84 protein-coding genes, 11 tRNA genes, 1 other RNA gene and 1 riboswitch (2 of these 97 running past the window's edge) are annotated in these 102,262 nt (G+C 71.2%); of the genes, 47 read left to right on the top strand and 49 right to left on the bottom strand.

The genetic code is table 11. The annotated features are described in order from the left end of the window. Positions 1-436, top strand: the 3' portion of a protein-coding gene (locus OG709_RS19365; protein WP_250306364.1) for an MFS transporter. Its footprint begins 830 nt before the window's first position; 436 of the gene's 1,266 nt are visible here — the last part of the coding sequence; its start codon lies off the left edge, out of view; it ends in the stop codon at positions 434-436. A 53-nt stretch (positions 437-489) separates the two neighbouring features. Here the strand turns inward: OG709_RS19365 and OG709_RS19360 are convergent, their stop codons facing one another. After that, positions 490-2,166 (bottom strand): ATP-binding SpoIIE family protein phosphatase, encoded by a 1,677-nt coding sequence (locus OG709_RS19360; RefSeq protein ID WP_250306243.1) that lies wholly within the window; start codon positions 2,164-2,166, stop codon positions 490-492. A gap of 190 nt (positions 2,167-2,356) precedes the next feature. After that, on the bottom strand, positions 2,357-3,733 hold the full coding sequence (locus tag OG709_RS19355; RefSeq protein ID WP_250306245.1) for an NAD(P)/FAD-dependent oxidoreductase: 1,377 nt from the start codon (positions 3,731-3,733) through the stop codon (positions 2,357-2,359). Between the two features lie 330 nt (positions 3,734-4,063). Here OG709_RS19355 and OG709_RS19350 point away from each other — a divergent pair, with 330 nt between their 5' ends. Both OG709_RS19350 and OG709_RS19345 read left to right on the top strand, forming a co-directional pair. After that, positions 4,064-4,816, top strand: coding sequence for a TetR/AcrR family transcriptional regulator (locus tag OG709_RS19350; RefSeq protein WP_250306246.1), 753 nt, complete (start codon positions 4,064-4,066; stop codon positions 4,814-4,816). 202 nt (positions 4,817-5,018) lie between these two features. Then, a complete protein-coding gene (locus OG709_RS19345) occupies positions 5,019-6,905 on the top strand; it encodes a sigma-70 family RNA polymerase sigma factor (protein WP_266641662.1) in 1,887 nt (628 codons plus the stop codon). A 155-nt stretch (positions 6,906-7,060) separates the two neighbouring features. On the opposite strand, the gene OG709_RS19340 is transcribed toward OG709_RS19345, so the two are convergent. Beyond that, positions 7,061-9,142 carry an asparagine synthase-related protein gene (locus OG709_RS19340; protein WP_250306248.1) on the bottom strand — a complete coding sequence of 694 codons (2,082 nt, stop codon included), beginning with the start codon at positions 9,140-9,142 and terminating at the stop codon, positions 7,061-7,063. A 571-nt stretch (positions 9,143-9,713) separates the two neighbouring features. On the opposite strand from OG709_RS19340, the gene OG709_RS19335 reads away from it, so the two are divergent. The 4 genes from OG709_RS19335 to OG709_RS19320 all read left to right on the top strand — a co-directional run bounded on the left by OG709_RS19335 (position 9,714) and on the right by OG709_RS19320 (position 15,300). Further along, positions 9,714-11,135, top strand: coding sequence for an MFS transporter (locus tag OG709_RS19335; protein WP_250306249.1), 1,422 nt, complete (start codon positions 9,714-9,716; stop codon positions 11,133-11,135). Positions 11,136-11,217: 82 nt separating this feature from the next. Next, positions 11,218-12,507: an L-2-hydroxyglutarate oxidase gene (lhgO, locus tag OG709_RS19330; RefSeq protein ID WP_250306250.1), complete on the top strand. Its 1,290-nt coding sequence runs from the start codon at positions 11,218-11,220 to the stop codon at positions 12,505-12,507. A gap of 212 nt (positions 12,508-12,719) precedes the next feature. Further along, positions 12,720-13,520: a tRNA (guanosine(46)-N7)-methyltransferase TrmB gene (gene trmB, locus OG709_RS19325; RefSeq protein ID WP_329169149.1), complete on the top strand. Its 801-nt coding sequence runs from the start codon at positions 12,720-12,722 to the stop codon at positions 13,518-13,520. A gap of 148 nt (positions 13,521-13,668) precedes the next feature. Beyond that, positions 13,669-15,300: a PrsW family glutamic-type intramembrane protease gene (locus OG709_RS19320; protein WP_443068545.1), complete on the top strand. Its 1,632-nt coding sequence runs from the start codon at positions 13,669-13,671 to the stop codon at positions 15,298-15,300. Between the two features lie 49 nt (positions 15,301-15,349). Here OG709_RS19320 and OG709_RS19315 read toward each other — a convergent pair whose 3' ends face one another. The 8 genes from OG709_RS19315 to OG709_RS19280 all read right to left on the bottom strand — a co-directional run bounded on the left by OG709_RS19315 (position 15,350) and on the right by OG709_RS19280 (position 24,239). Beyond that, positions 15,350-16,294 carry an aldo/keto reductase gene (locus OG709_RS19315; protein WP_326694328.1) on the bottom strand — a complete coding sequence of 315 codons (945 nt, stop codon included), beginning with the start codon at positions 16,292-16,294 and terminating at the stop codon, positions 15,350-15,352. Between the two features lie 143 nt (positions 16,295-16,437). Beyond that, positions 16,438-17,508: a M23 family metallopeptidase gene (locus tag OG709_RS19310; RefSeq protein WP_250306252.1), complete on the bottom strand. Its 1,071-nt coding sequence runs from the start codon at positions 17,506-17,508 to the stop codon at positions 16,438-16,440. Positions 17,509-17,519: 11 nt separating this feature from the next. Continuing rightward, a riboswitch (cyclic di-AMP (ydaO/yuaA leader) is annotated at positions 17,520-17,661 on the bottom strand. Positions 17,662-17,876: 215 nt separating this feature from the next. Beyond that, positions 17,877-19,025 (bottom strand): PP2C family protein-serine/threonine phosphatase, encoded by a 1,149-nt coding sequence (locus OG709_RS19305; protein WP_323136615.1) that lies wholly within the window; start codon positions 19,023-19,025, stop codon positions 17,877-17,879. 169 nt (positions 19,026-19,194) lie between these two features. Then, positions 19,195-19,268: transfer RNA gene (locus OG709_RS19300), tRNA-Met, on the bottom strand. Positions 19,269-19,667: 399 nt separating this feature from the next. Further along, on the bottom strand, positions 19,668-19,949 hold the full coding sequence (locus OG709_RS19295; RefSeq protein ID WP_266641665.1) for a hypothetical protein: 282 nt from the start codon (positions 19,947-19,949) through the stop codon (positions 19,668-19,670). Positions 19,950-20,348: 399 nt separating this feature from the next. After that, a tRNA-Lys gene (locus OG709_RS19290) sits at positions 20,349-20,421 on the bottom strand. A 209-nt stretch (positions 20,422-20,630) separates the two neighbouring features. Then, positions 20,631-22,943 carry a DEAD/DEAH box helicase gene (locus OG709_RS19285; RefSeq protein ID WP_266641667.1) on the bottom strand — a complete coding sequence of 771 codons (2,313 nt, stop codon included), beginning with the start codon at positions 22,941-22,943 and terminating at the stop codon, positions 20,631-20,633. A 945-nt stretch (positions 22,944-23,888) separates the two neighbouring features. After that, entirely contained in the window at positions 23,889-24,239 is a 351-nt protein-coding gene (locus OG709_RS19280) for a metallopeptidase family protein (RefSeq protein ID WP_250306286.1), read from the bottom strand. 299 nt (positions 24,240-24,538) lie between these two features. Between OG709_RS19280 and OG709_RS19275 the strand changes: the two genes are divergently transcribed. The 3 genes from OG709_RS19275 to OG709_RS19265 all read left to right on the top strand — a co-directional run bounded on the left by OG709_RS19275 (position 24,539) and on the right by OG709_RS19265 (position 24,820). Continuing rightward, positions 24,539-24,611: transfer RNA gene (locus OG709_RS19275), tRNA-Glu, on the top strand. Positions 24,612-24,649: 38 nt separating this feature from the next. After that, a tRNA-Asp gene (locus OG709_RS19270) sits at positions 24,650-24,724 on the top strand. Between the two features lie 22 nt (positions 24,725-24,746). Beyond that, positions 24,747-24,820: transfer RNA gene (locus OG709_RS19265), tRNA-Phe, on the top strand. A 21-nt stretch (positions 24,821-24,841) separates the two neighbouring features. Here the strand turns inward: OG709_RS19265 and OG709_RS19260 are convergent. Then, positions 24,842-25,909 carry an ABC transporter permease gene (locus tag OG709_RS19260; RefSeq protein WP_250306287.1) on the bottom strand — a complete coding sequence of 356 codons (1,068 nt, stop codon included), beginning with the start codon at positions 25,907-25,909 and terminating at the stop codon, positions 24,842-24,844. A 100-nt stretch (positions 25,910-26,009) separates the two neighbouring features. On the opposite strand from OG709_RS19260, the gene hrpA reads away from it, so the two are divergent. From hrpA to OG709_RS19245, 3 genes are all read left to right on the top strand, one after another. Further along, positions 26,010-29,999, top strand: coding sequence for an ATP-dependent RNA helicase HrpA (gene hrpA, locus OG709_RS19255; protein ID WP_250306288.1), 3,990 nt, complete (start codon positions 26,010-26,012; stop codon positions 29,997-29,999). Positions 30,000-30,083: 84 nt separating this feature from the next. Beyond that, a tRNA-Asp gene (locus tag OG709_RS19250) sits at positions 30,084-30,158 on the top strand. A gap of 159 nt (positions 30,159-30,317) precedes the next feature. Continuing rightward, positions 30,318-30,488: a DUF6274 family protein gene (locus OG709_RS19245; protein WP_250306289.1), complete on the top strand. Its 171-nt coding sequence runs from the start codon at positions 30,318-30,320 to the stop codon at positions 30,486-30,488. A 465-nt stretch (positions 30,489-30,953) separates the two neighbouring features. Here OG709_RS19245 and bldC read toward each other — a convergent pair whose 3' ends face one another. Beyond that, on the bottom strand, positions 30,954-31,160 hold the full coding sequence (gene bldC, locus OG709_RS19240) for a developmental transcriptional regulator BldC (protein ID WP_003949541.1): 207 nt from the start codon (positions 31,158-31,160) through the stop codon (positions 30,954-30,956). 491 nt (positions 31,161-31,651) lie between these two features. Then, on the bottom strand, positions 31,652-32,518 hold the full coding sequence (locus tag OG709_RS19235) for a hypothetical protein (protein ID WP_329167122.1): 867 nt from the start codon (positions 32,516-32,518) through the stop codon (positions 31,652-31,654). 158 nt (positions 32,519-32,676) lie between these two features. Between OG709_RS19235 and OG709_RS19230 the strand changes: the two genes are divergently transcribed. Together OG709_RS19230 and OG709_RS19225 are read left to right on the top strand one after the other, a co-directional pair. Continuing rightward, entirely contained in the window at positions 32,677-33,777 is a 1,101-nt protein-coding gene (locus OG709_RS19230) for a Leu/Phe/Val dehydrogenase (RefSeq protein WP_329167120.1), read from the top strand. A gap of 279 nt (positions 33,778-34,056) precedes the next feature. Then, positions 34,057-34,308, top strand: a complete 252-nt coding sequence (locus OG709_RS19225; RefSeq protein ID WP_164263978.1) for a DUF3073 domain-containing protein — start codon at positions 34,057-34,059, stop codon at positions 34,306-34,308. A 189-nt stretch (positions 34,309-34,497) separates the two neighbouring features. Here the strand turns inward: OG709_RS19225 and purM are convergent, their stop codons facing one another. The 6 genes from purM to purS form a co-directional block, all read right to left on the bottom strand. Continuing rightward, on the bottom strand, positions 34,498-35,592 hold the full coding sequence (gene purM / locus OG709_RS19220) for a phosphoribosylformylglycinamidine cyclo-ligase (RefSeq protein WP_250306294.1): 1,095 nt from the start codon (positions 35,590-35,592) through the stop codon (positions 34,498-34,500). A gap of 35 nt (positions 35,593-35,627) precedes the next feature. Continuing rightward, on the bottom strand, positions 35,628-37,154 hold the full coding sequence (gene purF / locus OG709_RS19215; RefSeq protein ID WP_250306296.1) for an amidophosphoribosyltransferase: 1,527 nt from the start codon (positions 37,152-37,154) through the stop codon (positions 35,628-35,630). A 406-nt stretch (positions 37,155-37,560) separates the two neighbouring features. Next, positions 37,561-38,352, bottom strand: coding sequence for a maleylpyruvate isomerase family mycothiol-dependent enzyme (locus tag OG709_RS19210; protein ID WP_266641673.1), 792 nt, complete (start codon positions 38,350-38,352; stop codon positions 37,561-37,563). Between the two features lie 277 nt (positions 38,353-38,629). After that, on the bottom strand, positions 38,630-40,879 hold the full coding sequence (gene purL / locus OG709_RS19205; RefSeq protein ID WP_250306300.1) for a phosphoribosylformylglycinamidine synthase subunit PurL: 2,250 nt from the start codon (positions 40,877-40,879) through the stop codon (positions 38,630-38,632). Further along, positions 40,876-41,556: a phosphoribosylformylglycinamidine synthase subunit PurQ gene (gene purQ / locus OG709_RS19200; RefSeq protein ID WP_250306302.1), complete on the bottom strand. Its 681-nt coding sequence runs from the start codon at positions 41,554-41,556 to the stop codon at positions 40,876-40,878. The genes purL and purQ overlap by 4 nt, the downstream gene beginning before the upstream one ends. Then, positions 41,553-41,804 (bottom strand): phosphoribosylformylglycinamidine synthase subunit PurS, encoded by a 252-nt coding sequence (gene purS, locus OG709_RS19195; RefSeq protein WP_250306304.1) that lies wholly within the window; start codon positions 41,802-41,804, stop codon positions 41,553-41,555. The genes purQ and purS overlap by 4 nt, the downstream gene beginning before the upstream one ends. A 314-nt stretch (positions 41,805-42,118) precedes the next feature. Here purS and OG709_RS19190 point away from each other — a divergent pair, with 314 nt between their 5' ends. The 8 genes from OG709_RS19190 to OG709_RS19155 all read left to right on the top strand — a co-directional run bounded on the left by OG709_RS19190 (position 42,119) and on the right by OG709_RS19155 (position 46,798). Further along, positions 42,119-42,436, top strand: a complete 318-nt coding sequence (locus OG709_RS19190; protein WP_250306305.1) for a histone-like nucleoid-structuring protein Lsr2 — start codon at positions 42,119-42,121, stop codon at positions 42,434-42,436. Between the two features lie 167 nt (positions 42,437-42,603). After that, a tRNA-Gly gene (locus OG709_RS19185) sits at positions 42,604-42,675 on the top strand. Positions 42,676-42,754: 79 nt separating this feature from the next. Then, a tRNA-Gly gene (locus OG709_RS19180) sits at positions 42,755-42,827 on the top strand. Between the two features lie 147 nt (positions 42,828-42,974). After that, entirely contained in the window at positions 42,975-43,883 is a 909-nt protein-coding gene (locus OG709_RS19175) for an ABC transporter ATP-binding protein (RefSeq protein ID WP_250306306.1), read from the top strand. Then, positions 43,880-44,698: an ABC transporter permease gene (locus tag OG709_RS19170; RefSeq protein ID WP_443068544.1), complete on the top strand. Its 819-nt coding sequence runs from the start codon at positions 43,880-43,882 to the stop codon at positions 44,696-44,698. The genes OG709_RS19175 and OG709_RS19170 overlap by 4 nt, the downstream gene beginning before the upstream one ends. A 23-nt stretch (positions 44,699-44,721) precedes the next feature. Continuing rightward, a complete protein-coding gene (locus tag OG709_RS19165) occupies positions 44,722-46,062 on the top strand; it encodes a sensor histidine kinase (protein ID WP_329167115.1) in 1,341 nt (446 codons plus the stop codon). After that, positions 46,059-46,703, top strand: coding sequence for a response regulator transcription factor (locus OG709_RS19160; RefSeq protein WP_266641677.1), 645 nt, complete (start codon positions 46,059-46,061; stop codon positions 46,701-46,703). The genes OG709_RS19165 and OG709_RS19160 overlap by 4 nt, the downstream gene beginning before the upstream one ends. 22 nt (positions 46,704-46,725) lie before the next feature. Then, positions 46,726-46,798 (top strand) — tRNA-Gly (locus OG709_RS19155). A 67-nt stretch (positions 46,799-46,865) separates the two neighbouring features. Here the strand turns inward: OG709_RS19155 and OG709_RS19150 are convergent. From OG709_RS19150 to ffs, 6 genes are all read right to left on the bottom strand, one after another. Then, the gene (locus OG709_RS19150) at positions 46,866-47,765 is read right to left on the bottom strand and encodes a phosphoribosylaminoimidazolesuccinocarboxamide synthase (protein WP_329167112.1); all 900 of its coding nucleotides are present in this window, start codon (positions 47,763-47,765) and stop codon (positions 46,866-46,868) included. 158 nt (positions 47,766-47,923) lie between these two features. Then, positions 47,924-49,384, bottom strand: coding sequence for a N,N-dimethylformamidase beta subunit family domain-containing protein (locus OG709_RS19145; protein ID WP_250306312.1), 1,461 nt, complete (start codon positions 49,382-49,384; stop codon positions 47,924-47,926). A 290-nt stretch (positions 49,385-49,674) separates the two neighbouring features. After that, positions 49,675-51,357, bottom strand: coding sequence for a hypothetical protein (locus OG709_RS19140; RefSeq protein WP_250306313.1), 1,683 nt, complete (start codon positions 51,355-51,357; stop codon positions 49,675-49,677). Between the two features lie 202 nt (positions 51,358-51,559). Continuing rightward, the gene (purD, locus tag OG709_RS19135; RefSeq protein WP_329167107.1) at positions 51,560-52,810 is read right to left on the bottom strand and encodes a phosphoribosylamine--glycine ligase; all 1,251 of its coding nucleotides are present in this window, start codon (positions 52,808-52,810) and stop codon (positions 51,560-51,562) included. A gap of 72 nt (positions 52,811-52,882) precedes the next feature. Further along, positions 52,883-55,132 (bottom strand): DNA polymerase III subunit gamma and tau, encoded by a 2,250-nt coding sequence (locus OG709_RS19130; RefSeq protein ID WP_329167105.1) that lies wholly within the window; start codon positions 55,130-55,132, stop codon positions 52,883-52,885. Positions 55,133-55,202: 70 nt separating this feature from the next. Next, positions 55,203-55,299, bottom strand: an RNA gene (gene ffs / locus OG709_RS19125) — signal recognition particle sRNA small type. 73 nt (positions 55,300-55,372) lie between these two features. Between ffs and OG709_RS19120 the strand changes: the two genes are divergently transcribed. Next, positions 55,373-55,457, top strand: a tRNA-Ser gene (locus OG709_RS19120). A 114-nt stretch (positions 55,458-55,571) separates the two neighbouring features. Here OG709_RS19120 and OG709_RS19115 read toward each other — a convergent pair. Further along, positions 55,572-56,165, bottom strand: coding sequence for a snapalysin family zinc-dependent metalloprotease (locus tag OG709_RS19115; protein ID WP_266641689.1), 594 nt, complete (start codon positions 56,163-56,165; stop codon positions 55,572-55,574). 333 nt (positions 56,166-56,498) lie between these two features. On the opposite strand from OG709_RS19115, the gene OG709_RS19110 reads away from it, so the two are divergent. Next, entirely contained in the window at positions 56,499-57,761 is a 1,263-nt protein-coding gene (locus OG709_RS19110; protein ID WP_443068580.1) for a metallophosphoesterase, read from the top strand. Between the two features lie 139 nt (positions 57,762-57,900). On the opposite strand, the gene OG709_RS19105 is transcribed toward OG709_RS19110, so the two are convergent. The 14 genes from OG709_RS19105 to OG709_RS19040 all read right to left on the bottom strand — a co-directional run bounded on the left by OG709_RS19105 (position 57,901) and on the right by OG709_RS19040 (position 74,367). Continuing rightward, complete coding sequence (locus OG709_RS19105; RefSeq protein ID WP_266641691.1) at positions 57,901-59,100, bottom strand: cytochrome P450; 1,200 nt, start codon at positions 59,098-59,100, stop codon at positions 57,901-57,903. Positions 59,101-59,345: 245 nt separating this feature from the next. Then, positions 59,346-60,764, bottom strand: a complete 1,419-nt coding sequence (locus OG709_RS19100; protein WP_250306344.1) for an NADase-type glycan-binding domain-containing protein — start codon at positions 60,762-60,764, stop codon at positions 59,346-59,348. Next, positions 60,761-61,333, bottom strand: a complete 573-nt coding sequence (locus OG709_RS19095) for a phage tail protein (protein ID WP_250306345.1) — start codon at positions 61,331-61,333, stop codon at positions 60,761-60,763. Before OG709_RS19095 ends, OG709_RS19100 begins: the two co-directional genes overlap by 4 nt. Next, positions 61,330-63,288 carry a putative baseplate assembly protein gene (locus OG709_RS19090; protein WP_250306347.1) on the bottom strand — a complete coding sequence of 653 codons (1,959 nt, stop codon included), beginning with the start codon at positions 63,286-63,288 and terminating at the stop codon, positions 61,330-61,332. Before OG709_RS19090 ends, OG709_RS19095 begins: the two co-directional genes overlap by 4 nt. Beyond that, the gene (locus OG709_RS19085; protein ID WP_250306349.1) at positions 63,288-63,734 is read right to left on the bottom strand and encodes a GPW/gp25 family protein; all 447 of its coding nucleotides are present in this window, start codon (positions 63,732-63,734) and stop codon (positions 63,288-63,290) included. The genes OG709_RS19090 and OG709_RS19085 overlap by 1 nt, the downstream gene beginning before the upstream one ends. Continuing rightward, a complete protein-coding gene (locus OG709_RS19080; protein ID WP_266641696.1) occupies positions 63,734-65,662 on the bottom strand; it encodes a VgrG-related protein in 1,929 nt (642 codons plus the stop codon). Before OG709_RS19080 ends, OG709_RS19085 begins: the two co-directional genes overlap by 1 nt. Next, complete coding sequence (locus OG709_RS19075; protein WP_250306378.1) at positions 65,659-66,393, bottom strand: CIS tube protein; 735 nt, start codon at positions 66,391-66,393, stop codon at positions 65,659-65,661. Before OG709_RS19075 ends, OG709_RS19080 begins: the two co-directional genes overlap by 4 nt. A 35-nt stretch (positions 66,394-66,428) precedes the next feature. After that, positions 66,429-66,866 (bottom strand): phage tail protein, encoded by a 438-nt coding sequence (locus tag OG709_RS19070; RefSeq protein ID WP_250306353.1) that lies wholly within the window; start codon positions 66,864-66,866, stop codon positions 66,429-66,431. 82 nt (positions 66,867-66,948) lie between these two features. Further along, positions 66,949-70,434 carry a hypothetical protein gene (locus OG709_RS19065; RefSeq protein WP_329167098.1) on the bottom strand — a complete coding sequence of 1,162 codons (3,486 nt, stop codon included), beginning with the start codon at positions 70,432-70,434 and terminating at the stop codon, positions 66,949-66,951. After that, positions 70,434-70,592: a DUF6760 family protein gene (locus OG709_RS19060; protein WP_250306356.1), complete on the bottom strand. Its 159-nt coding sequence runs from the start codon at positions 70,590-70,592 to the stop codon at positions 70,434-70,436. The genes OG709_RS19065 and OG709_RS19060 overlap by 1 nt, the downstream gene beginning before the upstream one ends. Further along, a complete protein-coding gene (locus OG709_RS19055; RefSeq protein ID WP_250306359.1) occupies positions 70,589-71,101 on the bottom strand; it encodes a hypothetical protein in 513 nt (170 codons plus the stop codon). The genes OG709_RS19060 and OG709_RS19055 overlap by 4 nt, the downstream gene beginning before the upstream one ends. After that, positions 71,101-71,544 (bottom strand): phage tail protein, encoded by a 444-nt coding sequence (locus OG709_RS19050; protein ID WP_250306360.1) that lies wholly within the window; start codon positions 71,542-71,544, stop codon positions 71,101-71,103. The genes OG709_RS19055 and OG709_RS19050 overlap by 1 nt, the downstream gene beginning before the upstream one ends. Positions 71,545-71,624: 80 nt before the next feature. Beyond that, the gene (locus OG709_RS19045) at positions 71,625-73,205 is read right to left on the bottom strand and encodes a phage tail sheath family protein (protein ID WP_250306361.1); all 1,581 of its coding nucleotides are present in this window, start codon (positions 73,203-73,205) and stop codon (positions 71,625-71,627) included. Between the two features lie 178 nt (positions 73,206-73,383). Next, positions 73,384-74,367 (bottom strand): hypothetical protein, encoded by a 984-nt coding sequence (locus OG709_RS19040; RefSeq protein WP_266641704.1) that lies wholly within the window; start codon positions 74,365-74,367, stop codon positions 73,384-73,386. 480 nt (positions 74,368-74,847) lie between these two features. Between OG709_RS19040 and OG709_RS19035 the strand changes: the two genes are divergently transcribed. The 3 genes from OG709_RS19035 (at position 74,848) to OG709_RS19025 (ending at position 78,638) form a co-directional block, all read left to right on the top strand. Then, entirely contained in the window at positions 74,848-75,471 is a 624-nt protein-coding gene (locus tag OG709_RS19035) for an eCIS core domain-containing protein (protein WP_329167092.1), read from the top strand. 197 nt (positions 75,472-75,668) lie between these two features. Then, positions 75,669-77,078, top strand: coding sequence for an RICIN domain-containing protein (locus OG709_RS19030; RefSeq protein ID WP_266641707.1), 1,410 nt, complete (start codon positions 75,669-75,671; stop codon positions 77,076-77,078). Between the two features lie 144 nt (positions 77,079-77,222). After that, positions 77,223-78,638, top strand: a complete 1,416-nt coding sequence (locus OG709_RS19025; protein ID WP_326694359.1) for an RICIN domain-containing protein — start codon at positions 77,223-77,225, stop codon at positions 78,636-78,638. Between the two features lie 43 nt (positions 78,639-78,681). On the opposite strand, the gene OG709_RS19020 is transcribed toward OG709_RS19025, so the two are convergent. From OG709_RS19020 to OG709_RS19010, 3 genes are read right to left on the bottom strand one after another with little or no spacing between them, the layout of a single operon-like run. After that, positions 78,682-80,814 (bottom strand): ATP-binding protein, encoded by a 2,133-nt coding sequence (locus OG709_RS19020; protein ID WP_326694360.1) that lies wholly within the window; start codon positions 80,812-80,814, stop codon positions 78,682-78,684. After that, positions 80,811-81,503 carry a DUF4255 domain-containing protein gene (locus tag OG709_RS19015; RefSeq protein WP_250302219.1) on the bottom strand — a complete coding sequence of 231 codons (693 nt, stop codon included), beginning with the start codon at positions 81,501-81,503 and terminating at the stop codon, positions 80,811-80,813. The genes OG709_RS19020 and OG709_RS19015 overlap by 4 nt, the downstream gene beginning before the upstream one ends. Then, entirely contained in the window at positions 81,500-82,135 is a 636-nt protein-coding gene (locus OG709_RS19010) for a response regulator transcription factor (protein WP_442815283.1), read from the bottom strand. The genes OG709_RS19015 and OG709_RS19010 overlap by 4 nt, the downstream gene beginning before the upstream one ends. 347 nt (positions 82,136-82,482) lie before the next feature. Here OG709_RS19010 and OG709_RS19005 point away from each other — a divergent pair, with 347 nt between their 5' ends. After that, the gene (locus OG709_RS19005; protein ID WP_326694361.1) at positions 82,483-83,001 is read left to right on the top strand and encodes an AAA family ATPase; all 519 of its coding nucleotides are present in this window, start codon (positions 82,483-82,485) and stop codon (positions 82,999-83,001) included. A 9-nt stretch (positions 83,002-83,010) separates the two neighbouring features. Here the strand turns inward: OG709_RS19005 and OG709_RS19000 are convergent, their stop codons facing one another. Next, a complete protein-coding gene (locus tag OG709_RS19000) occupies positions 83,011-84,447 on the bottom strand; it encodes an oxygenase MpaB family protein (protein WP_329169142.1) in 1,437 nt (478 codons plus the stop codon). Between the two features lie 74 nt (positions 84,448-84,521). Then, on the bottom strand, positions 84,522-85,352 hold the full coding sequence (gene uppS / locus OG709_RS18995; protein ID WP_329167088.1) for a polyprenyl diphosphate synthase: 831 nt from the start codon (positions 85,350-85,352) through the stop codon (positions 84,522-84,524). Between the two features lie 267 nt (positions 85,353-85,619). On the opposite strand from uppS, the gene OG709_RS18990 reads away from it, so the two are divergent. Beyond that, positions 85,620-86,423 carry a class I SAM-dependent methyltransferase gene (locus OG709_RS18990; RefSeq protein ID WP_329167086.1) on the top strand — a complete coding sequence of 268 codons (804 nt, stop codon included), beginning with the start codon at positions 85,620-85,622 and terminating at the stop codon, positions 86,421-86,423. A gap of 107 nt (positions 86,424-86,530) precedes the next feature. Here the strand turns inward: OG709_RS18990 and OG709_RS18985 are convergent, their stop codons facing one another. Then, the gene (locus OG709_RS18985; protein WP_329167084.1) at positions 86,531-87,994 is read right to left on the bottom strand and encodes an MFS transporter; all 1,464 of its coding nucleotides are present in this window, start codon (positions 87,992-87,994) and stop codon (positions 86,531-86,533) included. Positions 87,995-88,053: 59 nt separating this feature from the next. Here OG709_RS18985 and OG709_RS18980 point away from each other — a divergent pair, with 59 nt between their 5' ends. Beyond that, on the top strand, positions 88,054-88,557 hold the full coding sequence (locus tag OG709_RS18980) for a MarR family winged helix-turn-helix transcriptional regulator (RefSeq protein ID WP_329167082.1): 504 nt from the start codon (positions 88,054-88,056) through the stop codon (positions 88,555-88,557). Positions 88,558-88,706: 149 nt separating this feature from the next. Further along, a complete protein-coding gene (locus OG709_RS18975) occupies positions 88,707-89,519 on the top strand; it encodes an isocitrate lyase/PEP mutase family protein (RefSeq protein WP_329167080.1) in 813 nt (270 codons plus the stop codon). Positions 89,520-89,579: 60 nt separating this feature from the next. On the opposite strand, the gene OG709_RS18970 is transcribed toward OG709_RS18975, so the two are convergent. Continuing rightward, positions 89,580-90,554: a GNAT family N-acetyltransferase gene (locus OG709_RS18970; protein ID WP_329167078.1), complete on the bottom strand. Its 975-nt coding sequence runs from the start codon at positions 90,552-90,554 to the stop codon at positions 89,580-89,582. 367 nt (positions 90,555-90,921) lie between these two features. Here OG709_RS18970 and OG709_RS18965 point away from each other — a divergent pair, with 367 nt between their 5' ends. From OG709_RS18965 to OG709_RS18950, 4 genes are all read left to right on the top strand, one after another. After that, complete coding sequence (locus OG709_RS18965; protein WP_250302227.1) at positions 90,922-91,566, top strand: TetR/AcrR family transcriptional regulator; 645 nt, start codon at positions 90,922-90,924, stop codon at positions 91,564-91,566. Between the two features lie 112 nt (positions 91,567-91,678). After that, positions 91,679-93,184: a M20/M25/M40 family metallo-hydrolase gene (locus OG709_RS18960; protein ID WP_329167076.1), complete on the top strand. Its 1,506-nt coding sequence runs from the start codon at positions 91,679-91,681 to the stop codon at positions 93,182-93,184. Between the two features lie 129 nt (positions 93,185-93,313). Next, a complete protein-coding gene (locus OG709_RS18955; protein ID WP_250302229.1) occupies positions 93,314-93,610 on the top strand; it encodes a type II toxin-antitoxin system VapB family antitoxin in 297 nt (98 codons plus the stop codon). A gap of 93 nt (positions 93,611-93,703) precedes the next feature. Continuing rightward, positions 93,704-94,333 (top strand): LytR C-terminal domain-containing protein, encoded by a 630-nt coding sequence (locus OG709_RS18950; RefSeq protein ID WP_326694365.1) that lies wholly within the window; start codon positions 93,704-93,706, stop codon positions 94,331-94,333. A gap of 62 nt (positions 94,334-94,395) precedes the next feature. On the opposite strand, the gene upp is transcribed toward OG709_RS18950, so the two are convergent. Beyond that, positions 94,396-95,031: a uracil phosphoribosyltransferase gene (gene upp / locus OG709_RS18945; protein WP_250302231.1), complete on the bottom strand. Its 636-nt coding sequence runs from the start codon at positions 95,029-95,031 to the stop codon at positions 94,396-94,398. A gap of 90 nt (positions 95,032-95,121) precedes the next feature. On the opposite strand from upp, the gene OG709_RS18940 reads away from it, so the two are divergent. From OG709_RS18940 to OG709_RS18890, 11 genes are all read left to right on the top strand, one after another. After that, entirely contained in the window at positions 95,122-95,316 is a 195-nt protein-coding gene (locus tag OG709_RS18940) for a hypothetical protein (protein ID WP_250302232.1), read from the top strand. Between the two features lie 178 nt (positions 95,317-95,494). Next, on the top strand, positions 95,495-96,022 hold the full coding sequence (locus OG709_RS18935) for a tRNA adenosine deaminase-associated protein (RefSeq protein WP_250302233.1): 528 nt from the start codon (positions 95,495-95,497) through the stop codon (positions 96,020-96,022). Positions 96,023-96,106: 84 nt separating this feature from the next. Then, on the top strand, positions 96,107-96,571 hold the full coding sequence (gene tadA / locus OG709_RS18930; RefSeq protein ID WP_250302234.1) for a tRNA adenosine(34) deaminase TadA: 465 nt from the start codon (positions 96,107-96,109) through the stop codon (positions 96,569-96,571). 93 nt (positions 96,572-96,664) lie between these two features. After that, a tRNA-Ser gene (locus OG709_RS18925) sits at positions 96,665-96,752 on the top strand. 592 nt (positions 96,753-97,344) lie between these two features. Continuing rightward, positions 97,345-98,208: an isocitrate lyase/PEP mutase family protein gene (locus OG709_RS18920; protein WP_250302235.1), complete on the top strand. Its 864-nt coding sequence runs from the start codon at positions 97,345-97,347 to the stop codon at positions 98,206-98,208. 234 nt (positions 98,209-98,442) lie between these two features. Further along, a complete protein-coding gene (locus OG709_RS18915) occupies positions 98,443-98,946 on the top strand; it encodes a hypothetical protein (RefSeq protein ID WP_266641730.1) in 504 nt (167 codons plus the stop codon). Positions 98,947-99,192: 246 nt separating this feature from the next. After that, entirely contained in the window at positions 99,193-99,354 is a 162-nt protein-coding gene (locus tag OG709_RS18910) for a hypothetical protein (RefSeq protein ID WP_250302237.1), read from the top strand. Positions 99,355-99,380: 26 nt separating this feature from the next. Beyond that, the gene (locus OG709_RS18905) at positions 99,381-99,674 is read left to right on the top strand and encodes a Dabb family protein (RefSeq protein WP_250302238.1); all 294 of its coding nucleotides are present in this window, start codon (positions 99,381-99,383) and stop codon (positions 99,672-99,674) included. A 320-nt stretch (positions 99,675-99,994) separates the two neighbouring features. Then, positions 99,995-100,783, top strand: a complete 789-nt coding sequence (locus tag OG709_RS18900) for an RNA polymerase sigma factor SigF (RefSeq protein ID WP_374211302.1) — start codon at positions 99,995-99,997, stop codon at positions 100,781-100,783. Positions 100,784-100,994: 211 nt separating this feature from the next. Beyond that, complete coding sequence (locus tag OG709_RS18895; protein ID WP_250302240.1) at positions 100,995-101,846, top strand: RNA polymerase sigma factor SigF; 852 nt, start codon at positions 100,995-100,997, stop codon at positions 101,844-101,846. A gap of 127 nt (positions 101,847-101,973) precedes the next feature. Beyond that, positions 101,974-102,262, top strand: the 5' end (the start) of a protein-coding gene (locus OG709_RS18890; RefSeq protein WP_250302241.1) for a hypothetical protein. 503 nt of this gene lie beyond the right edge of the window; 289 of the gene's 792 nt are visible here — the first part of the coding sequence; the start codon lies at positions 101,974-101,976; its stop codon lies off the right edge, out of view.

Below are 102,262 nucleotides of genomic sequence, written 5' to 3'. Positions count from 1 at the left end.
CGCCGCCGTCGGGCTCGTCTGGGCCTTCGCCTGGGTGATCGCCGGGTACGCCGGACTCGGGCACGGCAGCCAGACCATGGCGACCGCGGCGTTCATCTCGACGTACGCGCTGTTCGGGCTCGGTGAGTCGATGCTGTCGCCGACCGTGGCCCCGCTGGTCGCCGATCTGGCGCCCAGCTCGATGGTCGGTCAGTACAACTCGGCGTTCGCCCTGGTCAAGCAGCTCGCGCTGGCTATCGGACCGGCCGTGGGCGGGCCGATGGGGGCCTCGCTGCACCTGACGTACATCGCGACGTTCGTGGTGTTCTCCCTGGGGATCACCGTGCTGGCGCTCCGGCTGGGGCGGCGGCTCAGCCCCGTACAGGACCAGCCCTCGCTCGCCCATGCGTCGCGGGTCGTGGCCACGCATGTGCCGGAACCGGCGGCGGTTCACTGACGCGGTCGCGGCCCCCGCGGGGGCCGCTTCCGTGTTCACGGACGGTTTCCCGCTCAGCGGTTCCGGTCCTCGGTCCCCCGCGGGACCGCGAACTCGCACCAGACCGCCTTGCCGCCGCCCGGTGTGCGACGGGAGCCCCAGGACGCGGCGATCGTCGCGATGATGGAGATCCCGCGGCCCGCCTCGTCCGCGGGCTCGGCGCGGCGGCGGCGCGGCAGGTGATCGTCGCCGTCGGTGACCTCGATGATCAGCCGGCGGTCGGTGCGCCGCAGCCGGAGGCGCATCGGCGGGGTGCCGTGCTGGAGCGAGTTGGCGACGAGTTCGCTGGCCGCCAGGACCCCCAGGTCGTGCAGCTCCACGGGGAACCGCCAGGACGTCAGGACTCCGGAGGCGAAGGCCCGCGCGCGTGAGGCCGCTTCCACCCCGCCCAGCAGGTCGAGCGCCGCGTTGTGGAAGAGCTCGGCGGCCGGGCCCGTACGGGAGGGGTGCTGGACGACGAGGATCGCGACGTCGTCGTCGTGTTCCGCGGTGACGCCCAGCGAGCGGATCAGCCGGTCGCAGACGACCTGCGGAGCGCCGGACGCGCCGGACAGGGCGCGCTCCAGAGCGGCTACGCCTTCGTCGATGTCCTCGCCCCGGCGCTCGACCAGACCGTCGGTGTAGAGGACCGCCGCCGATCCCGGGGGCAGCGCGATCGAGTCCGACGTGTGCTGGTAGCCGCCGGTGCCGAGCGGCGGGCCCGTCGGATCGGCGGCCCGCCGGACCGTACCGTCCTCGTCCCGGACCAGGACGGGGAGGTGCCCGGCCGACGCGTAGACCAGACGACCCTCGTTGGGGTCGTGGACCGCGTAGAGGCAGGTGGCGATCTGGTTGGGATCGATCTCGGAGGCGAGGCCGTCCAGGAGCTGCAGGATCTCGTGCGGCGGGAGGTCGAGGCGGGCGTAGGCGCGGACAGCGGTGCGGAGCTGGCCCATGACGGCGGCGGCGCGCACCCCGCGGCCCATCACGTCCCCGATGACCAGGGCCGTGCGTCCCGCCCCGAGGGTGATCACGTCGTACCAGTCGCCGCCGACCGCGGCGTCGGTGCCGCCCGGCTGGTAGGTGGCGGCGATCCGCAGGTCGTCCGGCTGTTCCAACTCCTGGGGCAGCAGCGAACGTTGGAGGGTGACCGCGGTCTCGCGCTGGCGGCGCTCACTGGTGCGCAGCCGCTCGGCCGCGTCCGCGTGGTCGGAGACGTCGGCGGCGAAGACCAGGACCCCGCCGTCCTCCTGAAGGTGCTTCACCGGGGTGCAGGTCACGGTGTACGAGCCCGCGCCCGGACCGGTCCGTACCCGGCGGGACTTGACCGTGCGGGCGGTGCCGCTGCGCAGGACCTGGTCCATCAGGGGGAACAGACCCAGCTCGTCCAGTTCCGGCATCACTTCGGTGGCCGCGCTGCCGGTGGCGCGGGGGCCGAACGCCTCGGTGTAGGCGTCGTTGACGTACGCGATCCGGTGCTCGGGTCCGTACACGAGGGCGACGAGGGCGGGCAGTTGGCCGAGGACCTCCCGGGCGGAGAGTTCGTCGAGCGCCGGGACGGGGGCCCGGTCGGCGGGCGGCTCGCCCTCCTGGCCGGGTTCCTGGGGGGTTTCGGACTCACCGCGGGCTGCTGGCACGGAACTGCGGTCGGTCCGCGCGGCGGCGCGGCGCTGTGTACCGGGGAGCCGGGCGCTCCAGCGCGTGAAGTTCACTGCTTTTCAAGCCTCGTTTGTCGATACTGGGCGGCTGGGACCGGCTGCTCTCCCGGCCGGGGAGCCGGGTCGTCCGGCTGGGGATCCGGGTCGTTCTGTACGGGTCTGAGCCCCCCTATGGTCACACGTCCGGTGTGACCGACAACACTGTCGGGCCTTGGGGCGACCGGCACATGGGGGACGGTCGGCGTCAGTCCCGCTCCGGGCGCTCGCCGCTCGCGGCCCATTCGAATTCGGCCCGCGGATGCTCCAGCGAACCGAGCGAAACGATCTCGCGCTTGAAGAGCCCGGCAAGCGTCCACTCGGCGAGAACCTTGGCCTTCCGGTTGAAGGTGGGTATGCGGCTGAGGTGGTACGCGCGGTGCATGAACCAGGCAGGGTAGCCCTTCAGCTTCCGTCCGTAGACATGCGCGACGCCTTTGTGCAGGCCGAGTGAGGCGACCGAACCGGCGTATTTGTGCGCGTAGTTCCTGAGCGGCCTGCCGTGCATCGAGGCGAGGATGTTCTCGGCGAGGACCTTGGCCTGGCGTACGGCGTGCTGTGCGTTGGGCGCGGTCTCCTTGCCGGGCTCGTCGGACGTGAGGTCGGGGACGGCTGCGGCGTCGCCCGCGGCCCAGGCGTGCTCGCTTCCCTCGACGGCGAGTTGGGCCGTACAGACGAGCCGGCCGCGTGCGTTCAGCGGGAGGTCGCTGGCGGCGAGGACCGGGTGGGGTTTGACGCCCGCGGTCCAGACGAGGGTCCGGTTCGGGAAGCGGGCTCCGTCGCTCAGTACGGCGATCCGGTGGTCGCAGCTGTCCAGGCGGGTTTCGAGGCGTACGTCGATGTTGCGCTTGCGCAGTTCCCGGATCGCGTACGTACCCATCTCGTCGCCGACTTCAGGGAGGATGCGGCCCGAGGCCTCCACGAGGATCCAGTTCATGTCGTCGCGGTCGACGTTGTGGTAGGAGCGGGCGGCGTACCGGGCCATGTCCTCCAGCTCCGCGAGGGCTTCGACGCCCGCGTACCCGCCGCCGACGAAGACGAAGGTGAGGGCGGCGTCTCGGACGGCCGGGTCGCGGGTCGAGGAGGCGATGTCCAGCTGCTCGATGACGTGGTTGCGCAGGCCGATGGCCTCTTCGATGCTCTTGAAGCCGATGCCGTAGCGGTCGAGGCCGGGGATCGGGAGGGTGCGCGACACGGAGCCCGGGGCCAGCACGAGTTCGTCGTACTCGATCTCGACCGCGCCGGTGCCGTCCTCGGGGCCCGCGAGGGTGGTGACGGTCGCGGTGCGCTTGGCGTGACTGATGGCGGTGGCCTCGCCGATGACGATGCGGCACCGGTCGAGCACCCGTCGGAGGGGGACGACGACATGCCGGGGCGAGAGGGATCCGGCGGCTGCTTCGGGGAGGAACGGCTGATACGTCATATAGGGGTCGGGCGTGACCACGGTGATCTCCGCCTCGCCGGCCTTCAGCTTCCGCTGGAGGTGCAGCGCGGTGTACAGACCGACATAGCCGCCGCCGACGACGAGAATGCGCGGGCCGGTCCGGGGGCCGGGGGTCGTCCCCCGGGAAATGGGAGCAGTCACTGTCCCATGAGGCTACGGTCGATCGACTTTGTCCACAGGCCCGGCAAATTGTGTGACTGGAGAACACCGGCGCGGCGGAGCGGACGGTTCCTCCTCGCGAACGGAAGGGCCGCAGGTCAGCGGGTGGGGCGGGAAGGGGGCGCGGGGGCGGAATAGGGAGACTTCCGCTCCATACTCCGATCGGGGGGGCGCTCCGTGCGGAACTACCCCCTTCTGAATCGCCCCTTGCTCAACTATGTTCGTAGCTTGTCGGGGCGTCAGGTCAGGTCCTGTCCCCGACGGCCAGGCGGGGAGTCTCCGGGGGGAGACATCATTACCGGGGGAACGCTTATGCATATTCAGGACGCTCATTGGCAGCCTTCTGCGCCGTCCGGGAGCAACGGCCGATCGGCGGCGGGGACGGACACGGTCACGCGTCCCGTGCCTCTTCGGGTGGACGCGCAGCGGAATCTGGAGCACGTACTGCGGGCCGCCCGCGAGGTGTTCGGCGAGCTGGGGTACGGGGCGCCGATGGAGGATGTCGCGCGCCGGGCGAGGGTCGGGGTCGGTACGGTCTACCGGCGCTTCCCGAGCAAGGACGTGCTGGTGCAGCGGATAGCCGCGCAGGAGACGGCGCGGCTGACGGACCAGGCGCGTACGGCACTCGGGCAGGAGGAGGAGCCGTGGTCGGCGCTCTCGCGTTTCCTGCGGACCTCGGTGGCCTCGGGTGCCGGCCGGCTGCTGCCGCCGCAGGTACTGCGGGTCGGGGTGGTGGACGCCGAAGCCGGTTTACTGGACGGCTTCGTCCCGGACGGGACGCGTGTGCCGCAGCAGCGGTCGGCGCCCGGGGGACCCGATGCGCAGCCGGGGTACGGGCTCGCTGCTGATCTCGACGCCGGGGCCGCCGAGTTGCTGGAGGTCGTGGGGCAGCTGGTGGACCGGGCCCGTCACGCGGGTGAGTTGCGGGGCGATGTCACGGTGGCGGATGTGCTGCTGGTGATAGCCACGGCGGCGCCGACACTGCCTGATGCGGCGCAGCAGGCGGCGGCGTCCTCGCGGTTGCTGGACATTCTGCTGGAGGGGTTGCGGTCGCGGCCTGCGTGACGTGCGGTCCGGGTGCTCGGTCGGAGGTCAACGGCCGGGCCTGGACAACTTGTTGAGCCTTCCCCTAACGGATGAAGGTTAGTGCTCGGATTCGGGAAGACTCCCCGGATGAGTGGTTGCCGGATCCGGGCAGCTGATTGTGCACTGCTCTGTGTCAGTCTTGGCCGGTGTTCTGGTCCGAGGCGTACGGGAGCTTTCCGCGATGAGCGTTGAACGGCGGGACGAGCCGCTCGGCGAGACAGGCGGGTCTGCGCAGCAGGTGCCCGGCCAGGTGCCCGAGCAGGGTGGTCCGTCCGATGACGAGTGGTCCACTGACGAGTGGTCCACCAGCGTGCCGCAGCAGCGCGAGGGCAGCGGGAGCAGCGTTCTCCCGCCACCCCGCTCGCTCGATCTGCCACCGTCCGACGCCGATCTGATCCAGCAGATGCGGGACGGCGAGGACAGTGCTTACGCCGAGCTGTTCCGCAGGCACTCCGAAGCGGTCCGCCGCTACGCCCGTACCTGCTGCCGTGACGCGCACACCGCCGACGATCTGACCGCCGAGGTGTTCGCGCGCACGCTCCAGGCGGTACGGGGCGGGGCCGGGCCGGAGCAGGCGGTCAGGGCGTACCTCCTGACCTCCGTGCGGCGGGTGGCGGCGGCGTGGACGAAGACCGCCAAGCGGGAGCAACTGGTCGAGGACTTCGCGCTCTTCGCCGACCAGGCCGCCAGGTCCGCGTCCTCGGAGGTGTCCGACCAGGACACGCTGGACCTGGGCGCCGACGTGCGGGCCATGCAGATCGCCGAGCAGTCGCTGGCCATGGAGGCGTTCCGTTCGCTGCCGGAGCGCTGGCAGGCGGTGCTCTGGCACACCACCGTCGAGAAGGAGTCACCGAGCGACGTCGCGCCGCTGTTCGGGCTGACCGCCAACGCCACCGCCGTACTGGCCAGCAGGGCCCGCGAAGGGCTCAAGCAGGCGTATCTCCAGGCCCATGTGAGCCAGGCGCTCACCGCGGGCGGGGACTGCGCCCAGTACGCCGACCGGTTGGGCGCCTACGCACGGGGCGGGCTGCGGATGCGGGCCGAGCGGGGGTTGCGGAAGCATCTGGAGGAGTGCGCCAAGTGCCGCCTAGCTGCAGGCGAACTCAAGGACGTCAACTCGGGGATTCCCGGACTGGTGCCGATCGCCGTCATCGGCTGGTTCGCCGGTGGGTACGCGCTCAAGGCCGCCGGGATCGCCGCGGGCGGTCTGGCGGGAGCCACCGGAGCAGGCGCCGCCGCGGCAGCGGGCGGGAGTTCCGCGGGCGGTGGGGCCGCCGCGGCCGAGGGGCTGGGTGTCCCGGCCAAGGCAGGGATCGCCGCGGGTGTCGTGGTCGCGGCGGCGGCCGGGCTCGCGTTCGCCCTGTCGGGCAGCGACGCTCCCCCGCCGAAGCCGCACGCGGCGCCTCCGGTGGCGCAGCCCGTGGTACCGCCCGCACCCACGCCCCCGTCCCCCAGGCCGAAGCCGCCGCCTCCCCCGGCGCCCGAGCCCCGGCCCACCCCGAAGCCGACGCCCCGTCCGGCGCCGCCGAAGGCCGAGCCGAAGCCTCCTGCACCGCCCCGGCCGACTCCGCCGCCGAAGCCGACGCCCAGGCCCACCCCGACACCGACGCCCACGCCGACTCCGCCGCCCGCGCCCGCCGTCTACCAGGTCAACACCCTTGCGTACTCACTCGTCGGCGACCACACCGCGCCCGAGTTGAGCCTCCGGGACAGCACTCCGGTGTGGCAGCGGCAGAGTCTGTCGATCGGTGACGCCTCCTACGACCACGGCATCACGGTGCGCGCTCCCTCCAGCGTGACCATCGAGCTCAACCGCCAGTGCACCAGCTATGAGGCACTGGCCGGGGTGGACACCATGGCGATGGGGCTCGGCGCGGTCCGGTTCTCGGTGTACGGGGACGACGCGCTGCTGTGGAGTTCGCCCGTGGTGCACGGCGGGGATCCCGCGGTGCCGGTGCGGGTCGGGATCTCGGGCCGTCGGACGGTACGGCTGGTGGTCGAGCGGGCGGGTGCGTTCGGCTCGGTGGTGCCCGCCGACTGGGCGCAGTCACAGATCAGTTGCCGGTGAGGGCCGGCCGGTCTCCGGAGACGGTTCGGGTTCTGGCGGCGGCCGGTCTCCGGAGACGGTTCGGGTTCTGGTGACGGCCGGCCTCCGGTGACGGTTCGGACCCGGTTGCCCACTGTGCCCGTCACAGACCGCCCCCCGTCAGGGACCGCACCCCGTCACAGGCTGCGCCTCGGTACCACTCCGCCCGCCACCGCCCGCTGTTTCGGTGCCGCCGTTCCCGTCCAGCACGTGCCGCGCCGGGACAGCAGCCTGCGGAGCCACAGCTCCGTGGAGACCAGGTCGGCGAGCCCGTCGAGCGGCAGCCGCTCGCCCTGCGCCGCCGCCCGCAGCGCCTTGCGCACCACCCGCGCCTCGATCAGGCCCGCGTCCGCCAGCAGCGGCGCGTCGAAGAGGGCGAGCAGCGTGTCCAGGGAGGAGCGCAGCCCCTGGTGGAAAGTGGCTTTCGCCGTGGAGTGGGAGGGTGCGCCCCAGCCGTGCGGCAGATCGTGGATGCCCGCGCCCGCCAGTACCGTACGGAGGATCGCGGCCCGTGCCCCCGGCTGGACCCGCAGTGATTCGGGCAGGGAGCGGGCCGCCCGGACGACCTGGTTGTCGAGGAACGGGGCGTGCAGTCGCTGGCTGCGTACCTCCGCCGCCTGTTCGAAGACCCGGTGGTCCGCCGCGTACCGGGCCAGTGCTGCTCGGGCGCGGGCCTCCCCCGGGCGCTGCACCGAGGTGGGGCGCAGCGCCGACTCCTGGAGGCGTACGGACACTTCGGCGAGTGCCTCGCCGGTCAGCCAGCGGGCCGCGGGGCCGGGCCGGGACCAGGTGAGCGCGGCCAGCGACGCGTCCAGGGTGGAGCCCTCCGTGGTGAGGAGGAAGTCGCGGTCGCGGAGCCGGGCCGCTGCGGTCTCGATGCCCATCCGGTAGGGGGTACGGGCCAGTTTGCGCGCCGCGCGGTAGACGGTGAGCGGGATGAGGGCCGAGCCGTCCGCCTTCGCCAGGGCTGCGACCGGCCGGACGAGATGGCGTCTGCGGCGGTCCATCAACAGGTCCGCCAGGCGCGCCGGATGCGCGTCGAGCACCTGGCGTGCGCCGTCGCCCACGAAGTGGTCGGCGCTGCCCGCGGCGAGCCGACGGCGGTGGCGCTCCGCGGTGATCAGCGAGGGGCCGGGCTCGTCGGTCAGCGGGCCCGACTCCAGATCTGCGTACGGCAGGGCCTCTTCACCGGCGGTGACGACCACGTGGTGCAGCCGGGGGTTGGCCGCGATGGCTCCGGCCCGTTCCAGTTCGGGTTCGAGACCGCGGGCGGAGAGGTCGTTGAAGGTGACGGCGAGGAGACGCTCCCCGGCGCCCGTGCCGTGGCCGAGGACGGTGCCGGGAACCCCTGGCAGTCCGGCGGCGAGCAGGGTGAGGGTGGCGGACGCGCTGCCCCCGGAGAGGTCGGCGCCGATACCGGGGGCGGGGGCGGGCGCTCCCCGGGCCGCGCGCCGGTCGGCCGGGCCCATGCCGGGGACCGGGCCGGGGTCGGGCGGCAGGGTCCCGGGGGCATGGCGTGGTGCGGTGAGCCGGGCGCGTACGGCTTCGACCAGCGCGTTCCGTACCCCGTCCACCGCACGGTCCGGGTCGACCTGGGCGGCGGCCACCGCGAGCGAGGCGACCTGTTCGTATCCGGTGATCTCCCGGGAACCCTCGCGCAGGATCAGCGCGTGGCCGGGCGGGATGCGCCGGACGCCCGCGTACGGCGTGGAGTCGCGCAGCGCCTCGGGGACGTCGGGGCAGGCGAGCAGCGCGGCCAGGTGCCCGATGTCCAGCTGGGCTTCGATGAGGTCGGCGAGCGGGAGGGCGGCGGTGGCGTAGGCCGTGCCGTTGGCCCAGGGGGTGTGGAAGACCGGCCGGGCGCCTGCCAGGTCGCCGACCACGGTGATCCGGCGGCCGGACTGCACGACGACCGTGTAACTGCCCGGCCAGGCGGTGAGATGACGCAGGGCGCCGCCGCGTGCGGCGAAGAGCCCGACCCGCAGTTCCTCGTCGGTGGCGGCACAACAGCCCAGTACCGCAAGGCGGGTGAAGGGGTCGACGGTGATGACCCGCACCTCGTCGGGCCGCCAGTCGCCGACCGCCCAGAGGGGGTCGGGGTCACCCCAGAGGAGCTGGGATCCGACGGGATGAACGGTGCGGTCCTCACCGGTGCCGCCCACCGAACCGGCCGTGCCGAAGCTCGCGGCAATACTGCTCCACCCCACCAACCACCGCATCGCCGCCTCCACAGGCTGTGGACAACTGAACGTCCGGGACGTTCAGGTCCATGCTGCCATGACAACGGCGTACAGGAGGGAGTACGGAAGCGCGCACCCAAAAGCGAATGCGCCCCCGGCAAAAGCCATGTGACCATGCGCCACGAGGGGCGACATTCGGCCATTCTGGCGAACGGGCAACGGTGGCCCGGGAAGACGGGCGAACCGACCCGGCACTGCGGTCCGGGAGACGCGGTACGCCTCCCGGACCGGCCCGCCGCCCGCGGGGATTGAGGCGGCGGTGTCCCCCAGCCCGCTGGATTCTGGCAGCAGGCCGACCCACGCACTCCACATGGAAGACCTCGGGGGAGGGCCGGGCCAGAGCGCACGGCCGGGCGCACGGCCACACGCCAGGAGCACGAGTGGCGGCTCCGGGCGCTCGGCACGGGCAAACAATCCCGCCATCCGGAACATCACCCCTTAACGGTAGGGATGCGGCGAACTACGCTGGGTTTACGAACGCCCCGCACGGCATCCCGGACAGGAGAGGTTGCCGCGACGTGGCGGCCGTCTGTGTGTCGAGGGGTGGCGCATGTCCAGGGAGCTACGCGGGCCGAACGACAAACTCGGCACCGTTCTCGCCTTAGCGGGAATCAGCAATGCCGGACTGGCGCGACGGGTCAACGACCTCGGCGCCCAGCGCGGCCTGACACTTCGCTACGACAAAACCTCCGTGGCCAGGTGGGTCTCCAAGGGCATGGTGCCCCAGGGCGCCGCGCCCCATCTGATCGCGGCGGCGATCGGCGCCAAGCTGGGCCGGCCCGTCCCGCTGCACGAAATCGGTCTCGCGGACGCGGATCCGGCCCCCGAGGTCGGGCTCGCCTTCCACCGGGACGTGAACGCGGCGGTGGTGTCGGCGACCGATCTCTACCGTCTCGACCTGGCCGGCCGGCGCGCCGGAAGTGGCGGGATCTGGCAGTCGCTCGCCGGATCGTTCGCGGTCACGGCATATGCGACACCTGCGTCACGGTGGCTGATAACACCCGCCGATTCCTCGGTGGAGCGCGGCACGGAGGAACTGGCGGACCCGACGGCCCTGCGCGTGGGCCACAGCGATGTGACGAAGTTACGGGAAGCGGCCGAGGACGCCCGGCGCTGGGACTCCAAGTACGGCGGCGGGGACTGGCGTTCATCGATGGTGCCGGAGTGTCTGCGGGTGGACGCCGCCCCGCTGCTGCTCGGTTCGTACAGCGACGAGGTCGGCCGCGGGCTCTTCGGGGCGACCGCCGAACTGACCCGTCTCGCCGGGTGGATGGCGTTCGACACGGGCCAGCAGGAGGCGGCGCAGCGCTACTACATCCAGGCGCTGCGGCTCGCCCGCGCCGCCGCGGACGTCCCCCTGGGGGGATATGTCCTCGCCTCGATGTCCTTGCAGGCGGTCTACCGCGGCTTCGGCGACGAGGGGGTGGATCTCGCGCAGGCGGCCGTGGAGCGCAACCGCGGCCTCGCGACGGCCCGCACGATGAGCTTCTTCAGACTTGTGGAAGCACGGGCGCACGCGCGCGCCGGTGACTCCTCGGCGGCCGGCGCGGCCCTGCGGGCGGCGGAGGGCTGGCTCGAACGCTCACGTGACGGCGACGCGGATCCGTCCTGGCTGGGTTTCTACTCGTACGACCGGTTCGCGGCGGATGCCGCCGAGTGCTACCACGACCTGAAGGCCCCGCGTCAGGTGCGGCGCTTCACCGAACAGGCCCTGTCGAAGCCGACGGAGGAGTTCGTGCGCTCGCACGGGCTGCGCCTGGTGGTCAGCGCGGTGGCGGAGCTGGAGTCGGGCAACCTCGACGCGGCGTGCGCCGCGGGCACCCGGGCGGTGGAGGTGGCCGGGCGGATCTCCTCGGCGCGCACCACGGAGTACGTACGGGATCTGCTGCACCGGCTGGAGCCGTACGGCGACGAGCCGAGAGTCGTGGAGTTACGGGAGCGGGCCCGGCCGCTTCTGGTGGCGCCCGCGTAGCTGGAGAAGCAGAAGGGGCCTCCCCCTTGGTTTGCGGGCATTGTCAGTGGGCCAGTGCACTATCGGGGTGGGAGGAGGTGCGATGTCTTTCGCGAACAGCCACGGCCGCGGCGGCAGCGGCGGATACGACCGCGGGACGGGGTCCGGCCGCGGCGGCAGCGGTGCGTACAGCGGCGGCTTCGACTGCGATGTGCTCGTCGTCGGGGGCGGGATCGTGGGCCTGTCGACGGCCTATGCGCTGACCCGGTCCGCGCCGGGCACCCGGGTGGTGGTCCTGGAGAAGGAGCAGCGCACCGCCCGCCACCAGACCGGCCGGAACAGCGGCGTGATCCATAGCGGGATCTACTACCGACCGGGCTCACTGAAGGCCCGGTTCGCGGTGCGCGGCGCGGCCGAGATGACGGAGTTCTGCGCGGAGCAGTCCCTGCCCCACGAGGTGACCGGCAAACTGATCGTCGCCACCGGGCGGGAAGAGCTGCCCCGGTTGCACGCCCTGGCCCAGCGCGGCAGGGAGAACGGCATTCCGGTGCGGGAGCTGGGTCCCGCACAGATCGCCGAGTACGAACCCGAGGTCCGGGGCCTGGCCGCGATCCGGGTCGCCACCACGGGGATCGCGGACTACGGGGCGGTGGCCGCCCGGCTCGCGGAGCTGTCCGGCGCGGACATCCGCTGCGGCGCCGAGGTGGTGCGGATCTCCCGGCGCCCGGAAGGCGTCGCGGTCGCCACGGCGGACGGTTCGGTCGTCCGGGCCCGGGCCCTGGTGAACTGCGCGGGGCTGCACTGCGACCGGATCGCCCGGCTCGCGGGCGACGACCCGGGCATGCGGATCGTGCCCTTCCGCGGGGAGTACTACACGCTGGCCCGCCCCGGTCTGGTGCGCGGTCTGGTCTACCCGGTGCCCGACCCCGCCTTCCCTTTCCTCGGCGTCCATCTGACGCGGGGAGTCGACGGCGGTGTGCACGTCGGTCCGAACGCGGTACCGGCGCTGGCCCGCGAGGGGTACGGCTGGGGGACCGTGCGCCCCGGCGAGCTGGGCACCACGCTCGCCTGGCCCGGCTCCTGGCGGATAGCCCGGCGGCACTGGCGGTACGGGGCGGGCGAGCTGCACCGCTCGCTGTCGAAGCGGGCGTTCACCGAGGCGGTGCGGCGGCTGCTGCCGTCCGTCGAGGAGCGGGATCTGCGCCGGGCGCCCGCCGGGGTGCGGGCACAGGCGGTGCTCAGGGACGGCACGCTGGTCGACGACTTCCTGATCCGGGAGTCGCCGCGCACGGTCCATGTGCTGAACGCGCCGTCACCGGCCGCGACGGCCGCACTGCCGATCGGCCGCGAGGTCGCCCGGCGGGCGCTGGCCTCGGTGGGGGTCCGGGCCTGACGACGGCCGGGCCTGACGGAGGGGGCGGGCAGGCCTGACGGGGGCGGTGCGCCCCGGTCGGGGGCCTGACGCGGCGCTGCCGCAACGGGACCTGAGCGGGGCCGGTCCGGGCCCGACGCGGCGCTGCCGGGACGGGCCGGACCAGGACCGTAGCGGGACCGGACCGACCGGTCGCCGGGGATCGTAGACTTGAAAGCACTGTGTCCGATCTCCTGAACCCCAGCCCCGAGTCCTCCCCGGCACCCGCCGCAGAGCCCTCAGCGCCCCGCCGCGCCAAGGGTGAGCCGCGCTTCCCGGGCGGACCCGCCGCCGACCCGGCGGGCTCGCACCACGAGCGCCGGATCCGTAGCTTCCAGCCCCGCCGCAGCCGGGTCACGACCGGACAGGGCGATGCCCTGCAACGGTTGTGGCCGAAGTGGGGCCTGGACATCGACGGCCGGGAGATCCTCGACCTCGGTGCGATGTTCGACGGACTTCCCGTCGTACTGGAGATCGGCTTCGGGATGGGTGAGGCGACCGCGCAGATGGCCGCCGCCGACCCGGCCACCGGAATCCTCGCCACCGATGTGCACACCCCTGGTCAGGGCAATCTGCTCCGTCTCGCGGAACGGGACGGCCTGTCCAACATCCGGGTGGCCAACGGCGACGCGATCATCCTGCTCCGCGAGATGCTGGAGCCCGACGCGCTCGCCGGACTGCGGGTGTACTTCCCCGACCCGTGGCCCAAGAGCCGCCACCACAAACGGCGGCTGATCCAGCCCGAGTTCCTTGACCTGGCCGCTACCCGGCTCGCTCCCGGCGCCGTACTGCACTGTGCGACCGACTGGGAGCCGTATGCCGAGCAGATGCTGGACGTGCTCACCGCGCACCCCGCGTTCGAGAACACCGAGGCGGACGGCGGCTATGCGCCGAGGCCCGCTTTCCGGCCGCTGACCCGGTTCGAGGGGCAGGGGCTCGAAAAGGGCCATGTCGTGCACGACCTGCTGTTCCGCCGCGGCGCCCGGAAGAGTTGAGCCGTCGCGGACGAACACCGTCGCGGACGAGCAGGTGCGGTGAACCGTCGCGGATGAACCGGTGCGGATGAACACCGGTGCGGGTGAGGCAGAACGGATATCCCCTGCGGCATCGCAGTTGTCAGTGCCGCTCGTTAGGGTCAATGGGGTGTACGAGTCGAGCTCGCCGCCCGGGGCGATCCATCCGGTGGTTCCGGCCTACGAGGAGCAGCCGCGCTTCGATGCCGTGCCGCCGCGTGCGCACTGGCGTTACAAGCCGCGCAAGGACTTCTGGCGCAGCAAGGCGCTGCGTGCCTCCGCGGTGATCGTGCTCCTCGCCCTCTGCGGCCTGTTGATCCTCTCGCTGGTACGCGAACAGACCGGCACCGAAGGCTTTCTGGTCGGCCTCGGCCTGGCCGTGCTGCCGGTGCCGCTGCTGATGGCCGCCTTCCGCTGGCTGGACCGGGTCGATCCGGGCCCCTGGAGCAATCTGCTCTTCGCGTTCGCCTGGGGGGCGTGCGCCGCCGCGCTCGTCGCGATCATCGCGAACTCCTTCGCGACCCACTGGATCGCGACCGCCACCGCCGACCCCAGCAGCGCGGACACCCTCGGAGCGACCGTGGTGGCGCCGGTCGTCGAGGAGAGCGCGAAGGCAGCGGCGGTTCTGCTGATCTTCCTCTTCCGAAGACGGCACTTCACCGGACTCGTCGACGGTGTGGTCTTCGCGGGCTTCACCGCGACCGGCTTCGCCTTCACCGAGAACATCCTCTATCTGGGCAGCGCCTTCGGCGAGGACAAGTCCATGGGCTTCTCCGGTGTGCCCTCGGTGACCGCGGCGACGTTCTTCGTCCGGGTCGTCGTGGCGCCCTTCGCACACCCGCTGTTCACGGTACTGACCGGCATCGGCTTCGGGCTCTCGGCGCTCGCCACCGGGCGCAGACGGCTGCGCAGATACGCACCGCCGCTGCTCGGCCTGGTCTGCGCCATGGGAATGCACGCCCTGTGGAACAGCTCGTCGGTCTTCGGCACCTACGGCTTCTACCTGGTCTACGGCGTGTTCATGGTGCCGGTCTTCGGGGTGGTCACCTGGCTGGCGATCTGGACCCGGCAGCGGGAGCTGCGCACGATATCGACGGAGCTGCCCGCGTACGCCGCGGCGGGCTGGCTGGCGCCGGAGGAACCCCTCGCGCTCTCGTCGATGCGGGCGCGCGCGATGGCGCGCGGCTTCGCGGCACGAACGGGCGCGGCGGGTACCGACCCCCGGGGCCAGCACCTCAACGCCCAGCCGAATCCGTACGGCCAAGCAAGTCCCTACGGCCAGCCGAACCCGTACGCCCAGCCGTCTTCGTACGTTCAACCGGCCCCGTACGCGCAGCCGACCCCGTACGCCACTCCGAGCCCGGCGCCCTACGCGGACCCCGTGCCGTACGCGAACCCGGCGCCCCACCCGAGCCTGGTGCCGTACGCGGACCCCGCGCACCCTCCATCGCCCCCGAGCCCCTACTACCCGTACGTACGACCGCAGCCGTCCGCCGTTGCGAAGGCGCGGGCCAGGGCCGCGTCCCGGGCCGTGTCCGAGTACGAGGCGTTCGCGACCACCCTGGCCTTTCTGCGGCACCGGGCCCGGCGCGGGGCGGTGGGCCCGGACTTCGAGGCACGCGAGCAGGAGCTGCTGCACCACCTCTGGCAGCGCAAGGAGATAGCCGGGCCCGCGCTGCTGTACGCGGCGCGGGCGACGGGCCGGGTACGGGTGGCGCCGCCGTATCCGTACTACGGCAGCCACCACCCGTACCAGCGCTGACCGGCAGCACCGACCGGCTGCAGCCGACGGGCTCAGCCGACTACCGGAGTCAGGCGGAGGCCGCCGTCAGCTCCGCCAACTCGGCCTCGGTGAGCTCCAGTTCGGCCACCGCGGTCAGCGCGGGCAGCTGCTCGACCGTACGGGCCGACGCGATCGGCGCGGCGACGGTCGGCCGCGCGGCCAGCCAGGCCAGCGCGACGGTCGCGAGCTCGGCCTCGTGCGCCGCCGCGACCTTGTCCAGCGCGGCCAGGACCTTGATCCCCCGCTCGGTCCCGAGGTGCTGGCCCGCCTTCTCCACCCGCACGCTGTCGACCTCCGTACCGGGCCGGTACTTGCCGGTGAGGAAGCCGGACGCCAGCGCGAAGTACGGCACGGCGGCCAGGCCGTGGCGGGCGGCGGTGTCCTGGAGCCCGCCCTCGTAGGTGTCGCGGGAGACCAGGTTGTAGTGCGGCTGGAGGGCGACGTACCGGGCCAGGCCCTCCGCCTCCGAGAAGGCCAGCGAGGCTTCGAGACGCTCGGGCGTGATGTTGGAGGCGGCGATGGCGCGCACCTTGCCGTCCTTCACCAGCTGGTCGAGGGCGGTGATGATCTCCTCGACCGGGACGGCCGGGTCGTCGAAGTGGGTGTAGTAGAGGTCGATGTGGTCGGTGCGCAGACGGCGCAGCGACTCCTCGGCCGCAGCCTTGATGTTCGCGGGGGCGAGCCCCTTGTACTGCGGGTGCGCACCGACCTTGGTGGCGACGACGACCTCGGAGCGGTTCCCGCGCGCGGCCAGCCAGTTGCCGATGATGGTCTCGGACTCGCCGCCCTCGTTGCCCGGCACCCACGCGGAGTAGGCGTCCGCGGTGTCGACGAAGTTGCCGCCCGCCGCCGCATAGGCGTCGAGCACGTCGAAGGACTGCGCCTCGTCGGCGCTCCAGCCGAAGACATTGCCGCCGAGGGCGAGCGGGAACACCTGGATGCCGGACGAGCCGAGTTCACGTAGAGAAGCCATACGTTGATCAACCGCCCGCCGGGGCCGCACTATTCCGCCGGGACGGCGCTGCCCGTGCACAGCACCCGGGTCCCGCACACCGAAGCCGGCAGCCCTGGCGTCGGGGGGGTGTATCGCCAGGGCTGCCGGGGTCGCGGGTGCCGTCAGGCGTGCAGGCCCTTGCTCGCGAGCCAGGTCATCGGGTCGATCGGGTCGCCGCCGCCGGGGCGGACCTCGAGGTGCACATGCGGGCCGGTGACATTGCCGGTGGCGCCGACGCGACCGATGACCTCGCCGGTGCTGACCTTCTGGCCGGCACTGACGGACATCGAGGACTGGTGGCAGAACCACAGCTCGGTACCGTCGTCGAGCGTGATGACCGTGCGGTAGCCGTACGACCCGGCCCAGCCCGCCGACTTGACCGTGCCGCTGTGGACAGCCTTGATCGGGGTGCCGGTGGGGGCCGCGAAGTCGAGGCCGGTGTGGTGACCGGAGGACCACATCGAGCCGCCGTCACCGAAGCGCGAGGTGAGGGTGTACGAGGAGACGGGGAGCGAGTAACTGGCGGCCAGCTTCGCGAGCCGTTCCTTCTCGGCCTTGGCCTTGGCCTCCGCCTCGGCCTTCTTCTTGGCGGCCTTCTCCTTGGCGTCCGCCTCTTCCTGCTTCTTCGCGGCCTCGGCCGCAGCCTTCTCCGCGGCTGCCTTCTCGGCTGCCGCCTTGGCCTCGTCCTCGGCCGCGCCCTGCTGCTGTTCGGCCTGCTGGAGGATGCGTGCGCGGAGCGCTTCACCGGCATCGGCGCCGCCCTTGCCGGTGACGAGCGACGCGTGGGTGACGGTGGCCGTACCGCCGTTGTCCGACGAGTCGCCGCCGTTGTCCGACGAGTGGCCGCCGAGGTCGGAGATCAGCGCACCCACGCCGGGCAGCGACTCGGCCTCCGGGAGCTTGTCCTTGACGGACTGCGGGAGGTCGGGGAGGGATATCGAGACCGGCGGCTTGCTCTGCGCGCTGGCCATGCCGCCCGCGCCGACCGCCGCGATCACGCCGACGCCGAGAACCGTCGAGCTGCGGGCGAGACCGTTGCGCTGCTTCGCCACCCGGTGCTTGCCGCGGACCGGCCGGACGGAATCCTCGGTGGGGTTCCATTCGTCGAAGGTCCCGCCGTCGTCACCACCGAACCCGAGAGCATCGTCATTCGGGAAGTACAGCGTTTCGGGGGCAGGGTTGTTGGACGCCACGGAGGCGCACTCCTTTCCTTCCTTACCGCCTACCGGGTTAGCTGACGGGTTCGGAGCAGGAAGGTCTCCTACGGGCAGCCCCTCACGAAGCGGCCCGATTCACCCCAATTGGTGGTTCCCCGGTTCCCTTGCGGGATTCGGCGCGTGCGCACGGTGCCGCCTCTTGCGACGACTGGGACGACCGCGCTGCGTTATCGAACGTTAATAGACGCGGGTACCGGATTCCAAGCTGTTCCCACTGATCGTTAACGGCTTTGGCCTCCGTTAACCGGGACAGAGCCGGGCAGATCGGGGTGACTTGATCCCCCCTCAGGAAACATCGAAATTCTGACCGTGCGTCAAATGTTATGCGGAGTGGAGTACGCCGACTACGGATTGTGTCCGGCAGCTCGCACGATCCCCATCATCCGCCGCCGGTCCGGCTGCCCCTCCATCGGACGCTCCACCGCGAGCAGCGCCATGTCGTCCGTGGAGTGCCCGCCCGTGTGCAGCCGTACGTCGTCGGACAGCGCCGTCAGCAGCTCCTCGGGCCCGGGGAAGACCCGGCCGCGCAGCCGCTCCTGCGGGTCGTAGAAGACCCCCTCGGTGTTCCGCGCCTCGGAGAGCCCGTCGGTGTACATCAGCAGCGTGGCCCCCGGCGGGAACGGCGACTCGTCCGCCCGGTCCGGCCAGGCCGCCAGATCCGACAGTCCCAGCGGCAGCGCGGGGTCGCCCGGCGCGAGTACGTCGAGGCTGCCGTCCACGTACAGCAGCAGCGGCTCGGGGTGGCCCCGGTTCAGCAGCCGGATCAGGTCCTGCCGGCCACGCGGGATCTCGGCGAGCGCCGCCGTGGTGAACCCTTCGAAGGCGTCGAGCCCCTCCCGGCGCACCCCTTCGCGGGTCAGCGCGCGCTCCAGGCGCTGGGCGACCTCCTCGATCGTGGCCTCCTGCTCGGCGGCCTCCCGGAACGCGCCGATCACCACGGCCACGGCCTCGACCGCACCCAGTCCCTTGCCCCGGACGTCACCCACCACCAGCCGGACCCCGTACGGCGTGTCCTGTACGGCGAAGAGGTCCCCGCCGATGAAGGTCCCGGCCTGCGCCGCCTCGTACCGGGCCGCGATGTGCAGCCCGCCGATCCGCTCGGAGGGCACCGGCAGCACAGCCCGCTGGGCGGTCTCGGCGACGACCCGCGCCGACGCCAGCTGCTCGCCGCTGCGCTGGATGACCCGGTTGATGAGGAGGGCGATGGCAGCCACCGTGACGACGGTGACCTGCTCGGTGATGGATGTTCCGGTGGTCTCGGTGCCGTTGGTCGCGCGCAGCCCCGCGATGCCCGCGACCGCGATCACCCCGGTCACCAGCGTGCCCCGGAACGAGAAGAACGGGGCGGCCATCACCGGAGCGGCGGCGAAGAACGGGGCGGCGGTGAAGGTCGGCGGGGTCAGCACATCGAAGAGCACCCCGCCGACGATCAGCACGGCGGGCAGCACCCGGAGGAACCGGCGCGCTCTGCCCCTGCTTTCTCGCTGCCCCACCAGTGGTCTCCTGCCCGGTCCGTACCGCGGCGGACGGTACCGCGCTCCTCCCAGGCTGGCCGCAGCCGTGCCGGTCGGCGATTCGGCCACGGCCAAGTGGGGGAGCGCAGCACGGGGGCGGAAACGCCCGAAGGCCCGGCACATGATGTGCCGGGCCTTCGTTCACAAGTAGCGGGGACAGGATTTGAACCTGCGACCTCTGGGTTATGAGCCCAGCGAGCTACCGAGCTGCTCCACCCCGCGTCGGTAGATACAACTCTACGGCATGCGCGGGGCGCCTCGAACCATTTACCGGCGCCGCTTCCCCACCGGGACGGGACATCGCCAGGGATCCGGGCCGCGTCGTCCGGGGCGAGGAGGGCGACGGCGCTGCCCGCGCGCTTCCGCCGCGAGCGGTCCACCCTGATCGGCCGCCCTTCCGGCCGTGCCGTGCTGCGCCACCTCCTCGACCGGATCGGTGTCGCGGTCGACAACGAGCAGCGCGCCGAGCTGTAGCTGTACCGGGTGCACATCGCCGAGCGCCCCGACGGCGACTGCGAGGACCTGGAGACCGTCCGGCTGCGGCCGGCCCGGGAGTTGGCCCCGGCGCGGGTACCGCACCGGATGATCGGCATCCGAGACCCGTCCCCCGTGTGGCCGGTCTCAGCCGGCGTTCGCACCGTTGGCGCGACGGCCACCGAGGTAGGTCGTGACCCGGTAGGCATAGCCGGCCGGAGTGAGATAGAGGGCGTGACCGGTCGCCCCACGGGGGTCGCCGGGAGGCACCTCCACCCAGCCGAGGAGGACGGACCGCGGGGTCGGCACCCTCACCTCGGCGAGATTCGCTATCACCTCGGGGGCGATCGACACGGCGTGCAGCTCGAACTGCCCTGCGTTCTCCGACAGTTCGCTGTTCTCCGTCTGGGTACACGTTGCGATGCTCATGACTTCTCCTGGCGATCAGTTGGATTCCGGCGGCACCGGGGCTCCGAGCCCGTCCCGAAAGCCCCGGACTCATGAGGCCTTCGTCCTGCACCCGGCCGCCCGTCATCGACGGCAACCGACCGGTTCCAGGCTGTGACCACGATTGGGCTCAGCGTAAACGGGAGGTCAAGAGGGCCACTTGAAAGGCTCAAGTCCCGTGAGCCTTCCGGCCCGGCGGGTGCCGATGGGTTCCACCGTGCCGGAACCATCCTGAAGCCGGCCTGAAGCAGCCTGAAGCCGCCTTCAGGTTCGGTCGGCACGGCTGTGTACGTACACGGATTGCACCGCCGAGCAGGTCCCGGAAACGACGGAACCCCCGTTGACGCTGGTCAACGAGGGTTCCGAAGGTGATGCAGCCGGTAGACCGTGTGGGACTCGAACCCACAACCAATGGATTAAAAGTCCACTGCTCTGCCAATTGAGCTAACGGTCCGTGCTTGCGCACCCCACGAGCATAGCGGGAGCGAGGCGGGCAGCCGATCGGGTATCCGTTCCCGGGCCCGTCGGCGGTGGCCCCGGTCATCGTACGGCCGGATCAGCGGGCGGACACCGGGGCGTCGTACGGGGACGGAAACGGAAACGGGCCCGTCCGGGGAGGACGGGCCCGCTTCAGCAGGTCACAGGTTCACACCTGGCCCGGTGTCAGCTGTTGCGCTTCCAGCGGGGCTTGTCGTCACGGCGGCCGAAGGAACCGGTGCCGGTACCCGTACCCGTCGTGCGGTGGTCGTCACGGCGGCCGGTCGGACGGTCGGCGCCACCGGAGCGGAAGCCGCCGGTCGGCCGGTCGTCACGGCGGTCACGGTTGAACGGACGGTCGCTGCCACGGTGTCCGCCGGTGGGGCGGTCGTCGCGGCGCTGGAAGCCACCACGGTCACCGGACGGACGGTCGTCACGACGCTGGAAACCACCACGGTCACCGGACGGACGGTCGTTGTCACGACGCTCGCCACCACGGAAACCACCCGACGGACGGTCATCACGACGGAAACCACCACGGTCACCCGACGGACGGTCGTCACGACGCTGGAAACCACCACGGTCACCGGACGGACGGTCGTTGTCACGACGCTCGCCACCACGGAAACCACCCGACGGACGGTCATCACGACGGAAACCACCACGGTCACCCGACGGACGGTCGTCACGACGCTGGAAACCACCACGGTCACCACCACGGTCGTCACGGCGCTGGAAGCCACCGCGGTCACCACCACGGTCGCCGCCGCGGTATCCACCACGGTCGCCGCCCCGGTCGTCACGGCGTCCGAAGCTGCCGCGGTCGTCGCGACGCTCCTCGCGCTGCTCCGCCCTCGGCTGCGCCGGTACGGCCGCCGCGGCCAGCTCGGCCTCGGTGGCAGCCGCCAGCTCGGCGACAGCGGCCTCGGGGTCCTCGCCACGCTCACGGGCCGCGCGCGCCACCAGGCGGTCGGCCTCCTCGCGCAGCTCCGTGGCACGGCGCTGGATGCGCTCCAGCTCGCGGGTGAGCTCCTTGGCCTCGCGCTCCGCCTGCTTGGCGGCGTTGTTCGCGGAGTCGGCCTGGACCTCGGTCAGCGAACGGGCGCCGGTGATCTCGGCGACCTCGGGCTCGAAGACCCCGGCCCCCTGGACGATGTGGCGCGCGGCGTCGACGCCCGCGTCCTCCATCAGCCGGAAGATCTGACGGCGCTGGTGCGGCAGCGACAGCGACACGACGACGCCGGACTTGCCGGCACGGGCGGTACGGCCCGAACGGTGCAGGTAGTCCTTGTGGTCACCGGCCGGGTCCACGTTCAGGACCAGGTCGATGCCGTCGACGTGGATACCGCGGGCGGCCACGTCGGTGGCGACGAGGGCGTTGACGTAGCCCTTCTTGAAGTCTTCCAGGACGCGCGTACGGGCACCCTGCGTCATGCCGCCGTGCAGGGCGTCGGCCTTGACGCCCGACTCGACGAGCTGCTCGGCGATACGGTCGGCGCCCAGCTGCGTACGGACGAAGATGATCGTGCGGCCCTTGCGGGCGGCGATCGCGGCCGTGACCGGCGCCTTGTCCTTCGGCTTCACGACGAGGACGTGGTGCGACATGGTCGAGACGTTGCCCTGGGCGCTGTCGACCTCGTGGCTGACCGGGTCGGTCAGGTAACGCTTGACCAGCGTGCCGATCTCGTTCTCCATGGTGGCGGAGAAGAGCATGCGCTGGCCGCCGCCGGGGATCTGGTCGAGCAGCTCGGTGACCTCGGGCAGGAAGCCCAGGTCGGACATCTGGTCGGCCTCGTCGAGGACGGCGACCTGGACGGCCGCGAGCGAGCAGGCGCCACGGTTGATGATGTCGCGCAGTCGGCCCGGGGTGGCGACGAGTACGTCGACGCCACGCTCCAGGGCGTAGATCTGGTTGGACATGGACGTACCGCCGCAGACGACCTTCATCTTCAGGCCGAGCACGTCGCCGTACGGCTGGAGCGCGTCCGCGACCTGCATCGCGAGCTCACGGGTCGGGGTGAGGATGATGCCGCGCGGCTTCTTCTTCTCGGTGTGGCCGCCGGAGAGGGCGGACAGCAGCGGGAGTCCGAAGGAGAGGGTCTTGCCGGAGCCGGTACGGCCGCGGCCCAGGATGTCCTTGCCGGCCAGGGCGTCCGGGATGGTCGCGGCCTGGATCGGGAAGGGCGCGGTGACGCCGTTCTGGGCGAGCTTGCGGACGATGCCGTCGGGGAGACCGAGGGACCCGAAGGTCACGGTCGGCTCGGCGGGCTCGGCCTCGTCCTCGGTGACGGCCTCGGCGGGCTCGTCCGTGGCGGCAGCCTCGGTGTCGGCGTCGGTGGTGTCGGCGTCGGTGGTCTCGACGACGGTGTCGGTGGCGGTGTCTTCGGCCACTACGGCCTCGACGAGGGCCTCTTCGACCTCGACCACGACAGCCTCGGCGTCGGCGACGATCTCGTCGTTCTCGGGCATGACGGCGTGGTCAGAACTGGAATTGGACATGCGAAATGCGAAACCTTCCGGAGTCTCGGCACGCGCCCATAACTCCGTGAATCGCTATTTCGACCGCCTCAATGCGGTCCAGTCACGGTAAGGGAGAGTACGCGCCTCGGGACGCTCTTCGTCTCTTGACGATCAAGAAACACAATGGCGTCGGGCAATGGGATCAAACGATCTACTACCATACTCACCCTCCCCCCTTCCTGGCAAACCGAGCTTCGGAGACCCCCTCCGAGGCTCGCCGCCGAGGCCCTGTTCGAGCCCTGCCTAAACCGGTTCCACCTGCGGAGATGCAACCGGGACGGCCATCGCGCCGGTCCGGCGCCGCCTGCTCTCGACCGGCGGCGGTGGTGACGTGGCTCCCGGCGCGGAGGTGCTCGGTTCGGGGTCCGGGCTCGTCTCCGGTGGTTCCGAGGGCGGCGGGGGCGGAGGCGGATCGATCACAGGCGGCGCCGACGGCCTGCCGCCGGGGGCCGAGGGCTCCCCCGGGTGGGGCCGGGGCGCCCCCGAGGCTCCGTCGGCCCGGCCGCTGGGCGACGGCGAGGCGCCGTGCTCCTTCCCGGCTCCGGCTCCGGCGTCGCGACCCTTCCCGTCCGTTCCCCGGACCCGGTGCACCCCGCCCCCGTCCGGGGCCGCCGCACCGTCCGGTCCGGCGTCCGCCCGGTGCGACGCCCCCTTCGAAACCGAGGGCGTCGGCTTTCCGGGATGGTCGGTCACGCTCACACAGCCCGCCGAGGCCGCCACCGCCATCACGGCGGCGGCCAACCGGGCAGGGACGGGCAACTGGCGCACGGGGCGCACCTCCGGGGAAGGGGGTGAGGGCTCTCAGTGCCCAACTCCCGTGGCCCCGAAAGGGACACGCCCGCACCGCTTCCCGTACGCCGACGCCACTTCCCGTACGCCCGCGTCGCTCCGGCAACCCCGTGCCGGTCCGGCACCGCGCCCCCCTCAGCCGTACCCGAGCGCGTGCAGCCGCTGGTCGTCGATCCCGAAGTGGTGGGCGATCTCGTGCACCACCGTGATCTCGGTCTCCGCCACCGCCTCCTCCCGCGAGGCGCACATCCGCAGCGTCGGCCCCCGGTAGACGGTGATCCGGTCCGGCAGGACGCCCGCGTACCACTCGCCGCGTTCGGTCAGCGGCGTCCCCTCGTAGAGCCCCAGCAGTTCCGGGTCGTCGGCGGCGGGCTCGTCCTCGACGAACACCGCGACGTTGTCCATCAGCCGCGTCAGCTCCGGCGGGATGCGGTCCAGCGCCTCGGCGACCAATTCCTCGAACTGCTCACGCGTCATCTCCAGCACCCGCCCATTGTCCCGTGGTTCCCCCGTGCACGCCGAGCCCGATCGGCCGCTCCGCGTCCCGGGCGTACGGCACCCGTGGCCACGGCCCTCGGTGCCCGGCGGGCAGCGGGCACCCCCCTCGCCGATTGGGTTTGGCTGACACCGAAACGCCGTAGTACAGTCTCCGACGTGCCCGAGGGCGCCGGTCAGGGGCTTGACCGTTCGGAGATCGAAGAGGTCGAAGAAGAAGCGGAACCTCTTGAGGGGGAAGCGGAGTCACAAGCTTCCAGGGACACGGAAGCAGCGACACCAGTAGTTCTGCCCTCATCGTCTAGTGGCCCAGGACGCCGCCCTTTCAAGGCGGTAGCACGGGTTCGAATCCCGTTGGGGGCACGCACCACACTGTGCGACACTTAGTCGCACAACAGCTTGGTCCTGTGGAGCAGTTTGGAGTGCTCGCCACCCTGTCAAGGTGGAGGCCGCGGGTTCAAATCCCGTCAGGACCGCTGCAGCTCGCATGTGCTGCGTGGCTGGGTAGCTCAGTTGGTACGAGCGATCGCCTGAAAAGCGATAGGTCGCCGGTTCGATCCCGGCCCCAGCCACCTTTGAAAGGCTCCGGTCAGTTAACTGGCCGGAGCCTTTCGCGTACCCGATTCCCGTCCGCCCGGGTGCTGATGACGCCGGAGCCAGAAGACGGCACAGGACACCAGCGACCACGCGGCCAGGACCAGGAACGGGAACGGGTGCTGGTAGTGCCGGAAGTACACCGCCGCGTGCTGGGCGTTGACCGAGGCGCCCGGCGGCAGCCACTGACCGATGTGCCCCAGGGTCGAGGGGAGCAGCGGCCAGGAGACCGCGCCGCCCGACGACGGGTTGCCGAGCAGCACCATCAGACCCCAGGTGGGGATCAGCGCCCAGCGGCCGATGAGGCTGTTGAACATCGTGAAGACCATGCCGGTCGTGAACATCGTGAACGCCAGGATCAGCCAGGACTCCACGAACGGCAGGTCCAGCGCACCCAGCAGCCAGTCGACGACAGCCGCGATGGCGAACCCGCCGAGCAGGGCGTTGGCCATGATGCAGGCGATGCGTTCGGCCGGGTCGAGGCCGCGGGCGTGCACCGAGAGCTGGATCGCGCCGACGAAGCCGATGATCACCGCGGCGAGCGAGACGTAGAAGATCGCGAGCCCGCGCGGGTCGCCCTTCTGGAGCGGCTTGATGTCCGTCACCAGTACGGGGACACCGGTCGCCTTCGCCACCGCCGGCGCGGACTCGGCGAGGACCTGCGCGACCGAGGCCCCGGAGGCCGAGGAGAGGTCGAGCCGGACGTGTCCGGCCCGCACGTCGACGATCGCGAAGACCTTCTGCTGGTCCACGGCCTGCCGCGCGTCGGCGACCGTGGAGTAGGTGTGCAGCCGGAGCGAGGTGTTGAGCGCCTTCTCCATCCCGCCGATGAACCGCTGCCCCGCCGGTGACCGGTACGCGCCCACGACCGCGGTGGGCACCCGGTGCGGGGTCGGGTTCGCCATGAAGTAGGTGTACGAACCGGCGAAGGTCCCGGCCGCCGCCGACAGGATGAACAGCAGCACCGTCGCCGGCAGGAAGGGCGACGCGCGGAACGCCTCCCACCGCTCGCGGCCGGTCGGGCGACGCGCGGGATGGGCACCGTGGTGTTCCGTCTGAGGCGGCATGAATTCACGCTAAACCACACGCAACAGACATACGCGTCCAGAACCTGACACTCAAATCCGTTCGCCAGTGGGTTGCACCGGGTGAGATCCTGGGACAGGTATGTCTACTTCCTTCGCTGATATCCAGGCCACGCTCAACGAGCTGTCGCTGCGCGACGCGCACCGGCTCGGCCGACGCCTGGAGGGCGCCCGCCGTATCCGTAAACCAGAGGCCCGGCAGGCCGCGCTGGACCAGATCGCCGCCGAGGCGGAGAAGTCCGCGGGGCGGCTGGCCCGCCGGGCCGCCCGGGTGCCCGCCGTCAGCTATCCCGAGCAGCTGCCGGTCAGCCAGAAGAAGGACGAGATCGCCGAGGCGATACGGAATCACCAGGTGGTGATCGTCGCGGGCGAGACCGGGTCCGGCAAGACGACCCAGATCCCCAAGATCTGCCTGGAGCTGGGCCGCGGCGTCCGGGGCATGATCGGCCACACCCAGCCGCGCCGGATCGCCGCCCGTACGGTCGCCGAGCGCATCGCGGACGAGATGAAGACCCCGCTGGGCGAGGCGGTCGGCTGGAAGGTCCGCTTCACCGACCAGGTCGACCAGGACGCCACCTTCATCAAGCTGATGACCGACGGCATCCTGCTCGCGGAGATCCAGACGGACCGCGAGCTGCGCGCGTACGACACGATCATCATCGACGAGGCCCACGAGCGGTCCCTCAACATCGACTTCCTGCTGGGCTATCTGGCGCAGCTGCTGCCGAAGCGGCCGGATCTGAAGGTCGTCATCACCTCGGCCACCATCGACCCCGAGCGGTTCGCGCAGCACTTCGGCGGCTTCGCCTCGGTGGACATGACGGACGGCAGGGCCGGGTCCGGGGCGCCGATCGTGGAGGTCAGCGGCCGTACGTACCCGGTCGAGGTCCGCTACCGCCCGCTCCTCGAAGAGGACGGCGAAGACGGCGACCGCGACCAGATCACCGCGGTCTGCGAGGCCGTGGACGAGCTCCAGGGCGAAGGCCCCGGCGACATCCTGGTCTTCCTCTCCGGCGAGCGCGAGATCCGGGACACCGCCGACGCGCTGAACAAACGGAACCTGCGGTTCACCGAGGTGCTCCCGCTGTACGCCCGGCTGTCGCACGCCGAGCAGCACCGGGTGTTCCAGCGGCCCTCCGGCGGTGTGACGAGACGGGTGGTGCTGGCCACCAACGTCGCCGAGACCTCCCTGACCGTCCCCGGCATCAAGTACGTGATCGACCCGGGCACCGCCCGTATCTCCCGCTACAGCCACCGCACCAAGGTCCAGCGGCTGCCCATCGAGCGGATCTCGCAGGCCAGCGCCAACCAGCGCAAGGGCCGCTGCGGCCGTACCTCCGACGGCATCTGCATCCGGCTGTACGCGGAGGACGACTTCCTCACCCGCCCGGAGTTCACCGACCCGGAGATCCTCCGGACCAACCTGGCGTCCGTCATCCTCCAGATGACCGCGGCCGGGCTCGGCGACATCGAGAAGTTCCCCTTCATCGACCCGCCGGACCACCGCAACATCCGCGACGGTGTGCAGCTCCTCCAGGAGCTGGGCGCGCTGGATCCCAAGGAGAAGGACCCCAAGCGGCGGCTCACCCCGGAGGGCCGCAAGCTCAGCCAGCTCCCCGTCGACCCGAGGCTGGCACGGATGGTCCTGGAGGCCGACCGGAACGGCTGTGTCACCGAGGTCATGGTGATCGCCGCCGCGCTCTCCATCCAGGACCCGCGCGAGCGCCCCGCGGAGAAGCAGACACAGGCCGACCAGCAGCACGCCCGCTTCAAGGACGAGACGTCCGACTTCCTGGCCTTCCTGAACCTCTGGCGCTACCTCCGCGACCAGCAGAAGGAGCGCGGCTCCTCCAGCTTCCGCCGGATGTGCAAGCAGGAGTACCTGAACTTCCTGCGCATCCGTGAGTGGCAGGACATCTACGCGCAGCTGCGTTCGGTGGCCAGGACCATGGGCATCCGCCTCAACGAGGAGGACGCCCCCGAGCAGTCGGTGCACGTCTCGCTGCTGGCCGGGCTGCTCTCGCACATCGGGCTCAAGGACACCGAGAAGAACGAGTACCTCGGCGCCCGCAACGCGAAGTTCGCGATCTTCCCCGGCTCGGCGCTCTTCAAGAAGCAGCCGCGCTTCATCATGTCCGCCGAGCTGGTCGAGACCTCACGGCTGTGGGCCAGGGTCAACGCGAAGGTCGAGCCCGAGTGGATCGAACCGCTCGCCGGGCACCTGCTGAAGCGCACCTACAGCGAGCCGCACTGGGAGAAGGACCAGGCGGCCGTGATGGCGTACGAGCGCGTCACGCTGTACGGCGTCCCGATCGTCGCCCAGCGCAAGGTCAATTACGGCCGGATCGACCCGGAGACCAGCCGGGAGCTTTTCATTCGCAACGCACTGGTCGAGGGCGACTGGCGCACGCACCACAAGTTCTTCGCGGACAACCGCAAACTCCTCGCCGAGGTCGAGGAGTTGGAGCACCGCGCCCGGCGCCGCGACATCGTCGTGGACGACGAGACGCTCTTCGACTTCTACGACGAACGCATCCCGGAACACATCGTCTCCGGCGCGCACTTCGACTCCTGGTGGAAGCAGAAGCGGCACGAGGCGGGCGGGGAGCCCGAGGTGCTCGACTTCGAGCGCTCGATGCTCCTCACCGAGAAGGCCGGCTCGGTCACCAAGGACGACTACCCGGACTCCTGGCGGCAGCGGAATCTCAAGTTCCGGGTGACGTACCAGTTCGAGCCGGGCGCGGACGCGGACGGCGTCACCGTCCACATCCCGCTCCAGGTGCTCAACCAGGTCACGCCCGAGGGCTTCGACTGGCAGATCCCCGGGCTGCGCGAGGAGGTGGTCACCGAGCTGATCCGCTCGCTGCCCAAGCCGATCCGCCGCCACTACGTGCCCGCGCCGAACTACGCCGGAGCCTTCCTGGACCGGGCGGTCCCCCTCCAGGAGCCGCTGCCGCTGACACTCGCCCGCGAGCTCCAGCGGATGGTCGGCGTCCCGGTCGCGGCCGGGGACTTCGATCTCTCCCGGGTGCCGGACCACCTGAAGATCACGTTCCGGATCGTCGACGAGCGGCGCCGCAAGCTGGCCGAGGACAAGGACCTGGAGGCGCTGAAGCTGAAGCTGCGCCCCAAGGCCCGTCAGGCCCTCTCCAAGGCCGCGGCGGCGACGGCGGGACCGGCGGGTGAGTCCGTCGAGCGCACCGGCCTCACCGACTGGACGATCGGCACGCTCTCGCGCGTCTTCGAGACGAGGCGGGCGGGCCAGCCGGTCCGCGCGTTCCCGGCCCTGGTCGACGCGGGCACGTCCGTCTCCGTACGGCTCTTCGACACCGAGGCCGAGCAGCAGCAGGCGATGTGGCAGGGCACCCGCAGGCTCGTCCTGCTCAACATCCCGGTGAACCCCGCCAAGTTCGCCTCGGACCGGCTCAGCAACCAGGCGAAGCTCGCGCTGTCCCGCAATCCGCACGGCTCGGTGCAGGCCCTCTTCGAGGACTGCGCGACGGCGGCGGCGGACAAGCTGATCGCCGACCACGGCGGGCCGGCGTGGGACGAGGAGTCGTACCGCAAGCTGTACGAGAAGGTACGCACCGACCTGGTCGAGCTGACCATCAGGACCGTCGACCAGGTCCAGCAGATCCTGGCCGCCTGGCAGGCCGCCGAACGCCGGCTGAAGGCCACCACCAGCCTGGTGCTGGTCGCCAACCTCACCGACGTGCGCACCCAGTTGGCGACGCTCATCAAGCCGGGTTTCGTCACCGCGACCGGGCTGCGCAGGCTGCCCGACCTGATGCGTTACATGGTCGCCGTGGACCGGCGCCTCCAGCAGATGCCGACGGCCGTCCAGCGGGACACCACCCGGATGGAGAAGGTCCACGAGATGCAGGACGAGTACGCCTGGCTGCTGGAGCAGCTGCCGCAGGGGCGGCCCGTCCCGCAGGAGGTGACCGACATCCGCTGGATGATCGAGGAGTTGCGGGTGAGCTACTTCGCGCACGCCCTCGGCACGGCGCAGACCGTCTCGGACAAGCGCATCGTGAAGGCCATCGACGCGGTGGTCGCGGCGGTCCGCTGACCTGTTCCGCAGCCGGTTCGACCAGGGCCTCGGGCTCCTGTACAGTTCTGTCTCGCAGCCAAACGAACATCGGCTGCGAAACCTGGTCCTGTGGAGCAGTTTGGAGTGCTCGCCACCCTGTCAAGGTGGAGGCCGCGGGTTCAAATCCCGTCAGGACCGCAGTAGAGAAGCAGTACAGAACGGCCCGCATCCCCACCGGATGCGGGCCGTTCTGCTGTCCGGCCCCGTGCGCCGCCCCCACGGGGCCGTGCACGCGTCTTGACGACGGCTTCCCCTCACGGGTACTCAGACAGCTGGGGACCCGGCGGGAGGCGGCGTATGGCGGCGGCTACGAGACATGAGACCCGGGCACTGCTGCGCGCCCATCTGGCCGCCGCCCAAGGGCGTACGGGCTACCGGCACCTCACCCGGCACTGTCCGGTCTGTCACCGGCTGCTGCGGCTCGCCATGGAGCCGCCGGCGGACGGCGGGGCGGCGCCACGCGGATGACCCGACAACCCGTTGCCCGGCGCCCGCCCGGTGGCAGACTCGGGTTTGGCAAGGGGCGAGCCGTGTGACGGGTGTCACGTAAAGAGTTTTGAGAACGAGTGAACTTACCCCTCTCTTACAACACCCCAATTTAATATGTGCAATTGCACTACTGTGCGAGGCGTAACCGGCGGCACACGCCCCGCCCCCAAACGGGCCCCTACAACGGGACGACGGGGCGGAATCGGACGCCCCCCGGCGGGCCGTGGAACCCCGCCCCGCAGCCGCCCGGAGGCGCATCGGAGCAGGCAGACGGCCCTGCGGCAGCCCCTCCGGGCGGGCCATGACACAAAAAAATCGCGCTGGACCCGGCGGAGTCCAGCGCGATCGAAGACAGAAATCCGTTGGGGCGGACGGCCGTCAAGTGGAGCCAAAGCGGAGCGAACCAGGTTGGGGGACCTGGAAACGCCCGATTTATCGGGGTGTTCAGGCCTCGCTGCGCTGCTGCGGAATACCCGCCAGCAACGCACGGACCTCTGCCTCGCGGTACCGGCGATGCCCACCCAGCGTTCGGATGGACGTGAGCTTGCCCGCCTTCGCCCAGCGGGTGACCGTCTTCGGGTCCACGCGGAACATCGTGGCAACCTCAGCCGGGGTCAGCAGCGGCTCGGCATCAGGGGTGCGAGCGGTCATGAGCGGCCTCCTCGGGAGAACCGAACCATCTCGGTTCTTTCCTCTAAATTCTGCACCTTGACCCGCGTTGCCCGAAATGGCGGACGCGAGCCGAGTCGGTTATAGGACGAACGGCTTGTCCTCGGCACTACAACTACACCATCCGTCCAGCCACGTCGGCCAAACCGATGGAATTGCCCTCTCAGGTGTTCATCAGCGGCGGAAGCCCGATGGACCATGCCATAGCGGACAGTCACACCACAGTAACGATCAGTAACATGGCGATCAGGAGTCAACAGACCCCCCCTATAGAGTGCAATGCCGAGCAATCCGCCCTTACTTGGACGGAAGGAGCCCTCCCCGGGCTCCTTGTCCTATTTTGACACGAGGGTAGGGGATGGGCGCAAGGCCCCGGTAAGTGCGGTCCATCACGCTTGACGCAAAGGCCCGGATCGGGACCTAGGTCCCCACCGCCGTCCGTGGCCCTGTGCGCGCCCCGGACGGACGACCCGTCAGTTCGCGGTCTGCCGCTCCCGTACGGCCCGCCAGCGGACAGCCAGCCGCTCGTACGCCGCATCGGCCGCCGCCTCGTCGCCCGCGCGCAGCGCGGCGACCGCGGCCGTCACGTCCGCGGCCGACCGGTCCTCCGCCAACTGCGCCTCGGGCAGGGCGTGCACCAGGCCGCCGTAGTCGAGTTCGACCAGCGACCGGGGATGGAACTCCTCCAGCCACCGTCCGACCTCCACCAGGCCCTCGGTGAGCGGGCCTTCCTCGAAGTGCTCGCGGAGCGTCTTCAGCGACCGGGCCAGCCGGCGCCTCGCCTGCACCATCGGCGTCCGGTACCGGAGCACGGGCGGCAGCCGCACCGCGCCCCCGGCCTCCCCGGTGGAACCGCCCTTCGCGTACTCCCGCTCCTCGTCGTCGAAGAGCGTGAACCAGCGGACCGGGACATGCCACACCGTCGTTCTGATCCAGGGCCGCGCGTCCGGGTTCCGCTCCTGCCAGCGCTCGTAGTCGGCCGCGGCCTGCCGGCGCACCACCGGGGGCAGCACCACGTCCAGGACGGGCGCCGGGTACTGCTCCTCCAGCGCCTCCAGGGCCTGCCAGCCGCGCAGCCGGGTCCGCCACGGGCAGACGCAGACCACCCCGTCCAGCTCGGCCACGAACGCCTCGGCGCTCTCGTGCACCGGGACCGCGACCGGTGGCGTCGGCACCAGATCCGCCAGCGAGCGCCGGAGTTCGTCCTGCGCCGTCGGCAGGTCGGTCCGGCGCGCGTAGCGGGCCCAGTGGCCGCGCTCGGACTCCGGGAAGGCCGCCAGGGGCTCGTACACCCGCAGGTAGGACGTATAGGGGACGATCACTGAGGACACCACCGCCATGAGGTGATCGTCCCACGGCACCGCACCACGAGGGGGTGATCCTGCGCACTGCGCCTGATCTACGGACGCGTAGGCCCTAATCTGCTGCCAAGCAGGGCCTTCTCCACCCGTAAGAGGGCTCTCCATCCTTCGCCGCTTCGTACTTGGGAGTCACCACCGTGACCGTTGTGACCGGCGTCCCTGACAATGTCGATGTGCTGCACACCCTGTTCCACTCGGATCAGGGGGGACACGAGCAAGTCGTGCTCTGCCAGGACCGCGCCACCGGCCTCAAGGCCGTGATCGCCATCCACTCCACCGCCCTGGGCCCCGCCCTCGGCGGTACGCGCTTCTATCCGTACGCGAGCGAGGAAGCGGCCGTCGCCGACGCGCTGAACCTGGCTCGCGGGATGTCGTACAAGAACGCCATGGCCGGACTGGACCACGGCGGTGGCAAGGCCGTGATCATCGGCGACCCGGAGCTGATCAAGACCGACGAACTGCTCCTGGCGTACGGCAGGTTCGTCGCCTCGCTCGGCGGGCGGTACGTGACGGCCTGCGACGTCGGCACCTACGTCGCGGACATGGACGTGGTCGCGCGGACCTGCCGGTGGACCACCGGCCGCTCCCCCGAGAACGGCGGTGCGGGCGACTCCTCGGTGCTCACCGCGTTCGGCGTCTACCAAGGCATGCGGGCCAGCGCCCAGCACCTCTGGGGCGATCCGGCGCTGCGCGGTCGCCGGATCGGCGTCGCAGGCGTCGGCAAGGTCGGCCACCACCTGGTCGGGCACCTGCTGGCGGAGGGCGCGGAGGTCCTGGTCACCGACGTGCGGGAGGACTCCGTACGCCGTGTCACGGACAAGCACCCCGGCCTGGTCACCCCGGTCGCCGACACCGAGGCGCTGATCCGTACCGAGGGGCTCGACATCTACGCCCCGTGCGCCCTGGGCGGCGCGCTCGACGACCACTCCGTGCCGGTGCTCACCGCGAAGGTGGTGTGCGGCGCCGCCAACAACCAGCTCGCGCACCCGGGTGTCGAGAAGGACCTCGCGGACCGCGGGATCCTCTACGCCCCGGACTACGTGGTGAACGCGGGCGGCGTCATCCAGGTCGCCGACGAACTGCACGGTTTCGACTTCGACCGCTGCAAGGCGAAGGCCGCGAAGATCTTCGACACCACGCTGGCAATATTCGCACGTGCGAAGGAAGACGGTATCCCGCCGGCCGCCGCGGCGGACCGGATTGCCGAGCAGCGGATGGCCGAGGCGCGCAGCCACTGACGGTGCACGGGCGCTGACCCGCTGTCGGGGAGACGTGACTCACCCCCGTCGGCGGGTCGGCCGCCCGGAAGAGGCTAAAATCGCAGCTGACCAGCGAGGACGGGGCTCCTCGCCGGTTCTGTGAAGCGGCGCTACCTGTGGGCGGCGTACCGTATGGCCGCGGAAGCAGGTACCGTTGAAGCCCTACGGACCGGACTCTTCACGGAGAGTCCGTTCCGAATCATGAACGGGTGTCAAGACTCTGGGGCCGTCGAGCCCCGTCACCGAGGGGGTCGAGCCATGGGGCGCGGCCGGGCAAAGGCCAAGCAGACGAAGGTCGCCCGCCAGCTGAAGTACAGCAGCGGCGGAACGGACCTGTCGCGTCTGGCCAATGAGCTGGGCGCATCTCCTACGAGTCAGCCACCGAACGCGGAGCCGTTCGAGGACGACGAAGAGGAAGATGACCCGTACGCACAGTACGCGGATCGTTACAACGAGGATCAGGACGAGGACGACGAGTCCGGTCCTTCGTCTCAGCGCCGCGGCGCTTGACGTACAGACCTCACACAGCAGTCACCGAGCACAGTCGCGGTGCGGACTCCGGTCGGCACTGTCACCCGACCCGGTCCAGGGCTTCCGCCCCGGGCCGGGTTCTGTGCTGTCCCGGTCCGTACCGCCGGCCCGGTCCCGTCGGTCGTCACGCCCGGCCGTGGTGCCGGGCGCTCCGTCCGTCGGGGCTGCCTACTTGGCGTAGTCCCCGGTGAGCTCGGCGCCCGAGGTGCGGTCGCCGCGCTCGGTGATCTCTCCGGCCACCCAGGCGTCCAGGCCCCGGTCGGCGAAGGTCGCCAGCGCCGCGTCCACGGACTCCCCGGGAACGACGGCCATCATGCCGACGCCCATGTTGAGCGTCTTCTCCAGCTCCAGCCGCTCCACCTGTCCGGCCTTGCCGACCACGTCGAAGACGGCGCCCGGCGTCCAGGTCGAACGGTCGACGGTGGCGTGCAGGCCGTCCGGGATGACCCGGGCCAGGTTGTTGGCGAGCCCGCCGCCGGTGATGTGGCTGAAGCCGTGCACCTCGGTCGTCCGGGTCAGCGCCAGGCAGTCCAGCGAGTAGATCCTGGTGGGCTCCAGCAGTTCCTCGCCGAGGGTCCTGCCGAACTCCGCGATCTCCCGGTCCAGCGTCCAGCCGGCCCGGTCGAAGACGACGTGACGCACCAGCGAGTACCCGTTGGAGTGAAGTCCGGACGACGCCATCGCGATGACCACATCGCCCTGGCGGATCCGGTCCGGGCCGAGCAGCCGGTCGGCCTCGACCACGCCCGTACCGGCGCCCGCGACGTCGAAGTCGTCCTCGCCGAGCAGGCCGGGGTGCTCGGCGGTCTCGCCGCCGACCAGCGCGCAGCCGGCCAGCACACAGCCCTCGGCGATGCCCTTCACGATCGCGGCGACGCGCTCGGGGAAGACCTTGCCGACGCAGATGTAGTCGGTCATGAAGAGCGGTTCCGCACCGCACACGACCAGGTCGTCGACGACCATGCCGACGAGGTCGTGGCCGATGGTGTCGTACACACCCATCTTGCGGGCGAGGTCGACCTTCGTCCCGACGCCGTCGGTGGCCGAGGCCAGCAGCGGACGCTCGTACCGCTTCAGGGCGGAGGCGTCGAAGAGACCGGCGAAACCGCCGAGGCCGCCCATGACCTCGGGGCGGCGGGTCTTCTTCACCCACTCCTTCATGAGCTCGACGGCGCGGTCACCGGCTTCGATGTCGACGCCCGCGCTCGCGTAGCTGGCACCGGTGCCCGCGTGCGGCGCACGCTCGGAAGATTCAGCAGACATGACGATGAGGACTTTCGTTTCGTACGGCGCGGGGCTTACGGACGACGGAGCGCGTCGGCAGCGGCGGTGTTCGCCGGTCCCGCGGCCAGCTCGGTCTCCAGCAGCTGCTTGCCGAGCAGCTCGGGGTCGGGCAGGTCCATCGGGTACTCGCCGTCGAAACACGCGCGGCAGAGATTCGGCTTGGCGATCGTCGTCGCCTCGATCATGCCGTCGATGGAGATGTACGACAGCGAGTCGGCACCCATCGAGGTGGCGATCTCGTCGACGGACATCCCGTTGGCGATCAGCTCGGCGCGGGTCGCGAAGTCGATGCCGAAGAAGCAGGGCCACTTCACGGGCGGGGAGGAGATCCGGATGTGGATCTCGGCGGCGCCGGCCTCACGAAGCATCTTGACCAGGGCGCGCTGGGTGTTGCCGCGGACGATCGAGTCGTCGACGACCACCAGGCGCTTGCCGCGGATGACTTCCTTGAGCGGGTTGAGCTTGAGGCGGATGCCGAGCTGGCGGATCGTCTGCGAGGGCTGGATGAAGGTCCGGCCGACATAGGCGTTCTTGACCAGGCCCGAGCCGTACGGAATCCCGCTGGCCTCGGCGTAACCGATCGCGGCGGGCGTTCCCGACTCGGGCGTCGCTATCACCAGGTCGGCTTCGGCCGGGGCTTCCGCCGCCAGCTTCCGGCCCATCTCCACACGCGAGAGATAGACGTTCCGGCCCGCGATGTCGGTGTCGGGGCGGGCCAGGTAGACGTACTCGAAGACGCAGCCCTTGGGCTTCGCTTCTGCGAATCGGACGGTGCGCAGACCGTTCTCGTCGATGGTGACGAGCTCACCGGGTTCGACCTCGCGGACGTAGGAGGCGCCGCAGATGTCCAGGGCGGCGGACTCGGAGGCCACCACCCAGCCGCGCTCCAGACGGCCGAGGACCAGCGGGCGGATGCCCTGCGGGTCACGGGCCGCGTAGAGGGTGTTCTCGTCCATGAAGACCAGCGAGAACGCGCCCTTCACGTCGGGCAGCACCTTGGCGGCGGCTTCCTCAACGGTCAGCGGCTTGCCCTCGTCATCGGTCTGGCCCGCGAGGAGCGCGGTCACCAGGTCGGTGTCGTTGGTGGCGGCCACCTGGGTGGACCGGCCGTTCTCCTTGGGCAGCTCGGCGACGAGCGCGGCGAGCTGGGCCGTATTGACCAGGTTGCCGTTGTGACCGAGCGCGATCGAGCCGTGCGCGGTGGCACGGAAGGTCGGCTGCGCGTTCTCCCACACCGAGGCTCCGGTGGTGGAGTAGCGGGCGTGACCCACTGCGATATGGCCCTGAAGAGAGCTGAGAGAGGTTTCGTCGAAGACTTGTGAGACCAGACCCATGTCCTTGAAGACCAGGATCTTGGACCCATTGCTCACTGCGATGCCCGCGGACTCCTGTCCACGGTGCTGCAGGGCATACAGTCCGAAATAGGTGAGCTTGGCGACCTCTTCGCCCGGAGCCCAGACACCGAAGACGCCACAAGCGTCCTGGGGGCCTTTCTCTCCGGGGAGCAGGTCGTGGTTGAGTCGTCCATCACCACGAGGCACGCCACCGAGTGTAGGCGAGATCGACCACTGGTCCGAATTGGGGATCGGTCCCGGTGCCCGCTCTGACCGATACGCGGCGCTATGCGGTAGCAGGGATTCCGGTCCTGTCCGGGGCTGTGGGGGTCAGGGGGCCGTGGCGGATTTCATACGGCCGAGGTTCCGTTCCCGCGCCGTCACCGACGGTAAGGATGCCGCCTTGCACGGTCGCCGGGACGCACGCTGAAGCGCATGCGACCGTCCGGACCGCTCGCCCGGTCCTTTCCGAATGCGATGCCCGCGCCCTTCCTGATGCGACGCCCGCGCCTTTCCTGATGCGATGCCCGCGCCTTTCCTGATGCGATGCCCGCGCCTTTCCTGATGCGATGCCCGCGCCCCTCGGACAGGGCGGTTCGGCTCCCGCTTCCCCTCAGCCCATCACCGGCAGCAGGTCCGAGAGATCCGCCCGTTCCCCGCTCGCCGCGACCAGCGCCGCGTCGACGGCCGCTCGCCACCGCGTACGCCCGGTGGCGAGCCGGATCCAGCTGAGCGGGTCGGTCTCGACGACGTTGGGCGGGGTGCCGCGGGTGTGCCGGGGGCCCTCGATGCACTGGACGACGGCGTACGGCGGGATCCTGACCTCGGTGGACGCGCCGGGGGCCTTGACCGCGAGCGCGTCCGCGAGGAGGCGGGTGCAGGCGGCCAGGGCCTGTCGGTCGTACGGGATCTCCAGGCCGGTGGCGGCGTTCAGGTCGTCGGTGTGCACGACGAGTTCGACGCAGCGCGTGACCAGGTAGTCGCCGAGCCGCATGGCCCCGACCCGGCTCGCGATCAGCCGGTCCTCGGCTGCGGCCGGCAGCCGCTCGGTGATCCGGTCCGCGGTCCGCCGGAACAGCTCGTCCGGGGTGGTAGTCGCGGCGAGCGCCCTGACGTCCTCGGAGATCTGCCCGGCCACCTGCGCGGTGGCGAACGGCCAGTCCAGCAGGGTGACTTCCTGCCGCTCCGGGGCCGGCCGGTCGAGACACCGGCTGACGCTCTCGACGGCCATGGCGAGATGCGCGGCCAGTTCGCGTACGGTCCAGTCGCCGAGCCGGGTGGGGCGGGCGAGCTGGTCGGGGGTGAGTCCGGCCACGGCGCTGCGTACGTGTCCGAACTGGGCCAGGACCGCGGTGCGGGTTCTGGCGTGGTCGTAGCGGCGGGCACGCTTCTGGGACGGCGGCATGGGGTGAGCGTATGCGGCGCCCCGCCGCTCGGGTCCGGGAGCCCGTTCACGGTCGCGGGCGGGGCCGCAAAAGATCTTGACCGGCCGAGTTCGAGCCGCATAGGTTCTGCGCCCTTGGCGCGCTCCATGGGGATGGGGCGCGCATCACACTCAGCACAACTCGTACGGGCCCGACCCGAAGGCACCCGCCTTCGCCCACTGACCGGCACACGACGAAGCGCCGGCGTCCGGGAGATCAACTCCCGTGCACCGGCGCTTCGTCGTACAAGTAAAACCGTCAGGCCAGCAGCGCCGGAATCGTCGCCTCGTGCGCCTCGCGCAGCTCGGCCAGCGGCAGGCTGAACTCGCCCTGGATCTCGATGTCCGCGCCGTCCACCACACCGATGCGGGTGACGGGCAGGCCGCGCGCCCCGCACATGTCGTTGAAGCGGAGTTCCTCGCTGCGCGGGATCGAGACGACCGCGCGCCCCGCCGACTCGGAGAAGAGGAACGTGAACGCGTCCAGGCCGTCCGGGACGACCAGCCGCGCACCCTTCCCGCCGCGCAGGCAGGATTCGGTGACCGCCTGGATCAGACCGCCGTCGGACAGGTCGTGCGCGGCGTCGATCATGCCGTCGCGCGAGGCCGAGATGAGGATCTCCGCGAGGAGCTTCTCGCGGCCGAGGTCCACCCGGGGCGGCATCCCGCCCAGGTGGTCGTGGACCACCTGGGACCAGGCCGAACCGCCGAACTCCTGGTGGGTGTCGCCGAGCAGGTAGAGCAGCTGCCCCTCCTCGGCGAAGGCCATCGGCGTACGGCGGTTGACGTCGTCGATCACACCGAGCACCGCGACGACCGGCGTCGGGTGGATGGCCGCGTCGCCCGTCTGGTTGTACAGCGACACATTGCCGCCGGTGACCGGCGTGCCCAGCTCCAGGCAGCCGTCCGCGAGACCGCGGGTGGCCTCGGCGAACTGCCACATGACGTCCGGGTCCTCGGGCGAACCGAAGTTCAGGCAGTCCGAGATGGCGAGCGGCTTCGCGCCGGTGGTCGCGACGTTGCGGTACGCCTCGGCCAGCGCGAGCTGCGCGCCGGTGTACGGGTCGAGCTTGGCGTACCGGCCGTTGCCGTCGGTCGCCATGGTCACGCCCAGGTTCGACTCCTCGTCGATCCGGATCATGCCCGCGTCCTCGGGCATCGCGAGCACCGTGTTGCCCTGTACGAAACGGTCGTACTGGTCGGTGATCCACGCCTTCGACGCCTGGTTCGGCGACGCGACGAGCTTCAGCACCTGCTCGCGCAGCTCGGCCGAAGTGGCCGGGCGGGCCAGCTTGTTCGCGTCGTCCGCCTGGAGCGCGTCCTGCCACTCGGGGCGGGCGTACGGCCGGTGGTAGGTCGGGCCCTCGTGCGCGACGGACCGCGGCGGCACGTCCACGATCTGCTCGCCGTGCCAGAAGATCTCCAGCTGCGAGCCCTCGGTCACCTCACCGATGACGGTGGCGATGACGTCCCACTTCTCGCAGATCTCCATGAACCGCGCGACGTGCTGCGGCTCGACGATCGCGCACATGCGCTCCTGCGACTCGCTCATGAGGATTTCCTCGGGCGAGAGGGAGGAGTCGCGCAGCGGAACGGTGTCCAGCTCGACGCGCATCCCGCCCGAACCGGCGCTCGCCAGCTCGGAGGTGGCGCAGGAGAGCCCGGCGCCGCCGAGGTCCTGGATGCCCGCGACGAGCTTCTCGCCGAAGATCTCCAGGGTGCACTCGATGAGGAGCTTCTCCTGGAAGGGGTCACCGACCTGGACCGCCGGACGCTTCGCCGGACCGGTGGCCTCGAAGGTCTCCGAGGCCAGCACGGAGACGCCGCCGATGCCGTCGCCGCCGGTGCGGGCGCCGTACAGGATGACCTTGTTGCCGGTGCCCGAAGCCTTCGCGAGGTGGATGTCCTCGTGCTTCATGACGCCGATGCAGCCCGCGTTGACCAGCGGGTTGCCCTGGTAGCAGGCGTCGAAGACGACCTCGCCGCCGATGTTCGGCAGGCCGAGGCAGTTGCCGTAACCGCCGATGCCGGCGACGACACCGGGCAGTACCCGCTTGGTATCGGGGTGGTCGGCCGCACCGAACCGCAGCGGGTCGACGACCGCGACCGGGCGGGCGCCCATGGCGAGGATGTCGCGGACGATGCCGCCGACGCCGGTGGCCGCGCCCTGGTAGGGCTCGATGTACGAGGGGTGGTTGTGCGACTCGACCTTGAAGGTCACCGCGTAGCCCTGGCCGACATCGACGACACCGGCGTTCTCGCCGATGCCGACGAGCATCGCGTCGTTCTCCGGGACCTTCTCGCCGAACTGCTTGAGGTGGACCTTGCTGCTCTTGTACGAGCAGTGCTCGGACCACATCACGGAGTACATGGCGAGCTCGGCACCGGTGGGACGGCGGCCGAGGATCTCGCGGATCCGCGCGTACTCGTCCTCCTTGAGGCCGAGTTCCTTCCAGGGCTGCTCGGCCCCGGGGGTCTCCGCGGCGTGCTGGACGGTGTCGAGGCTCATGCGTTGACCAGCTTCTTCAGGATCGAGGTGAAGAATCCGAGGCCGTCGGTACGCCCCGTACCGATCAGCGGCTCCACGGCGTGCTCGGGGTGCGGCATCAGGCCGACGACATTGCCCGCGGCGTTGGTGACACCGGCGATGTCGCGCAGCGAGCCGTTGGGATTGCCGTCCAGGTACCGGAATGCCACCCGGCCCTCGGCCTCCAGCTCGTCGAGGACACGCTCGTCCGCGACGTACCGGCCGTCGATGTTCTTGAGGGGTACGGAGATCTCCTGACCGGCCGTGTAGTCGGCGGTCCAGGCGGTGTCCGGGTTCTCCACGCGCAGCTTCTGGTCGCGGCAGATGAAGTGCAGATGGTTGTTCCGCAGCATCGCGCCGGGCAGCAAATGCGACTCGGTGAGGATCTGGAAACCGTTGCAGATACCCAGGACCGGCAGACCGGCCTTCGCCTGCTCGATGATCGTCTCCATCACCGGCGAGAAGCGGGAGATGGCTCCGGCCCGCAAATAGTCGCCGTAGGAGAAACCACCGGCGAGCACGACCGCGTCGACCTGCTGGAGGCCCTTGTCACGGTGCCAGAGCGAAACGGGCTCGGCACCGGCGACACGTACCGCGCGCAGTGCGTCCCGGTCGTCGAGGGTGCCAGGGAAGGTGACGACTCCGATACGAGCGGTCACTTCTCTGCCTCCACCTTCACGGTGAAGTTCTCGATGACGGTGTTGGCGAGGAAGGTTTCAGCCAGCTCATTGATGCGGGCGAGGGCGGCGTCATCGACGGGCCCCTCGACCTCCAGCTCGAAACGCTTTCCCTGACGTACGTCGGCGATTCCATCGAAGCCGAGACGGGGCAGTGCACGCTGCACCGCCTGTCCCTGCGGGTCGAGGATCTCCGGCTTGAGCATGACGTCGACTACGACGCGTGCCACTGGCACTCCCGGTGTTTTGGTGCGAAGGCGGTCCCCTCAGACTACCTGGCCCAAAAATCTACGCGGGTAGATAATGAGTATGACCGATCACGTTCAGATATCGGCCCGGACAACACCGGAGAAAAATCCTCGAAAAAATCGTCCTACCGGATTGCACTCGGACACGCGCATGTAATTGGGTGGGCTTCACAATGCGGCGCCTTCCGCTGTACAAAGGAAATGCCGTAACTAAAAATCAGCCGTAAGGCCGACATCGCAGCACGTCAGCGTGGGAGCACGCGGACAGGCGGTGTCGCAGGAAAGGACCGAAGTCCGTGGCTCAGCGAGTAGTGGTCACGCTCTCCGACGACATCGACGGCGGAGAAGCGGCGGAAACGGTCACCTTCGGTCTCGACGGGAAGTCGTACGAGATCGACCTCAATACCGCCAATGCAAAGAAACTGCGCAAGGCGCTGGCCCCCTTCCTGGAGGCAGCCCGAAAGCAGTCGAAGTCGGGCAAGGCGTACCGGCACACCTCGGTGGCCCCCGACCCGGCGGCCGTCCGCGCCTGGGCGCGGTCCAACAAGATGGACGTGCCGGCCCGCGGGCGCATCCCGAAGAAGGTCTACGAGGCGTTCAACGCGGCGGGCTGACGCCCCGCACCCCAGCGGTCCGGGGCCGGGGCGGGACCCGGCCGGACCCCGTCGACTCCCCACCGACTCCCGTCGCGGCGACTCGACTTGCGTTCCACCCCTGTTGATCAGCTAGAGTCTGGAGCACGCCGAAGGGCAAGGCCGAAAGGCCCCAACCGAAGCAGCGTGCGGGTGTAGTTCAGTAGTAGAACATCCCCCTTCCAGGGGGAAGGCGCAGTGTGCAATTCCTGTCACCCGCTCTGCATCGCTCTCCAGACCACTCAGCCGGTCGGGTAGAGTAGTGCTCGCACCGTCCGGTGGAAGCCGGTCGGCGGCAATGCGGACGTAGCTCAGTTGGTAGAGCGCAACCTTGCCAAGGTTGAGGTCGCCAGTTCGAACCTGGTCGTCCGCTCAGTGGAGAAAGGCCCCGGTCCTCGTGACCGGGGCCTTTCTCATGTGCCCGTTCCATGAGCGCGGAGCGCTGCGGCGTGCGCGGGCTCATCGGATCCGATGACATTTGTCATCGGCCGCCGGCCGGGCACCCGGGCAGCCTGGATCCATGACAGATGTGATCGAGGTCGCAGATCTACGACGCACCTACGCGGGCGGTTTCGAAGCCGTCGCCGGTGTCTCCTTCTCGGTAGCGGCCGGGGAACTCTTCGCGCTGCTCGGGACCAACGGCGCGGGCAAGACCTCCACGATGGAGTTGCTGGAGGGCCTGGCCCAGCCGAGCGGCGGCCGGGTGCGGGTGCTCGGGCACGACCCGTACAGCGAGCGCGCCGCCGTCCGGCCGCGTACCGGGGTGATGCTCCAGGAGGGCGGGTTCCCGCCGGAACTGACGGTCGCCGAGACCGTACGGATGTGGGCGGGCTGCACGAGCGGCGCGCGCCCCGTCGGCGAGGCCCTGGAGAAGGTGGGGCTCGGCGGGCGGTCGGCGGTCCGGGTGAAGCAGCTCTCCGGCGGCGAGAAGCGACGCCTGGACCTGGCGATGGCGCTGCTGGGACGCCCCGAGGTGCTCTTCCTCGACGAGCCGACGACCGGCCTCGACCCCGAAGGGCGCCGGGAGACCTGGGACTTGGTGCGTGAGCTGCGCGACGACGGTACGACCGTCCTGCTGACCACGCACTATCTGGAGGAGGCCGAGGAGCTGGCGGACCGGCTGGCGATCCTGCACAAGGGACGGATCGCCGCCGAGGGGCGGGTGGACGAGGTGGTGGGCTCGCAGCCCTCGCACATCTCGTTCGCCCTGCCCGGCGGGCTCGCGGTCGGCGACCTGCCGCCGCTGGGGACGTATGTCCGTACCGGCGGGGAGGTGCAGCTGCGGACCTCCGTACTGCAGCACGCCGCCACCGAACTCCTGGTGTGGGCCAGGGACAACGCCATCGAGCTGCGGGGGCTCGATGTGCGGTCGGCCTCGTTGGAGGAAGCATTTCTGGGCATCGCACAGGAGCAGGAGGCCGCGCGATGAGCGCACCGGTCACGGTCCCGACGGACAGCGACAGGAACGTACTGCGGAGGTACGTGCCGCACACCGGACGGATGGCAGCGCTGGCCCGCGCCGAGCTGACGCAGCTGGGGCGCAGCAAGGCCTCGCTCTTCACCATGGTGGTGCTGCCCGTCTTCATGACCGTCGTCATCTCGTCGACGACGACCCAGAAGAGCCTGGACAGGGCCGGGCTGACAGCGGGCGCGGTGCTGCTGCCCGGGGCCATCGGGTTCTCGATGCTCTTCGCCCTCTACAACGGGGTGGTCAGCGTGCTGGTGGTCCGCCGCGAGCAGTTGGTGCTCAAACGGCTGCGTACCGGCGAGGCGCGGGACATCGAGATCCTCGCCGGGGGTGCGCTGCCCTCCGCGGTCATCGCGCTGGTGCAGTGCGCGCTGCTGACGGCCGGCTGTGCGGTGGTCTTCGACATGGGGCTGCCGCCCGCTCCGCTGCTCATGGCCGCCGGCGTCGTCCTGGGGGTCGCGATGCTGACCGCGCTGGGGGCGGCCACCGCGGGGGTCACCAGGTCCGCCGAGGCCGCTCAGCTGACGATCATCCCGATGATGCTGCTGTCGATGGCCGGTTCGGGGGTGATCGTGCCGCTGGAGGTCTTTCCCGACAAGCTGGCCTCGGTCTGCGAACTGCTGCCGCTGACACCGGTGGTGGAGCTGGTACGGGGCGCTTGGACGGGGTCGGCGTCCGTGTACGACGCCCTGGGGCACATGCTGACGGCGGTGGCCTGGACGGTGCTGGCGGTGTTTGCTGTAAAGCGCTGGTTCCGCTGGGAACCGCGTCGCTGACGCAGGGGAGCGCGGGGGTCGATGTGCTGACGTGGATACGGGGATGGCGGGCGCGTGAGGGGCTCGCCCAGATCGACCTCTACACGCGCGGGACGTTGCTCGTCCTGCTCTGGATGACGGTCGCCGTCCAGGTGATGCTGTCGGTGACCGGGCCGGTCCGGCACTCCGACGCTCCTGTCCCGCTGATCGTCGCGTCCTGTCTGGTCGCGGTGGCCCAGGGCGTGTGCGGGAACGTGCTGGTCCCGGCGGCGCTGGGCGAGTACCTGGGCGTCGGGGCCGTCCCCCGGCGGCTGGTCGCGCTGGCGGCCGGGCTGCTGGCGGCGGACGTGGTGGCCGTGCTGGCGCTCACCTCGGCGGTGGGAATGGTCCGGGTCCCGGGCGTGACGCTGCTGGTGTGCGTCACGCTGGTGCCGTTCTCGATGGCGCACTGCCTGGTCGTGCGGCGGCGGACCACCTTCCTGGTGCAACTGGCCCTGCTGATCGGCGTGTGCGGGGTGGTGGCGCTGCTCGGGCAGGGTGCCCTGGCGCTCGGCTGCGCGATCTCCATCGTCTTCGGGCCCGGGTGGTTCACCCTCGCGGTGCGCTGTTCCGCCTGGCACCTGGGCATGATGTGGCAGCTCCAGCAGGCGAAGAACGTACAGGCGCAGTTGGCGGTCGCGGAGGAACGCCTGCGGTTCGGGCGGGACCTGCACGATGTGATGGGGCGCAATCTGGCGGTGATCGCGCTGAAGAGCGAGCTGGCGGTCCAGCTGGCCCGGCGCGAACAGCAGCGATGCGCGGAGCACGGCTCTGAGCGTGGCCCGGGGCGCGGCTCGGGGCACGGCGAGCGGTCGGCGGCGATGGAGCAGATGGCCGAGGTGCAGCGCATCGCGCAGGAGTCGCAGCGGGAGGTACGTGCAGTGGTGCGTGGGTACCGGGAGGCCGATCTGGCCGTCGAACTGGACGGTGCGCGCGGGGTGTTGGAGGCCGCGGGGATCGAGTGCGCGGTCTCGGGGCCGGTGGACGGCCTCTCGGGGGCCGTCCAGTCGGCGCTCGGCTGGGTGGTGCGGGAGGCGGCGACCAATGTGCTGCGGCACGGGGACGCCCGGCGCTGCGCGATCGAGGTGTCCCGTTCGGGGTCGGACGCCACGCTGACCGTCGAGAACGACGGCGCCGACGCGGCGGCCGGCGCCGACGGCACGTCCGGTTCGGGTCTCGCCGGGCTGCGGGAGCGGCTGACCGCCCTGGACGGCACCCTGGTGGCGGGCCCGGCCGGGGGCGGACGGTTCCGGCTGACCGCCGAGGTCCCGCTGGGCGCGGTGCCCGGCCGGGGTGCGGAGGCGCTGGGCGCCGTACGTGACCGGGGTACGGAGGCTGCCGCGTGACCGGGTCCGTACGGCCGGGGGCCGGGAGCGCGGGTCCGGTACGGGTGCTGCTCGCCGACGACGAGCACCTCATCCGGGGCGCGCTCGCCGCGCTGCTCGGGCTGGAGGACGACCTCGTGGTGGTCGCCGAGGCCGCGTCCGGGCCCGAGGCGCTCGCGATGGCACGGGCGCACCGGCCCGATGTCGCGGTGCTGGATCTTCAGATGCCGGGGGCCGACGGTGTGAGTGTGGCCACAGCTCTGCGCGGTGAACTCCCGGAGTGCCGCTGCATGATCGTCACCAGCCACGGCCGTCCCGGCCATCTGAAGCGGGCGCTCTCGGCGGGGGTGCGGGCGTTCGTACCGAAGACGGTGTCCGCGCAGAAGCTGGCCGAGATCATCCGGACGGTGCGGGCCGGAGGGCGTTATGTGGACCAGGAGTTGGCCGCCGACGCGATCTCCGCCGGGGACTCGCCGCTGACCGTGCGGGAGGCGGAGGTGCTGGAACTGGCGGCGGACGGCGCACCGGTCGCGGAGATCGCCGAGCGGGCCTCGCTGTCGCCGGGGACGGTACGGAACTACCTGTCGTCGGCCGCGACCAAGCTGGGGGCCGAAAACCGTCACACCGCAGTGCGTCTCGCGCGCCAGCGAGGTTGGGTATAGTGGACTCCGCGCTACGGCGCATGCGGACGTAGCTCAGTTGGTAGAGCGCAACCTTGCCAAGGTTGAGGTCGCCAGTTCGAACCTGGTCGTCCGCTCGGTGAAGAAAGGCCCCGGTCCTCGCGACCGGGGCCTTTTTCCGTGCTGCGTGCGGACCGCGTACCGCTACGACCAGGGCGTCCCGGTCAGCAGCTCGTACGCCTCCAGGTACTTGGCGCGGGTCGCGTCCACGATCTCCTGCGGGAGCGCGGGCGGCGGCTGCTCGCTCTTGCGGTCCCAGCCGGAGACCTCCGAGGTCAGCCAGTCGCGGACGTACTGCTTGTCGTACGAGGGCTGCGCACGGCCCGGCTGCCAGCCCGCGATCGGCCAGAAGCGGGACGAGTCCGGGGTCAACACCTCGTCGGCGATGACGAGTCGGTCGCCGTCGTAGCCGAACTCGAACTTCGTGTCGGCGAGGATGATGCCCCGCTCGCGCGCGATGTCGCGGGCCCGGCCGTACACGTCGAGGGTCGTCCGGCGCAGCTCGAAGGCGGTCTCGGCACCGACCTGGCGGGCGACCTCCTCGTAACTCACGTTCTCGTCGTGTTCGCCGACGGCCGCCTTGGTCGCGGGCGTGAAGATCGGCGCGGGCAGTTCCGAGCCGTCGCTCAGGCCCTCGGGGAGCGCGAGACCGCAGACGGTGCGGTGCTCGTTGTACTCCACCAGGCCGGAGCCGGTGAGGTAGCCGCGTGCGACGCACTCGACCGGGACCATCCGCAGCGACTTGCAGATCAGGGTGCGGCCGGCCCAGTCGGCGGGGGCGCCGGCCGGGAGGTCGGTGGAGATGACGTGGTGCGGTACGAGGTCCGCGAGCTGGTCGAACCACCAGAGCGACAGCTGGGTGAGGACCCGGCCCTTGTCGGGGATCTCGGTGGGCAGCACCCAGTCGAACGCGGACATGCGGTCGCTGGCGACCATCACGAGGTCGCCCGCCTCGTTCTGGTACAGATCGCGCACCTTGCCGGTGTGCAGGTGTACCAGGCCCGGTACCTGAAGCGGCTCGGGCTTTTCTACGAATCCGGACACGGTTCCTCCCCGTGGTTATGTCCATGCTCTGGGGTCGGGGTTGATTCTCCCGTATGCCCTGCGTACGGACCTCCCCAGGGTCGCACCCGAGGTCGGAGCCCCTGCGGGCCCGGGTCGGACGGTGGGCGCGGCATGGCGGACGGTGGGCGCGGCGCCGGTCATTCGCGCTTGCAGATCCGGTCCAGGAGGTTGGCCGTCGCGCGCTGGACACGGGGGTCCACATGGCCGGGGCGGTCCAGCGCGGGGGACCAGGCGAAGGTGCCCGAGGCGAAGACGAACGAGCCCGAGGGGGCGCGGTAGAGGGACGTCTCCTGGTGGCGCACGGCCCCTTCGCTGTCCCGGTACGGCGAGTGGGCGAGCAGCATCCGGCCTTCGTGCTTCGGGAGCGCGGTACGCGGGAAGTAGCGGTCGGCCTCGCCCGCGACCAGCCCGGGGAGTTCGTCCCCCTCGGCCGCGCCGGTCGCGTCCCAGAGCCAGTGTGCGGCGTTGCGCACGATCAGGGGGCTCGACTCGGGGACGCGTCCCGCGTACTGGATGCCGAGGAGCTGCTGTTCGGGCCGGTCGATCTCCCGCCAGAGCGCGGACTTGCCGGGGCCGCGGCGCTTCCGGCAGGTGAGCAGGCGGTCGGCGACGCCGGAGGGCGAAGGGGCGAGCTCCACCTGCCAGTACATGGTGTTGGCGGAGAGGAAGACGAGGGAGGTGCCTTGCTCACGGGCGAGTTCCGTGGTGCGCCGCATGGGCACCGACCAGTACTCGTCGTGGCCGGGGAAGACCAGGCCGCGGTAGCGGGTCGGGTCGATACGGCCCGCGTGCAGGTCGCGGGCGTCGGCGTAGGCGAGGTCGTAGCCGTACCGTTCGGCCCAGCGGATGAAGTCGTAGGCGTGGCCCACGTGCAGGGGCAGGCCGGCGCCCGCGTACGGCCGGTCGAAGGAGACCGTGGTGGCGGCATCCTCCTCGCCGAGCAGCCGGCCCCCGCTGTCCCAGGCGTGGTACAGGCTGGCGCCGGTGTGGCCGTCCTCCGGGTAGAGGTTGTACGCCTGCCAGGTCACGTCCGGCAGCAGGAGGAGCAGATCGGCCGGGTGGCTGTCGCGGACCGTGAACGGGATGTGCGAGCGGTAGCCGTCGGCGGTGGTGAGCACGGCGACGTACGCCCCGATCGACCAGTACGACGGGATCTGGAGGCGCCAGGAGAGCCACCAGTGGTGGCAGGAGACCGTGCGGTCGGCGGTGAGCGGGGCCGGCTGGACGATGCCGGAGAGGCGGGGGCTGGTGGTGATCTTCGCGGCGCCGTCGCCGCCGTAGTGGCCGATGCGGTAGATGTCGACGGAGAACTGCTGGGGCGGGTCGACGGTGACGTGGAAGTCGATGGCCTCGCCGGGCGCGGCGGCGCCCGTGGAGGCGAAGCCCTTGATCTGCCGCTTCACGTCGTCGGCGGTGCGGGGGCCACCGGAGTGCTGGTGTGCGGCGTCCGGGTCGGCGTACCAGGGGACGACATGGCCGGTGTCGTCGAAGTAGTTCTCACTGCCGCGGAGCCAGGGCAGCGGGCCCTGGCCGAACGGATCCGAGACGGCGTGGGCGAGGGCCCCCGATTCCCAGCGCCGGATCTGCTCCGCCCCCATGCGGCTCCCCTTCCCTCGGCCGCCCGGGCACAACAGAGATGCACCGACAGTCAGCGACCGGCCCAGCACATCACATAAGGGAGTCACTCCGTTACTGTTCGTCGCGAATTTACGAATTCGCGCATTGACGCGGCGGGGCGGAACCGGTCCCAGGGGCAGCGGTGAGCGCGACCCGGCGGTTGCTCCGTCGGGCACGGCCCGGGGTCTCCGTCGGGCACGGGCCGGGTTCTCCGGCGGGGGCGGGCCCGGGTCCCTGACGGGGGCGCGGCCCAAGGTTCCCCCCGGCGGTCTCACACCAGCCGTACCGGCTTCTCCAGGCGGACGCCCACCGTCCTCAGCCACCCGCGCAACGGCTCGGCGTCCCCGTCCTCCACCAGGCTCACCACATGGCCGCCCAGGTCCGACCTGCGTTCGTCGTCGACCAGCAGCACGGGCCCGTCCAGCCAGTCCAGGCCGGGGGCGGCGCCCGCCGTGTCGACGGCCGCGCAGCAGATCATCGCGATGACGTGGTCGGCCAGCAGGTCACGTCCGGTACGGGGCGGCTGGAGCGGGAAGAGCGGGATCGCCCCGGTGTCCCAGAGATGCTCGCCCTCCAGCGTGCCGCCGGGGACCGACGGCGGCGCGGCGGCCTCCTCGCGGGCCACCTCGGCGGTGACGGCGGTGGCCAGTACGTCCGTGCCGTCGGCGGCCAGATGATTCATCACCCGTGCGAGTGTCGGCCCGCCCCGGTCGTCCGGGGTGTCGGCGGCGCCCGGGGCGGCGGCGCGGTTGACGCCGAGGCGGTCGAGGACCCGGTGCAGCCTGGCCGCCTCCGTGCGCCACTTACGGTCGACGACCTCTTCCGGGTACTCCTGCCAGTCCACCGGCGACCAGTCCGGGCCGTTCTCCGCGGGGCCGCCGTGGAAGAGACGGGCGGCGAGCAGCGAGGTGGCCTCGTCGACCGCGCCCGGCTCCTCCAGGAGGTCGCAGGCGGGCCGCTCGCCGAGGCGCGAGGTGAAGCCTTCGGCGAGACGGTCCCGGCGGGACAGCTCGGTGAGCGCGGAGACCACTCCCGCGTCGAGCCGGGACGGCCAGCGGCCCATCCGCCAGGCGGGCAGCGCGACCCGGGTCAGCAGCCGGTCCCAGCCCGCGTAGGCCAGTCCCACCTGCTCCTGGGCGACGATGCGCAGCCCGTAGTCCACAGTCTGTGCGCGGTCGGAGGCGGCGGCGGCGACACCCCGCTCCATCTCGGCAGCATGGCCACGACAACTGCGCAGCATCAGCCCGGCGGTCCGGCCGACGAAGGAGTACGCGAAACGCCGCACCGGGCCGAGTCCGGGCCGCGAGGCGACGGCGACCGCCGCGTCGAGCCCCCGGACGAACCGGCGGGAGGCCGCGATGTCGGGGTGCGCGGAGGGGCCCGTACCCGCGACGACCGGCGCGAGCAGGGCGCGCAGCTCGGCGACCCGCATCCACCACAGGAAGGGCGAGCCGATGACGAGCACGGGCGCTGCCGCCACCCGGCGGGCCCGCAGCCCGCGCACGGTGGGCAGCCGCCCGCCGGATATGGACCGGGCGGCCGGGTGCGAACGGTCCTCCAGCCAGCTGTCGCAGTCCGGTGTGAGCGCTATCGCCGAGGGCACCGGCACATCGAGCCGGTCCGCCAGGTCCCGCACCATCCGGTGCAGGTCGGGCGCCGACGCCTCGGTGAGCGCCACCGTCGGGCTGACAGCGGGCCCGGCCCGCACGATCACCGCGGCCACCACGGCGGCGAGCAGCAGCACCACGGCCGCGAAGCACGACACCGCCCAGCGCGCCGTGTCCCAACTGCCGCCGCTGAGGTGGCCGGTGGCCCCGCCGGCCAGCAGCACGACCGCGACCGCGACGGGCAGCAGCGCTACGGCCAGCGCCCTGCCCCGAATACCCAGAACAGCCAGTGCATGGGCACGGGCGCCCTGCGCACCCCGCTTCTCACTCGTACCGGTGTCGGACACGGCCGGACGTCACCCCCTCTGCCCCCGCGGCGGCTTTGCTCACTCCCCCACTGTGGCACCCGTCACTGACATCGCAATGCCGGTGGGCCAAGTGCCGGAATGCTTGCGCCGCAGACTAGTTGGGGCTCCGGCGAGCGTCATCCGGATGGGCCAGCCGTCACTCGATGGAATGGCTTTGGGTAAAGGTGCTGACGTAGATCCGTCAGATGCCTGCGGCCTTCGCCGCGATGTCCGTACGATGCTGCGCCCCGTCGAGCCGTACCCGGCCCAGCGCCGTGTAGGCACGCTCACGGGCCACGGCCAGGTCCGCACCGGTCGCGGTCACCGACAGCACCCGGCCCCCGGCGCTCACGACGGCGTCGCCGTCCTGCCGGGTCCCGGCGTGCAGGACGTACGCATCGGGCGCATCCTGCGCCGCCACCTCGTCGAGGCCCTCGATCCGGTCGCCGGTGCGCGGGGTGTCCGGGTAGTTGTGCGAGGCGATGACCACCGTGACGGCCGCGTCGTCGCGCCAGTTCAGCGGGGGCTCGCTGTCGAGCGTGCCGTTGGCCGCGTTCAGCAGGACGCCGGCCAGCGGGGTCTTCAGCCGGGCCAGCACCACCTGGGTCTCGGGGTCGCCGAAGCGGGCGTTGAACTCGATGACCCGTACCCCGCGCGAGGTGATCGCGAGGCCCGCGTACAGCAGGCCCGCGAACGGGGTGCCCCGGCGGCGCAGCTCGTCGACGGTCGGCTGGAGGACGGACGCCATGACCTCCTCGACCAGCTCGGGGCCGGCCCAGGGGAGCGGGGAGTACGCGCCCATGCCACCGGTATTCGGACCCTCGTCGCCGTCCAGCGCCCGCTTGAAGTCCTGCGCGGGCTGGAGCGGAAGGACGGTCGTACCGTCGGTGATCGCGAACAGGGAGACCTCGGGGCCGTCCAGGAACTCCTCGATGACGACGCTCTCGCAGGCCAGCGCATGGGCGCGGGCGGCCTGGACGTCGGAGGTCACGACGACGCCCTTGCCCGCGGCGAGGCCGTCGTCCTTGACCACGTACGGAGCGCCGAAGGCGTCCAGCGCCGCGTCGATCTCGGCGGGGGTGGTGCACACGTAGGCGCGCGCGGTGGGTACGTTCGCCGCCGCCATCACATCCTTGGCGAAGGCCTTGGACCCTTCCAGCTGCGCCGCTTCCCGGGTCGGCCCGAAGCAGGGGATGCCCGCTCCGCGCACCGCGTCGGCGACCCCGGCGACCAGGGGAGCCTCGGGTCCGACGACCACGAGCCCGGCCTCCAGCTCGGTCGCCAGCCGGGCGACGTCGGCGCCGTCCAGCGGGTCGACCGGGTGCAGCTCGGCCACCTCCGCGATGCCCGCGTTACCGGGGGCACAGTGCAGGGAGGTGACTTCGGAGTCGAGGGAAAGAGAGCGGCACAGGGCGTGTTCGCGGGCGCCGCCGCCGATGACAAGGACCTTCACGGTACGCAGCCTAGCCCGCGCACCGGGTCCGGCCCGGCGCGGGCCTTGTACGGGCCGCCGAAGACCGTGCCCCTACTCGTTCGTATATTCCTCCACCACCGTCGCTCCGAGCTCCCGCACGATCAGGTCGTGGCCGGAGAGCGCCGAGTCGACGAGGTCGGGATCGTCGTCCTCGGGGGTGTCGTCCTCCAGTGAGACGGACGGCGGCTGGTCCGCGGGCGGGGGCGGGGGCTCTCTGAACGCCTGGGGCCTCTGGTGCTGCTGCGGCTCCGGAGCGGGCTGCTGCGGTGCGGGACCGGGTGCGGGCGCGGCCGGGGCCCGGTCCTGGGGTGCCGGGCGCTGCGGGGCGGGGCTGGAACCGCCGGGGCCGGGGTGATTGCTGCCACCGGGCGGCTGCGTACCGCCCGAGGGATCGACGATCGCGTCGACCCGCCACTGCACATGGAACTGGTCGGCGAGCACCTGCTTCAGTACGTCCTCGCTGCCGCTGGACGCGAAGTTGTCCCGGGCGCCCGGGTTCGGGAAGCCGAGCTGGAGGGTGGTGCCGTCGAACCCGGCGACCTGGGCGTTCTGGCTGAGCAGGATCCAGGTGAAGCGCCGGCGGTTCTTGACGGCTTCGAGGATGTCGGGCCACATGTTCCGCACCTGGGCGGCGCCCTGCGCCGTACCGGGCGCGGGGGCGGCGGGCGGGGCTCCCGGAGCGGAAGCGGCCGGAGGCGCCGCGGGTGCGGGCTGTCCCTGTCCGGGCGCGGCGGCGGACGGCCAGCTTCCGGCGGGACGCGGGGACTCGGCGGGCCGGTCGGGCCGACCGGCGGGAGCGGCGGCTCCCGGCCAGGCTCCGGGCTGCCGGGCGGCGGGGGCGGCGGCGGGCTGCGCGGGTGGGACCTGCTGAGGTGCGGGGGCGTCCTGGGGAGCGGGCGCGGTCTGAGGGGCGGGCGCGGCAGCCACGGGAGGCGCCACAGGCGCACCGGACGTGCCAGGCCCACCGGACGCACCGGACGCACCAGGCATCCCAGGGCCAACACCCGCACCACCACCGGCATCCCCGCGCGCCGCGGCACGCGCAGCCGCGGGCCCACCGCCCGGCGCCACCGGCGTCGCGGGATGTGCCTCGGGTCCCGGCACGTATCCCATCGTGGGCCCCTGCCCGCCGGACACGAAGGTGCCACCGCGCTCCAGCCGGTCCAACCGGGCCTGCATGGACCGCTCGTCGTCGAACGCGGCGGGCAGCAGCACCCGCGCGCAGATCAACTCCAGCTGGAGCCGCGGCGAAGTCGCCCCGCGCATCTCGGTCAGCCCGGTGTTGACCAGGTCGGCGGCCCGGCTCAGCTCCGCGGCGCCGAACACCGAGGCCTGCGCCTGCATCCGCGCCACGACATCGGCCGGGGCGTCGATCAGCCCCTTCTCCCCCGCGTCGGGCACAGCGGCCAGGATCACCAGATCGCGCAGTCGCTCCAGCAGATCGGCCACGAACCTGCGGGGATCGTTGCCCCGCTCGATGACTTGGTCGACCAGCTCGAAGGCAGCCGCCCCGTCCGAGGACGCGAAAGCGTCGATCACGGCGTCGAGCAGCGTCCCGTCCGTGTAGCCGAGGAGGGACGTCGCCATGGCGTACGTCACACCTTCCTCGCCCGCACCGGCCAGCAACTGGTCCATCACGGACATGGAGTCACGCACGGACCCCGCCCCGGCGCGCACCACCAGCGGCAGCACACCGTCGGCGACCTGGGCCCCCTCCTGCCCGCACACCTCGCCGAGGTAGTCGCGCAGCGTGCCGGGCGGCACCAGCCGGAAGGGGTAGTGGTGCGTACGCGACCGGATCGTCCCGATGACCTTCTCGGGCTCGGTGGTCGCGAAGATGAACTTGAGGTGCTCCGGCGGCTCCTCGACCACCTTCAGCAACGCGTTGAAACCGGCCGACGTGACCATGTGCGCCTCGTCGATGATGTAGATCTTGTACCGGCTGCCCGCGGGCCCGAAGAACGCCTTCTCGCGCAGGTCACGGGCGTCGTCCACGCCACCGTGCGAAGCCGCGTCGATCTCGATGACGTCGATCGAACCCGGCCCGTTCCGCGCCAGGTCCTGGCACGACTGGCACTCCCCGCACGGCGTGGGCGTGGGCCCCTGCTCGCAGTTCAGACAGCGGGCCAGGATGCGCGCACTGGTCGTCTTGCCGCAGCCCCGCGGCCCGCTGAACAGGTACGCGTGGTTGACCCGGTTGTTCCGCAGGGCCTGCTGCAACGGGGCAGTGACGTGCTCCTGCCCGATGACCTCGGCGAACGACTCGGGACGGTAGCGGCGGTACAGCGCAAGGGACGACACATGTACGAGGTTATCGGGACCCACTGACAACCCCCGCCCCGAACCCACGCCCCCGAAACCGCCCCGGAACGCAAAGGGCCCCCCACGCACCCGCCAGAGCCGACCTACCCTTGCTGCCTTCCGGCCCTGGGGGAGTTCAGTCAGATAGCGCCACGTGAGGGGCTGACGCCCACCCTAGCTGATCCACCGGGTCGGAATCGAGTTCGCTAGCACTCCCCAACGTCTTGTATTGTTTGCCGCGGAGGATTCGCCTAGTGGCCTAGGGCGCACGCTTGGAAAGCGTGTTGGGGGCAACCCCTCACGAGTTCGAATCTCGTATCCTCCGCAGTTGCCCTCATCGGGCAGTACGCAGAAGGCCCCCGCCCGTCGTGGTGGGGGCCTTCTGCGTGTGTGTCCCGGCGGGCCCTGCGCAGCCGTCCTGCCTGGTTCCGGCCGCCTGTCAGTGCGCGCCGGCGTGGACCGGTGCGGGCCAGGCGTCGATCACGATCTGCTGCCGCTTCGGGCTCACCGCCGCGGCGCCCGCCGCGTAGTTCCGGTCGACCTGCGCCGCCTCGGCCGCGCTCGGCTCGGCGTTGGTGCACGACGTGCCGGGGCCGTGGCCGGACATCAGCTCCGCGCACGGCCCGCTGTAGTCGTCCGGCAGCCCGAGGATGTGCCCGGTTTCGTGCGCCGCGATCCGGGTCATGTCGTAGCCCTCGTCGACCGCCTCCTGGCCCAGTTGCACCTGGCCTCTGCTGCCGCCCGGGACGATCGGCCCGAGCGTCGTCTGGGGCCAGCCGCTGGTCGCCACGTAGACGAAGTTGGCCGAGCTGGGCGAACTCGCCGGCTGCAGGTGCACGTTGTGTGCCGCCGCGTTCCAGTTCTGCGCGCCTTGCGTGATCGCGCCCGCCCACTGTCCTGCCCGACTGGCGTCGTAGGTCAGAGTGACCACCGCTGCGGTCGCCTTCGGCGCCGGGTGCGCCGAAGCGGCACCGGATGTCACGCCCAGCACGGCCGGGATCAGTGCCGCCACGGCTGCTGCTCGCTTGATCATGAGACTCGTTCCCCTCCCTGACGTCGGTTGCCTGCGAGCCACCAGGGCACCACGCCAGCAGCGAGCACCACAAGTACGCGTTTGGATAAGGGAGTTGGGACGATCAACCTCGACGGTGATCCTTTCCGCTGCGTCATGGAAGTCACGGCAGCCCTGCGGAATGCGCCGCACCAGGGTGCGGGCGGTTCCGTGGAGCGCCGTGTGACGGACGATGGGTACTGACGGGTGCGGGCGGACGTGAGGGGCGGCGCAGTGACAGACAGCGAATCCATCCGGGCGGAGGCGGACCTCCGGTCGTCCGGTGCGGGGCCGGAGAGCGGCGCGGACGCCGTGGTGCGGCCCGGGGACGGGACGGCGCCCGGGGACGGGCCCCGGTCCGAGGAAGGCAGCCCGGGTCCCCGGCGATCCCTGCGTCGACGGCTGGGCGGGACCGTGGTCCTCCTCGTTCTCACGCTGCTGTTCTTCCTGCCCTGGTGGACGCTGTTCGCGTCGGGCGTCGACTGGCCGTTCCCGGTCTTCCTCGCCGGTACGGTCGTCTTCGCCTCCGGGCTGGTCTCGTTCCCCTTCCTCATGGCCGCGGGCCACGGGCGGCGGCGGGCCGACCGGGCGGCCCGCATCGCGGACAGCACCCTCGGGGTGGTCTGGGTGCTGTTCACCTGGTCGGTGCTGGGCGACCTGGTGCACCTGGTGCTGATCGGGCTCGGCGTCGGCGGCGCCGGGCGGGCCAGGGGCATTGCCGTGGCCGTCACCGTGGTCTCTGCCGGGCTGCTGGCGTGGGGACACCACGAGGCCATGCGCGTGCCCCGGGTGAAGCGGCTGGACGTCCACGTCCCCCGGCTCGGCGGCGGTCTGGACGGAACCCGTGTCGTGGTGCTGGCCGACACCCACTTCGGGCCGATCGACCGGGCTCGCTGGTCGACGCGGGTTGCCGAGGCTGTCAACGCGCTCGACGCGGACGTCGTGGTCCACGCGGGCGACATCGCCGACGGCACCCCCGCCCAGCGCCGGGACCAGTCCGCGCCGCTCGGGACGATCCGGTCCCGGCTGGCGAAGGTCTATGTCACGGGGAACCACGAGTACTTCGGGGAGGCGCAGGGCTGGCTGGACCGCATGGCGGAACTGGGCTGGGAACCGCTGCACAACCGCCATGTCGTGGTGGAGCGCGGCGGTGACCTCCTCGTCCTGGCCGGTGTGGACGACGTGACCGCGGAGTCCTCCGGCCTGGCCGGGCACCGTGCGAACCTGCTCGGCGCGCTGGCGGGGGCAGACCCGGAACGGCCGGTCCTGCTCGTCGCCCACCAGCCCAAGTACGTCGGACAGGCCGCTGCGGCCGGCATCGACCTGCAGGTCTCCGGTCACACCCACGGCGGCCAGATCTGGCCGTTCAACTTCCTCGTCCGGATCGATCAGCCGGTGGTGCACGGCCTGAGCCGGCACGGTGAGCGCACGCAGCTCTACACCAGCCGGGGCGCCGGATTCTGGGGGCCGCCCTTCCGGGTCTTCGCACCGAGCGAGATCACGCTGCTCACCCTGCGGCGGGGCGGTGAACCGGGCGGTGAGCCGGGCGGTGAGCCGGGCACGTCGCAGCGCACCTGAGACAGGGGCGCGGACGGCACGAACTCCACGGGCGGGCAAGGGATGTCGACAGCAGCCGGGCGCGGACCAGGTCACGGCGACGTGACCCGGCTGCCGGCCCGGCGCCGGGCAGCGCCACCCGTTGGTCCGTACGAACCGCTCAGGTCCCGGCCGCGGCGAACGGCAGGGACGCGTACCGCCGGACGTAGTTGCCGTCGGCGAAGGTGCCCGCCGCTGCGTCGACCTCGAAGTCCGGGAAGCGGGCCAGGAGTTCCTCCAGGGCCGTTCGGGACACCAGACGGGCCGCGGAGGCGCCCAGGCAGTGGTGCGGGCCGTGGGTGAAGGCGAGGTGCTGGGGGCCCTCGCGGGTGAGGTCCGGGTGGTGGGCGGTGGGGCCGAAGGCGCGTGGGTCGCGGTTGGCGGCGCCGTAGAGGAGGAGAACCTTCCGGCCGGCCGGGACGGTTCGGCCGTGGAGGGTGGTGTCTTCGGTGACGGTGCGGGTCAGGCACTGGACGGGGGAGGTCAGCCGGAGGAATTCCTCGATGGCGGAGGGGAGCAGGGCGGGGGCGTCCAGGAGGGCCCGGCGTGGGGCGGGGTGGGCGGTGAGGAGTTCGGCGGCGCCGCCGAGCAGGCCGGTGGTGGTGTCGTTGCCCCCGGCGACCATCGTGAAGGCGAAGCCGAGGATGCGCAGCAGGGTTCCGGCGTCCTCGGGCGGCATCAGGCCTACCAGGTCGGAGACGGTGTCGTCGGCGGGTTCGGAGCGGCGGCGTTCGATCAGCTCGGTGAAGTAGCCGAAGAGGCTGGTGACGGCTTCGGCGGCGGCGAGCGGATCGCCCAGCGCGTTGGCCTCGACGATGGCGTGGGTCCAGCCGTCGAAGTGGGCGCGGTCCTGTTCGGGGACGCCGAGATAGCGCCCGACGACATAGCTGGGCAGCGGTTTGAAGAGTTCGGCGATGATGTCGCAGTTGCCGCCGAGATCGGCGATGCGGTCCAGACGGGCCCGGACGAAAGCACGGACGTGCGGCTCGATGGCGGCGACCCGGCGCGGGGTGTAGCCGCGGGTGATCAGCCGGCGGAAGGCGGTGTGCTCGGGCGGGTCCAGCATCACCATCGGGGCGGCGTCGGTGATGCCCAGGCGTTCGCGCTCGCCGTAGGTGATGGTCAGGCCGTCGGCGGAGGAGTAACGCTCGGTGTCGCGGGCGGCGGCGAGTACGTCCGCGTAGCGGGAGAGGACCCAGTAGTCGCCGTCGGTGACGTGGTGGAGGGGGTGTGCGTCGCGCAGCGTCGCGTACATCTCCCACGGCGAACGCCAACTCTCGCCGGCGCACGGGGCGAACGGGGCCTGCTGAGATGTGGTCATGCCGGGAGGGTGCGGGCGGCACCCGCAAGAGTCAACGACGCCTGCGGAGCCGCCTCCTGGACGGAGCTGCCGGACGTACGCGCCATCGCGTACGCCCGCCGCATTCAGGCCCTGGGCTACCTGATGTGAACGAGGAGAACTCGCCGCTGCCGTCCGGCGCCGGATCTCCGGGCCGACCCGCCCCCCTGCCTGTCCCGTGCCGTCGGCCGTGACCGGCCTGGCCGACGGCACGGGACGGGCGCGGCCTACGAACCGTCGCCCTGCGAAGGGCCGAAGAATTCGATCTCGGCGATCGCCACCTGCTTCTTCGGCCCGGCGTTGTAAGCGGTCTCCAGGATGAACCGCACCGAGGTGACGTTGTGGAACCGGAAGCTCCGCGACTGGAAACCGGCGCTCTGGTCGAGGATGAGTTCCTTCGTGGTGACCTTTCCGCTGTCCTCGGTGATGCGGGCCTGGACGCGGTGCGGGAGCGCCGACTTGGAGAGGGTGTCGGCGTGCGTGGACTCGCCCGCGGTGATGCCGATGTTGAGGAGCGTGACCGGGTCGCGGAAGTGGGCCTCCAGCCACTCCCCGCCCCCGGACTCGTTGATGCCGGGTCCCCACCAGGTGTTGCTGACCTTGTCGAAGGCCAGGCCGGGGCCGTGGTGGGGGTACGAGTGGGACGCCGAGGACGAGTCCGGTGCGACCGAGGCCCGCTTGGCGAAGTGGTCACGTGCCGCGCTGATGCCGTCGCCGACGTGGAACAGGCCCGTCACCGCCAGGGCGGCTACCGCGGCCCACACGACCCACCGCAGGATGCGGCCCAGCCGCCAGCCCAGTCGCGGGCGGTCACCGGCCCACGGCTCCTCGCGGTTGCGGTAGTCGAGCATCCGCCGCCACCACGGGCGCCGCGCCTCGTTCCCCGGCCGCGTGGCCATGGACATGGCGCACCGGCTGCAGAAGTGGCGCTCCGGCGAGTTGGCGGTGGAGCACCAGGGGCACGCGACACCGCCCTGGATGTCCTGCTCGCCCAGACTGCGGACCTCGGGACGTGCGGGGGCGGGCCGTCCCGGCAGGACGGGGGCCACGGTCGGCGGCCGGTCCGGCTGCGCCCGCGGGTCGGCGACCGGTACGAGCAGGGCTCGGGCCCGTTCGGCGTCGCTGGCCGCGTCCGGCTCCGGCGGCCGGGCCCCGGACCAGTCGCCGGCCTGATCCGGCCCCGGCTGCGCGGGCACGGTGCCGGGCGCGGATCCCGACGCGGGCACCGGCGGGGTCTCCAGCGTGTCGTCCTCCTCCCGGCCGGTGTCCCACGTACCGGAGGCACCGGGGGCGGCGGGAGCACCAGGGGCGGCGGCCTGCGCAGACTGACCGAACGGTGACTGACCGGACGGCGACTGTCCGAACGGCTCCTGGCCGTACGGCGCTTGGCCGTGCGGTGCCTGCCAGGACGGTGACTGACCGGACGGTGCCGGCGCGGCCGGTGCGGGCGCGGACGGTGCGGGCGCGGACGGTGTAGGCGCGCCCTGTCCGGAGGGTGCCGGCGCGGACGTGCCCGCGCTCCACCCCAGCACCGCGTTGCAGCTCTCGCAGAACGTGTGTTCCGAGCCCTGCCGCGTGCCGCACTGGTCGCAGACCTGGGTCCGCTCTTCTCCCCTGGGATCGCCGGGTGGCTGGCTGGCGGTCATGAGTGAGAGGTCCTTTCCGTGGCGGTCACCTGGACCGTGTAGGGCATGTGCGCGGGGCGGGCGGCTGCCACCAGGTTGTCCAGCCGGTACACGTCCGCGTCCGTCGGGGCGGACAGGCGGACGGCGACGTGCAGACGGGGGCGGCTCTCCCCGGGGAACGGGCCGCGGGGCCGCGCGCTCCAGGCGGCTCCGCCGCTCTCGGTGATCTCGGGTTCGACACCGAAGGCGAGCCACACCGCTTCGGCGAGGCCGGCGCGGGTGCCGCGGATGCGGTGCAGGCGGGCCGCGGCGGCGACCGCGGCACGCAGCCGGGCCTCCCCCTGCGGGTCGTCGTCCTGGATGCCGTCGGTCTCGGCGCCGACCCACCAGCCCAGCCAGCGGGTGAAGTCCGTCGGAGCCAGGGACGGGGTGAAGTACGCGTCCAGGCAGTCGAGAACGTTGAGGATGGGCGCGAGCACCTCGTCGAGCCCGCCGACGAAACGCTGGATCATGTCGTCGTCGGCGAAGACGGCGGGCAGCATCGTCCCGATCGGGACGGAGGATTCCAGACCGTCGATGGAACCTCTCATGACGTACCGCCGATCACCCGGACACGGTGGTCGAAGGAGAAGACCAGGGACGGGGCGTCGAGGTCGATGCGCTCGGTCCGGTCCCCGCGTTTGCCGGTCAGCGGGTCGGCCGGGTGCAGCAGCACCTCGTCCACCAGCTCCACCCCGGGCACCCGCTGGAGCACCGCGAAGATCTCGCCCGACTGGACGGGGCGGCCGAAGGGCCAGCCCTTTCCGTCGGCACCGCCGGTGAGCGGGTCGATGTGGCGGTAGAGCGCCTCGTTCGCATCGTGCCGGACGCGTTCCGCGTCGGCGTCGCGGAACGCGTGCAGCGTCGCGACGACGGTGACGCCCTGGTAGTAGGGCGGGCCCACGGCCAGCCGGGTGCCGATCAGCCGCCGCTCGTCGAGGTAGCCGGTGATCCGCCGCAACAGGGCGTCGGCGGGGACGAGTTGCTCGAAGCGCAGCCGCCCGCCCGGGTCGGGGACGGCGCGGGGGACGACGAGGACGCGTACGGCATAGGCACCGTGCTCCCCCTCCTCGCCCTCCAGGCAGGTGATGCGGGCCGTCTCGGGGGCGGCGTGCCGGGCGAGTTCCTCGTAGTCGCGCAAGGTGACGGCGCGGTCCTGGGCGCGCAGGGTGAGCGGCGCGCGGGCCTTGGCCTCCGCCACCGTCTCGCCGTCCACTCCGCCGTGGGCGGCCTCGCGGTTGATCACCTCGGCGACGTAGGGAACGGAGTCGCGCAGCGTGCGGATGGTGCCACGGGCCACGTTCCCGGTGCGGCCACCGCCGGTGCGGTAGCGGCCGGCCCGGATGATGGCTCCCTTGGGCGGTACGGCGCCGAACTGGCGCAGCTGGCCGTCCCGTTCCCGCACGGAGGGGCCGAAGGCGATCTCACCGGTGGCCGCGTCGAGGGTGATGTGCAGGTCCTCCGGGCCGGAGGCGGCGAAGTGCTGGACGACCTCCCAGTCCTGCCAGCCGTCGTACTCGGCCACTTGGAGGTGCAGCGGGGGCACGTCGCCCACCACGGGGGCGTTGGCGAGCCGCAGCCGCTGGCCGGGCAGCCCGTTGGACTCCCCCAGCGCCTCGTCGCGCACCGTCTCGGCGTGTACGGCCGGGACGGTGCCGCCCATGGTGAACGCCTCGACCGACCGCACGGTGGGCGAGGTGGTGTAGAACGGCTGGCCCGGCTCGGCGGCGGTGACCCGGCAGCGCAGCCAGCCCGCCTCGTGCCGCCCGGTGCGGGAGAGTATGTGCCCGCCCGTCACGTGGAGCACGACGTCGCCGGGGCGGTTCAGACCACCGGTGCCGTCCTCCTCGACCTCGCACTCCACCCAGCCGTCGGCGGTCCACGCCTCCCAGACCAGCGGGGGCTGCCGGGGGTCCACGCCCACGCCGTCGACGCTGCTGTCGAGCCGCAGCGCCACCGCGCAGTGCGGGACGGCGGCGGTGAGTCCGATCAGCATGCAGTCGCCGACCGCGGGTGCCTCCGCGAAGCACAGCACGTCCCTGGCCTCGCCGAGGTCCGTACTCCGGTCGGTCACGGCCTGCCCGCTGTTCTGCACCGCGAGGTGCCCCAACGCGGAGGGAATCACGGTCAGTTCGCGTTCGGTGCTGAAGACGACGGCTTCCTCGCTGTCCGCGCGCACGGTGGCGGTCTCCGTGCCGAGCGGGATCAGTACGGGGTCCTCCTGCGGGGCCGACAGCCAGAACGTGACGTCGGTGCGTGCCGCGGACGGCGGGAAGAGGGTGACTCCGACGAGGTCGAGGAAGGCCAGGTGGTTCTTCTCGGGGACGCGGTTGAGCCGGTAGACGATCTGATCGGCCATGTGGGCAACCGTCTCGACCAGGGTGACACCGGGGTCGGACACGTTGTGGTCGGTCCATTCCGGGGCGCGCTGCTGGATGTAGCGCTTGGCGTCGTCGACGAACTGCTGAAAGCGCCGGTCGTCGAGGTTCGGGGAGGGCAGTGCCATCAGCGGTCGCTTTCGGTGGCCGGCGCGCCGTCGCCGGAGGACGGCTCGGGATCGTCGTGGGAGGGAATGACGTAGAACGGGAAGACCAGACTGCGCGGGTTGTTGGTACCCCGGATCGCGTAGCGCACATCGATGAAGAGCACACCCGGCGCGTCGCCCACGGTCACCGACACCTCGTGCACCTCGATGCGCGGCTCCCACCGGTCCAGGCTGGTGTGCACCTCGTGCTGGATCCTGCCCACGGTGGACTCGTTGATGGGAGCGAAGACCATGTCGTGGACGGCGCAGCCGAATTCCGGGCGCATGGGGCGCTCGCCCGGGGCGGTGGCCAGCACCAGGTGCATGGCCTCCTCGACCTCCCGCTCCCCACTGACCAGAGCGATTCCGCCGGTCGGGCCGATGCGCAGCGGGAAGGACCAACCGGAGCCGACGAATTGTTCAGGCATCAGACCACGGGCATTCTGTTGGCGGTGATGGCGGGGCCGAGCAACGAGACCGCGGCGCCGGTCACTGTCACAGTGGCCCCCTCGATGGAGGCTGCGAGGGCGGCCGTGATGTTCAGCGCCGCCTTCGCGTCGATCACCATCGCTGTCGAGTTGATGGCCATGGCCATCCCCGCGTCGATACTCATCGCTGCGCCGGCCCTCAGGCTCATCGCTCCACCGGCGCCCACGCTCAGCGATCCGCCGGCGTCCAGGCTCAGCGATCCGCCCGCCTTGAGGCTCAGGTCCGCCCCGGCCTCGACGGACACCGAGCGGCTTCCCTTGATGCTGACGCTGCCCTTGCTGTCCACGGTGATCTCGGTCTTCGTACGGTCCAGATTGATGACGAGCCGGTTGTTCCCGGTGCTCAGCCGCACCCCGCGTTTACGCAGGCCGGTCTGCTGGCTGAGCAGGTCGATGCGGTTGAACTCCCGGTCGGCCAGGGTGTGCCGGCTCGCCTTTCCGCTGAGCTTGTCGTGCAGCGGCACATCGCCCGGCCGGGGCCGGTCCTTGCCGTTGTAGAGCCCGCCGATGACGAACGGGTGGTCCAGAGCGCCCCGGTCGAACGCCACCAGCACCTCGTCGTTGACGTCCAACGGGATGATACTGCCGCCGCTCACCCCGCCGAGCTGCACGGTACGGGTCCAGTCGCTGACATAAGTGGGGTTCAGCCAGGGGAACTTCAGCTTCACCCGGCCCAGCCGCTGCGGGTCCTTCACGTCCGTGACCACCCCGTTGGCCACGCTCGGCATGCGCGTCGCCGTCTTCGCACCGCCGGAGGCCAGCCCGTACAGGGAACGCCACTGCCTTCCGCTGACGGTCACCTGGGTCCGGTAGGGCCGGCCGTTCTCGAAGCTGTGGCGGACCCCGGTCACCGTGTACTTGCCCTCGAAGGGCTCACCGACGTCTTCGAGCAGGACCGGGACGTCGGGGCGGATCTTGGGGTTGCCGCGTACGGTGACCTCCAGTTCGGCGAAGGACGACGTCACGTCGTCGGCCAGGGATTCCGCCGCCCGCTTGACCTGTGGCTGCTGGTCGTACGGGGTACTCGTCTCGACGAGACGGGTGGCCTTGAACTTCTTCGCCATCTCGCCGGGTCGGGCGCCGATGTCGATGGCCGGGTTGGTGAGCGCGTCCACCTTGGACGTGAGAGCACGCTTGGCTCCGACGTCCCAGCCGCGCACCTCCACCTGCGGCACCTGGTCGGTGGAGGTGACAGCGGCACGGCAGCGCAGCACATCACGGCCGCCCTGGAGCACGAACTGGCTCTTCTCGCCGTCGGTGCCCTCCGGGGGCGCGCCGGACGCCCGCTCGCGGCTGACGAACTGGAACTTCCCGTCGGAGTCGAGATACATCACCTTCTCGTTCTCGTCGGCGAGACGGGCGATGAAGTCCCAGTCGGTGATGTTGTCCTGGGTGATGAAGTCGTAGGCGGGCCTGGTGGGTTCGATCCTGCCCACCTTGATCGAACTCTGTTCCACCAGCTTCCGCACGATCGCGGCGGCCGTCATCTTGGTGTAGCCGACCACCCGGCGCTGGCGCAGCAGGCGGTGCCCGAAGTCGTAGCCGCGTACGACGGTGAAGGTGCCGGCCCCGTCGTAGTCCGCTTCAAGGCCGGTGACCTCACCGGTGAGCAGCGGGTCCTGTGCTCCCTTGCCGTCGGCCACCGGGGCCAGCACGATCTTGGTGCCGATCTTGATATTCGCCAGGTCGAGCACCTCCCGCCGTGCCTTGTCGCGGAAGGTCAGCTGGAAGGCGCCGGGCACCCCCGCCCCGAGGTCGACCCAGGCGGCGACGAGTTTGTCGGCGACCCCGTCGGCCATCTTGGTGGGCGGCAGGGCGGCGCCGCCCACCTTGACGTCGATGAGACTGGAGAAGGCGAACTGGGTCATGGGGCGGTGACCTCCTCGACCGCGGGCAGGATGAGTTCGGTACCGGGCGCGAGCCGTTCCGGGTTGTCGATCCCGTTGGTCTCGGCGATCGCCCGCCAGACGGTGGCGTCCCCGTACTCCCGCCAGGCGAGCGACTGCAGCGAGTCACCCGCGACCAGCCGGTGCACACGGCGCGCGGTCAGCGCACCGGAGGTGGGGTTCTGCCCCAGGGTCTTGCTCGGGATCTCACGCAGCCGGAGCTGGCAGGTGGCCCGGATCGGCATCCCCGAGGTCCCGAAGAGCGTGTACGAAGCCTCCACCGACTCGACGTAGGCGGTGAACCTGGCCGTCTTGAACGAACCCCACTGGAACACCACCCAGGGGGTGGAGGGCTGCTTCGCCGCGAGGCTCATGGACGTCACCTCGCAGCAGCTGAACAGCGACTCGACCATCTTCATCACGTCGTTGCTGTCCGGGTCGTCCGACCGGTCCAGGAAGACCGCCACGGAGAGCTCGCGCGGCTCGGGCCCCATGAATTCCGGCAGCACGCCGTCGCGCACCGCCGCCGTCGGGGTGGACTGCCACTGGGTGCGGCGGCTCAGCGAGAGCTGGGAGGGGTTGAACTCGAAGCCGAACGCCTTTATCAGCGGGCCCGGGGTGGTGCTGTGCCCCAGCGGCGGTTCGTGGATCAGCAGGGTGGCGTGGACCAGGCTCCCGATGACCGAGGCGAGCTTGTTGCCCGCCTTGTGCATCACGCCGTCCATCTTCTCTTCCGCGCGGGACATCGCTACTCGGCCTCCACATCGGTAAAGCCGTGGTGGGCGATCTCCAGGACCTCCACGGCGACAGCGGGGTTGGCCGGGTCGAGTGTCGGCCCCTGCCAGCGGACCGGGACCACGTCCAGCAGTCCCCAGCGGGCGACGAGCGAACCGTCGGCACGGAGCGCGGCGATCTCGGCGGTGGGCCGGGAGATCCCTGTGGTGACGGACGATATCCAGGCGGCCACGGCCGTCGTCTCGGCCGTGAGGGGGCGGGTCAGCCGGATCGTGGAGAAGGTGACGCGGGTGGGCAGGTTCCAGACGAATCCGTTGTTGCCCCCCTCCTGGTAGTGCTCCATCTCGACCTCGGAGGAGAGCCCTTCACAGCCGTTGAAGGACCCCAGGTCCTCGCCGTCGATGGTCAGGGTGAAGAAGAGCGAGGATCCCGGATCGAGATCGCTGGTCATCGAAGTCGGCCTTTCTTGTGCGGTCTGGGAGTTCGTTACCGGGGGCAGGCTCCTCGCTCATCGGCTCCGGGCCACGCTCCGGTCAGCGGCGGGCATCGCGCAGTTTGCCGATGCGCTCCCGGTCGAGGCGGAATTCGGTTCTCAGCAACCGGGTCAGCGGCCCGAACAACCGGTGGATCAACTCGTCCACCTGCCCCTCCGGCAGCTTACGGGCGTCGAATTTCAGCATGCGGGTCAGTGGTCCGCTCAACCGGTTCACCAGGTCGTCGACCTGGCGGTCGGTCAGGTTGCGTGCGTCGAACTCGGCGGTACGCCGGGCGGCATCGGCGGCCGGACCGCCGATGCCGCCCCGCGGACCGGCGGAACGCACGGTGGGCGGCGTTTCCGGACGCCGCGTGGCGACGGTGGGGGCCACCGCGGCGGAGGACGACTGCGGCCCGGAGGACGGGACGGAGATTCCGAGGGCCTGGGGCAGTTCCTTGGACAGCATGCCGGTGTCCCTCCGCTGCACGGGCAGGCCGAGGCCCCGGGGCGGATCCGTCGCCGGTGCCTTGGTCTGCGTACCGGCGGTCCTCCGCTGCACGGGCGGCGCGGGCCGGGACGTGGGCCTGGACGCGGTCCTGGACGTGGGCATCGCCGCCGACCGCTGTACGGAAGAGCCGCCGGGCAGGACGGGAACAGCCACCGGGGGTGCCGGTGGGGCGCCCGCCGGAGCAGCCGGAGGGACGCCGAAGGGCCCCGCACCGGCGACCGGAAGACCGGACGGCACCGGCCCGGCGGGCGGAAACCCGAAGGGCTCCGGCCGGGCGGGCGGAAGGGCGGACGGCACCGGCCGGGCGGGCGGGAAGCCGGACGGCAGCTGTCCGGCAGCGGGAAGGCCGGACGGCATGGGCCTCGCGACCGGAAGGCCGGACGGCATCGGACCGGTGCCGGTCGGCCCCGGACCGACCGTCGTGCGCTGTACGGGCAGCACAGCGGGGGTGCCTCGTACGGCATCCCCGCCCGCAACTCGGCCAGGAGCGGCGGCAGTCGGCAGCACGGCCGCTGACATGTGCGGCATCGACGGAGGTGGCGCCACGGGGCTGACCGCCGTGTGCGGGCCTGCTGCCGACGGCCGGAGGGGCTCGGCGGGCCTGGGTGCGGAAGGCGCGGGCGGCGCGGATCCGGCGGAGGTCCGTGCGGGCCCGGACGCGGGTGTCCCGAGCCGCTGCACCGGCTGCCTCCCGGCCGTCCTGCCGCCACCGCTCGGCGACGAAGCCGTGGTGACGGGGGCCGTGCGGCGCAGCGGCGCGGCCGTCGGAGCGGCGCTGCGCTGTACGGCGACGGGGCCGACCGGGCCGCTCTGTACGGCGGACGGTCCGGGGGCGGCCGTCGGCAGGGCGGACGTCAGCGGGCGGGCCGACGTCAGCGGGAGCGACCGCGGGGTGGGGGCGCCGCCGGTGTCCGGCTGCTGCCCGGCCGTTGCCCCCGTGCGTACGGGGAGCTGCGCGGCGGGCCCTTGCGGCGCCGTGGGAAGCACGGCCGCGGGCCGCGGACCTGACGGCGCGGCGCCTGACCGCGGCGAACCCGCCTGGCCGGGACCGCTGTTCGCCAGGGTGGCCGGTCCGGCGGAGACTGCGGGTGCGACGGGTGCGACGGGTGCGGCGGGTGCGGCGGGTGCGGTGCCGGGCAGATTCACCGGCCGGTTCGGGGTCACCGCGGCACGCTGCACGGACACGACGGGCAGTGCGGCAGAGCGACCCGGGCCGCCGGGTTCCGTCCCCGCAACGGGGGCCGGGGACGCGGCAGTTCGCCACACCGGCACGACGGGCACGCCCGCCGGGTGCCCCGCGCCTTCGGAACCCCGGTGCTGCGCCGCGGTGCTCCGCACGGGACCGACGGGCGGAACCGTGGCGTCGGCGGGCCCGCGTCCGGCCGGGGCGGGCGACGCGTCCTGGCCGCCGCTCCCGCCGCGCGCCAGGGCGCGTGGATCCACCGCCTGTCCCGGAGTGGTCACCGCGCGTTGCACGGTGGCGCGGCCGGTGCCGGCATCGGCTTCGCGGGGAGCGGGAGGTGCCGTCGGCGCGGCCGCCCCGGGCTTCCCGGCGGCGGGCGCCGGGTTTTCCCGTACCGGCTCCGGTGCGGGAAGCCCTACGGAAGCGGGCCGTTCGGATCCGCCGTCGTGTGCCCCGGAGACCGGCGGCTGTGACGAAGGCGGCGTCGGCGCGCGGTGCGCCGACGCCCGCCGGGCGGCGTCTTTACCGGACGTCGCACCCGGGCGCGCGGGGCTGCCGCGTCCGCCGGGGGGCGCGGCCGGAGGCGGCGTGCCCTGTCGGGCGTCCGTGGAGGCGGGGGGTGTCGGGGACACGGCCGAGCGCTGCACGGCCGTCGGGCCGGGCGCCCGGTCCGGGCGGGAGAGCGGGGCGGGAGCCTGGCCGCTCCTGCCGATGGGCCCGGCCGACGGGGGCGGGGCGGACAGCGGGGCACCGATCAGCGGGCGCCGACGGGGCGGGGGACCTGCCGGGCTACCGGCCGACGGTGGGTGAGGCGTGGGCAGGGCCGGTGTACCGGCCGACGGTGCGCCCAGTCCGCGCCGCTCCGGCCGGGCGGCGGCGGGCCCCTGGACCGGGTCGGCAGCGGCCGGGGAGGCGTTCCGGACCGGGTCCGGGGCGGCCGGAGGCGTGGGTGTGCTCCGGACCGGGTCCGCGGCAGCCGGAGGCGTGGGTGTGCTCCGGACCGGGTCCGGAGCAGCCGGAGGCGTCGGTGTGCTCCGTACCGGCAGCGCGGCGGTCGGCAGCGCGGGCAGGTCCTGGACCGGGTCCGCAGCGGCCGGAGCCTCGGGCGTGTTCATGACCGGCGGCGCGGCGGCCGAAAGCACGGGCGCGTCCCGGACCGGCGGCGCGTCCGGGGCCTGAGCGGGCTCCGGGGCCTGAACCGGGGCCGGGACGGCGGGCGCGGCAGGCGGGCCCGCGGCACGCTTCACGGTCGGCAGCGCACGCCGCTGGACCGCGGGCGCCTTGGTCAACGTGGTGGGTACGGCGGCCCGTTGGGCCTGCGGCGCCACCGGCGTCACGCTGGGCCCGGCCGGCCGGCGGACCGGCAGCGCGCTGTTGCCCGGACCGGAGGCGTGCGGAGCTGTGGACGTCCAGGGCGTGGCCGTACGCGCCGGTTGCGAGGGATCGGCTTCCGCGGCGGCGCCTGGCCCCGCGACCGGCAGGGCCAGCGAGGGCAGGTCGAGCCCCGGCCCCGGCGACGAGGCCGCCGAGACCGTGAGGGCGCCCTTGACCAGGCCGCCCGGAGCGCCGTCGAGCACGGCATGCGACAACGTCCCGGCGAAGGAGGGGTTCTGCCAGGTGGAGAGCGAGCCACTGAATCCGGCGTCGGCGACGGACACGGACCGCAGGGTGCCGGTCGCGCCCGTGAGCGGAGGCAGGGCCGACCAGCCGGCCGCCCCGCGCTCCGTGCGGCCGACGGAGGCGGTGGGGTCGGTGGCTGTCGACTCCGGCGCGGCCGGAGGCGTGCTGTCGGCCGGGCCCGGTGCACCGGGTCCGGCGTCCGGCCGCCTGCGCAGCCTGTCGAGAAGTCCCATCAGCCCTCCGCCGCGGCACGGTTGACGAGGGAGGCGATCTCCTGGGTGTAGCGCCGCCGGTCACGGTGTTCGAGATCCAGGATGTTCTCCAGGCTCCAGTGGAAGTGGTAGGCGACGTACGCGATCTCCTCGTGGATACGGTCGGTCGCGTACGTCACGATTCCCCCAGGCGGCTCCCGCCGAGTTCCACCTCGAAGGGCTGCTCGCAGTGCGGGCAGGTCACCCCGGCGCGGGTGTGTCCCTCGGCGTTGACCTGCCGGTAGAAGTCCTGCAGGAAGGCGAGGTCGGAGGCGAACATGTTCTCCACCACCCCGTCGTGCACCTGGGGCAGCGTGCCGAGCCGGGTGATGACCCGGCCGAGCAGCACCACCGACAGATAGGCCGGGTTCTCCTGGACCCTGACGTCCCGCAGCGGGACGAGTTCGTCCCGCGCGGTCGACAGACGCATGGTCCCGGCGCGGTGCACGGTGCCCGAGGCGTCGACGTAGCCGCGCGGCAGCTCGAAGTCGAACTCGGTGCGCAGCGACTGCCGTTCGGGGACCGGTTCCGCGGGCATGGCCGCAGCTGCGGCCGGGGCAGGAGCCTGGGGTGCAGGTCCTGACACCTCACCGTCCGCCGCGCCCGACAGTGCGGGCGCGGCGGACGGACGGGTGACCGTACGGCGCATTACTCGATGACCAGTTCTTCGTAGGTGATGGTGACGGTCTCGGTGAGCGCCGTCGCCTCACCGGCCTTGACCGTGCTGGCCTCGACCTTGTTGCACCAGGCGTTGCGCAGGTTGTAGCGCTTGACCGGGGCGTTCGTCGAGTCCATGTGCATGATCGTGGCGTTCTTGCGGGCGGTCGCCATCTGACCGGCGATCGACTCGTTGATCCACTGCGTGAACGCGGCGGATCCGGTCATGCCGCGCACGACCGTGCAGGAGCCGGCCTTCTTCACGCCGGGCATCTTCTTCGTCACGGGGACGCCCTGCGCGGACACCTGCTGGTACTCGATGACGTCCTGTTCGATGCTCAGGCCGCTGACCTCGTGGAGGTACTCGACCATGACGCCGTCGATCTGGAGGCCGAAATTGTGTGAGGTGAGGGAATCACCCGGCTGAGTAGTCATGAGCCCCTGTCTGTCCTTCAACTACTGGTGTGTTACGGAACGTTCGGAACGGGTGACGCGCGGATCCGGTCCGCGCCCCGCTACTCCTCCAGCTCGCCGCTGCCGCTGGAGAACTGCGCCAGCCGGAAGATCACGAACTCGGCGGGCTTGACGGGCGCGATGCCGATCTCGCAGACGACCCGGCCGAGGTCCACGGACTCCGGCGGGTTGCTCTCGGCGTCGCACTTGACGTAGAACGCCTCTTCCGGGCGGGACCCGAAGAGGGCGCCGTTGCGCCACTCGTTGACCAGGAACGCCGACACGTTCCGCCGGATCCGGGCCCACAACGCCTGGTCGTTGGGCTCGAACACCACCCACTGGGTGCCGATCAGGATCGACTCCTCCAGGTAGTTGAAGTACCGGCGGATGTTGATGTAGCGCCAGGCCGGGTCGGAGGAGAGGGTGCGGGCTCCCCAGACGCGGATACCGCGGCCGGGGAAGGACCGGATGCAGTTCACGCCGATGGGGTTGAGCAGGTCCTGCTCACCGCGGGTGATCTGGTTCTCCAGGTCGATGGCACCGCGCACGACCTCGTTGGCCGGGGCCTTGTGCACACCGCGCTCGAAGTCGTTGCGGGCCCAGATACCGGAGATGTGGCCGCTCGGCGGAACCATGCGGGCCTGGCCGGTGGCCGGGTCGAAGACCTTGATCCAGGGGTAGTACACGGCCGCGTACTTGGAGTCGTAGCCGGCGGTGTCCTGGCGCCACACCCGGACGTCACGCGCGTTCAGACCGGGCGGCGGGTCGATGACGGCGACGCGGTCGCCCATCAGCTCGCAGTGCGCGATCAGCCCGAGCTGGACGGCCTTGACCGCCTCCAGGTCGATCGCACCGCTCTGGTAGGCGGCCATCAGGTCGGGGACGGCGACCATGGAGATCTCGTCCACGGCTTCCAGACCACCGAAACCGGTGCGGTCGGAGGAGTCACCGAGGTACTCGGCCGGACCGGGGTGTCCACCGGTGACCTGCTCGACGGGCGGGGCCACGGGAGCGGGGACGGGGTTGGCGAGCGCCACCGTCTGGTTGTCCGGCCGGACGAGCTGGCCCGCGGGGGCCGCCTCTTCCAGGCTGATCAGCTTGGAACGCTCGTTGACCTGCGTGACGACGTAGTTGCGACCCTGCTTCTTCGCGGTCGCGTCGAAGGTCTCGACGGTCTTCTCGCCGTCCTTGACCAGCAGGCGGAACCGCTCGGCGGCCCCTTCACCCTGCGGGTCGACCACCTCGACGCTGAGCGCGCCGGTGCTTCCGGGGGCGAGGGCACGGACGGTGAAGGTCCCCAACTCGGCTGCGGCGCCCGGGAGCAGCGCGGCCGGAGCGGCTGCGGCAGGTCCCGCGGCCGACGCGTCGGCCGCCACGGGAGCGCCACCGACGCGTACGACGTACGCGGCGGAGCCACCGTTGTTGAAGAACCCGTAGACGGAGTGCGCCAGGTAGTAGCCGTCTGTGAACTCCCCGAAGGCGGCCACGTACTGCGACCAGTTGGTCACCAGGGTCGGCTGGTTCAGCGGCCCGGTCGGCGCGAGGCCGACGAAGGCGGCGACGGAGGTGCCGATACCTTCGATCGGACGGGAGCCGCTGGCGACCTCCTCGACATAGACGCCCGGCGACAGATACGACGGCATGTTCTGCTCTCCTCGGGGGTAAGACTCAGTTACCCGATCAACCCTCGATCAAGCGGGAACCCTCCCGTAAGAGCCTTAGGGGCCTTTCCCGGGGCATACACCTGCTGCCCCGAAAGCCGTCGGCCGTGCCCGAAAGCCCGCCGGTGGCGAGGGCCGGGCGCCGGAGGCGGGGACGGGCTCACATCGGGGGCACGATATTGCCCGAGGTGACCATGTCGATCAGGTCCTCCAGGCCACCGGTCATCTCCTGCCCGGCGAACGCCGAGCGGAGTTCCCGTTCCGACCTGATCGACTCCGCCGCGGAGGCCGGGTTGGAGATCAGGAACCCGTTGGGCAGCGGGCTGCCGGTCATGGCCTTCCAGACGTCCGACGCGAAGCTCGCGCAGTTGTACCCGCCGAGGTGGTACCTGGCGTCCGCCCTGGCGAAGGCCGCGTGGTAGCCGCTCAGCACCTCCTGGAGCCCGACAGAAACGCTCTTCTGCTCCTTGTCGCCACCGTGCGGGTCCGGGCAGAGGATCTCGCCCGGGACACTGGTGGCGCCGGCCATGGTCTTCGGGTAGAAGCCGAACTGTGTCGACTGGCCGAGCGGCGAGGTCAGCGAGAGCCAGACGTGACCCACCTCGCCGTTGCGGAAGTCCCGGCTCGTCCAGGACGCACCCGGATCGATCTTCACCGTGACGGTCCAGTTCCGAGCGTTCTGGGCCGAACTCCGCTTCTCCTTGCCGGAGTTCTTCTTCTCCTTCTCGGAGTTCTGCTCGGCCTCCATGGCCCGCCGGATCAGCGCACGCAGCGCGCGCAGATCCCGGTGGTACGGCAGTACGTTGTCCTGCTCGGCCGCGGCGGCGGAGGCGGAGGCGCTGTCCGACTCGGAGTCGGAGGAGTCGGACTCGAAGACGGAGCGGAGCTCCTGGGCGGCCGGGGCGGGCCCTCCGGGGCGGCCGTTGTCGGCCGGCATCCGCTGGACGGCCTGCGGGCGGCCGGACTGTTCCTCCTGCCCCAGCATCCGGGTCGCCACGGCATTGCCCGCGCGGTTCTGCCACGCCCGCATGTCGGCCTGGGGCGACCCGGTCCGCAGGAGGGGTGCCGTGGGCGGGGCGGTACGGGGCCGGGCCGACGCCCGCCCCCGGCCTTCCGCGGGGTTTCGCTGCTCATGGGCGTGCACGGGCGCTCACCTCTGTCGACGGCTGTGCGCGGGACGGCACACGCGGGCGGTCACTGGGCGACGCAGCACGGCCAGCGGTAGGGATCAGCCCCGGGCCGAGTGCGACCACGAACACGTTCAGTTGTCTCGGCCTCCTCGCTGCGGTTGCGCCTCCCCCACTCTCCTACGGCACGCACCCGCGTGGCAGAAGAGGCGGGAGGGCACTCCTGCCTGCCCTCCACCCCACGCGGCCCGTCCCGGAGGGCAAGGCGCCGCGGCGGGAGATCCGCACCCTCGCAAGCGCCCTGGCGTGCACGGGAGTACGACGGGACCGACCGGGAATGTGTGTCACGGACGCATCAGGGAGGCGGTCCGTGAGGCGTGGGTGGGCAGCCGTCTCTGCCCCGGGGGCTCCCAGAAGTGCCCGCGCGGTCCTTGTCACCGCCGCCCGGGGCCGGTTAGGCCGTAAGCACGCATGTCGACGCCGGACAGGAAGGGCCCATGCCCGCATACGAACGGGACCACTCGACCCCTCAGCGGAACGCCGTACAACGCTCGGCGCACTCCGCTGTCGCCCCGGTGCCGCCCCTCCTCGCCCTGCAACGCAAGGCCGGCAACGCCGCGGTGACGCGCACGGTCGAGGTGCAGCGCCGGGTCGAGCAGCAGTCGCACGAGCACGGCGCCGGGTGTGGTCACGACGACCCCGTGCAGGCCTCGACGGTGTACGACGTCATCAAGAAGCCGGGGGTTCCCGTGGACCCGGCGATCCGCGCCAAGGCGGAGCAGGGCATGGGGGTCTACCTCGGTGACGTGGAGGTGCACAAGGACGCGGCGGCGCGGCAGTCGGCGGCCGATCTCCAGGCCCACGCGTACACGACGGACCGGCATATCGTCGTCGGCGAGGGGGGCGACAACGAACACACGATGCTGCACGAACTGGCCCACGTGAAACAGCAGCGGAAGGGGTCCGTGCCGGGCACCGACAACGGCGGTGGCCTCTCGCTCTCCGACAAGGGCGACCCGAAGGAGGTCGAGGCGGAGGACTGGGCCCACCGCCTCAAGGGCAGCCCGGATCCGGTCCCGTACAACGACGAGCCGCTCAGCGACGATCCGGACGGGTTCTGAGGTATCCGAGGTACCCGCAACGGGTTCTGAGGTACCCGTACCGCACCCGTCGACCGGCAGCCGTCCGCGCCGCTGAGGGTTCCGGGGTGCCCCGCACCACGAGGCACCCACGAGGGCAGCAGGGCCTGCGCCTTCGGACGCTGCATCCTGCCCTGGGGCCTGCGACAGCACGGCAACACCTGCCGTAGCGTTGTCACATGAGTCTGTGGACCTCCCTGGAGCCCCCTTCGACGACCGTGGACCCGGGTGGGTCAGCCAGTGTGCGGCTACGGGTGCGCAATACCGGCGACGTCGTCGACGAGTACCGGTTCGTGCCTGTGGGTGACCTCTCCCCCTGGACGACCGTCGAACCGCAGACCATCCGCCTCTACCCGGGAACCACCGGGAGCGTGCAGCTGACCTTCGCTCCGCCCCGCACCCCCGACGCCACCGCCGGACCCACCCCCTACGGCGTCCAGATCATCCCGACCGAACACCCCCAGGCCACCACGGTCCCCGAGGGCAACGTCACCGTCACCCCCTTCACCGAAGTACGCGCCGAACTCGTCCCCCACACCGTCAAAGGCCGCTTCCGAGGACGCCCCCGCCTCGCCATCGACAACATCGGCAACGTCAAACTCACCGCCTCCGTCAACGGCACCGACAACAGCGACCAACTCTCCTACGACATCCACCCCGCCAACGTCCAGATCGAACCCGGCCGCGCCGCCTTCCTCAAAACCACCCTGAAGCCACGCCAGATCATCTGGGCCGGAGCAAAGCAGTCCCGCCCCTACAACCTCGCCATCCAACGCTCAGGCGCCGAACCCCTCCCCGTCCAGGGCACCTACATCCAACCCGGACTCCTCCCCCGCTGGCTCGGCGTCATCATCAGCATGCTCATCGCCCTCACCATCGCCCTCGTCATGGTCTGGATCGCCTACAAACCCTCCGTAGCCAGCCAAGCCACCGAACGCAGCGACGTCGGCAAATCCACCCTCGCCCCACCACCACCCGCACCCTCCGCACCCGCACCCCCCGACCCCGAACCGTCGAAAACAGCCGACGACAACGCCGGCAAGAACAGCGGCGGTGGCGGCGGCGGAGCCAAGAAGCCGCCACCGGACGACCCGCTCAAGAGCGTCATGCTGAGGAACGGGACGACCCATCTGTGTGCCGCCCCCGCCTTGGCCAACGGTTCCGCGGGCAGCCCCCTCGGCCAGTACAAGTGCGGGGACGACCCGGCCGGTGCCAATCAGGTGTGGAGCCTGGAAACGGTGTTCAAGGGCCAGGGCCCGAACAACTCCGACCTCGTCCAGATCCGCAACAACACCACCGGCTACTGCGTGGATCTGCCCGACAAGGGTGCGCAGTCGCACGGCCAGCATCTGTACGAGGGCGCCTGCACCCGGACGCTGGACGACAACCAGCTCTGGTACCTGGTGAAGCGGCCGAACACCGGTGGGCTCTACTGGATCCGCAACTACATCAGCAACGGCCTGTGCATGGACGTCTCCGGCTACGCCAACACGGGAGACGACATGAAGGAGGGCGACACGCTGGGCCTGTTCACGTGCAGTGACGACGACGACCAGATCTGGTACCTCACCAAGCCCGACCAGAACTGATCCCGGCTGACGGTCCCGGCTGACGATCCCGGGGTGCTCCGACCGCGAGGCACCCCGGGAGGGCAGCGGTGGCTGCGCCTTCGTACGCCGCATCCTGCCCTGGGGCCTGGGACAACGCGGCAACATCCGCCATAGCGTTGCGACATGAGTCTGTGGACCTCCCTGGAGCCCCCTTCGACAACCGTGGACCCGGGTGGTTCGGCCGGCGTGCGATTGCGGGTGCGCAATACCGGCGACGTCGTCGACGAGTACCGGTTCGTGCCTGTGGGTGACCTCTCCCCCTGGACGACCGTCGAACCGCAGACCATCCGCCTCTACCCGGGAACCACCGGGAGCGTGCAGCTGACCTTCGCTCCGCCCCGCACCCCCGACGCCACCGCCGGACCCACCCCCTACGGCGTCCAGATCATCCCGACCGAACACCCCCAGGCCACCACGGTCCCCGAGGGCAACGTCACCGTCACCCCCTTCACCGAAGTACGCGCCGAACTCGTCCCCCACACCGTCAAAGGCCGCTTCCGAGGACGCCCCCGCCTCGCCATCGACAACATCGGCAACGTCAAACTCACCGCCTCCGTCAACGGCACCGACAACAGCGACCAACTCTCCTACGACATCCACCCCGCCAACGTCCAGATCGAACCCGGCCGCGCCGCCTTCCTCAAAACCACCCTGAAGCCACGCCAGATCATCTGGGCCGGAGCAAAGCAGTCCCGCCCCTACAACCTCGCCATCCAACGCTCAGGCGCCGAACCCCTCCCCGTCCAGGGCACCTACATCCAACCCGGACTCCTCCCCCGCTGGCTCGGCGTCATCATCAGCATGCTCATCGCCCTCACCATCGCCCTCGTCATGGTCTGGATCGCCTACAAACCCTCCGTAGCCAGCCAAGCCACCGAACGCAGCGACGTCGGCAAATCCACCCTCGCCCCACCACCACCCGCACCCTCCGCACCCGCACCCCCCGACCCCGAACCGTCGAAAACAGCCGACGACAACGCCGGGAAGAACAGCGGCGGTGGCGGCGGCGGAGCCAAGAAGCCGCCACCGGACGACCCGCTCAAAGACGTCATGATCCGGAACACCACCTCGCAGAAGTGCGCCGCTCCCGCCCTGGCCAACGGTTCCGCGGGCAGCCCCCTCGGCCAGTACACCTGCGGCCTGGACCCCGCCGAGGTCAACCAGGTGTGGACCTTCGACACGGTGTTCAAGGGCCAGGGCCCGCACGGCTCGGACCTCGTCCAGATCCGTAACAACACCACCGGCTACTGCATGGATGCCCCCGCCAACGCCGCCACGGACAACGGCACACCGACGTTGCACGAGAACGCGTGTACCCGGTCCCACGACGGCAACCAGCTCTGGTACCTGGAGACACGGCCGGACAGCGGCGGGCTCAACTACTGGATCCGCAACTACTCCAGTAACTCCAAGTGCCTGAACGTCACCGGCTTCGCCAGCAAGGGCGAGGACATGGCGGAGGGCAAAGAGGTGTCCGCGTACCAGTGCAGTGACACCGACGACCAGGTATGGCGCCTCGTCAAGGCCGGTCAGAACTGACCCCGGCCGGCCCTCGCGGAACGAGGGCCGGCCGGGGCACCGTTCACCAGCCCACGTCGCCCGGGACCAGGCGGCCCGCCTTGCGGTACTCCCGGCGGGCACCGGCCAGCAGGTCGGCCGTGGCGACCGGCTCGCCGCGGCCCGCCGCCGTGTAGGCGGCGGTCACCACGGCGCTGCGGATGGAGCCGCCCGACAGCTCGAAGTCCCGTGCGCACGCGCTCGGATCGATGCTCTCGGCGCACGGCACATGGGCCAGGCTGTGCCGCCACAGGGCTAGCCGCTGCTCGGCGTCGGGGAAGGGGAAGTCGACCACCAGGTCCAGGCGCCGGGTGAAGGCGTCGTCGATGTTCGCCCGCAGGTTGGTGGTGAGCAGGGCGATGCCGTCGAAGGACTCCAGGCGCTGGAGCAGGTAGGCGCTCTCCATGTTGGCGTAGCGGTCGTGCGCGTCCTTGACCTCGGAGCGCTTGCCGAAGACGGCGTCGGCCTCGTCGAAGAGCAGCACGGCGTCCGTGCTGTCGGCCTCGGTGAAGATCCGCTCCAGGTTCTTCTGGGTCTCACCGACGTACTTGTCGACGACCGAGGAGAGCTGGACCACGTACAGGTCCAACCCCAGTTCCCCGGCGACGACTTCGGCGGAGAGCGTCTTGCCGGTGCCGGAATCCCCGGCGAACAGCGCCAGTACGCCGCGGCCCCGGCCGCCTCCGGCGCTGAGCCGCCAGTCGCCGAGGACCCGGTCGCGGTGCCGGGCGCGCAGGGCCAGTTCCCGCAGGTGGCCCAGGCGTTCCTCGGGCAGGACGAGATCGTCCCAGCCGACGGCGGGCCGGATCCGGCGGGCGTGCCGCTCCAGGCCGGAGGCGGACTGCTGCCGGGCGGCAAGCCGCACGTGGTCGGCGGTGAGCGCGGTCCCCTCGAACGCGGCCAGCTCCCGTGCCGTACGGGCGGCGCGGGCGATCCGGTCGCCGCCGAGGCGGTACGGGGCGACGGACGCGGCCAGGTCGAACCCCGGGTCCTCCTCCGTACCCAGACCGAGGGCGGCCGACCAGGTGTCCACCGCCCCCGACGCCGTCCGGGGCACGTCCAGCACCAGCGGATCGCTCTCGCACCACTGCGGGTCGTACGGACCCGTCCCGGCGAACAGCACCGGTACGTCCGGCACCGCCAGCGCCCGGATCAGCGGGCCCGTCCGCTCGGGCAGCGGAGACACGACGATCGCGCAGCCGCGCAGCCGGGCCTCGCGGAGCAGTTCCGGCACCGGGCCGTACGGGGAGGTGCCGTGCCGCTCGTCGGGGGCCGGCTCCGCGCCCTCGGCGCCCTCGGCGCGCCCCGGGCCGCGGGCGGGCGCGAGCTCGGGGGTGAAGTGCAGCGCCTCGCGGCCCGCCGCCCGCAGCACGGTGGCGGCGCACCGGAGTCCGTCGCCGTCCCGGCGCTCGCGCAGGTACACCGTGAGCGGGGTGGTGGCGAGGTGTTCGGCGAGCAGCGGCAGCGGTGACTCAGCCTGCGGCGCGTACGCCCCGTCGGCGTGGGTCTCCAGCGCGCGCACGTACCCGTCGAGCGCGGCGTCCGGGGCGTCGTCGCCGAGCAGATGGGCGGCCAGCCGGTCCGGTACGCGCAACGAGCGGCTGAGGAAGGGCCGTTCCGGCTCCTCCACGATCAGCAGGCCGAGCGCGGACAGGGGTGCCGTACGGCGGAAGCGGTCACGTGCCGCGGCCCGGGTCGGCGGCAGGCCGCACACGTCGAGTGCCAGCCCGACCGTGGCCCGTCGGCGGCTGACGTCGTCGTTCAGATACCCGTACAGCGGCTCGAAGCCGCGGTCGAGGTCCGGGGCGAGCGCGATGAGCAGCACATCGGTGTCCAGCGCGGTCAGCTGGAGGCTGCGGGCGAGCCGGTGCAGGCGGTCGTCCACCGCGGGGACCTCCGCCGCGCCCGCCCACTCCGACGGGCCGTCGGGGTGCCCGTGCGCGGCGTACCGGGGATCAGCGAACCGTCCCAGGTGGTGCTGTACGGCCTCGCCGGAGAGGTACAGGCCGCGCAGCGGGTCGGCCGCGGTGGGGTCGCCCTCGCTGCGCTCCTCGACCAGACCGGCCACCCGCTCGCGCAGCCGGGCCAGCCGGGCCAGCAGTACGCCCTCGGAGGCGTCGGGGCGCGCGTCGGCGCCGACGGGGGAGTCGACGGTCACCGGGGACCCGCTCCGAACCGGACCGGAGCGGCGGACGCGCGGACGCCGCCCGGGTCCGGCGCCTCCCACACCTTGTGGCGCTCCTGGTGCCCCCGCTCCTCGTCCTCCAGGGGACCGTCCATCTCGCGGGCCCGCACGACGGCGCCCTCGGTGACCGGCGGTCCGGCGTCGTAATCGGGGTACGCGGGGAACGGCACCGTGACAACGATGTCCAGTGAAGGTTTCAGTCCGCCGCCGAGAGCCGACCAGATTTCGGCCAGCGAGCGCGACTCCATCTGAATCCCGGAGATGGCCAGCGGCACGCTCAGGCCGAGTTCGGCGAGCGCGGCGGGCAGCTTCTCGGGCGGAATAAGTTCATGCGGCAGCAACGTTGCCAACGCCGCGGAGAGCAGCCGGTGTTCATCTTCCGGACGCTTGGTCCAGGCGGTGATGAGGTACGACAGCCGGAACCAGTGGGGCGGTTTCCTCCGGCGTACGACGACTCCGCGCTCGTCACGGACGTCGAGCAGTCCGCGCTCACGACGTCTGACGTCCTCGCGGATGTCGTAGAGGTAGACGTCGAAGGCGGGAGCGTTGCGCCGGGCCGCCCACTCGCGGGTCGGGGCCTCGAAAGCGATCTCGATGTCGGCGCCGGTCAGGGCGCCGCCCTTCAGCAACGTCCTGAGGAGTTCATCCACTTCGTGAATCACGAGATGTATCCCTCCCGCAGGGCATAAGCGACGGCGTGCGTGCGGTTGCGCAGCGCCAGGCGGGTGGTCAGACCTTGCATGATGTTTTTGACAGTCCGTTCCGAATACGAAAGTTTCTCGGCTATCTGCCCGGTGCCCATTCCGTCCGCCACCAGTCGCAGCACATCGGTCTCACGCGGTGTCAGGCCCGACGGCCGCACACCGGAGGCACCGACCGCGGTGGTCCGCAGGGTGCCGACCTGGTTGATGAGCCGCCCGAGCAGGTCGGAGGGCAGGTCGCCCTCCCGCCGGTAGGCCGCGACCACGGCCCGCAACAACCGCTGCGGAGTGGCCTCGTGCCGCCACACGATGGCCCCGACCCCGCATTCGAAGACGTCGAGCAATTCCGTCTCGCGGATCATGCTCACCACCAGAACGGCTTGCAGCCCGTCCTTGCGTACGAGGCGGCGCAGCCACGCGAGTGCGGCCGGGTCGGGGGACTCGGCGAGCAGCACGGCCACACCCTGCTCCGGGACTTCGGACTCCTCGACGAGTTCGACCACCGGGTGCTGCCGCAGTTGACTGATCATCCCCTCGCGCAATATCGGGTCCGGAGCGTGGACCACGACAGGAATCCGCTCGTCGGGTTCCAAGGGGATCGACCGTGAAGAGTCGTGCAATTTCTCTCCTCTGGAGCGAGGTCGTACGCCAGCCCGCTATAAGGATTCGGCGATCCGCATAGTCTCTGTCGTTCTGGTATTGACGGGAAAAAGATCCCCGGGCCCACAATCACGCCGGCAACTCAGTCTCTGGTTCCCTGTTGTACCACTTTGCCTCGGGGTGACTATTCGCGGTCCTGAGCTGCGGCGGGATCGGTCTGCCGACACAACTACCCTCCGGCCCGGAACCGTTGCCGAGTGCGATGGCGCCCATCTCCCGACGTCGCTGACCTGTTGCTTCCGTCCCGTTCGCAGGGCACCCGAAGTGACCTGCGCGGGCCGTGACTTCGAGTGGCGGGATCGGAGCATGTCCGGATCCCGAGACCCCGACGAGTCGTCGCGCGCCGGCGTCCCCCTTCGTCGGGCGGGCGCGTGAACTGGCGGAGATCGAGGCGCTCATGGACCGCGTGCTCGCGGACGGCGAGGCGGGCGGAGCGCCCGCGATGTGCCTGGTGCACGGGACGGGTGGCGTCGGCGGGACCGCGCTGATCCGGGCTGCGGCGGCACGGGCCGGCGCGCGGTTCGGTGACGGGCGGTTCGAGGTGAATCTGCACGGATTCTCCCCAACCGACGCGCCATCCGCACAGAAGCGAGGGAGCGCGGTCCGTACCGACGCGGCCCCGTCGGCAAAGAACGAGGCCGTCGCCCTGCTACGCGCGGTGGGGCAGGTGACGGAGACGGACGCGGTGGGGCAGGTGACGGAGGCGGACCTCACGCAGGCGAACCAGGTGACCGACCGTGTGCTCGCCGCGGCCGGCCGCTGGCTGCGACGGGGCTTGATCCCCCGGACGACACCCTGACCGGAAGGACTACGCCCCCGCCAGCAGTGGGTCGTAAGCGGTCGAACGTCGCCGTCCCGACATGAAGGACAGGAAGTCCTTCACGAACGCGCTGCGGGAGTACCCCGCGTCCGCGTCGGCCACCGTGCGCCCGAAGGCCGTCCGGAACAGGGCCCGGTACTCGTCCGCGTCGATGAACTCGTTGCCGTCCGCGTCGGTGACGTCGAAGAGCACTTCCGCGACCCTGATCAGCGCGGGCCCCGCCAGGGAGGGGACAGCGGCGGCGTACTCCTCCTTGCTGACGCGACCGTCACCGTCGGTGTCGAGGGCCGCCTGGAGTTCCTTCCACCACTCGGCGTACGCCTGGTAGAGCCTGGTCTCCGCCGGCTCGTCCAGATCGAGCCGCGAGGCCAACTCCCGCGCCATGGACGCCAGATCGGGCCACTCCAGATAGCCGTCGCCGGTCTGGTCCAGGACTTCGGTGAAGAACGCGTCGGCGCTGCGCTGCGGCCCGGGTCCCCCGGGAGGAGCGGGCTGCTCGGCGAACGGTGTGACCAGCCGGAACAGGGCACCGGCCTGCTTCATCCGGCCACGTAGCGCGGTGAGCGTCGCGGCGGGCGAGGCGTCGCCGTCCGAGGACTGGAAGAGCAGGTCGGTGAGGCTCTCGGTCCGGAGCCAGTTGTCGGGCAGGAAGCGTGCCAGGCCCGCGGCCACGTAGGCGCTCTGCATCAGCGTCCGGGCGCCGGGAACGTCGGGCAGCCCCGCCCGCCGGCGGAAGGACTCGGGCAGGGACGCCACCGTGATGGTGCCGATGACCGGGCCCGCGAGTGCGCGGCCCGCCGCCCATACGGTGGGCAGGCCGTCCAGCAGGGGCGGCGCCGGAAGATGGTCGAAGAGCCGGTAGAGGATGATGCGCAGCGCCTCCGTGTCCTCCAGCTCCTCCTCGACCATGCGGTCGTAGTACGGCCAGAACTCCGCCAGGGTGGGCGGCAGATGACCGGCCGCGTCCCCCAACACCGCCAGGAATGCCTGGTATTCGGCGTAGAGCTGCTCCATGGTGGTCTGGTCGAGCGGCTGCCCGCTCAGTCGGCACATGGTGACGGAACTCTCGAAGAGGGTCGCGACCACCCAGGCACGGACCCCGGGGTCCATCGCGTCGTAGGGCCGCTCCCGCGCGTCGGTACCGCTCAGCCGCGCGTGCATGCGGTTGAGCCGCGCCGCCTCCCGCTGCCGCACGTCGTCGTCGGGGCCGAACATGCGCTGCAGGCTCATCAGGGTGTTGCGCAGCCGTCGCCACGGGTGTGCGACGAACGTCGAGTTGTCGATCAGCGCCGCGCCGACCTGCGGGTGGGCTGCCTCCAGCACCGTGGCCCTGATCAAGGCAATGGCCCAGCGCGGGTCGTTGAAGAACCGGTGGAACTGCGAGTCGGGACCGAACAGGGAGCCGAGCCGCGGCGCATCGTGCATCGGCTGCGCGGGGTCGCTCGGGTGGTCGGTGGGTCCGGAACTCGTCGAACTGGGGTGGCTGCTGCCGGTGTCCGTCACGGGTGATGTTCTCCGTTCGCGTGCGGCGTCACACCGCCGAAGCGGCGATTGCGTTGCTGGTAGGCGTGCAGGCACTCCACGAAGTGCGACGCGCGGAAGTCGGGCCAGAGCACCGGAGGGAAGATCCACTCGGCGTAGGCCACCTGCCAGAGCATGAAGTTGGAGATCCGCTGTTCGCCGGAGGTGCGGATGACGAGATCCACGTCGGGGGTGTCCGAAAAGGGCAGGTGAGCGGCGAAGCGCTGCTCGTCGACGGCATCGGCGGACACCCCGCTGCGGATGAGGGACCGTGCCGCCTCGACGATGTCCTGGCGCCCGCCGTGGTCGAACGCCACGGTCAGCGTCATGCCCCGGTTCGTCCGGGTCAGGGTCATCAGGTCGGCGAAGTCCTGGGCCAGCGGCCCGGGGATCCTCGGGTCCGCCACGCCGAGGAACCGGCAGCGGATGCCACGGGCGTGCAGCAGCGGGGCGTGTTTGCGCACCACGCGGCGGACCAGGTGCATGAGGAAGTCGACCTCGCTGCTGGGGCGTTGCCAGTTCTCGGTGGAGAACGCGTACAGGCTCAGCCACTTCACTCCCGACGTGCGCGCCGTCTCGATGACGTCGATCGCTGTCGTCTCCGCGGCCCGGTGACCCGAGGTACGCGGGAGGGACCGCCGCGTCGCCCACCGGCCGTTCCCGTCCATCACACACGCGACATGGCGCGGCACGTCCCGGTTCCGGCCCTCACCGGCCGGGGCGCGCGCAGGGGCGGGGACGGACACCGCCCGCGCAGGGGCGGGGACGGACGCCGCAGCAGGAGCGCCGTCCGCTCGTTCAACCGTCATCCGTGCTCCCCCGGTTGCCGCAGCGCCACTCAGATCGACCCTCAGCAGAGTGCCGGGCCCCGGGCCGGCCCACATCGCGATCCGGGCAGGTTCACCCCCAGTACGGCAGTACGACTTTCACCTGATCCGCCGCGAGCCCCGGAGGGAGCGGGGAAGTCGTGCGGGGGCCCGGCGGAAGGGTGTGATGCCCGGGTCGGTGGGCGAAGTGTGGGTGCGGTCGTGGTGGACTGCGCGTACGGCGAACGGAGAGACAAGGTGGCGCGCGGCATGGCCGAGGACGGTAGGGACCAGGGGTATCTGCTCGACAACCAGCAGTCGGAGGCGGGCATCCGTTTCGGCGCGCTGGCCGAGCTGTTCGATCCGGGGACGTTCCGGCACATCGACCGGATCGGCATCACCGAGGGCATGCGGTGCTGGGAGGTCGGCGCCGGTGGTCCCTCCGTTCCCCTGGGTCTCGCCGAGCGGGTCGGGACCACGGGACACGTGGTCTGCACCGACATCGATGTGTCCTGGGCCCGGGACGCCGCCTCCGACACCGTCGAGGTCCTGCGCCACGACGTCGCGGCCGACCCTCCGCCCCCGGGCGGTTTCGACCTGGTGCACGCCCGGCTGGTCCTGGTGCACGTCGTCGACCGCTCCGAGGCACTGCGCCGCATGATCCAGGCGCTGCGACCCGGTGGTGTGCTGCTCCTGGAGGACGCCGATCCAGGCTTGCAGCCGCTGCTCTGCCCGGACGAGTCGGGCCCCGCACAGCGGCTGGCCAACCGCCTCCGGTCCGGGTTCCGCGAACTCATGGCGGAACGCGGCGCCGATCTCGCGTACGGCAGGACGCTGCCCCGACTGCTCCGCGAAGCAGGCCTGTACGACGTACGGGCGGACGCCTTCTTCCCGATCACCTCCCCGGCCTGCACGGTTCTTGAGGCAGCGACCGTGCGGCAGATCCGTGGCCGGCTCGTGGCGGCGGGGATCGCGACGGACTTGGACATCGATCTCCACCTGTCGAACGTCGCCAGCGGCCAACTCGACCTGGCGACATCCCCGATGATCTCCGCCTGGGGGCGTCGCCCGTAGCCGGTGGCGAGGTGACACCTCACCGTCTCAGCGGCCGGCGGTGGCCCGGAGAGGTGGATCGCTCCGGCCCGGACCACCGCCGTCCCGCCGGGCACCGCGAGTCGGGCTCACGCGGCAGCGCTCTCCCGCCGCTCGTCGGCAGCGGCCTCGAACTCCTCCGGGCGTCCCTTCCTGGGCAGCAGGAAGGTGATGGCCAGGAAGGCGGCCAGGAGGCATGCCTGGACCAGCAGCGCATGGTGGAAGCCGGTGGTGAAGTCGCCCGTCCGGGCACGGGCGAAGAACACGGAGCCGAAGACGGCGACCCCGATCGAGCCGCCGATGGACTGCACCGCCGACAGCACCCCGGACGCCGAGCCGATCTCGTCGTCGTCCACCGCGGCGAGGACGAAGCTGAACAGGGCGGCGATCACCATGCCCGCCCCGATCCCGCAGACGGCCACCCCGGGTGCCACGTCCCAGATGCTGAACGCCGGTCCGAGGTGGCCGAGTTCGTACCAGAGCAGGGCCGCGCCGCCGAGCTGGACGAGCGGGCCGATCTGGAGCACCGCGCGGCCGATCCGGTCCGCGAGTACGGCTCCGCTGACCGCGCCGCCGATCGCGGTGCCCACCGCCAGCGGCAGGTTGCCCAGCCCCGCGTCCCCGGCGGTGAAGTGCTGACCGATCTGCAGGTAGAGGGTCAGGACGAGCTGGGTGCCGACCAGCCCGCTGAAGAACAGCGCGATGCCGCCGAGCCCGACCGTGAACGCGGGCTTGCGCAGCAGGGCCGGGGTGACCAGCGGCTCGCGCCCCCGGGCTGCCGTACGGCGCTGCTGCACGGCGAAGAGCGCGAACCCGACGGCGGAGGCGGCCATGCAGAGCCAGGTCCACAGCGGCCAGCCGGCGTCCTGGCCCTGGTTCAGGGGCAGCACGAGCAGTGCACAGGAGACCGCCACCAGGACCGCGCCCACACCATCGACGATCACGGTGCGGTCGCCCGGCTTCCTGGGGACGAACCTCGCGGCGACGGCCAGGGCGGCGATGCCGATCGGCACGTTCACCAGGAACACCAGCCGCCAGCCGAGCCCGAAGAAGTCCCCCTGGATCAGGCCGCCGCCGAGCACCGGACCGACGATGCCGCCCAGCCCCAGGACCGGGCCGAAGATGCCGAAGACCTTGGCGAGTTCGGGGCCGGAGAAGTTCTCCCGCAGCAGGCCGAGACCCTGCGGGAGGAGCATCGCCCCGGCGACGCCCTGGAACAGCCGGAAGGCGATCAGCGACTCGATGTCCGGTGCGCCCGCGCAGAGCAGTGACGTGGCCGTGAACGAGGCCAGGCCGATGAGGAACATACGGCGCCGCCCGTACCGGTCACCGAGCCGGCCGCCCAGGATCAGCCCGGCGCCCAGCGTGAGGGCGTACCCGCCGATCACCCACTGCAGGCCGACGGAGGTCGCCCCGAGGGACTTCTCCAACGCGGGTCCGGCCACATTGACGATCGACGCGTCCAGCAGATCCATGATCTCCGCGACGAGCATCACCACGAGGATCAGCCACCGCCACCGGTAGGGCGGCGGTGCGGCCGGGTCGGCACTCATACTACCTCAGTTCATTGGTTACCAATATTCTTAGCAATATCGAGAGTATCCTGACCGGCATGGACGTCGAACCGCCTGCCTCCGGACCGCCTACCTCCGGACCGCCTGCCTCCGGTGCGGTGCCCCGCACGGACGGCGCGGGAGACATCCGTGACCAGCTGCGGCAGCTGACCCTGAGCCAACAGCGGTTCGAGCGGCACCTGGGCCGGGAGCTGCGGGTGGACCCGGCCGGGCTGGCGGTGATGGACCATCTCGTCACCGTCGGGCCGACCACACCCACCGACCTCGCCCGCCGCCTGGAGGCCTCGACCGCGGCGACCACGCTCGTCATCGACCGGCTGGTGGCCGCCGGTCACGTCAGCAGGCAGCCGCATCCCACCGACCGCCGCAAGGTGATCGTCACCCCCGCCGACCACTGGGAGGCGACCGCCTACCAGTACGTCTCCCCGCTCGTCGAGGGCGTCACCGCCGCAGCGGAGGCCCTGCCCCCGGGGGAACAGGCCACGGTCGCGGGCTTCCTGCGGAAGATCGTCGGCGTCTACGACGAGGCGACCCGCGTCTGATCCGGACGGCCGGACCCGGCCGGGGCGCGCCGCCCCGTACGGCCCGCGAGGTTTCGACAGGCGCGGAACGCTCATGGCGCTACCGTCGGGTCCACGGCCCGCCGGGCCGGAACGTCCCGCGAACAGCCCTGCGGAAGGAACCCGGCCCGATGAACCCCTTCGAGGAATTCCGCGCACTGCACCACGCCTCGCACCACGCAGGGCCCGGCGCGTCCCCCGAAGCCCCGCTCGTCCTGCCCAACGCGTGGGACCACGCCTCGGCCGCCGCCCTCGCCGCCGCCGGGTTCCGGGCCATCGGTACGACCAGCCTCGGCGTCGCGGCAGCCGCCGGGAAGGCCGACGCGACGGGCGGCACCCGTGCGGAGACCGTTCGGCTCGCCCGTGGCCTCGCCCGGCTGTCCGCGCTGATCAGCGTGGACATCGAAGGCGGCTTCAGCACGCACCCGGACGAAGTCGCCTCGCTGGCAGTCGAGTTGGCCGACGCCGGCGTGGTCGGCGTCAATATCGAGGACGGGCGGCCCGACGGTTCACTCACCGGCGTCGACCGGCAGTGCGAGCTGATCCGGGCCGTGAAGGACGCGGTGCCCGAGCTGTTCGTCAACGCCCGTACGGACACGTACTGGCTTCCCGGGCACACGGAGCAGACCACGCACCGGGCCGAGGCCTACCAACACGCGGGTGCGGACGGCCTGTTCGTCCCGGGCCTTCAGGACGCCCAGGCCATCTCCGCACTGACCGGGAACCTCCGGGTGCCGCTCAACATTCTCTTCTCGCCCGCAGGGCCCTCCGTGACGGAGCTGGCCGCGCTGGGCGTACGCCGGGTCAGCTGCGGTTCGCTGCTGTTCCGGGCCGCACTGCAGGCGGTCGTGCAGACCGCCGGAGCCGTCGCCACGGGCGCCGCCCTGCCCACCGGGATCCCCTCGTACACGGAGGCCCAGTCGCTCTCCACCCGCTTCGGGTGAACGCCCACCGGCCCCGCCCCCGAACCGCCCCCGCCCTCGCACCGCGCCGCCACGAACCCGCTACCGGCGGGCCCCGTCCGCCACGGGCAGCTCCAGTTCGAACCGCCCGATGCCCGCGGTCGTGACCATCCCCGCACGCTCGTAGAGAAGATGCGCACCGGTCAGGCTCTCGCTGTCGACGTCGAGCCCCACGGAGCCGGCCCCCCGCTCGGCGAAGAGCGCGAAGGACGCCAGCAGCAGCGCCCGGCCCAGACCGAGCCTCCGCGCCTCACGGCGCACACCCAACTGACCGACCTCACCGGCCACGTGGCCCTCGACCTCGCGCTCCCGGCAGAGCGCCGCGCCCACGATCCGTCCACGGCGTTCCGCGACGAGCCAGAGCGCCGGGTCGAAACCGTCGTGGAGCAGGTCACCGGCCCACTGGTCGTACGAGCGGCTCACCCGGCCCCAGTGGTCGCCGAACGCCTCCTCGACACACGCGTGCACCCGCCGCAGGTCCTCCGGGGTCCCGTCGCAGGCACGGAGGCCGACGCCGTCCGGCCACACGGGCGCGACCGGCGGTCCGCCCAGGGCCATCCGCATCCGGAGGTGGATCCGGGTCCTGCGGTACCCACGCGCGCGCAGCATCCGGTCGGCGGCCCCGTCGAGCAGCACGTGGTTGACCAGAGCCACGGGCGCGGCATCGCCGGCGGCCGGGACGCCCGGCGCCATCTCCGTGGCACGCGCCTCCATCCAGCGCAGCAGCGCCGTCCCGATACCGGCGCCGAGATGGGCGGGGTGGGTGTACGCGTCGGCGAAGATCCGGCCCCCGGCCGCCGCGGCGCTCAGCTCCGCGTACCCGCAGACCGCACCGCCCGGCCCGGTCACCACCCGCACGTCATCGGCCGTGTCCAACTGTGCCCACACATGCCGGAATTCGTCGTCGGTCCGGGCCGCTGCCGTGGGATCGTGCGACCGGGCCGCCTCGTTCACCGCGTGGACCACGGCCGGAAGTTCTGATTCCTTCGGAGCACGTATCGCGTATCCGGCGTGCATGGGGAGTCTCCTCGCTGATCGGCCGTGCCACGAAATTGCGGCACATATCCGCAGGTGCGCCCAGGGCTTCGGGACACACCCCCGGAGCGGCTGGATATACCTACGCCGGAACATATATGCGGGAAAGTCCTCACTGAACTCCTTTTCCCCGTAAGGCCCTTCACGCGGGACATCGACCGAGGTCAGAAGAGGCTTCCCGAGCAAAGCACGGACAGGGCGGACGGAACGCGGGGCACGGCGAGAGCGTGGCCGCGCACTCCCTGTCGCCGCGCAAGAGAATTCCCCTCACGGCCCGCGAGCTAAAAGAACACAGTTCAGGTATTAACGGAAGGCGGGTTCCCGGGCGCTCTCGTATGCTGACCGAGTCATGTCATCAGAGGAATTCCTCCGGGCCCGCAGGCCGGAACAGAAGCAGCAGCGGCGCGAGACCATTCTCTCGGCCGCCCGCGGGCTTGCACAGGAGCACGGCGTGCGAAAGGTGACGCTGGGCAGCGTCGCCGAGGTCGTGGGCCTCGCCAAGTCCAATGTCATCCGGTACTTCGGGACCCGGGAAGAGATCTTCCTGGTGCTCACCGCCGAAGGCTGGCAGGAGTGGCGGGAAGCGGTGACCGTACGGCTGGACGCGGGCGAGGACGCCGTCGGCGCGCTCGCCGGGACACTCGCCGGGCGACCGCTCTTCTGCGACCTGCTCAGCCTGACCGCGACCATCCTGGAACACAACATCTCGCTCGACGCGGCACGCGCCTACAAGCACACCGCGCTCGCCAGCGTCGCCGCACTCGGCGCCCGGGTCTCCCGCGCCCACCCCGAGCTGACCGAACGCGAGGCGGTCGACCTCGTCTCGACGGCAGGGGCACTGGCCGGAACGCTCTACCCGATGGCGACGCCGCCGCCCGTACTGGCCGAGCTGTACGCCCTGGAGCCCGAACTGGCCGCGGCCCGCCCGTCGCTGCTGCCGACGCTCACCCGGATGCTCTCCGCGCTGGCCGTCGGTCTGCCCGCGCTGCGCTGACACCCCGCACGGCGCCGACACCCGAACGCCACGGCCTTGTTGGCTCCGCGCGGTGGTGCGGGAAGAGATGCGATCACTCCGAACGCCTCTCCCCGTCCCCGGAAGGACCCGCGTGAGTACAGCCCGTCGCAGCGCCGTGGCCGCACTGGCCGCCGCCGCCCTCGCCGGCCCGCTCCTGCCGACCCCCACCGCCAACGCACGCCCCGCACCCGCCACGTCCGGACCGGCGCATCCGGGAACGGACCACGCGAAGGAAGCCGCGCAGCTCTCCCGGGAGCTGGTGCGGATGTCGTCCGCCGAGGACGCGTACCGGCATCTGCGGAAGCTCCAGTCCATAGCCGACGCGAACCACTCCACCCGCGCCGCCGGAACGCCCGGCCACGAGGCATCCGCGCAGTACGTCCACGACACCCTGCGGAAGGCCGGGTACCGGGTCTCGTACCAGACCTTCGGCATCACCTACATCGAGACGCGGGCCGAGAAGCTCTCCGTCGTCACGCCCGGAGCTCCCGCGCGCAAGGCGACCGTGTCGGCCATGTCGTACACGAAGTCCACCCCGGTGGGCGGCATCGAGGCCGCGCTCGCCGCCGTACCGCTCGACGCCACCACGGGCTGCGAGGCGGCCGACTACGCAGCCGGGGCGTTCACCGGGAAGATCGCGCTGATCCGCCGCGGCGGCTGCACCTTCACCGTGAAGCAGGCAGCGGCGGCCGGCGCGGGCGCGGTGGCCGCGCTCATCTACAACGACACCGGGGGCGAGCTCTCCGGCACCCTCGGATCCGCCGCGGGCGCGAAGATCCCGACCGGCGGGCTCTCCGGGGCCGACGGGACGGCCCTCGCCGCCGACGCCGCGAAGGGCGCGACCGTCTCCCTGGAGATCCGCCAGCTCCAGGAACCGCGCACCACCCGCAACGTCGTCGCCGAGACACCGGGCGGCGACCCGGCGCACACCGTGATGCTCGGCGCCCACCTCGACTCGGTCACCGCGGGCCCCGGCATCAACGACGACGGCTCGGGTTCGGCCGGTCTCATCGAGGTCGCCCAGCAACTCGCCAGAACCCACCGGCCCCTCGCCGACAAGGTGCGCTTCGCCTGGTGGTCGGGGGAGGAACTGGGGCTGCTCGGCTCGGGCGCGTACGTGAAGGGGCTCACCGCCCCGCAGAAGAAGCAGATCGCGCTCTACCTCAACTTCGACATGATCGCCTCGCCGAACTACGCCCAACTCGTGTACGACAGCACCGCCCCGGCGCCCACCGGCACGGCCCCGGCCCCGGTCCCCGCGGGTACGGACCGCCTGACGAAGGGCATCACCTCCTTCCTGGACCGCAGGCACGTGCCGCACGAGGCCACGGCCTTCGACGGCCGTTCCGACTACGGGCCGTTCATGGCGGCGGGCATCCCCTCCGGCGGCAGCTACACCGGCGCCGAGGAGCTCAAAACGGCCGCCCAGGCCGAGAAGTTCGGCGGAACGGCGGGGGTCGCGCTCGACGCCTGCTACCACGCGGCGTGCGACACCCTGAAGAACATCGACATGACGGCGTTCGACCTCAACATCGACGTCATCGCCGACGCCGTGGGGACGTACGCCTACACCGCCGGCCCATCGGCCCGGCCGTAGACCGACCGTCCCGGACCTACCGGAGGTAAGAGTTCCGCTCGCGACCCTTCCCTTCCCGGCATATTTCTGCCGTTTTGTGGTGCTGCGCCATGGCTGCGCCCGGTGCTGCTTCCCCGGTAGGCTTTCCGTGTGATCTTCAAGCGCATCGGAAGCGGACGGCCGTACCCCGACCACGGCCGGGAATCCACCCGCCAGTGGGCGGACGTCGCCCCGCGCCCGGTCCGGCTGGACCAACTCGTGACCACCAAGGGGCAGCTGGACCTCGAAACGCTGCTCGCGGAGGACTCCACCTTCTACGGGGACCTGTTCGCGCACGTGGTGAAGTGGCAGGGCGACCTCTACCTGGAGGACGGGCTGCACCGCGCCGTACGGGCCGCACTCCAGCAGAGACAGGTACTGCACGCCCGCGTGCTCGACCTGGGCTGACGACTGGTCCTTTCGGGGCCTTTTTTGCCCATCCGGCGGTCATCAGATGATCGGTTAGTTCGCATCGTCTCCGCGCCGCACTACGCTGCGCTCATGAGCATGCTCACACCCCCCGGCATGGGCGGAAAGTATCGCATCACGGGCGACAAGTACCCCCGGATGCACCGCCCCCGACGGTATGGCCGTCTCGTCTTCGGGGCGGTGGCCGCAGTCGTCGCCCTGGGCCTGATCGGCTGGGGATCGGTGCAGCTCATCGACGTCTTCACCGGCAGCTCCAGCAAGGCGTCGGCCGCCGGTCAGCAGCACGACTGCAAGGTCGCGGGCTCCCCCGCGCCCGCGCCGCCGAGGTCCCTGCCGAAACCCGCGAAGATCAAGGTCAACGTCTACAACGCGACCCCGCGCGGCGGGCTCGCCAAGACCACCGCCGACGAACTCAAGAAGCGCGGCTTCACCATCGGCAAGGTGGGCAACGCCCCGGCCGCCTACGACAAGAAGATCGCGGGCAAGGCCGTGCTGCTGGGCGCCGCCACGACCTCGCCCGGTTCGTTCGCCGTCCTCGGTACGCAGCTCAAGGGCGCCCAGGAGAAGACCGACGCCCGCAAGACAGGCGACGTCGACCTGATCATCGGCACCGGTTTCACGTCCCTGGACGCCAAGAAGGACGCCGCCAAGGCGATGACCACACTGGCCCATCCCCTCCCGGCGCCCTCCGGAAAGTGCTGACGCCCCGCACCGGGCGGCCGTAGCGAGCATCCTCGCGACGGCGCCCGGCAGGCGCCCTGCGGCTACTCGGCCGACCCGTACATCCGGTCGCCCGCGTCGCCGAGCCCCGGCACGATGTAGCCCTGCTCGTTGAGCCGCTCGTCGACCGCGGCGGTGACCACCGTGACCGGCGTACCGGCCAGTTCGCGCTCCATGACCTCGACGCCCTCCGGCGCCGCGAGCAGCACCACGGCGGTGACGTCGTCCGCGCCGCGCTCGATCAGCTCACGGATCGCGGCGACCAGCGTGCCGCCGGTGGCCAGCATCGGGTCCAGCACGTACACCTGACGGCCCGAGAGGTCGTCAGGCATCCGGCTCGCGTACGTGGACGCCTTCAGCGTCTCCTCGTCGCGGACCATCCCGAGGAAGCCCACCTCGGCGGTCGGCAGCAGCCGCACCATGCCTTCGAGCATCCCGAGGCCCGCCCGCAGGATCGGCACCACCAGGGGACGGGGGTAGGAGAGCTTCACGCCCGTCGTCGCCGTGACCGGCGTGTCGATGTCGACCTGCTCGGTCCGCACGTCGCGGGTGGCCTCGTACGCGAGCAGGGTGACCAGCTCGTCGGCGAGCCGCCGGAAGGTCGCGGAATCGGTGCGCTTGTCACGCAACGTGGTGAGTTTGTGCGCCACCAGCGGGTGGTCGACGACATGGATACGCATACGACAACGGTAACCGGGCCCCGAACCGCCCCGCGCTGGCATCACCCGCCCGGTTCAGGGGAAGGTGGGGGCGTACGAAGGTGGTGTTCCATGCCCGAGCCGGAGAACGAGGGCGCGCCCGAGTGCGGGAGCGCCCAGGAGACCGCCGCCGACCGCCGGCGGCGCCGCGCGCAGTTCCTCCGTGAGCTGAACGAGGCGAAGGAGCTACGCGACCGCGTACAGCCCAGGCGCGCCAAGGTCGCGAGGATGCGACAGGCCATGCGTATGCGCACCTTCCGCTGGTAGCCGCGCACCGGGGTTTTACCGCCGATGGCCTACCAAGGTTTTACCGGGTTCAGGAAGCAACACGCAGACCTGAGGCCGAAGACCTCTCGCGGAGCGCATGTTTCTGCCACGATTCCCACTGGGCGGGGCACAGCGCGCCCTTTCGAGAGACACCCCTTAGACCAGTGGGAGAGTCACGGTGTACTTCGCCGCACTGCTCGCGCGCACCGAAGACGGGTGGGAAGCGAGCGACACGGAACTCGACGACGTGGAAACCCTCAGTGATCTGACCGACCTCGCCCGGGAAGCCTCGGGGGACGAGGACACCGTCCTCGTCTTCATCGAGCAGGAAGGCGCCTGGTTCGGCGTCGTCCGGGTCGACGGAGAGGAAGATCCGCGGATCTACGTCTCGGACGCCGCAGCCGCCAGCCGTTCCTCGTACGGGGAGATCCTTCTCACCGACGAGCTGCTCGGCCGGGATCCTCAGGACCCGGACGCCCTGGAAGAACTAGCCGATCTCGACGGTACGGAGGACGGTGAGCACGCGGAGGAAGAGGACGACCCGGCCGACGAGAGCGAAGCCGTACCGCCGGGACCGCTGGGGGACATCACGATCCTTGCCGATCTCGGAGTGGCCGAGGAGGACCTGCTGATGCTCGGTACGGACGCACTCGCCGACATCGCCGAAGCCCTGGGCGCCGCCGATGTCCTGGAGACTGTCCGGTAGCCGGACCACCCGGTGGCCGGAACTCCGACGGCGGACGTTCCCGGCCACCGGACCCACCGGACGGACTCCCGGACGAACGAGCAGATGAACGATCCCGTACGTGACCCCTGGGCCGAGCCGATGCGGCTGGCCCTGGCCGAGGCCGCACGCGCGGCGCGGGCCGGCGACGTGCCGGTCGGCGCCGTCGTGCTGTCCGCGGACGGCACGCCGTTCGCGGCCGGCCACAACGAACGCGAGGCGACGGGCGACCCGACCGCGCACGCCGAGATCCTCGCGATCCGCCGGGCCGCCGCGGCGCTCGGCGAGTGGCGGCTGACCGGCTGCACGCTGGTGGTCACGCTGGAGCCCTGCACGATGTGCGCGGGCGCGATCGTCCAGTCCCGGGTGGACCGGGTGGTCTTCGGGGCGCTCGACGAGAAGGCGGGCGCCGCGGGTTCGCTCTGGGACGTCGTACGGGACCGACGGCTCAACCACCGGCCCGAAGTCATCACCGGGGTCCTCGCGGACGCGTGCTCGGCGCAGCTGACTTCCTTCTTCAGGGACCGCTGACCGGCCCCCAGGGTGGCCGCGGGACAGCCGTCGGCGACCACCTCTCCGGGGCCGATTTCGGAGCACGGCCGACCTTGGGCTAAGCTCTCTCTCGGTAGCGTGTCCGAGCGGCCGAAGGAGCTCGCCTCGAAAGCGAGTGTGGGGAAACTCACCGAGGGTTCAAATCCCTCCGCTACCGCCAGCAGGATCCGCCCCCGACCTGGAAACAGGCCGGGGGCGGTTTTTTTGTGCCCGGAGGCCTCGGATGACGAGATGTCAGCGAGTGGTTCCGCGCCCCGGTGAGGTCGACCCGGTGAGCGGTCACCGACCCTCCCGGGGCACTCCCGGGACCCTCCCGGACCCGGTTGACCTGGACGTTGCCCGCTGTTCGATACGGGGCGGAGCACTCCCGCGAGCGGCGGCCGGACGCGCTCGCTTTCGGAGGATCCGGGAGAAACGCTCCCGTTCCCGCGACGGCGTCAACCGGATCCCGCCACGTACCCGCTACGTGTCGTACACAAAGTAAAACGCGGCGTGTCCCTGGGTAAAGGGTTGGTCATGTCTGTATAGGTATACGCGTCTTCGTAAAGAAGGCGCATTTCGCCGAGCCCCGACTCATCTCCCGAGCCCCGGTGGCTCCCGGTACCCGTCGCCGGAGTTCGCATCACCCGGGGCGGCACCGCTCAACACCTGTTCCATCCAACGGAATCACCGAACTCCGAACTGCCGCCCGGCGCGTCGACGACGAACCGGGCGCCGGTTCGCGATTCAACGGCAACTGGCAAGGAGACGCTGTGCGTTACGGAACCGCGCTGAGGGAAGAAGTCCACTCTCCGGGCACGACTCCCCTCATCGGCATTTACGACATGTACTCGGCCTCCGTCGTGGCCCGGCACTACGACGGATTCTTCGTTTCCGGATTCGGCTTCGCCGCCTCCCACTACGGGCTCCCCGACATCGGCTTCATCGCCTGGCCGGACATGGTGGCCTTCGTGGAGCGGCTGCGGCTGGCCTTCCCCTCCCACCACCTGCTGGTCGACATCGACGACGGCTACGTCGATCCCGAGGTCGCCTGCCACGTGGTGCAGCGGCTGGAACGGATCGGCGCCTCGGGCGTCATCCTGGAGGACCAGAAGCGCCCCCGCAGGTGCGGTCACGCGGACGGCAAGCAGGTGCTCCCGCTGGAGGAGTACCTGGAGAAGCTCAACCTGGTGCTGGAGAGCCGGAAGGACCTGGTGGTCGTCGCGCGTACGGACGCCACGGAGGAGGCCGACATCCTGCGCCGGGCCGAAGCCCTGGCGGAGACCGACGCGGACGTCGTCCTGGTCGACGGCGTGCGCAGCGTCGAATGGATCAAGCGCATCCGGAAAGTGGTCGGTGACAAGCCGCTGCTCTTCAACCAGATCGCGGGCGGGAAGTCCCCGAGGCTCTCGCTCTCCGAACTGACCGACCTGGAGTGCCAGGTGGCCATCTACAGCACCCCCTGCCTCTTTGCCGCGCACGCCGCCATCGACAGCGCGCTGACGGATCTCAAGCAGTCCGACGGACGGCTTCCCGAGTTCACGGCCCGCGACGGGATCGGTGTGCAGCGCTCCACGCAACTGCTGGAGAAGAACATCAGCAGGCATCACGCCGTGAGCGCGCCCGTGCGTGCGTGAGCGGGTCCGCGAACGCCTGGCACGAACGCCTGGCACGAATGCCTGACATGAACGCCTGACGTGGGCGCCGACACCACGCCAGGAGGGGCGGTCCGGCCCTGTGCCGTTCCGCCCGAACGCCGGGGCCCCGGTGGCGCACCGCACGCGCCACCGGGGTTCCGGCGCCCTTCGAACCCCAGCGAATCAGGCCGTGTCCGGACCGGGACCGCGCGGCCGGGAAAGAGAAACCGGACCATGGGAATCACCTCGCCGAAGGCGCGGGCCGCCCTGGCGATCGTCCTCGGGGCCTTCTGCCAGGGCCAGTTGGCCACCGGTGCCGCCTGGGCCGACGCCCCCGACGGCGGCATGGAGACGCATCACGGACCTTCCTTGATCACCATTGACAACTCCAACGCGGACTCCTGGCTGGAAGTGGACCGGACGCTCAACATCCTCGGCCCCTTCAGCAAGGGCACGGCGGGCAGTGACCACGACGGCGGCGGGGGCGCGATCGAGCAGACCGTGACGGGTTCGCAGAACGGGGGCGTCCAGGCCGCACCGAACGAACGCGGGGACGACGAGGGGGACGAGAAGAAGAACGAGGGGACGACGGAGCCCGGTGGCGGGACGAAGTCCGGTGGCGCGAAGTCCGGGAGCGCGGCGACCGGAGGGGACGACGACGAGGGCGACGCCGACCACGACGCCACCTGCAGGCGGCACGGAAAGGAGGCGAACACCGCCTGCCGGACCTCGCGCTGACCCGGACCCGGCGGAACGAGAAGACGGGCCCCGACCATCACGTCGGGGCCCTTCGCACGTCCCGGGGAAGACCCGTCGCCGGCCCGGCGCTGATCCGGCAGGGGCCGGCACGGGCCCCGAGTGGCCCGTGGGGAGCCTCCGGGGCGCCGTGCACGCCCGTCCCCCGAAGTCCCTTGATCCCCCGGCACATAGTCCGGTTAGACTCTCGCGACTGCTCAGGGAGCTCAGGGGAGGCAGGGCCGAACGGTGCCGGTGAAGAAGGTCATTCTCTACATAGTCGTCGTTTTTGTGCTGTACACGATCATCACTTCACCCGCCAAGGCCGCCGAACTCGTGCAGGTAGGGTTCGAAGGAATCTCGAATGCCGCAAAAGGTGTCGGTCAGTTCATGACCGAACTGGTGAGCTGAGTCCGTACATCTGTGAGGGGTGCTCCTTGATCCGCCATCTGGTCCTCTTCAAGCTCAACGAGGGCGTCACGCGTGACGAGCCCCGCGTCGTCGCTGCCGCGAAGGCGTTCGCCGAGCTCGGCGAGATCATCCCGGAGGTGGAGTTCTGGGAGTGCGCCTGGAACATCACCGACCGGCCGATCGCCTACGACTTCGCCATCAACTCGGCCGCCCGCGACACCGATGCGCTCAAGCGGTACATCGAGCACCCGGCCCACCAGGCAGCCGCCGGGCAGTGGCGTGAGTTCGCCACCTGGGTGATCGCCGACTACCCCTTCTGAGCCGCCCCCGAGCCCCTCGGGCGTACGGCCCCTCACCTTCCGGTGAGGGGCTTTTTCCGTTTCATCCCAGCTCGCCAACCAACACGACGTTATGCGGTGCTTGCACACAGTGCACATGTCTTGTGATGCTATGACCGCTTTTGACGGATGAGTTGACTGAAAAAGGGGTGGCGTTGACCGTGCCGGCCAGTACTGCGCCTGAAGTTCCGCCCCAGACAGCCCTGACCCCGTCTGCACAGGCCCAGTCGCCCCAGAGCCGGTCCGCGCAGGCCCAGCCCGAACAGGCCCCGTCCGAACAGGCCCGGCCGAACCAGCCCGACATCGAGGAGACGCCTCCGGCGAAGAGCCGTGGCGCGGACACCAGGGCGCTGACCCAGGTGCTTTTCGGCCAGCTCAAGGGGCTGGAGCGGGGCAGCGCCGAGCACACCCGGGTGCGGTCGGCGCTGATCGAGGCGAACCTGCCGCTCGTGCGGTACGCCGCCGCGCGGTTCCGCAGCCGTAACGAGCCGATGGAGGACGTCGTCCAGGTCGGCACCATCGGCCTCATCAACGCCATCGACCGCTTCGACCCGGAGCGCGGCGTCCAGTTCCCGACCTTCGCGATGCCGACCGTCGTCGGCGAGATCAAACGCTACTTCCGGGACAACGTGAGGACCGTCCACGTCCCCCGCCGACTGCACGAGCTGTGGGTCCAGGTCACCGGGGCCACCGAGGACCTGACGACGATGCACGGCCGGTCCCCGACGACGGCCGAGATCGCCGAGCGGCTGCGCATCAGCGAGGACGACGTGCTGTCCTGCATCGAGGCCGGCCGGTCGTACCACGCACAGTCCCTGGAGGCGGCCCAGGAGGGCGACGGGCTGCCGGGACTGCTCGACCGGCTCGGTTACGAGGATCCGGCGCTGGCCGGGGTCGAGCACCGCGATCTGGTCCGGCATCTGCTCGTTCAACTGCCCGAGCGGGAGCAGCGGATCCTGATGCTCCGCTACTACAGCAATCTGACGCAGTCACAGATCAGCCAGGAGCTGGGCGTGTCCCAGATGCATGTCTCCAGGCTGCTGGCCAGGAGCTTCGCGCGGCTCCGGTCCGCAAATCGAATCGAGGCGTAACCGGTACGGGTGATCCGTACACAGGGCGGAAATGCCCCACACCCCCTCTTTCCAGCGCAGATTTGTCGACTTGGCGCTACAGCGCGTTGCCGACATGTGACATTCTGCTGGAACCGCGTTTGCCGCAGTCCCCCCTCCGGTATTCAGGTGGAGGCTGCGTTCCTCCGACGGGAGCGTCCGCCGCGACCGTCCGCGACCTCAAGGGGGTGGCATGTCCGCAGAACAGGGCAGCTCGAAGGTGCTCACGAAAGACGCACCTGAGACACTCAGCTCAGAATTGCCGAGCTCTGGCGCCATCGACACCCGCACTCTGTCCCGCTCCCTGTTCCTGCGGCTCGCCGTCCTGGCCGGCCAGGAACCGGACAGCCCGGAGCGCACTTACGTACGGGACACGTTGATCGAGCTCAACCTGCCGCTGGTGCGCTACGCGGCAGCCAGGTTCCGCAGCCGGAACGAGCCCATGGAGGACATCGTCCAGGTCGGCACCATCGGCCTGATCAAGGCGATCGACCGGTTCGACTGCGAACGCGGCGTCGAATTCCCGACGTTCGCGATGCCGACCATCGTCGGTGAGATCAAGCGCTTCTTCCGGGACACGTCCTGGTCGGTACGGGTCCCGCGCCGCCTCCAGGAGCTGCGGCTGGCGCTCACCAAGGCCAGCGACGAACTGGCCCAGAAGCTCGACCGTTCGCCCACTGTTCCCGAACTCGCCCTGGTGCTGGGCGTGTCCGAGGAGGACGTGGTCGACGGGCTGGCGGTGGGCAACGCGTACACCGCGTCCTCGCTCGACTCGCCCTCCCTGGAGGACGACGGCGGCGAGGGCTCGCTGGCCGACCGCCTCGGCTACGACGACACGGCGCTGGAGGGGGTCGAGTACCGGGAGTCCCTCAAGCCGCTGCTGGCCAAACTGCCGCCGCGTGAGCGCCAGATCATCATGCTGCGGTTCTTCGCCAACATGACGCAGTCGCAGATCGGCGAGGAGGTCGGGATCTCGCAGATGCACGTGTCCCGGCTGCTGACCCGCACGCTGGCGCAGCTGCGGGAAGGCCTGATCGGAGAGTGACGTGCCCCCGGACCTGATCTCCGCCGGAGTCGGGCCCGGGGCAGGGACCGGACACAGGCCCCTGGCGCGGACGGAAACCGCTGCCCGCCGGGTTCCTAATTGACGGTCCGTCAGAGACACTGGCGCGATGCGACGCCAGCACTCAGCAATCGCCGCCACCGCAACCGTCCTCTGCCTGGGCGGTCTGGTGGCCGCCTGCGCGGGCGGTACCGCCGACCAGGCCTACGTGGCCGTGGGCGCCGCAGGCGCGGGGCAGACGGCCACCGCCCCCGTACCACCGTCGGGCAAGGTCACCCTGACGCCCCTGGGCGGCCCAGGAGCGTCCTCCGGGCCCGGCAAGGGCGGGAAGTCCAGCGCCGGCGGCTCCACGGCCCCAGCGGGCGCCCCGGGCGCCGGAACCCCTGACGCCCCGGGCA

Origin of the sequence: Streptomyces sp. NBC_01267 (assembly GCF_036241575.1) — a bacterium.
Lineage (GTDB): Bacteria > Actinomycetota > Actinomycetes > Streptomycetales > Streptomycetaceae > Streptomyces.
This window is presented reverse-complemented; position numbering and strand designations above follow the sequence as displayed.

What these genes read in the sequence shown, in the direction of transcription:
- OG709_RS19350 (WP_250306246.1), top strand. Translation starts at nt 4,064, where the DNA reads ATGCATATTCAGGACGCTCATTGGCAGCCTTCTGCGCCGTCCGGGAGC.
- OG709_RS19345 (WP_266641662.1), top strand. Translation starts at nt 5,019, where the DNA reads ATGAGCGTTGAACGGCGGGACGAGCCGCTCGGCGAGACAGGCGGGTCT.
- OG709_RS19340 (WP_250306248.1), bottom strand. Translation starts at nt 9,142, where the DNA reads ATGCGGTGGTTGGTGGGGTGGAGCAGTATTGCCGCGAGCTTCGGCACG.
- OG709_RS19335 (WP_250306249.1), top strand. Translation starts at nt 9,714, where the DNA reads ATGTCCAGGGAGCTACGCGGGCCGAACGACAAACTCGGCACCGTTCTC.
- lhgO (WP_250306250.1), top strand. Translation starts at nt 11,218, where the DNA reads ATGTCTTTCGCGAACAGCCACGGCCGCGGCGGCAGCGGCGGATACGAC.
- OG709_RS19315 (WP_326694328.1), bottom strand. Translation starts at nt 16,294, where the DNA reads ATGGCTTCTCTACGTGAACTCGGCTCGTCCGGCATCCAGGTGTTCCCG.
- OG709_RS19295 (WP_266641665.1), bottom strand. Translation starts at nt 19,949, where the DNA reads ATGAGCATCGCAACGTGTACCCAGACGGAGAACAGCGAACTGTCGGAG.
- OG709_RS19285 (WP_266641667.1), bottom strand. Translation starts at nt 22,943, where the DNA reads ATGTCCAATTCCAGTTCTGACCACGCCGTCATGCCCGAGAACGACGAG.
- OG709_RS19260 (WP_250306287.1), bottom strand. Translation starts at nt 25,909, where the DNA reads ATGCCGCCTCAGACGGAACACCACGGTGCCCATCCCGCGCGTCGCCCG.
- hrpA (WP_250306288.1), top strand. Translation starts at nt 26,010, where the DNA reads ATGTCTACTTCCTTCGCTGATATCCAGGCCACGCTCAACGAGCTGTCG.
- OG709_RS19245 (WP_250306289.1), top strand. Translation starts at nt 30,318, where the DNA reads ATGGCGGCGGCTACGAGACATGAGACCCGGGCACTGCTGCGCGCCCAT.
- bldC (WP_003949541.1), bottom strand. Translation starts at nt 31,160, where the DNA reads ATGACCGCTCGCACCCCTGATGCCGAGCCGCTGCTGACCCCGGCTGAG.
- OG709_RS19235 (WP_329167122.1), bottom strand. Translation starts at nt 32,518, where the DNA reads ATGGCGGTGGTGTCCTCAGTGATCGTCCCCTATACGTCCTACCTGCGG.
- OG709_RS19225 (WP_164263978.1), top strand. Translation starts at nt 34,057, where the DNA reads ATGGGGCGCGGCCGGGCAAAGGCCAAGCAGACGAAGGTCGCCCGCCAG.
- purM (WP_250306294.1), bottom strand. Translation starts at nt 35,592, where the DNA reads ATGTCTGCTGAATCTTCCGAGCGTGCGCCGCACGCGGGCACCGGTGCC.
- OG709_RS19210 (WP_266641673.1), bottom strand. Translation starts at nt 38,352, where the DNA reads ATGCCGCCGTCCCAGAAGCGTGCCCGCCGCTACGACCACGCCAGAACC.
- purL (WP_250306300.1), bottom strand. Translation starts at nt 40,879, where the DNA reads ATGAGCCTCGACACCGTCCAGCACGCCGCGGAGACCCCCGGGGCCGAG.
- OG709_RS19175 (WP_250306306.1), top strand. Translation starts at nt 42,975, where the DNA reads ATGACAGATGTGATCGAGGTCGCAGATCTACGACGCACCTACGCGGGC.
- OG709_RS19170 (WP_443068544.1), top strand. Translation starts at nt 43,880, where the DNA reads ATGAGCGCACCGGTCACGGTCCCGACGGACAGCGACAGGAACGTACTG.
- OG709_RS19145 (WP_250306312.1), bottom strand. Translation starts at nt 49,384, where the DNA reads ATGGGGGCGGAGCAGATCCGGCGCTGGGAATCGGGGGCCCTCGCCCAC.
- OG709_RS19115 (WP_266641689.1), bottom strand. Translation starts at nt 56,165, where the DNA reads ATGATCAAGCGAGCAGCAGCCGTGGCGGCACTGATCCCGGCCGTGCTG.
- OG709_RS19105 (WP_266641691.1), bottom strand. Translation starts at nt 59,100, where the DNA reads ATGACCACATCTCAGCAGGCCCCGTTCGCCCCGTGCGCCGGCGAGAGT.
- OG709_RS19100 (WP_250306344.1), bottom strand. Translation starts at nt 60,764, where the DNA reads ATGACCGCCAGCCAGCCACCCGGCGATCCCAGGGGAGAAGAGCGGACC.
- OG709_RS19095 (WP_250306345.1), bottom strand. Translation starts at nt 61,333, where the DNA reads ATGAGAGGTTCCATCGACGGTCTGGAATCCTCCGTCCCGATCGGGACG.
- OG709_RS19090 (WP_250306347.1), bottom strand. Translation starts at nt 63,288, where the DNA reads ATGGCACTGCCCTCCCCGAACCTCGACGACCGGCGCTTTCAGCAGTTC.
- OG709_RS19085 (WP_250306349.1), bottom strand. Translation starts at nt 63,734, where the DNA reads ATGCCTGAACAATTCGTCGGCTCCGGTTGGTCCTTCCCGCTGCGCATC.
- OG709_RS19080 (WP_266641696.1), bottom strand. Translation starts at nt 65,662, where the DNA reads ATGACCCAGTTCGCCTTCTCCAGTCTCATCGACGTCAAGGTGGGCGGC.
- OG709_RS19075 (WP_250306378.1), bottom strand. Translation starts at nt 66,393, where the DNA reads ATGCACAAGGCGGGCAACAAGCTCGCCTCGGTCATCGGGAGCCTGGTC.
- OG709_RS19070 (WP_250306353.1), bottom strand. Translation starts at nt 66,866, where the DNA reads ATGACCAGCGATCTCGATCCGGGATCCTCGCTCTTCTTCACCCTGACC.
- OG709_RS19065 (WP_329167098.1), bottom strand. Translation starts at nt 70,434, where the DNA reads ATGGGACTTCTCGACAGGCTGCGCAGGCGGCCGGACGCCGGACCCGGT.
- OG709_RS19055 (WP_250306359.1), bottom strand. Translation starts at nt 71,101, where the DNA reads ATGCGCCGTACGGTCACCCGTCCGTCCGCCGCGCCCGCACTGTCGGGC.
- OG709_RS19050 (WP_250306360.1), bottom strand. Translation starts at nt 71,544, where the DNA reads ATGACTACTCAGCCGGGTGATTCCCTCACCTCACACAATTTCGGCCTC.
- OG709_RS19045 (WP_250306361.1), bottom strand. Translation starts at nt 73,205, where the DNA reads ATGCCGTCGTATCTGTCGCCGGGCGTCTATGTCGAGGAGGTCGCCAGC.
- OG709_RS19035 (WP_329167092.1), top strand. Translation starts at nt 74,848, where the DNA reads ATGCCCGCATACGAACGGGACCACTCGACCCCTCAGCGGAACGCCGTA.
- OG709_RS19030 (WP_266641707.1), top strand. Translation starts at nt 75,669, where the DNA reads ATGAGTCTGTGGACCTCCCTGGAGCCCCCTTCGACGACCGTGGACCCG.
- OG709_RS19025 (WP_326694359.1), top strand. Translation starts at nt 77,223, where the DNA reads ATGAGTCTGTGGACCTCCCTGGAGCCCCCTTCGACAACCGTGGACCCG.
- OG709_RS19000 (WP_329169142.1), bottom strand. Translation starts at nt 84,447, where the DNA reads ATGCACGATGCGCCGCGGCTCGGCTCCCTGTTCGGTCCCGACTCGCAG.
- uppS (WP_329167088.1), bottom strand. Translation starts at nt 85,352, where the DNA reads ATGACGGTTGAACGAGCGGACGGCGCTCCTGCTGCGGCGTCCGTCCCC.
- OG709_RS18990 (WP_329167086.1), top strand. Translation starts at nt 85,620, where the DNA reads ATGGCCGAGGACGGTAGGGACCAGGGGTATCTGCTCGACAACCAGCAG.
- OG709_RS18985 (WP_329167084.1), bottom strand. Translation starts at nt 87,994, where the DNA reads ATGAGTGCCGACCCGGCCGCACCGCCGCCCTACCGGTGGCGGTGGCTG.
- OG709_RS18980 (WP_329167082.1), top strand. Translation starts at nt 88,054, where the DNA reads ATGGACGTCGAACCGCCTGCCTCCGGACCGCCTACCTCCGGACCGCCT.
- OG709_RS18975 (WP_329167080.1), top strand. Translation starts at nt 88,707, where the DNA reads ATGAACCCCTTCGAGGAATTCCGCGCACTGCACCACGCCTCGCACCAC.
- OG709_RS18970 (WP_329167078.1), bottom strand. Translation starts at nt 90,554, where the DNA reads ATGCACGCCGGATACGCGATACGTGCTCCGAAGGAATCAGAACTTCCG.
- OG709_RS18965 (WP_250302227.1), top strand. Translation starts at nt 90,922, where the DNA reads ATGTCATCAGAGGAATTCCTCCGGGCCCGCAGGCCGGAACAGAAGCAG.
- OG709_RS18950 (WP_326694365.1), top strand. Translation starts at nt 93,704, where the DNA reads ATGAGCATGCTCACACCCCCCGGCATGGGCGGAAAGTATCGCATCACG.
- upp (WP_250302231.1), bottom strand. Translation starts at nt 95,031, where the DNA reads ATGCGTATCCATGTCGTCGACCACCCGCTGGTGGCGCACAAACTCACC.
- OG709_RS18940 (WP_250302232.1), top strand. Translation starts at nt 95,122, where the DNA reads ATGCCCGAGCCGGAGAACGAGGGCGCGCCCGAGTGCGGGAGCGCCCAG.
- tadA (WP_250302234.1), top strand. Translation starts at nt 96,107, where the DNA reads ATGAACGATCCCGTACGTGACCCCTGGGCCGAGCCGATGCGGCTGGCC.
- OG709_RS18915 (WP_266641730.1), top strand. Translation starts at nt 98,443, where the DNA reads ATGGGAATCACCTCGCCGAAGGCGCGGGCCGCCCTGGCGATCGTCCTC.
- OG709_RS18895 (WP_250302240.1), top strand. Translation starts at nt 100,995, where the DNA reads ATGTCCGCAGAACAGGGCAGCTCGAAGGTGCTCACGAAAGACGCACCT.